The sequence below is a fragment of the Rhizobium sp. RM genome (genome assembly GCF_013390595.1).
Taxonomy (GTDB): Bacteria; Pseudomonadota; Alphaproteobacteria; order Rhizobiales; family Rhizobiaceae; genus Agrobacterium.
This window is the reverse complement of sequence record NZ_JACAWV010000016.1, coordinates 57,672-145,371: the sequence shown is the minus strand read 5'-3', so window position 1 is coordinate 145,371 and position 87,700 is coordinate 57,672. Positions and strand designations below refer to the sequence as shown.

Sequence of the window (87,700 nt, the reverse complement as noted above, 5' to 3'; positions counted from 1 at the left end):
CGTTGTCGCTTGGGCGTGACCGGTGTAGCTCTGGTGTTGTCCGGTGTGTCCGTCGCGTCTCTGTTGGAGCTATAACTAGCCCAACCGAACGCGGCACAGAATTGCAATAATAATTGCGAATGAATTGTGATTATTGAAACAATTAATATTGCCGATATGGGGCGAGGAGAACGTGACGCTGCGCGTATCGCACCTCAAAATATCACGACATCAGGCGACCTGGGAGTGACCGTCAAACTCGTCGTCGATGTGCATCATTCAAGCATAAAAAAGGACTCCTCGCACGACCGGGTTACCCGACAGTGCGAAAAGCCCATGATTGATCTCACGTAAGAACGCGAGCCGGCGTTGCTCAGAGAAGATCGTAACGCTTCAGAATATCCCGGATCTTGTTGTCCTGCTCCTCATCAGGCAGCAAGGCAGGCTGCCGGCTCGCACCGACGGATGCATCCTGAAGATAGAGCGCACGCTTCACCATGGCGGGCGCAAAGCCCAGCGCGTACAGGTCGGTGCGAAAGGCCGTATAGACTGCCTGCTGGCGTTCAGCCTCGGCAACATCGCCCGTATTGTAGCCTGCAAGAATGCCGGAGAGCACCTTTGGCAACGCGTTGCCGAGGCCGGAGATGCAACCTGCCGCGCCGTTTTGCAGTGACCAGAGAACGAGATGGTCCGGTCCCGAATAAACCTCGAAACCAGGCATCTCCTTTGCCACCTGCAAATAAGCCTCCAGCGTCTGCTGCGCGCCGCCGGAATCCTTGATACCGGCGATGTTGCCGTGAACGGCAAGTTTTCGTGCCGTTTCCGGTTCGATGTGGTTCTGGGTGCGGGCGGGAATGTCGTAGAGATAGATCGGCGTCGCGACCGCATCCGCAACAGTGGAAAAATGACGGATCAACCCGTCCTGGGTGCAGGCAATGAAGAATGGCGTGATGACGGCAATGCCGTCGACGCCAATACGGTCGAACGCCTTGGCAAGCTGCAGCGTTTCGAACGTGGCCGGCATGCCGGCATTGACGATCACTTTGGCGCGACCATCCACCTCGTCTACGACCTCTTCCGTCAGCATAATTTTTTCTTCATGCGTCAGCGCCGTAAAATCACCATTGGTTCCGGCGCACATAATGTTGTTGCCTGCGGCCACCTGACGGCGAACCTGTGCGCGGGTTGCCTCGTAATTGATCGTTTCGTCCTCGTTGAAACAGGTTACGAGCGCGACAAAAGCTTGTTTCGTCATGAAAGAACTCCCATTGAATTTCAAATCGCCTGCCCTGCTCGAGCCGGGCGGTCAGTAGCATGTGTGTCAGGATCAGGGTCGAGGCTCGCAGCGAGAAGCGCGCGGGTATAATCCTGTCGCGGCGCCTCGAAGACCTGCCGCACCGTGCCGAACTCGACCAATTCTCCACGCTGCATGACCATGACATGATCGGCAAAGTCCCGAACAACCGGCAGATCATGGGCGATGAAAATGAAAGACAGCCCCATCTCGCGGCGCAACTTGTCGAGAAGTGCAATGACCTGCGCCTGAACGGACACATCGAGCGCCGACACGGCCTCGTCACAGACGATAAGCCTGGGTTCAAGTGCCAGCGCGCGAGCAATCGCAATACGCTGTCTTTGACCGCCAGAGAACTGATGCGGATAGCGCCCCATATGTTCCGGCAACAAGCCCACCTGCCCGAGAAGCTCCGCGACGCGTTCCCGCCATTTCGCTTTCGGCAGAATATCCGGATGGATTACCCAGGCCTCGGAAACAAGCTGGAAAACGGTCATGCGCGGATTGAGGGATTGCGTCGGGTCCTGAAACACCATCTGCAGATCGCGCCGCAGGCCGAACAGTTCGGATGGCGAGAGCTGGAACAGATCGCGGCCCTTCCAGAGCGCCTGCCCCGCATCCGGTTCGTCGAGCCGCAGCAGAATGCGCGCAAGCGTTGACTTGCCCGACCCGCTTTCGCCGACAACAGCAATGGTTTCGCCGGGCATGAGATCGAAGGAGACACCCTTCAATGCTTCAAATGCGCCATAACGTTTGCGCACATCGCGCACACTGAGCAATGCCTCGCCCGCTGCCTTCGGTTCATGCATCTCACCCTTGCCGGGTGCGGCATTGATCAGTTTGCGAGTGTAGGCATGCTGTGGGTTATGATAGACCTCGTGGACGGTCCCGGCCTCAACCAGTACGCCCTTCTCCATGACCACAACCCGATCGGCAATCTCCGCCACGACCCCCAGATCGTGGGTGATGATAAGAACCGCCATGCCGGTTTCCCGCTGCAGTTCTTTCAGCAAGGCGAGCACTTCGGCCTGCACCGTCACGTCAAGCGCGGTAGTTGGCTCGTCGGCAATCAGGAGGTCGGGTTTCAGCGCCAGCGCCATGGCAATCATGACCCTTTGCCGCTGCCCACCGGAAAATTCATGCGGGTATTTCTTTAGCGCGCGTTCAGGGTCGGGAATACCGACACGCCCAATAAGCCGAAGCGCTTCGGCTTCGGCCTTTGCCCTGTCGAGACCATGCGTCGTCATGGCTTCGCGGATTTGCCAGCCGACCGTATAGACAGGATTGAGGTGGCTGAGCGGGTCCTGAAAAATCATGGCGATGCGCTTGCCATTGATCCCACGCCGCGCCTCCGTTGGCATCGTCAAAAGGTCACGACCATCAAGCAGGATCTGTCCGCCGCTGATACGCCCGGGCGGCATGTCGATCAGATTCATGATCGCTGATGACGATACCGACTTGCCGGAGCCGCTTTCGCCAAGGATCGCCAGCGTCTCGCCACGGTCGATATGGTAGGAGATATCCTTCACGGCATGGACGACGCCGCTTGCCGTATGGAATTCAACGGAAAGATTGCGGACTTCAAGAAGATGGTCAGCCATTCTTGCGGCCTTTCATTTCCAGCCGCCAGCGCTGCACCGGATCGAGCGCGATGCGCAGCCAGTTCGAAAGCAGATTAAGCGACAGTGTGGTGAGGATGATGGCAAGTCCCGGCCAGAACGACAGCCACCAGGCATTTGTCAGATATTGGCGTCCCTGCGAGATCATCAGACCCCAGGTGATTTCCGGCGGCTGGATACCGATGCCGAGGAACGACAATGCGCTTTCCGCCAGCATCACATAGGCGAAATCGAGCGTGGCAAGTGTTGTCAAAGTCGGCAGGACGACAGGCAGGATATGCCGGAAGAGAATTCGTTTTCCCGAAGCGCCCATGACCCGGGCCGCCTGAACGAACATGCGCTCGCGCACCTCAAGAACCTCGGCTCGTGTCGTGCGGATATAGACCGGGATGCGAGTAATGGCGAGAACCAGCATCAGGTTGAGAATGGACGAGCCGAGCAGATAGAGAACGATCACCGCGATCAGCAGAGACGGGAACGACATGATGACATCCGCAAGCCGCATGATGATCTGGCCTGTGCGCTCCGAAGAGAAACCGGCAATCAGTCCAAGAAGCGTTCCCACGACAGACGACAGCAGGACAGCGCCAGCGGCAATCATCAATGTGTTCTGGGTGGCAGCGATGATACGGGCAAACAGCGAGCGCCCGAGCGCATCAGCCCCCAGCCAGAAATACCATTCCCGCTGCCAGTCAAACGGCGCGAGATTGCGACCGCGCAAGTTCTGTTTCGTCGCCACATCTCCAAGCCAGGCTGGACCGATGAAGGCGAGAACCACGACGATCAGGAGAAAGATCACGGCGCAGAGTGCGAACTTGTCGGCCCAGAGCATGCGTGCCAGGCGAACAGGAAATGATGGTTCGTCCACGATCTGTGTGTCGGCGGTTGAAAGGCTCATGGCTGAATACCCCTTCAATGGCGAATACGGGGATCGAGCAGCGCGTAGGCAAGGTCGATCAGCAGGTTCATCAGGAAAATGGCGAGGGCCGTCACCAGGATGGCCGCCAGCACCACATTAAAATCGCGCTGCAGAATGGAATCGATCATCAGCTTGCCTACGCCGGGAAAACCGAAAATCGTTTCAACGACAACGGCACCATTCAGGAGGCTCGCTGCCTGATCGCCGATCACGGTAATAACCGGTAGCATGGCGTTGCGCAGAGCGTGCACGAAGATGATTGGGCCGGATTTTACACCCTTGGCACGGGCTGTCTTGACATAGGCCGACGACAGGGCGCCGATCATCGAGCCGCGCACCACCTGCACGATGATACCGAAGGGTCGCACAAAGAGCACGGCAATCGGCAATATCCAGTGTAACAGCGAGCCGGTGCCGGATGTTGGGAGCCAGGCGAGATTGACCGAGAACACGACGATTGCGACGATCGCCAGCCAGAAATCCGGAACAGACGCGCCGACCAGCGAGATCATCGAGGCCATGCGGTCAAAAAAGCCACCGGACCGAAAGGCCGCGAGCGAGCCGATCACGATCGCCGCCGTTGTGACAAGCGACATGGTGATCAGCGCAAGCCAAAGGGTCCAGACGAAAGCCTCGGTGACGACGTCGAGCGCCGGACGCGCCTTTCTGAGCGATTCACCGAGATCACCCGTCAGCACGTCGCCTGCGTAACGGAAAAACTGCACCATCAGCGGATCGTTCAAACCGTGCAGAGCCCGGAACTGCTGTTTCATTTCCTCCGATGCCTCGACGGGCAGAAACAATGCCGCCGGATCGCCTGTCAGGCGGGAGAGAAAGAAAACCATCACGATCAGGCCGATCAACGAGATCAGGCTGGCCACGGACCGTTTACGAATGAAGCTCAACATGATCGCCTCCGGAGTTTTATGGCAACGGCGGGCACCAGGGCCCGCCGTTGCATCTGGATGGATGCTTGGACGCAGGATCTTGATGCGGCCGTTATTTGATGCCGATCTCGGAAAGCTGCAGCATCGAGTTGGTGGCGATGGTTGGCTTGAAATCCAGCCGTTCGGAAACACGCGAGAAACCGACCATGTGGAACAGCAGCACATCGGCCACGACATCATCATGCAGGTAGGCAATCAGCTCGGACCAGAGCTTTGCACGCTCGTCGCCAACCGCAGCGGATGCGCGTTCGATCAGGTCATCGACCTTGGGGTCAGAGAAACCGGCCTGCGTGCCCTTCGTGGCATATTTGAAGAACATGGTGAAGGACGGGTCACCCTTGGAGTTGTCGTGCATGGCGGCAACGATCTGAGGGCCGCGACCTTCCTTGAAGGGCTTGGAGTAGTAGCTCTCATGCTCTGCCACTTCGACGAACTTCAGGTCGATCTTGAAGCCGACATCCTGCAACTGCGACTGGATGGCTTCCATGATTTCCGTCACGTTCGGGAAGTTTGCCGTGCGGGCAATGATGGTGATCGGCGTATCGACCTTCACACCAGCGGCCTTTGCTTCCTCAAGCAGCTTCTTGGCGCCATCGGGGTCGTAGGGGAACACCTTGACATCGGGGTTCCAGCCAAGCGTTGTCGGCGGAACGAGTGCGGTCGCCAATACAGCGCCATCGGGAACAAGTGTGCCGAGGAATGCCTGCCGGTCGATGGCAAGATTGAGGGCGCGACGTACCCGCACGTCGTTCAACGGTGCGATATTATGATCGAGGCGCAGATAGACCGTCTCGCTGTCGAGGTAAGAAAAATCGGTCTTGTCATTGGTCGCATCAAGCTGCGAGATCGACGGTGAAAGATCGGCTTCGCCCGTCTGCACCATGGCTGCACGAACCGATGGGTCCGCACGGAAAAGATAGGTTGCTTCGGTGACCGCAGGTTTCTTGCCCCAATAGTCATCACGCGCTGTCAGCACGATCTGCTGGCCAGGTGTCCAGTTGGTAAGCTTGTAAGGCCCGGTACCGACTGGCTCACGGATGAATTCCATCTTCGTTTCTTCGGGAACGATGGTCACCAGAGACATCAATAGCGGCAGAATGGGTTGAGCCGGATCGGTCTTGAAGTCGATGGTATTGTCGTCGACGATGGTCGGCGTCACGGTCATGCCGCCGAAGTAGCGGCGAGATTCGCACGCGTTCTTGTCGCTCATGATGCGCTCGAAGCTGTGTTTGACGTCTTTCGCGTCGAAACTGGTGCCGTCGGAGAATTTCACACCCTGACGCAAATGGAAGCGCCAGCTGCCATCCGAATTCTGCTCCCATTTTTCCGCCAGTCGCGGCTGCACGCCGTTCTTGCCGCGCACATCGAGTTCGGTCAGTGTTTCACTGACATTTTCCATGATGATGCGGCCGATATTCGAGCGCGTTGCCATGCAAGGCTCAAGCAGATCCGCTTCTTCGGCCAGAACGATCTTGATGGGGCCGGAAGCCGCCATCACCGGTGATACCACGGCGGCCAGGGAGCCCATCATCAAGGCGCCCATCATCAAAGTCTTCTTCATTCCATTCTCCTCCCAGATCAGAAATTCAGTTCCATGGCAGCGCACCGCGGGGTCGTTCCCGAAAGAAGCCCCGCCTGATGTCTTAGGACATGGCGTAGCGGATGATTGTCTCCTCCACCCGTAGACAGAGCATCGACGCTAACACATTTTTTGTCAATTTATTTTTCGTAAGGATTTTTATTATGGTCAAAGCACTTTATTTTTATCATGTTATTTCAATAATTTATTAGATATTCTGACAACAGAATGCCTTTCTTATTTTTGCATTTAAACTTGACAACTTTTTGTTTTTGGAATTTTCATCGAGGCAAGAGGAGATCCAAATGACCCCTGACGACATTGCCCGGGCCATGACTGGCGCCATCGTTTCCGCTTCAAGCGAACGACAAGAAGCCTTCCTGCCTTCGCCGATGATTCAAAATCATGCGAGCTTTCTGCACCTGCTTGATGATGGCGCACTCGTCTGCGCCTGGTTTGGCGGCACACTGGAGGGAAAATCGGATATCTCGATTTTTGCATCCGTGCTGTTACCCGGCCTTTCAAACTGGGGAGAGGCACAGCGGCTGAGCCACGATCCTGACCACTCCGAGCAGAACCCAGTCCTGTTTACCGCGCCCGATGGCACGCTCTGGCTGTTTCATACGGCCCAGCCCTCAGGCAATCAGGACGAATGCCGTATCCGCATGGCCAAGATCGTTCGTGACATATCCGCGCCTGAAAAGCTCTCGTCTGAAGAGGGGCATTTCCTCGACCTGCCAAGGGGATGCTTTGTCCGGGCGCCCCTTTCCATTCGTGATGATGGAGCCTGGCTTCTGCCGATCTTCCGCTGCGTCCAGCGCCCCGGTCAAAAGTGGAATGGCAGTCATGATACGGCGGCCCTCGGCGTCTCGGAAGATGGCGGCAAGACATGGCGTCTGGAGGATCTTGCTGATTCCATCGGCTGCGTTCACATGAGCCCCGTTGCCAGCACAACGTCGTCCTATTCCGCCTTTTTCCGCCGCCGGCAGGCCGACTTTGTCTACCGCACACGAAGCAGCGATGGCGGCCGCAACTGGTCTGCGCCACAGCCAACCGATGTGCCGAACAACAACTCCTCCATTGCCGCAATCCGCTTGAAGGATGGCAGGCTGGCGATGATCTGCAACCCCACCAGCGCGGCGCAATCGAGCGACCGGCGCGCTTCGCTTTATGACGAACTAGGGGAAGACGATAAACGTCCGGACGCCGACCCGACCGGAGGCTGCGTTCCAGTGTGGGGCGTGCCGCGTGCACCTGTCAGCGTCTGCCTGTCCGAAGACGACGGCCTGTCATTTCCAACCCGCATCCTGATCGAGGACGGCCCTGGCACATGCCTTTCCAATGACTCGACAGACGGACGCAACAAGGAAATGTCCTATCCTTGGCTTCTTGAGGCACCGGACGGCACGCTCCATCTGAGCTACACCTATTATCGACGCGCGATCAAATATGTCCGGCTTGCTCCGGGCTGGGCCGACAAGACGGACGGGAGAAAGTGATGAGCAATATCATTGGTATCACCATGGGCGATCCATGTGGGGTTGGCCCGGAAATTACCGTTCGGGCACTGGCCGAAATGTCATCCACGGATCGTGCTGCCACGCGTATCTATGGAAACCTCGCCACGCTTGAGGCAGCGCGGGAAGCGCTTGGCGTCAGCATCGACCTCACATCCCATGTTGTCGATCTGCCGGTGGAAGGCGCTCCTCTTCCATGGGGGACATTATCGCCGGTCGCGGGCGACGCCGCATTCCGCTTCATTGAGCGGGCCGTGCGTGATGCCGAAGCAGGCACGATCGGCTGCATCGTCACCGCACCGATCAATAAGGAAGCGCTCAATCTGGCGGGACACCATTATGATGGTCACACCGGCATGCTCCGCAGCCTGACCGGCTCAACGACCGCCTATATGCTGCTTGCGTCGGAACGGCTGAAAGTCATTCATGTCTCAACTCACGTCTCTCTCCAGGAAGCGATCCGCCGGGCCACCACAGAACGGGTGCTGGCGACAATCCGCGCCGGTAACGACCACCTGAAGCGCATCGGTTATGAACGGCCACGCATCGCCGTCGCAGGCATCAACCCGCATTGCGGCGAAAACGGTCTTTTCGGAACAGAGGATGACGATCAGATCGCACCGGCGGTTGCCGCAGCACGCGCTGAAGGCATCGAGGTGCATGGGCCGATCTCCGCCGATACGGTCTTCCATCGCGCCTATTCCGGCGCTTTCGATCTTGTGGTGGCGCAATATCACGACCAGGGGCACATCCCAATCAAGCTCGTCGCTTTCGATACCGCAGTCAACGTCTCGGTAGACCTTCCGATCGATCGTACCTCCGTCGACCATGGCACCGCCTTCGACATTGCCGGCAAGGGCATTGCCAATCACGGCAACATGAACGCCGCCATCGCCTATGCCCGCAAGCTCGTGGCCGGCGAAAGCCGGAAAGGATGACAGCATGTTTAAAGCACCCATACTCATCCACCAGCCGCGCCGGCTTGTCGTCGGCGCAGGCACGATTTCCGAAGCTGGCGCCTGGGCAGGAGAAACTGCCTCGACACTGGTGATCGCCACACCGCTGACCGCAAAATTTATCGATCGGCTCCAACTAAAGGGCCCTTTCACTGTCTTTGATGCTATTCCCGGAGAACCCGATACAGCAACGCTTGATGCTGCATTGGCGGCGGCACGCGCCGCAAAACCCGAGCTCGTCATCGGTCTTGGCGGCGGTTCCGTCATGGACGTGGCAAAACTGGTCGCCTCGCTCTGGAATTCCTCTCAGACCCTCGAAGACGTTGCCGGTCCGAACAAGGTTGCCGGACGCGATACGAAGCTGATCCAGATTGCCACAACGGCAGGCACCGGTTCTGAGGCCGGCATCCGTTCGCTCATCACCGATCCGGTCAAGGGCAACAAAATCGCCGTCGAGAGCCCGTTCATGATCGCCGATCTGGCGATCCTCGACCCTGAGTTGACCTATTCCGTGCCGCCAGCGGTGACGGCAGCCACCGGCGTCGATGCCATGGCGCATTGCGTGGAAGCCTTCACCAATCGCAAGGCGCATCCAATGATCGACGGTTTCGCACGTATGGGCTTCACACTGGTCGGCAAATATCTGGCGCGTGCCGTGCAGAATGGTGAGGACACCGAAGCGCGTGAAGGCATGATGCTCGCTTCCTATTACGGCGGCATTTGCCTGGGCCCGGTCAACACGGCGGCCGGCCATGCCATTGCTTATCCGCTTGGCACGCTTCTGCACTTGCCCCATGGCCTTGCCAACGCCGTTGTCTTTCCACACGTGCTGGCCTTCAACCAGCCTGCGGTTTCACAAAAGACGGCAGAAGTGGCCAGCGCTCTCGGGATTCGCGATCACCTCGCCCAGGACGAGCTTCGCAAGGCGGCCACGGAGTTTTGCGCCAATCTTGGCATCGAGATGTCGCTCGCCCGCCACGGCGCTACGGAAGCTGACCTTGTCCGTTATGCGCAGGATGCCCACGCAATCCGTCGGCTGATGGACAACAATCCGGTCGATATGAGTGTCGACGACGTGCTTGGCATTTACCGCCACGCATTCTGATTGCAGCGCCGGTGCGCCCCGCAGCGCATCGGCCAATGCCAAACTCTGCTTTTATGGATCAACCAACATTCGACGATTCGAACAGGCGGTCACGCGAACCTGTGAGATGGTTGAGCATCAATTGTCGCGCCTCATCGGCGTCGCCGTCGGCAATGGCCTTTGCAATGGCTTCATGCTCCGCAAACACGCGCGCCAACCCTGACGCCTCGCGTTTGACCGACATGCCGTGAAACTTCATGCCAACGGCAATGTGATCCTTCAGCGCTTCCATCGCCGTCGAGAAATAGCTGTTGCGTGCCGCCCGCGCGATGGCGAGATGGAACTGGTAGTCGGCGTCTTCCCGGTGAGACTGCCGGTTCGTCGCATCACGGAGCATTTCCAGCGCTTTTTTGATGGCTGCCAGCCGTTCGCCATCGTGACGCAACGCCGCAGCCGCGGCCGCAGCGGGTTCCAGCGTCAGACGAAACTCATAACAGTTCAGGAGATCGGCGACATTTTCGAGTTGGCCAAAGCCCAGCGGCTCACGCATGCCAACCGCTCGAACATAGCTGCCGGACCCTCTGCGGGAATAGATAAAGCCTTGCTCACGCAAGCGCCGAAGAGCTTCACGCACCACTGGTCGCGAAACTTCGAATTCCATTGCCAGCTCATGTTCTGTCGGCAGGCGTTCGTCAGGCTTATAGGCACCGGATTTGATGGCCCTGTGCATGCGCTCGAAAATGATGTCGGGAAGTGCCTTGCGTGCCGTTTCTCGTGTCAGCGCCATCTTGTCAGCTCTCTCCAGCATCATGTCTGCCCAGCATCATCTTCGCAATTTGCGTCAACGTCCCAGCTTGCCCAAAACCACCCGATTTCGCAATTATGCAATGGTCGCCCGAAACGCCGACACCGAGACCCGGCAGGCATTCACCAGCAAGGCGCAGCCGGGAAATACCCATGGCACGAAGAACGGCTTCCGCCGTTGCGCCACCGGACAGAAGAAGCGTTCTGGCACTCGCCGTCAACATCGGCACGACACCTGCTGCAAGGTGATCGGATACATCCTGTTGAGAACAGCTTTGCGATCCCTGCGTTGCCTGCACCAGAACGGGGCCGGATGTGTCAGCTTCATTCTGCGGCACGGCGCCGTTCGGAGCGGCCAGCGTCCTTACCAGACCTGCGGCAACAAGATGATCGATCTGTAAGAGGGTAATCGGGTCGCGTGAACCGATCACGAAAAGGCCCTTGCCTTCTGGCACCTCCGCAGGCTGGGTCGCTGTGCGGCCGGTCATCTGCTGGGCAAGCGCCTCCGCGAGACCCCGTGCCCCGATCAGCAGATCGACGCCATCCTCCTGCGCCTTCAAAAGCGCAACGCGCAGATCTTCCTGTGACGCGACATCAGGAACTGTGCTGCGTCCGGCATGTCTCCCTAACGTCGCGCTGATCGATATGGGTTCATCGACACCAAAACCCTGCAGCGCCCCATTGGCGACAACCCGGCCAAAATCCGGAATGGCGGGCACAACCAGTGCTCGACCAAAAGAAATCGCGTCCAGCTCAGCCGCAATATGCCCTTTCAGACGGGAATCTATTTTTTTGAACAGCACGACGTCGTCAGGCAGCAAAGCCAACAGCGTTTTTGTTCGGCGCTGCGCTTCCTCGGCTGTCCCATCGCGGCAGCCTAGATTGACGCTCAGAACATCCGGAGCCTCCGTAAGAGCAGCTTGAACCCCGTCGAGATCCATGGCGATCTCCGTCACCAAGCCGCGTCCCGCGAAGGGAGCGGCGGCGTCCAGAGCACCGGTCAGATCATCGGCAAAGATTAACAGCACAGCTTAGATCCTAGAATAAGTTGTCATGTTTTTTCACTGTAAATGTGTTTATAATCAAATGAAAGAACGTTGTGAATAACAAACTATGACAAGTTCATTTGCCACGTTATGCAGCCTCGGATGATTTCGTGCCGGGGGAAGAAAAATGCATCTTGGGAGGCATCAATACCATCACTGCCAGACGGATTGCCCGTTCTGTCTCGGTCCAATTACAAAATAAAAATGGCCGACAGTTACCTGCCGGCCAAAAAGCAATCATTCGTCAACCGAGCCTGAGGTTGGCGCACCTAAAGTGAAAAACGCGGCGTTTACCACGCCGCCTTGAAGATCTCAGACTGCGAGGAAGCCGCCGTCAACGGGCAGAACCGCACCCGAAATCATCCGGCTGTCGTCGGAGAGCAGAAGCGCGATGCTTTGCGCAACTTCTTCCGCCTCAGCGAAGCGGTTGAGTGGGTGGCGCACCATCATCGGATTGCTCTTTACCGGATCGCTCCACGCTTCTGCGGCCAGTTCCGTCAAGGTGATCGTCGGGGCAACAGCATTCACGCGGATACCATGCGCGCCAAGTTCCTTGGCCATCACGCGAGTCGCGCCTTCAAGACCTGCCTTGGACGCGGCATAGCACAGATGATCCTGAAAACCACGATGGCCTGCAATCGACGTGATGTTTACAATCGCGCCGCCGCCGCCAGCAGCAACACGCGCGCGCGCAAATTCCTGGCAGCTGATGAGTGCTGCGCGCAGATTGATGCCCAACACCGCCTCGTAGCCGGCCTCGGTCACATCAAGTACGCTTTCCAGCACGTTGATGCCGGCGCTGTTGATCAGAAAGTCGCAGGTACCAGCCTCTGCCATCGCGGCCCGGGTTGCTGCAGCATCGGCAAGATCGACACGGATCGAGCGACCACCGATTTCCGCCTTCAGGCTGTCGAGGTCGGACTGTGTGCGGCTGAGCGCGACGACATCGGCTCCGCGTTCGGCCATAAGCCGGGCACAGGCGCGACCGATACCCTTGCCTGCACCGGTGATGATGACGGATTTACCGGAAAACTGCATGAAACCCTCGAAATGTTATGGCCCGCAAGCCGAAAGAGACGTCAAAAGAAAATGCCTGCCGAAACCGGTCAGTGCGACAGGAGTGCCGCGTCGTTGTCGCGAATTTGTCGCGCTGTGCGTTGCAACGTCAGGAAAGCGTCATAACGGGCATTCTGCACGGCCTGCATCTTCACATCGGGTTCACACCGCGTGGCAACACGTGACATGGCAGGCATCGCTGCGCGCAAGTCAGGGAAAACGCCAGCCGCAACAGCACTGAGCATCGCAGACCCCAGAAGCACCGGCTCTTCACACGCCGTAACTTCGATTGGGCAACCGGTGGCGTCGGCCAGAAGCTGGCGCGTCAGCGGGTGCGCGCCAGCACCACCGCTCACGCTGATCGTTTCGATCGGCGCGCCGTGACGTGCCTGTGTTTCAATGATCTGGCGCAAGCCATAGCCCAGACCGCATATGCCAGCCACGTAGAGCGCAACCAGCGAGTCCGGCCCGGTTTCCATGCCGTAGCCCATGATGACCGCACGCGCATGCGGATCGGCAAACGGCGCGCGATTGCCGAGAAATTCTGGGACGACATGCATTTCATCGGCCAGCCGCACGGCCGCAGAGGCCGATCCGCCGAGTTCCAATGCCCTGTCGGCCAACCATTGCGGCAACGACTTGCCCTCGGCTTTGGCCGAAGCCGTAGCGTCCGCAGTCGCGGGATGGAGCTGCACCAACTGGTCGATCGCGGCTCCGGCTGCGGATTGTCCGCCTTCGTTCAGCCATGTCCCCGGTACCATCGCAGAGTAATAAGGGCCCCACACACCCGGCACGAAGGCGGGTTCGGCCGTGGTAGTCATGGTGCAGGACGACGTGCCGAAGACATAACCGAGGCAGCGGAAAGCATCACCGCCTGCTGCGACCGTTCCGATGCCACCGGCATGTGCATCGATAAGCCCGGCGGCAACCGCAGTACCGGGGCGCAGGCCCATGGCTTTTGCTGCAGCCTCATTCAAACCGCTTCCGAGAGCCGTACCCGGATGGACGACGCTCTGCCCGATACGGGCGAAGCCCTGGTCGACAAGATCGCCGAGTCCAATCTGGCGAAAATACCCTGCATCCCAGCGCTCTTCATGAGCCAGATAGGTCCATTTGCAGGTCACGGTGCAGGCGGAGCGATCCAGCGCGCCACTGGCTTTCCACGTCAGGAAATCTGTCAGGTCAAAAAAGTGTTCGGCGCGAGCGTAGGTCTCTGGCCGGTTCTCGCGCAGCCACACCAGTTTCGGCGTTTCCATTTCCGGGGAAATGCGGCCGCCGACATACTTCAGTACGTCGTGACCTTCGGCATTGATACGCTCCGCCTGGGCGACCGCGCGATGATCCATCCAGACGATGATATCGCGTTCAGGGTGAGCGGGATCGCCAACCGGCAAGGTTTCATTGTTCGGGCCACGCACGACGAGCGAGCAGGTTGCGTCAAAGCCGATGCCGGCGACCGCAGCCGGGTCAATCCCGGCGCGGGTTACGCTTTCCTGAACGGATTCGCAGACGGCCTGCCAAACCTGTTCGCTCGATTGTTCCACGATGCCGCCATCCTCGCGGTGCATGGCAAGGGGCCGCCGGGCCGTGGCCAGCAAGCCGCCCGCCGCGTCGAACACACCCGCTCGCGCTGAGCCTGTTCCGACATCGACACCGATCAGATATTGCGCCATCGCAGTTCTCCTTTTTTACAACCGGCTCAGACGCGGTCGAAGTTGGTCGGAAGGACCAGCATATCGCGGATCGTGACCGTGCGCTTGCGGGTCAGCATGTAGACAACTGCGTCTGCGACTTCGTTGGCATCGATGAGGCTGCCGGATTCCTTGGCCTTGCGGAGATTTTCCTCCGGCCAGTCAGCCAACAGCGCCGAAACGACCGGACCAGGCGAAACCTGGGCAACACGCACACCATGCGGGATCATCTGGCGACGCATACCCTGAACGAAGCTGGTGATCGCCCACTTCGAACCCGAATAGACCGGCTCCCAATAGGTCGGGAAATGACCGGCGATCGAGCATGTGACAACGATGTCGCCAGTCTTGCGCTCGCTCATGTGCGGGACAACGGCCTGAACATTCTTCATCACCGCGTTGACGTTGAGGTTCAACATACGGTCGATCGCTTCAGGCGTCGTCTCAGAGAGTTCGCCGCCAATATAGGTGCCAGCGTTGCAGTACAGGATGTCGATATGATCGACCTTCTGCAGGATTTCCGGCACCATCGCGTTGCAGCTCTCTGCGTCCAGCAGGTTGGTGACCTGCGGGATAGCCTTCTCGCCCAGCTTGCCGGCAAGTTCTTTCAAGGCACCTTCATTCCAGTCGACCATGACCACAGTCGCACCCTGCGCCAGCAGAGCTTCCGTGGTGGCGAGACCGATCCCCGATGCTGCGCCGGTGATGACGGCGATCTTGCCTTGCAATGATTCAGACATTCCATTCTCCTGTTTTGGAAAGATTCCGGGGCTGGCTCAACGCCACTCGCGCCCGATATAGATGGCCAGCAGGATGATGCCGCCCTTGATGACGTCCTGCAGGTAGGGGTTGATGCCCATGAGGTTGAGGCCGTTGTTGAGGATGCCAAGCAGCACCGCACCAATTAGCGTGCCCAGGATCAGGCCACGGCCACCGGCGATCGCCGTACCGCCAAGCACGACTGCCGCAATGGCATCGAGCTCGAAGCCGACACCGGCATTCGGCTGACCGCTCATCAGACGACCGATCAGGATCATTGCGGCAATTGCCGAGGTGAAACCGGAAATACCGTAGACGGCCAGCTTCACACGGCGTGTCTTGACGCCGGATAGACGCGCGGCATTTTCATTGCCGCCGAGTGCGTAGACATGCCGGCCGAAAGCGGTGCGCTGCAGAAGCACCCAAGCAAGGCCGTAAACAACAACCATGATAACGACTGGCACCGGAATGACACCAATGCGGCCGACACCAAACCAGGAAATCCAGCTTGGAATGCCACTGACCGGATAACCGCCGGAATAGATGAGGCCGAGACCGCGTGCCATGCCCATGGTTGCCAGTGTCACGATGATCGCAGGCATCTTGCCCCATGCGACCAGCACACCATTGATCAGACCGATACCCAGGCCGATGAACAGGCCGATCACCAGTGCCAGTTCAGCAGGCAGGCCCGATTTGACCATCAGACCGGCACTCAAGGTGCCAACCAAAGCCATAACAGCGCCAACAGACAGATCGATACCGCCCGTTAGGATTACGAAGGTCATGCCTACGGCGAGGATGCCGACGACCGAGACCTGACGCAGCACGTTCATGATGTTGCCGAGGCTGAAGAAGTTATCGCTTGCAAGCGACATCAGCACGGAAACGACGATGAGGCCGATCAGCGGCAGGGCCAGCGGTGATTGCAGCACGCGCAGAATGTTCAGCCCGCCGGACTTACCGGCGGCTTCGGTGTTTGCATCATACGACATGTTCAACTCTCCCCGTCGTTGCGTGGGTCATTATTGTTTCGGAATTGACGTCTTCGCCCTGAACGGTGGCAACGATCCCGCCGGAGCGGAACACACAGACACGGTCGGACATGCCGATCACTTCGGGCAGTTCAGACGAAATCATGATGATCGAGTAACCCTTGGCGGTGAACTCGCGCATCAGGGCGTAAATCTCGGCCTTGGCGCCAACATCGATGCCGCGCGTCGGCTCGTCGAAAATCAGCACCTGCATGTCATGGTTCAGCCAGCGGGCTATGACCACTTTCTGCTGGTTGCCACCGGAAAGCGTGTCGACCCTTGCCAGCGGCCCCTGGGCCTTGACGCGCACCTGACCCATTGCAGTGCGCGTGCAGTCCATTTCTTTCTTCAGATCGATGAACCAGTGGTTCTTGCGATATTTGCCATAGTTGTTGAGCGAGATGTTCTGCAGGATCGAGAAACTGGTGATCAGTCCCTCGTCCTTGCGGCTCTCCGGCAAAAGACCGATGCCATTTTCAAGTCCTTCATCGGGACCGGAAATGCGTTTCTCCACGCCATTCAGACGGATCTTGCAGCGTGCCGCGGAATAGGCGCCGAGCATGGCGAGGACGGTTTCCGTGCGACCCGAACCGACAAGACCGGCAAAGCCCAGGATTTCGCCCTTGCGTAGTGCAAACCGCGAAATAGGCCCGCCTTTCTTGAGCTGAATTTCCTCAGCCTCGATGACGACCGGCAGGGCCGGATCGAGTGCTGGCTTGGGCGGAAAGCTGTTTTCGATGCGGCGACCGACCATCATTTCGACCAGCCGGTCGTTATCGACGTCCGATACTGCGCAGGAACCGATGAACTCGCCATCGCGCAATACAGTGATGCGGTCGCAGATCTCGAAGATTTCTTCCAGATGGTGCGAAATGAAGATGATCGCGACGCCCTGCTTGCGCAGTTCGCGCATGACCTTGAACAGATGCTCGACTTCCGAGGGTGTCAGCGTCGCGGTCGGCTCGTCCAGCACGAGTATGCGCGCATCCAGCGACAGAGCCTTGGCGATTTCAACAAACTGCTGTTCGGCGACCGACAGGCGATGAACCGGCACGTCGAGCGGCACATCGACGGACAGCCTGCCCATGATCTCGGCGGCGCGCTGACGCATGGCCTTGCGATTGAGCAGACCAAAGGCACCGCGCATCTCGCGGGCGAGGAACATGTTGTCCACCGCATCCAGATAGGGGATCAGGCTGAATTCCTGAAAGACGATGCCGATACCGGCCGCGATCGCCTCATCGTAATTGGCAAACTGATGGGCGACACCTTCGATATGTATCTCGCCTTCAGACGGCTTGATGATGCCGCAGAGAATTTTCATCAAGGTCGACTTGCCAGCGCCGTTCTCGCCGAGAAGCGCATGAACTTCGCCCGCACGGACGTCGAGATCAACGCCGTGCAGGACCTCGATCTTGCCGAAACTCTTTTTTATTCCGTTCAGCTTCAGCATTTCGCCCTCCTGAATGGTTCGGACCTAGAGGGCGGTGCGTCCTGATGGACGGTCGCAGGCCGCTCTAACGTATTTTACATCTACGCATCGCGCATCATCACGACTGATCGTGTTTCTGCGCGATGCGATAGGGTGCTCCGCCCCCAGTCAAGGACCGAGGACGGAGCTGGGAGGAACTATTACCAGCTGAAATCGGCGGCGTTTTTGCTGTCCACGACCATAACGTCGATCGGAACTTCCTTCGGCACGACGCGAGCGCCCCACTTCTGGGCAAGCGCCATGGCAAGGCCGACGCGAACCTGGTCACGCGGGAACTGAGCCGTGGTCTGGATGAAAGGCGTGCCGTCAGCAATGGCCTTGACCGCTTCCGGTGCACCATCAACCGAGGTCAGCTTGATGTCCTTGCCGGAACCCTGAATAGCGGCCATGGCGCCCATTGCACCACCGTCGTTGACCGAGAAGATGCCGGCCAGGTTCGGGTGCGACTGGATCATGTTTTCCACGACGCCGAGAGCAACCGAGCGGTCCTGACGACCGTTCTGGGTGTCAACGAGTTTGATCTCAGGGAATTCAGCGAGTGCTGCCTTGCAACCTTCAACACGCTGCAGGATCGGAACAACCGGAATGCCGTCGAGGATCGCAACTTCGCCCTTGCCGCCGAGCGTGTCACCCAGGTACTTGCACGACATGTAACCGGCGTCGCGGTTCTTGGAACCAACGAAGGTATCGACCGGGCCATTGGCGTTTGCGTCAACAGCAACAACGGTTACACCGGCAGCCTTTGCGGCATGGACGGCGGCCTCGATGCCGGCGCTATCGGTCGGGTTGAGAAGCAGAATGTCGATCTTCTGCTGCAGCATGTCTTCAACGTCGGAAATCTGCTTTGCCACGTCGTGACCGGCGTCGGTTACGACCACATCCGCACCGATGCTGGCGGCAGCTTCTTTCAGCGCTTCCTGCATGGAAACGAAATAGGGGTTGTTCAGCTCCTGAAAGGTCATGCCGATCTTGAGCTTGTCCTGGGCAACGGCAGGAGCGGCGATCAGGGCCAATGCAACGGAAGCTGTAAGAAGAGACAATTTCATGTAATTTCCTCCCTTGGGATAATTGCGGACAGCACGTGTCCGTTTCCGGATGGCGCCATGCCGCCCGAATTGGTTGAAATCAGTGGTGTCGTGTCATGTTACTCCGCCATGACGAACGCCTTTTGGGCCGCGAATGTCGTGCGGAATTGGGATGGGGACATTCCCTTGAACTTCAGGAAATGCCGGTTGAAATTCGAAAGGTTCGAGAACCCGACATCGTAGCAGATTTCTGCAACCTTGATTTCCTGATCGGTGAGCAGCATCTGGCAGGCGAGATCGATCCGCAACTGGTTGCGATAACGCACCAGGGTCGTTCCGGTATGGCGCTTGAAGGCGCGGGAAAACGCACTCTGGCTTTGCCCGACCATTTCGGCCAACTCGCCCTCCTCGATCTGCTCGGTCAGATGCTCACGCAGATGGGACAAGGCGCGGTTGATGCCGCTGTCGCCAATGCCCGTCAGATCAAGCTCGAAGCTAAGGCTCGCCAGAACTTCATAATGCGGCGCATTGACCAGGAGATCGAGAATTTCCCAGAACAGTGCGAGGCGCGCCATACCCTGCGCCTCCAGCAACCGCTCCATCACCGGGCGCACCTTGGCGCTGGTTTCCTCATCGAACAGCAGACCCCGGCGGCTACGCTCAAGCAGCGGACGAAGCGCGTCCATTTCCGGCATCGACGAGCAGGCATCCTCGATGAATGGCTCGGGAAACTGGATAACCAGAGAGCGGGCAGGCACAACCTCGCCGGGCTCGATCTCGCTGATCCAGTTCTGCGGCAGGTTGGGGCCCGTCATAATGAGCTGGCCTGGACCAAAGTTGCCGACGAAGTCGCCAATATAGAACGTGCCTGATGTCGCGACGACGAGGTGGATTTCATATTCGGGGTGGTAATGCCAGCGCACCGTGCGGAACGGATAGCCATGTCGCCAGGCAGCGAAGGATTCGCCCTTGCGTATATGGACAAGTTCCAGATCGGGTTGCATTGACGTCCTCTCCCTTTGCACGCTGGCCCATCAAAGGGCTGGGCGTCTGGCTCCTCGTTCCAAGCACCGCCCCGGCGTTGGCAGAAACCATAGGGCCGCCGCCGATCCATGATCCACATCACCGCGGAATAAATACTGATACTTTTTTGACTCATTCATGCCGGAAATTGAAGAGTGCGTGATTTGCTGTGTTTTGGCCAAATGCCGCAAAGCAACCGCAAATACTGCAATGCAGCAGTATTTCAACGCTGATAAAGCGATTCACAAGCGATTTTAGAGACTTGATAGGTCAGTTTTGGTGATTCTGAATTTTTCGTGATGTCGCGAAGCGGGCAGATAAGACTTGTACTTTTCGCATAATCTCATGCGCTTTTCGTATCGGCACACCGTAAGGTAGCGGAAATTGCGCCTGGCATCTCGACGCGGTTGCGCCGCGGCAATGTTGCGGCCGGATATTGAAGGTGCCGCCGTCGGCCGACAGCGACACCCAATTCTTGTTTTACTGCGGCATGACGATTTGCAGTTTGACGTCTGTCTCACGCGCTTCCACAGCCCGGTCGAAACCGGCAATGCTGTCATCAAACGCGATGGTCGCAGAAATCAATGGCTTCAGATCGACCTTTCCGGACGCGATGAGCGCAACGGCGCGGTCATAGACGTTGGCGTAACGGAAAACGGTTTCGAGACGCAGTTCCTTTGCCTGCAGGCCGACGATATCGACCGGCACCGGATCAACCGGCATACCGACCAGCACGATAGCACCACCCGGACGAGCAAGCTTTGCCATGCCGAGGATTGCAGGGGCCGCACCGGAGCACTCGAAGACAACATCGCAACCCCAGCCGTCAGTGATTTCGGCCACCGCGTCGGGCAACGAACGCTCGCGAATATTGACGGTCTCAATGCCGTCATATGCGCCAATGATATCCAGTTTGGGCTGAGCGAGATCGGCAACGATGACCTTGGCGCAACCGCCGGCCAATGCGGCAAGCGCAACCATCATCCCGATCGGGCCGGCACCGGTCACCACGGCGACATCACCTGGCTGGATACGGGCACGAAGTGCCGCCTGCATGCCAATCGCAAAAGGCTCGACCATGGCGCCTTCGGCAAACGAAACATTGTCCGGCAGCTTGTAGGTAAATGCGGCAGGATGGATGACTTCAGGCGTCAGGCAACCATGCACTGGCGGCGTTGCCCAGAACGTGACGGCCGGGTCAACGTTATAGATGCCGAGCTTTGCAGCACGCGAAGTCGGATCAGGAATGCCGGGCTCCGTGCACACGCGATCGCCAACCTTGAGATGCGAAACCTCTGAGCCGGTCTCGATGATCGTGCCGGACGCCTCGTGGCCCAGCACCATCGGCGCGTTGACGATGAAGTGGCCGATCTTGCCGTGCGTATAATAATGCACGTCCGAACCGCAGATTCCGACCGTGTGGGTGCGAATGCGCACATCCTTCGGGCCCAGCGTTGCCGGAATATCGAAATCTCTGAGCGACAGCTTGCCTTTTTCTTCCAGAACCAGCGCTTTCATCGCATCCTCCTTCTGTTCCAAAATGCCGATGATGTTTCGGAGAAAGGTGATGAAGGAGAGTGTTGGGCAAAGTAAATAGAAATTCACGTCAGCAGTTGCTTTTCTTTGTGTGCAGGAAAAAGCGTATCAGGGAATGAAGCCCTTTCCTTCCAGTCCAGCCGCTTTTGCACATACTCGAGCAAAAACTGGCATGCACGATTCGACGAATTCAAAGGCAATCAACGCATAGCCGTACCATCGTGACACCCCGGATCTGAGGCGCAAAAGCCGGTATTGGCCCCATCGTTCTCGTTTATCCCGGCGAACGAAAGTTCGCTGCCCGGGCAACGGCGCCCATCAGCGGCTGCCTAATCTAGTGACAAAAATTGACCATATGGTCAGTTTTTAATCCCGGCAACTCCATGTATCGCATTACAAAATAGCGGAAGCCGTAAAAATGCGCGTATTTTGAAATGGCACGGATCTTGCTGCCTCACTGGTGATGCAAACAACGCCATCAGGGGAACGACATGACAAGCAAGACATCGTTGCAGGACGAAACAGTCCCTTCCACCACGGCCGGAATTTCGCGCCGCAAGCTTCTGGGTACGGCTGCTGCCGGCGCGACGGCCGCCGCCTTTGGCAACTTCACCATTTTCTCGCGACAGGCGCAGGCCGCCGAGCCGCTGCGCGTTCTTTGCTGGCCAGGCTATGAAGAGCGCGACGTCATTGCCGAGTTCGAAGACCTCCACAAGACGAAGGTTGAGTTCAAGATCTACATCGGCGGCGAGCAGATGCTGCAGTTTTTCGCCCAGACCCCGCCCGGCACTTTCGATGCCATCATTTCCGATGCCGAATATGTCCAGAAGCTGAAAGCCAACAAGGCGATCGAAGCCTACAAGACCGACAGCTTCAAGGAACTGGCCAACTACCACCCCAAATTCCGCGACTTCGCGCCAACCAAAGGCGAAACAAAAGGCACGGTTTACGGTATTCCGACCCGCTTCTCCTTCTATGGCATTTCCTACAACACCGACGAAATGTCGGCCGAAGAAGCTGCAGACTGGAATTCGTTGCTCAACCCGAAATATGAAGGAAAGATCGGCATGTTCGACTGGTACCTGCCGAACCTCGGCAATGCCAGCCTTGCCGTCAATCCGGCGAACCAGACACCTTACGCCATCACTGACGGCCAGCTTGCGCAGGTCAAGGAATTCCTGACCAAGCTGCGGCCGCAAATCGGCATGTTCGGTTCCTCCAACCAGCCAATCGCCCAAGCCATGCTGGCTGGCGACATCGTGGCTTCGCCAACGGGTGACCTCGACATTGATCTGAAACTCGCCGGTTACGACAATTTCTCTTCGACCATTCCAAAGCAAGGCGGCATCCGCTGGCAGGAAGTCGCCTGCGTTTGCTCGGCCTCCAAGAACAAGGAACTGGCGATGCAATGGGTCGACTACATGACGTCGCCCAAAGTCCAGTCGAAGCTCGTCTACACCAAGGCGTTCAAGGCTCGTGGCCCGAACATGAAGATTGTCGATCATTGGGATGAAGACCAGAAGAAGCTGCTCTCTTATGTTCCCGACCCGGAAAACCCCGGCAAGATGCTGGTCGAAACGCTGATCGACCGCTCCATGCCGCGTGGGCTGCCGTCCAACCAGCCGGAACAGGCTTGGATCGACATCTTCAACGAATTCAAAACGGCCTGAGCCTGCTCACGCTTCGAACAGATGCGCTCCCGGCTGTTCCGGGAGTGCCCTTCTTTGCAGGATGAACCATGACCGCATCGCCTCCAGACCTGGAACTTCTGTCGATTACCAAGCGCTTCAACGACTTCGTTGCGGTGGATTCCATCAATCTCAGGGTTGGCCGGGGTGAATTCGTGGCCATCATGGGACCATCCGGATGCGGAAAAACCACGCTTCTGCGCATCATGGCTGGATTGGAGACATCGTCTTCCGGCCAGCTTCACATTCGCGGCAAAGATGTCTCAGACGTGCCCGTCAATCTCCGTTCGACCCGTCTCGTCTGGCAGAATTACGCATTGTTTCCGCATCTCGACGTCGCAGGCAACATCGCCTTTGGCCTGACGCTGAAAGCCCATGACAAAGCGATTGTGGCGGGCAAGGTCAAGGCGATGGCGGACCTTGTCGGACTTTCCGACTTTCTTGGACGTAAGGTCAGCCAACTTTCCGGTGGGCAGAAACAGCGTGTGGCACTCGCACGCGCGCTTGTGACGGAACCCGAAATCCTGCTTCTCGATGAGCCGCTTTCGGCACTCGACGCCCATCTGAGAATACGAATGCAGGGCGAGCTGCGTCGTATCCAACAGCAACTCGGCATGGCATTCATCTACGTGACCCACAATCAGATCGAAGCCTTCTCCATGGCAGACCGGGTGGTTGTCATGAACAAGGGCAGGATCGAACAGATCGACAAACCCGAGGAGATGTATGCCCGTCCGAAAACCGAATTCGTTGCTCGCTTTGTGGGCACCAATAACCTCTTTGCCGGTCGTGTGCAGGATGTGTCGTCCCGTCATGTGACTGTTCATTGCGGCCATGGACAGGTCGTGGTCGCCACAGATGACCCACCACCCGTTGGCACCTCCGTTTTTGTCGTGGTTCAGGCAGACAAGCTGACCCCCTCACCCACCGGAACACCTGGCGAGAACCGGCTGGACGCCACCATGCGCGGCCGGGAATATGCCGGGTCTCACAATGTCTATCTGCTCGATCTCGTGGACGGCACGGAAGTGAAAATGACCGTGCAACAGATATTGCCCGGTGAAATCAACACGCCGGTAACCGCGTGGTTTGCGCCTGAGAATGCCTCCCTGATCAGAGGTACGACATGAGCATGACGGACACTCAAAACCCGAAGCGGCTGAGGACGCCCAACGACAGCCCCCTCAAAGTCCTGTTTTTGGCACCGCTTGGCATCTGGCTGACACTCCTTTTTCTGCTGCCATTGCTCTTTCTTTTGTGGATCGGCTTCTGGCGCGTGGAGAATTTCCAGGCCATTCCGGACGTCTCATTCACCAACTATACCGAGATTTTTTCGAGCTTCTTTTCGCGCTCTCGGTACGGACTTGCCCTTGCCCAGTCGCTCTGGGTAGCCGTTACCACAGCTTTTTTTGCTGTCATTCTCTCGTATCTCGTAGCGCTTTCAATTGCCTTTGCCGTGCCGATGCGCTGGCAGAGACTGGCATTACTGCTGGCTATCGCGCCTTTCTGGTCGAGCTACGTGCTGCGTCTTTATGCCTGGCAGACCATTCTATCGCGCAACGGTGTCATCAACTCGGTGCTCAAGCAGGTCGGTCTTTCCGACTACCGGATCGAGATCATCTATACGCAGATTGCCACCCGCATCGGCCTCATTCACTATCTGGCACCGATCCTCATCGTCATTCTCTATGTCAGTATCCTGGCAATCGACAGGGTGCTGATCGAGGCGGCAAGGGAACTTGGAGCCACTCGCTGGCAGGCTTTCACCCGTGTCATTCTTCCGCTTTCGAGATTCGGTCTGATGACGGCGGCAAGTTTCGCGGTGATCGTCGGGCTTGGCGATGCACTCTCCGGCAACCTGCTCGGCGGCGGGACAGGCGCATCCATCATCGGCAAACTACCGACTTATGCGTCGATGATCATGTCCGACTATTCGAGTTCGACCAATCTCCCACGAACATCCGCGCTCGCCACCATTCTGATCGCCGTCATGGTGCTGGCGCTTGGCATCGGCATTTTCATGGCCGAACGCGCCCGCAGGAGGGTTAGCTGATGCGTGGCAATCCATGGATTTTCCTTGGCAGAGTGTGGCTTGGTCTCGCCTACGCCTTCATGTTCCTGCCGCTGGTAGTGCTCGTTCTCTTCTCATTTCAGAAGAACCGATTTCCCGGATTTCCGCTGCAGGGCTGGACGCTGCAATGGTATGACAAGCTGTTTACCGACGGTACATTGATCAGGGCGCTTGGCAACACGCTGATCGTGTCACCCGCCGCAGCGACGGTTGCGACCGCCATCGCCTTCTTTGCTGCTTACGCATTCAACCGCTTCACATTCCGCGGCAAGACCACCTTTCTGGCACTTGTCACGCTGCCCATCCTCATTCCGCCGCTCATTCTTGGTGTTGGTTTCCTCGGGCTTCTGGCACGTTTGCATCTTTCCGGCACGCTGTTTTCAGTCTTCCTCACCCACGTCGTTCTGATCACTGCACCAGCCCTTGCAATCATCCAGCTTCGGTTGTCGCAGATGCCGCCCTCACTCGAAGAAGCAGCCTGGGATCTTGGCGCGACCGAATGGCAAGCTGTCACGAAGGTCGTTCTGCCTTTCGCGCTGCCCGGTATTTTCGGCGCCTGGCTGCTTGCGTTCACCTTCTCCTTTGACGAGTTCATCATCGCCTGGTTCGTCTCGGGCTTTCAGCCGACATTGCCAGTCGCGATCTATTCCGTGCTCGTCGCGGCAATCGATCCGTCACTGAATGCCATTGGCACAATCGTCTTTGCCATATCCTGCCTTGTCCTCATCGGCCTCGAACTCGTGCTGTTGCCCCTGCTCGTCGGCCGGTCGGACAATCACTCCTGAAAGACACCGCATGACGCTTCTTTTCCGCAACGCCACCATTCTTGCCATGGACACAGCCAACGGTGTCGCGCCCTTTACCGGCGACCTTCTGGTCGAGGGTGACAGCATCACCTCCATCGGCAAGAACCTGACAGCCCCCGGAGGCGCACGCACGATTGACGCTCGTGGCAAGCTCCTCATGCCCGGACTGGTCAACGCACATCTGCATTCGTCCGAGACCTTTTTCAAAGGCCGCTACCAGGGCATGCCGCTCGAAGTGTGGATGCTTTATTCCTACCCGATCGTGATGAAGGGACCAATTTCTGAGCGGCTTCTCTACCTGCGCAGCCTCTTGACGGCGATGGAAAGCCTGAAGGCCGGGGTAACGACACTGGTCGACGACTTTTTCGATCCACCCGCCTTCGACATCAACCGGCTGAAGCGCGTATTCGATGCGTATGACGATGCCGGTATCCGCGCCAATGTCTCTCACTGCGTCATCGACAAACATGTCTTCGACACCATGCCCTATCTCAGAGATCTGATACCGGCGGATTTACAAGGAGAGGTTCAGGGACCTTCGATTAGCGTCGATGACTACATGTCCTATAGTCGCGACGTACTCGCCTCCCAGCACGGTCGAGCCGGCAGGCTCGGTTACATGGTCTCCGCCTCGGCACCCCAGCGCTGCTCGGTGGAGATGATGCAGGCCTGCGTGTCGCTTGCCCGCGAATATGGGGTCCCATACCACACCCATGTTCTCGAAACGAAAACACAGGCGGTGACCGGACCCGAATTCTACGGCAAGAGCCTGATCGGCTACATGGACGATATCGGCATTCTCACTCCAAACACGACGATTGCCCATTCCATATGGGTCAGCGATGCAGATGTGGCGTTGATGGGGGCGGCGGGCTGCTCGATCGCGCACAACGCGATTTCCAACCTCAAGCTTGGGTCAGGCATAGCACCCATCCGTCGTCTGCTTGATGCCGGCGTTCACGTCGGACTTGGTACAGACGGACTTTCCAGCAACGACACCGCCCGCATCTTCGAGGTCATGCGTTTTGCGGCTCTGCTGCATGACATCGCGGCACCCGATACCGAACGCTGGATAAGCGCCGCAGACATATTGCGGTCGGCGACCATCACCGGTGCCCGCACCGCAATGCTGGACAAGACAGTCGGCTCACTGGAAGTCGGCAAGAAGGCCGATCTGTTGATGCTCGACATCTCCGGCTACGACTACATGCCCATGAACCGGCTGGATCATCATCTCGTCTATTGCGAAAATGGCTCCAACATCCGGATGGTCGTCGTCAACGGCGAAGTCGTCGTCGAAGACAACAGATTGCTCACGGTCAACGAGGCCGACGTGTTTGCCGAGTTGCAGGAACTTCTGCCCGGATATCTTGCTGAACATGCCGAACTGGAGGCGCTGAACGCCCGCTTCGAGCCTTACATGAGAGCCATGTATCGCCGCGCCACGGAGCAGGATATCGGCATGAACCGATACCAGGGCGACATGCCGCTTTGGCCCGGTCTCAACAGCCGCGCGGGGTAATCATGTCGGTATTTCTTCCCGCACAAATCATTCGCACAAAGCGAAACGGCGGCCAGCTGTTGCCCGCCGAGATCGAGCGTTTTGTCGTCGGCATCGGTAAAGGTGAGGTGTCGGAGGCCCAGATCGGTGCCTTTACCATGGCGGCATTTCTGAATGGTCTGACGCCTGAAGAAACCGCAGCACTCACGCTTGCGATGCGCGATTCCGGAGAGGTTGTCGATTGGTCTGAAACGGGCATTGCCCCGAAAAAGATAATCGACAAACATTCAAGCGGCGGAACCGGTGACGAGAAGGTCAGCCTTATCCTCGCGCCGCTCGTGGCCGCCTGCGGCATCCATATGCCAATGATCTCCGCACGCGGTTTGGGACATACAGGCGGGGAGGTCGATCTGATGGAAGCGATCCCCGGTTGCGACATTGCCCCGCCCACCGGTCTTTTCCGCAAAACCGTCACCAACGCCGGTTCCGCCATCATAGGACCGACGCCAACGCTCGCACCTGCAGATGCCGCGATCTACTATGTTCGGGACGTGACGGCGACGGTGGAATCGGTGCCGCTCATCACATCGTCAATCCTGTCGAAGAAACTGGCCGCTGGAATTTCGGGCCTCGTAATGAGCGTCAATTACGGGTCCGGCGCATTTATGGAGACCGTTGCAGACGCGGAAGGTCTAGCATCCAGCCTGATCGACGTCGCTCGTCTGAGCGGACTTTCGATGGTGACCCTCCTCGTCGACATGGACGAGGTCATGGGCGACACTATCGGGAGCCGCCTGCAGATCCGCGAGGCAATCGATTTTCTTTCGGCCATCCGGCAAGAACCGCGCATGCGCGCCTTGGTGATGGAATTGTCGGCCGAAATCCTCGTCATGGGTGGTATCGCCGCCTCGGATTTCGACGCCCGCCAACTCCTTGAGACAAAACTGGCCGACGGCTCGGCGCTTCTCAGCTTTTCCAGAATGATCGAAGCACTTGGCGGTCCATCCGACCTTGTTTCCAATCCTGACCGGCACTTCCTGCCGTGCCCGGTGATTGCATCCGTCAGTGCTGTCTCGGACGGTTATGTGGAACGGGTTGATGCTTTTGCCGTAGGCCTTGCCATGGTTGGACTTGGCGCAGGCCGTAAAGTGGCCAGCGATACCCTCGACCATGATGTCGGCCTGACTGGCATCGTTCATGTCGGCGATCACGTCACCGCTGGCGCACCGCTTTGTACGCTTCACTGCCGCTCAATGACTGAATTCGACCAGGCCGCCGACGCCATTCGCGCGGCAATCGGCATCTCGCATCATCCCCAAAATCGCCGTCCGGTTGTGACCGGCCGCCGTTCGACATCATAAGGAATTCCATTCATGCCGTTTGCCCAGGATCATGCGATCACCGATGTCTGCGTGCTGGTGAAGGATACACAGCGCTCGATCGACTTTTATGTCGGCAAGCTCGGTTTTACCCTCAATCGTCGCGCCGATGGCTTTGCCGAGTTCAGCGGTGCCGGACTGACGCTGGCATGCTGGGAACTCGATCATCTAAGCGAGCACACTGGCGTTGCAAATGCCAAGGCGGAAGGCCCGCACAAGGTCTGTATAGCCGTTCGTGTGCCCTCGCCTGCCGCCGTTGATGCGGCTTATCAAGAACTGATGGAAAAGGGTGTGCCCTTTTACAGCGAGCCAGCCGACTATGTCTGGAATGCGCGCGGCGCCTACTTCATCGGGCCAGATGACGAATTGTGGGAAATCTACGCCTGGAAGGATGGCGGCTCAGCAGGAAACTACTGAGCCGGCAAATCTTACACGGCAGAGGCTTCGACCGGCGCATAACGCCAGGGCTCGACAACGGAAGGACGCCCTTCAAGTGAGAGGTTTGTCACGCGCGGCGCCGTCTCGGCAATGACCTTGCCGCGACGCACCACAGCCAACCGGTTTGATTTCAGGCGGATCGCCTCGATGGTATCACGCGCCTCCAGCAGAACTAGATCGGCGTTGCAGCCGGGAGCAAGACCGTAACCTTCAAGTCCGAACACCTTGGCAGGGTTTTCCGTTATCGCCTGGAAGCAGGCTTTCACCGCGTCGCGGCTCGTCATGTGTCCGGTATGGACGGCCATGTGGGCCACTTCCAGCATGTCGGCGTTGCCCATGGAGTACCAGGGGTCCATCGTTGAATCGAGACCGAAAGCAACGTTGACACCAAGCGCCATGAGTTCAGGCACACGCATCATGCCACGCCGCTTCGGGTAAGTGTCGTGCCGGCCCTGCAAGACAATGTTCGCAAGCGGATTGGGAATGCAATGAACCTGCGCCTCGGCGATGAGAGGCAGGAGTTTCGAGGCATAATAATTGTCCATCGAATGCATCGAGGTCAGATGCGAGCCGGCGACGCGACCCTGTAGACCGAGACGCTGCGTCTCATAGGCAAGCGTTTCGATGTGGCGTGACATCGGATCGTCTGTCTCGTCACAATGCAGATCGACCATCAGACCACGTTCGGCGGCAATCTCGCAGAGCGCTTTCACCGAAAGCCGACCGTCCTCCATGGTCCGCTCGAAATGCGGGATACCGCCGACAACGTCAACGCCCATGTCCAAAGCCCTGGTCAGGTTTTTCGAAGCTGTCGCGGACCGATAAAAACCGTCCTGAGGGAAGGCGACAAGCTGCAAATCCAGATAATCCTTCACAAGGTCACGCACCTCGATCAGCGCTTCCACGCCAATCAGCCGGTCATCGCAAACGTCAACATGCGAGCGCACCGCGAGCAACCCTTGTGATACCGCGAGATCGCAGTAGCGCAATGCCCGTTCAATCACCGCATCCTTTGTCAGCAACGGTTTCAGTTCACCCCAAAGCTGAATGCCTTCGAGCAGGGTGCCTGACCGGTTCAGTCGGGGCGTGCCAAGCGAAAGCGTGGCATCCATATGGAAGTGAATATCAATAAAAGGCGCCGTGACCAGCCTGCCGCCTGCATCTATGACGCGGCCGGCTTCGGCTGTGATGCCGCTTTCCACTGCAACGATCTTTCCGCCTGAAACGGCGATATCGACACCAGTGCGATCATCAGGGAGGTTGGCATTTTTCACGAGAAGGTCGAAAGTCATCGTTCGGCTCCGAACATGTTGGTGGTGTCGCTTCCCTGACAAGCCGATTTCTCTCTTGGAGCGGCCATTCTTTTAAACTCAAACTAGAGCTATTCTGACCAAACCGTCAATTTTTAGAACACGATTTTCAACGGGAAATTCGGCCTTTCGCGCCTATCGACCAAACCGCGCTTGAGCTATATCGAAGCAGAAAGCGAAGACGGGGCGTCTCCGCGCATTTCAGGTGATCCACATGCCTAGAGCGGCACTCAAGCTTGATGAAAAAATCCGCGCCCGCAACATCAGGCTCATTCTCGATGTTGCGACGGATGTATTTTCGCGAAAGGGTTTCGAAGGCACGCGAATTGCGGAAATCGCCGAACTGGCTGAATTGCCCAAGGCCAATATCTATTATTATTTTTCCTCCAAGGAGGAGATCTATTCGGAGATCATCGCCAGCCTGATCGCCGGCTGGGACGATGCGTTGGCCAATATTCGCGCAGAGCGCGATCCGGCCGAGGCCCTGCGGGACTATATCATCGCAAAACTCGATTACACGGCAAGACATCCGCGCGAATCCCGCCTCTTCGCCAGCGAGATCATCCAGGGCGCACGTTTCCTGAGCCGCAAGGATCGCCAACACATGCAAGCTGCGACCGACGAACGTGTTGCCGTCCTAGAGGAGTGGATAAGCGAAGGACGCATGGCGGCAATCAATCCACGCCATCTGCTCATCATGCTCTGGGCGACAACCCAGTTTTACAGCGATTTTTCGCCGCTTGCCTGCGATGCGCTCGGACAGAACAAACTCAAACGCAGTGACTTCACGACTGCCGCAGAAACCATCGTCCAGACGGTTCTTGGCGGCGTCATTCCGGCACACGGTCCATCTGCCTGACCCTTACTGCCGCCGGTCCCTGTGCCACAAAAATACCTGCAGGCCGAGGGCTCACAGGCATTTTTGAGCAATATGTATCGGCGTCGATCAGGCGCCGACAACCAGACCCTTTGCCTTCAGCACCGGTTCGAGATTGCTGACCTCGACCACCGTCTTGCCGGCTTTGTAGGCGGCGATGTAACCGGCTTCGGCCTCTTCGCGCGCCTGCGAAAGCTTGGCGACTTCGGCAACTTCATCACGACGAACAACAACAAGACCGTCGGCATCGCCAACGATAACATCGCCCGGTTGAATGATCTCGCCGCCGACGATGATGGTGTCGTTGGTGGTGCCGATCGTTTCCTTGACGGTGCCCTTGATGCAGGTGCTCAGCGAAAACACCGGGAAACCGAGCTCGCGAAGCTGCAGCGTATCGCGCACGCCCGTGTCAGTCACAAGACCGCCGATACCCTTGGCAAGGCAGGCATTGGCCAGAACATCGCCGAACGAACCGGCTTCTTCATATTCACCGGCGGATACGACGATGATATCGCCCGGCTTGGCGTAATTGATCGCAAGCTGCAGCATGATGTTGTCGCGCGGCGAGGACTTCACCGTGAAGGCAGGGCCACAGAGTTTCATGCGGTAGTCGACCGGCTTCAGACGCGACGACAGCGCACCACGACGGCCCTGAGCCTCATGGATCGTTGCCGGAGAGAACTTCGAAAGAGCCTCCAGATCCTCCTTGGAGGGACGTACGGGAATATCTTTGATGTGAGACATATTATCCTCCTGCTATTTCAGTGATTTTTACGGACGGCGGACAGAAAGTTCCGGACATCCTGATGCGCTTCATCGGAAAAGAACTGCGCCGGTTCGGCATCGAAGGTCAGTGTGCCGTTGCGCAGGAACCAGATGCGGTCCGCCACTTCACGGGCAAATCCCATTTCGTGTGTGACGCACATCATGGTGATGCCGTCGGCTGAGAGTTCACGCAGCAGCTTCAGCACCTCGCCGACCATTTCCGGGTCGAGCGCGCTTGTCGGCTCGTCGAGAACCAGCACTTCAGGTTTGAGGATTAACGACCGCGCAATAGCGACGCGCTGCGACTGGCCCCCGGAAATATCGGCCGGCAACGAATTCGCCTTGTCTGCCAGACCGACGCGCTCAAGCATCTGCAATGCGGTTGGACGTGCCTGACTGCGCGATTGCTTGCGGATGCGCAACAGCGGCAACATGACGTTTTCGACCACCGACAGATGCGGGAACAGATTGAACTGCTGGAAGACGAAACCGATGCCACTGCGCAGCACGTTAACATCCACATCCTTCGCGTAGATGTCGCGACCAGACAGCGTGATCGTCCCCTTCTGGATGGGCTCCAGCCGGTTGACCGTGCGGATCAGGGTCGATTTTCCCGAGCCGGACGGACCGCACAGAACGGTCGTCGTTCCCTTGGCAACCGTTGCACTGACATCACGCAGAACCTGGACAGCACCATACCATTTCGAAACATTCTGAAACTCGATCATGCCACAGCCTCCACAACAACCTGACCTGTTCTGCGCGAGGAGATCCGGCGCTCGAGCCAGTTGGTGAACTGGCTAAGGGTGAAGCAAAGGATGAAATAGACCGCGGCAAGGATGCCAAATATCTGCAGCGGCTTGGTCACCTCATTGGAGTTGACCTGGAGCATGACGTAGGAGAGTTCGGAGACGGCGATAATCGAGCCCAGCGACGATTCCTTGATGATCGTCGTCAACTGATTGACGATGCCGGGAATGACGTTGAAGATCGCCTGCGGCAGGATGACCTTGAAGGTCGTCGGGATGTAACCGAGGCCAAGTGCGGCTGCAGCTTCCCGCTGTCCCTTGGGCAAACCCTCGATGCCGGCGGCAATGATCTCACCGAGATAGGCTGCCTGATAGATGACGATGGCAACGATCAGCGTGAAGGTGGCGTCGATCGGAAAACCGATGATCATCGGCACGGCAAAATAGGCCCAGAAAATCAGCATCAGCAGCGGAATGGCGCGTACACTGTGAACGAAGCCGCTCGCAATCGATTTCGGGATGCCCGGCTTTCCCGTTCTGGCAAGCGCAATCAGTACGCTGCAGGGGAAAGTCACGATGAGGCTGGAAAAGGAGATAATCAACGTCATCGCCAGTCCACCGAGCTTGCCGTGCGGATATTCACCGATGAGCAGAAGAAGCCAGTATTCTCTAATGATTTCCAGCATCACTTCACCCTCAACTCATAACGCTTGGAGAGGATCGACGAGAGCCACATGATCGCGAATGAGATGAGCATGTAGATTGCCGTGGCGATGCCATAAGCTTCAAAGATGCGGAACGATTGCTCTTCAATGTAGCGGGCCTGATAACTGAGTTCGGCAACACCGATGGCAGCGGCAAGGCTCGTTCCCTTGAAAAGGATCAGGGTCTGGCCGAGCAGGGCCGGCAAGGCCAGTCGCCACGCCTGCGGCAGGATCACCCAGCACATTGCGCCGAGATAGGTCAGGCCGATCGAGCGGGCAGCCTCCATCTGAGCAGGATGGATCGACCGCAAGCCACTGCGGAAATCCTCGGACATATAGGCTGCCTTGTTAAGGGCAAGCGCGACGATGGCGTATCCGATCTCCGCACCGATGTCGTTCAGGTAGTCGTTGACCGCGTCCGGCAGGACGACCGCAAATCCGAAGTACCAGACAAAGAGCTGGATCAGCATCGGCACGTTGCGGTGATATTCAACGAAGGCAGCGACAAGAAACTGTGTCGGTTTGAACTCGATTGCCCTGACAACGGTCAGAATGACCGCCAGAACCAGACCGATAATCCAGGAGAAAACGAAAACCACCATCGTGGCCTGAAGTCCCTCCAGAATGAGTTGGAGATACTCACCCTGGAGGACTTTACCAAAGTCGAATTGGTAACCCATAAAAGTTGACCCGTATGCCGTATGCTATGGAGATCAGTTCGTGAACCAGCTTTCCTGCGGCTTTCCGAACTCGAACTTGCGCGTTGCCTTCAGGTCGGAATCCTTGCCCAGCCACTTGTCGAAGAGTTTCTGACCTTCGCCATTGGTTTCCAACTCAGCCAGGAATGCGTTTGCCTGCTTGACCAGCTCAGGCGATCCCTTGCGGAAACCGAAGCCGGACGGCATCGACAGGAGCGGTTCGTCAAGGAAGCGCAGCCCCTTGATCTCCGTACCCGCATTGCGTTGCACGGCCTTGCCTTCGGAATAGCGGTAAACGGTCGCTTTCACCTTGCCCTGCTGCAGAGCGAGGAACGAGGCGGCGCTCGTTTCGAACGACAGGATACGTGCGTCCGGCAGGCGCTTTTCCGTCAGCGGGATCAGCACTGAGCCCTTGACCAGTCCGATACGCTGACCAGAGAGATCGGCCACCGCCTTGATGTCCGACTGATCGAGCACCACGAAATTGAAATCTTCAGCGATATAGGCGCCGCTGAAATCCACCTGCTCGGCGCGTTCCTTGCTGTAGCTCAGGAGGGATGACAGAATGTCGACGCGGCCCTGGGTCAGCTCAGCCATACGCGTCTGCGGCGACACAGCGGTCATCTTGGCGCTGACACCGAGATATTTCGCGAACATGCCGCAGATTTCGATTTCATAACCGGCAGGTTCACGGGTCTTCGGGTCCTGGAAGCCAAGCGGCGGCGAATTGGTCAGAACACCGCAGTTCAAAACGCCGGCCTTCTTGATATCGTCAAGCTGCTCGGCCGCAGCAACGGTCGAGAAAAGCGCCGCGCCAATTGCGGCGAGTGTCATAAGCTTTGCAAATTTCATCTGTTCCTCCTTGGCAGCGCTTCCTCTCGCTGCATGAGAAACCTAGGCCAAGGCTGCTATTCCAACAAATATATATTGCAGATACTTGTTATAGCTTTATGGTATGACCTCATCGGAGGATGAAATGACCCTTGATCTGTTGAAAATGCGCTACTTTGCCAAAATCGCGGAACTCGGATCATTCACGAGAGCATCGCGCGAATTGGGCGTTGCCCAGCCACCGCTCAGCCTGCACATGCGTTCACTCGAAGAATATCTGGGTGTCCTGCTGCTCAATCGCACCTCGCGCGGCGTTGTTCTGACCGATGCAGGTCAGACACTGCTGTCACACACCCAGGCAATCCTGCGTGCGGTCGAACAGGCTGAGGCAGCGACGAGAGAACGGGCCAAAAACCCCACAGGCGAGGTATCGCTCGGTATTCTCAGTTCGCTGTCACCTATTCTCTCCGTACCTGTGTTCGAAGCCTGCGAAAAAATGTTCCCGCAGATCCGCCTGACCATCAGCGAAGGCGACAGCCAGACGCTTCGCGCGGCAATCGATACCCGTCTTTACGATCTTGCCGTCAACTTGGTAGACGCCGCCAAGGCAGCCTCAGTTCCGCTCTTCGACGAGCGGCTTTATGCGGTTGGCCCAGTCGGTACATTTGACGGTGGCCAACAGCAGATCGCTGTCGAAAAGGCACTGTCCCTGCCGCTGATCATGCCAACCCGACGCCACGGTATCCGCGTCTTGCTGGAGCGACAGGCCCTGATGCTCGGACGCGACCTGAACATTGTTCGTGAAATTGAAGGTCTGGCCAGCACCAAGGCCGCCATTCGCGCCGGGCTGGGTTTCAGCATCCTGGGCAGAGGCGCTGTTCATGCCGACGTGCAGCAGGACACACTCGCCGCCATACCCGTTTCAAGCCCCGATCTCTCCCGCCGCCTGATCCTCGACATGCCGGTCGATCACCCACCAACACGCGCGATGATCGAAGTGCGCAATATCCTGATATCGGTCATAAAGTCGCTGGGCGACCAAGGCCATTGGACATGCCTTCAGGTGTCGCCCGCAAAGGCGCCTCAGGCACTTTGAAGCGCACGCTTCCTGTCTGGCACCAGCCCCTGGAGGATAAGTGGCAACACACCTCCGGCTCTGAGGATATTGATCTCGGCACCTGTCTCGATCGCTGCCGTTGCTTCAAATGTGACAGCGCTTCCGTCATGACGCTTGATGGTAATCTTGATCGGGCAACGCGGCGAAATTGATGCCGGATCGGCGTCGACGATAACCACATCCTCGGCCTGCAATGAGAGGTCCTTCTGTTTCACCGTCTCCGGCAGGCGCAACGGCAAGACACCCATACCAATGAGGTTCCAGCGATGAATCCGCTCGAAGCTGGTTGCCAGAACGGCACGGACACCAAGCAGGGCGACGCCCTTTGCCGCCCAGTCGCGTGAAGACCCCATGCCATACCGTTCGCCAGCAATCACGACGACAGGCCTTTGCTCGGCTTCATATCGTTGCGCCGCATCCCAAAGCGACAGCACATCCCCGCTGCCCGCATGTACCGTTGACCCCGGAGGAATATCGGATGCGAGCAGGTTTCGGACCGTTTTGTTCGTGAACAGGCCTCGGATCATGACTTCCCAGTTGCCGCGCCGTGATGAAAAGACATTGAGATCGAGGGGATTTTCGCCGTGCTCGACAAGATGCCTGCCCGCCTGCCCCTTCGCCTCAATCGCTCCCGCGGGGGAAATGTGATCGGTGGTGATGTCGTCACCGACAACAAGGATCGGTGTTGCCTCGTAGTGACCAAGCCTTGTTCCGTTGCCAAAGCTGGCAAATGGTGGACGTCGGATATAGGTCGATGCGTCATCCCAGGAAAAGAGCGTTGTCGTTGGGGCCGGTAGCTGTTGCCAGACTTTGCTGGCTTCTGCCGCCTCATAAGCGGGTGCAAAATCCTCAGCACTTGAGGCCAACGCCAGGGCCTCGTCAATCTCGGAAGCACTCGGCCATATCATCGACAGGGTAACAGGCGTTCCGTCAGCCGACACGGCAATTGGATCGACAAGGATATCGATTTCACAGGTGCCTGCGAGAGCAAAAGCGACGACCATCGGCGGGGACGCCAGGAAACCGGCCTCCAGTTGCGGGTGGACGCGCCCCGGGAAATTTCGGTTTCCCGAAAGCACGGCAACGGGAAGAATGGCACGGTCAACCATGGCTTTGGCGACCGGCTCGGTCAGTGGGCCGGAATTGCCGATACAGGTGGTGCAGCCGTAACCGACAATCCCGAACCCGACAGCCTCCATTTCGGAAAGCAGGCCCGAGCGGAGAAGATAACGCTCGGCCGTCGGCGAACCAGGGGCCGTGGAGGTCTTGACCCAATGGGGTGGACGCAGACCATAGGAATTTGCCTTGCGTGCCAGAAGGCCGGCGGCAATAAGCAGACGTGGGTCAGAGGTGTTGGTACAGCTCGTGATCGCAGCGATCGCAACAGCCCCGTCATTTGGCTGGCCATCGATGGATACGGCGCCCCCCGGCTTTTTCATATGCTTGATGGCATTGCGCGTTTCGCTGATGGCAATCCGATCTTGAGGACGGCAGGGACCGGCCAGGCTCGGTTCAACCTTGGCGAGGTCGAGTTCCAGGATAGAACTGTAACGCGGGTTGGCATCCGGATCGAACCAGATTCCAACGCGTTTCGCGTAGGTTTCCACGAATGACACGTGCTCTTCGGTTCGCCCGGTTCTTAACAGGTAATCGACCGACTGCCGATCGATGGGGAAATAACCGCTATTTGCGCCGAATTCCGGCGTCATGTTGGCCACAACAGCACGGTCTCCCGCCGTCAGGTTCGAGACGCCGGGTCCATAGAATTCGACGAACTTGTCCTGAAGATCGATCTGGCGCAGCAGATGGGTGACAACTAGCGCCAGATCTGTGGCGAGCACGCCGTCCCGGAGCGCACCGGTCAGGCGGACGCCAACAACCTCCGGAACACGCAATGCGACTGGCATGCCGAAAAACACGCTTTCAGCCTCAAGGCCACCGACGCCCCATGCAAGAACACCGATGCCGTTGATCATCGGGGTATGGCTGTCGGTGCCGATCAGGGTATCGGGAACTGCCCATAATTTGTCGTCACGACGCAACGGCGTGGCCACCGTCGCAAGACGTTCGAGATTGAGTGTATGCATGATCCCAGTTCCCGGCGGATGCACACGGAAACCGGACAGCGTATTGGTAGCCCACTTCATGAAGCTGTAACGCTCCGCGTTGCGGTCATACTCGCGGGCCATGTTTCGGACGAGCGAAGCCGTGGTACCAAAAACATCAACGGCCAGCGAATGATCGGTGGAGACATCGACCGGCACGACGGGGTTCAAAAGAGCAGGATCACCGCCTGCCTCAGCCAGGGCCGAACGCATGCCGGCGATATCGACAAGGGCGGGTCCACAGGTCGTGTCGTGCATGAGGACCCTGTTCGGCAGGAACGGAATTTCGACATCGCTATCGCCGGTTTCCAGCCACTGCATCATCGCAGCCTTGGCACGCGGCGCATCCTCACCCGCGGTACGAAGAACATTTTCGAGCAGGATACGGTGGATGTAAGGCATCCGGACCAGACAGTCCCTCGCCTCCTGAGGAAGATCGATGATGGTGTAACTGACACCATTGATTTCTGCATTGGCAGGCATTCGGACTACCTCATTGAACCATCACGTCGCGGCCTCCTCCCGAGGCAACGCCTTTCTACATATTATAATTATAAAATGCAATTTTATTTATTCCGAGAAGTCAGAATTTTGACATGTTTGAAAAAATTGAGGCCGTGAACCCGAGGGAGTGCCGAGGCGATCAAACCTTGGGAGACTTGATGCGACCGGCACCCATGATGTGGGTATAGAGAAAGGCCGCTGCTTCGTTGCGACGCCCGTCTTCAAGCAAGTCGAGGATTTGCAGATGCTCCACCGTCTGTCGGGGAAGGCGGCTTCTGTCGATCGTGATGTGGTATTCGATCAGGCGGCGAAGCCGATTGATACGCTTGATCGATTCCAGGAAAAACTCATTTTGCGAGCAGGCAACCAGCATCTCGTGGAATTCGTTGTTAGCCCGAAAGATTTCCGCGCGCGACCAGGTTTCGAAACCGCCATCGCGCAACCGCATCTGGACATCACGCGCCCGCTTTACGCCTTCCAGATTAAGCTCGAAGCTTGGCAGTAGCATTGCCTGCTGTTCCACAACAGCGCGAAACGCATAGCCGTCCTCATAGCTCTTTTTTGACGTCAAAGCCGGAGTGAACATCCAGCCATTGCCGGGAAGGCGCTCCATCCAGCCCTCTTCGGATATCCGCCTGAGCACACGCAACAACCTGGTTCTCGGCACATCATAAAAGCGCATCAGCTCGTTTTCGCTGACACGATCCTCCAGCTTGCCGGAAAGCCGATCTTCCGCGATGCGGAAATAGACGGGATCATCGCCCTCATCGTCGGCGCCGCCCGAAGGTTCTGCTAGGTCGAGATCCTTATGGTCAATGGCAAGAAAATAGCCTCGGTTCGATTCTGCCCTGACAACGCCTTGCGTCTCGAGATGTTTCAGGGCGCTCATGATCGGCGCACGGGATACCCGGAAAGCGTCAGCGAGCATCTGCAAGGGCAGATGATCGCCTTTCGCCAACTCATTCGCCCTGACGTAATCGACGATGCTTCCGGTGATCTGTGGAGTGAGGCTTTTACGCGCCATTGAACCTGCTCGTTGGTGAACTCCGTTCTTGTATCATTGCCACGACAGGCGCAACAGTCGGCAACCTTGTCGGCCGCCGATCCCTATCAATCCTCGTCCTGCTGGAACTTCGAAAGTCCACGGAAGACGAACGGGGCGACCAGAGCGATAATTGCGATGGCGATCATGATCGCGGAACTCGGATGCTGGAGCAGGATCATCGGGTCGCCGAGGCTCATCTGCATGGAGCGCCGCAATGCGCTGTCTGCCAGAGGACCGAGGATCAGTCCGACGACAGCCGGAGCGATGGGATAGTCAAACTTCCTCATCAGAAAACCGACGACACCAAAACCGGTCAGCAAGAGAAGCTCGACAACCGATGGATTTGCGGCAATCGTTCCCATTGAGGCAAAGACGAGGATGCCCGCATAGAGCCATGGCAGCGGGATGGCCAGCAGCCTGACCCAGAGCCCCACCAAGGGCAGGTTCAGAACAAGCAGCATGACGTTGGCAATGAACAGGCTCGCAACCAGACCCCAGACAAGATCCGCGTGCTGGGTAAAAAGAAGCGGGCCCGGCTGGATATTATACTGCTGGAATCCTGCCAACATAACCGCTGCGGTGGCGGAGGTTGGAAGTCCAAGCGTCAGCAACGGAACGAGTGTGCCTGCGGCAGAGGCATTGTTGGCAGCTTCCGGACCAGCCACGCCTTCAATCGCGCCGCGTCCGAATTCCTCGGGTTTCCTGGTCAGTTTCCGCTCGACATTGTAGCTCAGGAATGTCGGGATTTCAGCCCCGCCGGCCGGTAGCGCACCGATCGGAAATCCAATGACGGTCCCACGCAACCACGGTTTCCACGAGCGGCTCCAGTCTTCCCTTGTCATCCAGATCGAGCCTTTCACGGGCATCGGCTTTTCTGGCTTATACAGATGTCGGGAGGCAACAAGCAGCGCTTCGCCGATTGCAAACAAACCAACGGCAAGCGTCGTGACTTCGACACCATCGAGCAGTTCCGGGATGCCGAATGTCAGACGGGCCTGACCGGTGAGCTGGTCGATGCCCATCAGGCCGAGCCACAGACCGAAGGCTAGGCTGGTGAGGCCCCTCAACGGCGATGAACCAAAGGTTGCAGATACCGTGACAAAGGCGATCAGCATCAGACCGAAATAATCCCAGGGACCGAATTTCACGGCGATCTTGACCAGTATTGGCGCAAGGAAGGCGAGCCCCACCGTCGCAATCAATGCGGCGACGAAAGAACCGATCGCCGCCGTCGCCAGCGCGGGCCCGCCGCGACCAGAGCGGGCCATCTGATTGCCCTCGAGCGCGGTCACCACCGATGCACTTTCGCCCGGCGTGTTCAGCAGGATTGCGGTGGTCGAGCCACCATACATGCCGCCGTAATAAATCCCGGCGAACATGATGATCGACCCGCCGGGGTCCAGTTTGAAGGTCACAGGCAGCAGCAACGCAACCGTCAGCGCCGGCCCGATTCCCGGAAGAACGCCAACCGCGGTTCCGATGATGACGCCGACAGCCGCATAGATCAGATTGGCGGGCTCGATCGCGGTCGCAAAACCCTGAAGAAGAAAGAGGATGGAATCCATGGCTGGCCTCAGAACAATCGCTCAAGCGGGCCTTGCGGCAGCGCGAGCGTCAGCAACTTGTTGAACATCAGGAAAATCAGAAGGCCAATAAAGGCGCCAAGACAGATGTCCTTGAAAAACGCGCGGCGCCCGAAACCTCTTGCCGTAAAAGCAAAAAGCAGGGTCGATCCGAGGATAAAGCCACCACCAGACCAGACTGAGCCGATCAGTCCGGCAAGCGCCAGACCGACCCAGCCAACCGCCTTCCAGTCGACGGCTTCCTCGTCGATATCGGCAGGCTTGAAGGCGCTGATAAAATGCCCGAGCGCAAGAACGAGAAATAGCAGCGCCACAAAATACGATGCAGCATTGGCGCCCATGCCGTACGTTGCCCGCACCTTCATCTGGGTGGCGTCCCAATAGGTTATGGCAGAGATTGCGAGCAGGATGATGGCGACAACCGCTGCGGGACGGTTCGCTATGGAAGGTGTTCTGGATGACATGATTTTCCTCATCTGCGGAAAGCGACCTGAGGCCGCTTCCCGCCTGCCAGGCCTAGTTCGCAAGCCCGATGGACTTCAGGACGTCACGGACACGTTGCGTCTCGGAACTGATAAAGGACTGAAACTCATTGGATGGTGCGTAATAGTCCGCCCAACCACGGGTTTTGAGGACCGTCTTCCATTGCTCCGATTTGACCGTCTTTTCGACCGCGGCTTTGAGCGCATCGAGATCCGGGCCTTCAACGCCGGGACCTGCAAAGATGCCGCGCCAGTTCACGAGTTCGATGTCGAGCCCTTGCGCCTTCAGCGGCTTGGCTTCGATACCCTCAATGGGTTCGGGATAGGAAATCGCCAGCGCTCGCAGATCACCTGATTCAATCTGCCCCTGCCATTCGCCATAACCTGAAACACCGGCAGTCGCCTGCCCGCCCAACATCGCTGCGAGCGATTCACCACCACCGGAGTAAGCGACATAGTTGACCTGCGCGGGATCCGCGCCGGCAGCCTTCGTGACGAGCGCTGCGAGAATATGGTCGGCGCCGCCGGCAGAACCACCCACCCAGATCGTCTTCGCCACATCGGTTTTGATCTGAGCCTGCAGATCAGCCATCGTCTTGATTGGCGAATCCTTGGGAACAACGATGACCAGCGGATCGCCTGTCAGACGCGCAACAGGAGTTACCTTCGTCAGGTCGACCGGGGAGTTATTGGAGATGCTGGCACCGACAAGGGTAATGCCTGCAACCAGCAACTGGTTCGAACTTCCTTTGGCAGATCCGATGAATTGAGCAAGCCCCACAGTGCCACCCGCACCGGGTACGTTGACAACCTGCACACTCTTGGCCGCCCCGGTTGCCATCATCACCTCCTGCAATGAGCGCGCTGCAGAGTCCCAGCCACCACCAGCACCCGCCGGAGCCATGATGTTCAACTCGAGGCTTTCGGCCATCGAGGCTCCGCTCGCCGATACGAGTGCTATGCCAGTCGCGGCTGCCAGAATCAGTTTTTTGAATTTAAACACTGCAACGTTCCTCCCTGTTGCAATAGGCCCGCCTCCCGGACCGCAATAAGGAAAAACTGCATTATATAATGATAAAAGTAAATATGGCTGGACGAAATTTTCATCTCGTAACGAACTGTACGCTGACCTCCCCTGTGACAATCAGGATCAGATTGGTGGTCACCGGATGGCTGGTCGGGCCAGAAACAGGACCGACGGATTCAGGGGGCGTGCCGGTTACCGGTTCCCGTTTGCGCGAGGAAGCCGCGCTCAGCCGACCGTAACGAATGGTCGACTGAACCGCTTTAGGAAGCCGTCAGGACTGCTGGGCCGGCGACATCTCGTCCGCTCGGTCATGATCCAGGACACCCTGGACCATTTCGTCGGTGACGCGAATTTCCGCACCCGTCGGCGACATCGCTGTCGCAGGCGCGAAGGGCGCGACCGGCGTGGACTCCGGCCGGGCGCCACGACGCCATATGAAGAACAGCATCAGCAGGAGATTGAGGAGTGCAAGCGACCAGAACAGCCCTGGCGCCCCGAAGCGGCTCATCGCGGCGGAAATTGTGATCGGGCTGATTGCCGAGCCGATCGAATTGACGAGAAGCATTCCCTGGATCATCGGCACAAGAGAATCCACCGAAGCGCGGTCTGCAGAGAAACTGACGGAAACAGGATAGATCGCAAAGATACCGCCACCCAGCAGGAAGAGCGTGATCATCAGCGTCGTCGTATCATGGGGAAGCCAAAGAACAGCCGCGCAGAGCGCCAGACACAGGGCCGCGAGAGTGATGAGAACCACGCGACGATCCTGCTTGTCGGACCATCGCCCGACTGGATATTGCAACACCATGGCCCCTAGAATGACGTAGGCCATCATCTTCCCGATCTCATCCACCTGCAGGCCGATGTTCTGCAGATAGAGCGGAAACAGTGTGTAGACGGCTGCGATCGCGATCCCCGACCCAAAACAGCCGACCACGCCGCTCGGCGACATTTGAAATAGTTGCAAAGGCTTGAGCGCCTCTACCCGCTCCATCGTCGGCATTTCCCGCGGCAGAATAACGATGGGCAACACCGACAACGCTGCGAGCATGGCTGCAACGATGAAAGGGGCTGCGTCTCCGAGACCACCGACCGTGCCGAGAAGCGCCTGACCGAGAGCGCCTGCGCCATAGAAAGCGATCATATAGAGGGCCAGAAACCGACCACGAACACTCTGGTCCGATGCCAGCAGCAGCCAGCTTTCAATGACCAGAAAGACACCGACGGTGGTCCAGCCGTATATCAACCTGGCAAATAGCCAGACCATCCAGTCATTCGACAGAACCTGCATGAGGATGCAGACCACACCAAGCGACGCGAAACTGCCATAGGCGCGAATGTGGCCAATCCGCACAATCAGGCGGTCATGAAACATTGCGCCGATCGTCAGACCAACGAAATAGGCGGAGGACACGATGCCAATCATCGTCGGCGAAGCGCCACCGGCGTCAAGACGCAAGGTGGTGACGGAAGACAGGAAGCTGTTGCCAACGCTGAGGATGAAGAGGCCGAGAAGCGGCGCCATCACCGTTGCCAGGATTTGCCTAGACATGGAGTTCTCAATTTTTTGTTTTTGGAAGATGGCGACGCCGATTTAGGCCTGTCACCTTGCCGTAACGACCCGAAAGGCCGCCGGCGACTGTCCCGCGTCATCGACACGGTTGTCAGCGCACTGATATCTGGCTTTTTACACAGCAATCAATCCAAAGCTGGTTCCGACAGACCCTCCGCAAGAGGCTGTCTTGAATGTTCAAAATTCGACGCTTGTTTCGTCTGAATACGACCAGACTTCCTGCCTGAAAGCGACATCATGATGGCCAAATTGCGTCCTTTCGCCATCTCGATCTCCGCCCTCAACAACCGGGCAGCATCAAGCTGAAAATCCCGAGGCGCTAAAGCGGGAGCGAACGCAATTCCTGATGCCGAAACTCCGCCTCAAAGCGCCCAGTCGTAAACCTTCTGCAGCATAGCAGAGACCTCTCGTCCCATGTCGGTCAGGGCGTAGGTTGTTCGGCGCGGAAAGGTTGACGCGGACGAGCGCACGATCAACCCTCTTTCGACAAAGCCCGCAAGACGATCCGTCAGCACCTTCGCAGTGATACCGGGCAGAGCGTCCATCAGATCCGAAAAGCCATGGTCCCGATCCGAGAGACGCCACAGGATCAACGCGCTCCACTTGTGTCCAAGAAACGTCAGCCAATCCTCGACAGGACATTGGGACGGACTGGTCGGAATTGCCGGTTCTTCCCGTTTGGATAGTTCAGAGGCCATCTGCTTTGTCTGCCAGGCGGATCAATCGATTCGCCGGAACATAGTGTTTTCGGCGGCACGCGCATAGGCACAAGGTCAGATGGAAAAAATCAGTCAGAATAGGCCGGGCATTCTCGTTGTCGGCGGATACGGTCATGTTGGACAACAGATCGCGCGCCGTCTAAGCGGCGATAGCCGTTTCGATGTCCGGATCGCCGGGCGAAACAAAACGAAGGCGAAGGCTGTCGCGGCAAACCTCCGATGTGACGCCGAACAGATCGATTTGGGGAAGCCCGAAAGCTGGAACGCCGCACTTACGGGCATCACAATCGTCATCGTATGCATAGACCAGATAGACACACGTTTCGTCGAATACGTTTTAAATCGTGGCCTTGCCCTAATCGACATCACCGCGGATGACATGTTCTTCCAGAAGGTCGAACAGCTCCAAACCACGAAGGCGCACGGTGGCAGAGCGCTCCTGTCTGTTGGGCTGGCACCCGGGCTTACAAATCTCATGGTGAAGGCCTGTGCCGAAAAACTGGATTTTGTCCCGCAAGCCCGCATCGGCATTCTTCTGGGCATCGGCGATAGCCACGGGCCTGCAGCCATTGACTGGACGCTTCGAAACTTCAAATCCGCGCGCATTGAAAATCTGCCGTTCGATCGAGACGGGCGAAACTATCCGGCGATACCCTTCGATTTTGCCGATCAGCATGTTGTTCGCCGAACACTTGGTATCGGTGACGTGCGTTCGCTCATGACATTCGATAGCCCCGCCATCAGCAGATTGCTGTTTCGCCTGCTTCCCTTGGTTGCCAGTCGTCCACGTCTGCGCGATCTGACCAGAAATTGCATGATGCGTTTCCGGCTCGGCTCTGATCGCGCCGCGCTCTATGTTGCCGTGGAAGGAACACGAAACGGCATAGGGTTTCAGCGGTCGATCCGCCTCGAGGGAAGGAAGGAGGCCGCGATCACGGCATTGATGGCGGCAGAGACGGCGCGTCTTTTGGTCGATACCTCCATTCCAGCAGGCATATGGCATATCGATCAGGTCTTTTCGATCGAGCGATATGCCCACCACCTTGCGGCTGAAGGCGTTTTCGTTACCGGGATCGATGAGCAATTGACGCGCCGATAGGCGGCCAATGACAGCTCACCGCCCGTTTGCTTCCCGCCATTTGGCAAAGAGCGCGAGATTGTTCTCCTCCGTCGCCGGATAGAGCCCGATGATGGTGTGCCCTTCCTTGACCCTTTCGACGACGAAATCCTCATAGGCTGTCATGTCGACCGCTTCATCGGCAATCTCGTCGGCGATTTCCGCCGGAATGACGATCACGCTGTCGTCGTCGCCCACCATGATATCGCCCGGAAACACCGCAACATCGCCGCAGCCGATCGGCACGTTGATATCGATCGCTTCATGCAGCGTCAGATTGGTCGGGCTGGATGGCCGGTGATGATAGGCGGGTATATCCAGTTCGCCGATCGTCATGGCATCACGAAAACCACCATCGGTGACCACCCCTGCCCCACCGCGCACCATCAGGCGGGTAATGAGAATATCGCCGGCTGAAGCCGCACGGGCATCCTTGCGGCTATCCATGACCAGCACATGGCCTTCCGGGCAGGTTTCGATCGCATGGCGTTGCGGGTGTTTCGGATCACGGAACACCGTCATCGGATTGCGATCCTCCCGCGCCGGCATATAGCGCAAGGTGAAGGCGGGGCCGACCATGTTGCGGCCCTTCGGCCGCACCGGCCGAACGTCCTGGATCGTCTGGTTTTTCAGTCCGCGCTTGTAGAGCGCCGAGCAGAGCGTGGCGACGGATACACCCATCAGCTTGTCACGGGTTTCGGATTTCATCGTTCCTCCTCGATGTGTGTTTTACGCATGCAACTTCGCGGTCTCTGCCCTCCAGGCTGAGGCCAAAATCAGCACCGGTCAGAATGATCTTCCATGGAAATCACTCACGCAGCTGCCGTGATGCGCTTGACTCTCAAAAAAACAACAGATATGTCAAGTTCTATTCTGATATCTCAGTTTGGTAATTGATATGTCTAACGCAATCGAATTTCCATCGCTGCCGCTCTCTGATCTCGTGACCCCACGCGATTTGCCCGAAGATGGAAACATGACCAGCCGGGTGCATGCGCTCCTTCGCAAACTGATTGTCGAGGTGAAGCTGCTTCCAGGACGAGCGCTTTCTGAGAAGGAAATCGCGGCGCTCCTGCATGTCAGCAAGACACCGGTGCGCGAAGCGATCATTCGCCTGGCCGAAGAAGGTTTCGTTACCGTCGTGCCACAAGGCGGCACCTATATTTCGCCGATCGATGTGCAGCGTTACATGGAAGCCTGCTTCATCCGATTCAAGCTCGAAGAAGGCGCCGTCATCGAGGCAACCAAGCGGCATTCGCTTGAAGACATTGCCCGGCTGAAAACATGTCTTTCTCAGCAGCGCATCGCAGCCGACGATGAAGAGTTCACCGACTTCTTCCTGCTGGATGAAGAGTTTCACCGTACGATCTTTGCCGCAGCCCGGCTGCCCGGCGCCTGGAGCGTCGTCAACCAGGCCAAGGGCGAAATGGACCGTATGCGACACCTGAAGCGGGTGTTTGCAGTTCGCCGCACTGAGAAGGTGATCGAGGAGCACGAAGCGATCGTAAACGCGATCGAATCCGGCAATGTCGAGGCGGCACACGAAGCCATTCAGCGTCATCTCGGATCACTGGAATCCAAGATCGCGGAACTCTCCAAGAACCCCAAAATCTGGACCTTCATCGAGCAGGTCAACACACGCGTCACGAGGAAGCGTGTGCCACGAGGAGCCAAGGCCCCCGCCTGACGGAACATTCAAGGCTTTTGAGGAGGGGCCTTTCATGTCTGCAGTTCAAATCAACGATGTCGTCAAGCGTTACGGCGCTCTCGAAGTCGTCCATGGCATCAATCTTTCCATTCAGCCGCAGGAATTCGTTGTGCTCGTCGGGCCATCGGGATGCGGAAAATCCACCACACTGCGCATGCTTGCCGGGCTGGAAGATATCTCCGACGGCACCGTATCCATCGACGGTCGGGTCGTTAACAAGATCGCTCCGAAAGACCGCGATGTCGCCATGGTGTTCCAGAACTATGCGCTCTATCCGCATCTGAACGTCGCCGAAAACATCGCCTTCGGCCTGCGTGTCCGGGGTGAAAAAAAGGATGTGATCGACAAGGCCGTTGCCGAAGCAGCACAGATCCTCAGCCTGACTGAGTATCTGGGGCGCAAGCCTGCCGATCTTTCCGGTGGCCAACGCCAACGTGTTGCCATGGGCCGTGCGATCGTTCGCCGCCCCAAGATTTTCCTCTTCGATGAGCCCCTCTCCAATCTTGATGCCAAATTGCGCACCCACATGCGTGCCGAAATCAAGCAACTGCACAAGCGCATGCAGGCGACCAGCGTCTACGTGACACACGACCAAGTCGAAGCGATGACGCTGGCGGACCGCATCGTCATCATGAACCGCGGCAATATCGAGCAGGTCGGGTCGCCGATGGAAGTCTTTCTTGAGCCGGCTAACACATTTGTGGCCAGCTTCATCGGCTCGCCACCCATGAACCTTTTCGACGCGACGATCGACAAGCAGGATGGCCGCGCACAGGCCGTTATCTCGGGTGACGTGGCACAAAGCCTGACAATCCCCGAGGCCTTTGCCCGGAACGCGACGCCGGGCCAGTCGGTGAAACTCGGCATCAGGCCGGAAATCATGTCCGTTGAAGTCGGCGATGGGCAGGAAATGCTCAATTGCAGCATCGACCTCGTTGAGCCTCTCGGTGCCGAGGCACTGTTGCACGGCAAGGCCAATGGCCAGTCCTTCATCGCCAAGGCAGAGACGCTTTATGCCGAGCACGCCCTCAACGGCGTTACCCGGCTCGGAATCGATACGGCACGCATCCATGTCTTCGACGCCGCGAGCGGCCGGTCTCTCAAGACCACCAGCGGGGCAAAGTCATGAAACAGTATCTTCAGGAGTCGCTCCACGATCTCTGGGAAGATGTGCGCCGCGACTGGCAGCTCTATTTGCTGCTTGCACCCATGGCCATCTGGTTTGCGCTCTTTCTCTACAAACCGATGTATGGCCTTATCATCGCCTTTCAGGACTTTTCGATCTTCCGTGGCATCGAGAAAAGTCCCTTCGTCGGCTTTGCCAACTTCATCGAGCTTTTCCAGAACGACATGTTCGTCCGTGCCTTCTGGAACACCATCACCATCAGTGGCCTCGGTCTGATCTTCGCATTTCCGGTCCCGATCATTCTGGCCCTGATGTTCAACGAAGTTCAGAGCGAAATCGGCAAACGCTGGGCCCAGACGATCGTTTACCTTCCCCACTTCATATCTGTGGTGATCGTTGCAGGCATCGTCATCAACTTCCTCTCGCCCTCCATCGGCATCGTCAATCTTCTGCTGAAGGGCATCGGGCTTGAACCGATATACTTCCTCACTCAACCCGAATGGTTCCGACCCGTGTTCATCGGCTCGTCGGTCTGGAAGGAATCGGGGTTTGAATCGATCGTCTATCTGGCAGCAATCGCCGGTGTCAGCCCAACCCTATATGAATCCGCACGGGTCGATGGGGCGTCACGCTGGCAGATGATGTGGCGGATCACGCTGCCCTGCATTCTGCCCACGATCGTCATCATGCTGATTATCCGTATCGGCAACCTGGTCGAGGTCGGTTTCGAATACATAATCCTTCTCTATCGCCCTTCCACCTACGAGACGGCAGACGTCGTTTCGACCTTCATCTACCGCACCGGCCTGCAGGGCACCCAGTACGACCTGGCCACGGCTGCCGGCCTGTTCAATGCGGTGATCGCTTTCGTCCTGGTCTATTCGGCAAACCGCATCAGCCGAAGAGTCTCGTCGACATCGCTTTGGTGAGGAGCTGAAAATGAAAAACTTCAATCTCTATTCGCGCGGCGACAAGATTTTTGGCTGGGCCAACGCCATTCTTCTCGGACTGTTCGTTCTGTCGACGCTTTATCCCTTTATCTACGTGGCGGCTGTTTCAATCTCGTCCGGCGCTGCCGTAACTGCAGGCCGGGTAACGTTATGGCCGGTCGATGTGACGCTCGCAGCCTATGAGCACGTTCTCTCCGACAGAATGTTCTGGATCGCTTACGGCAACACATTCATCTACACATTCGGTGGCACGTTCATGAGCCTGCTGATCATGATCCCCGGCGCCTATGCGCTGTCGCGCAAGCGTCTGCGCGGCCGCACCTTCTTCAACATCGCCATTGCCTTCACGCTCTGGTTCCACGCCGGCATGATCCCGTTCTTCCTGAACATGCGCGATCTTGGCCTGCTGGACAGCCGTTTCGGCATCATCATCGGCTTTGCGGCAAGCGCCTTCAACGTCATCCTGCTGCGCAACTTCTTTGAAGCGGTCCCAAAATCCTTCGAGGAAGCCGCCAAGATGGACGGCGCCAGCGAGCTGCAACTGCTCTGGAAGGTGTTCATTCCGCTTTCCAAGCCGGCCATCGTTACCGTTGCTCTGTTTTGCATCGTGTCGCGCTGGAACGGATATTTCTGGGCCATGGTCCTGCTGCGTGGGGAGGAGAAGATCCCGCTGCAGGTCTATCTGAAACGCGTCGTCGTCGATCTCAATTCGAACGATGAATTCGCCTCGAGCCTGCTGACTGCCCATTACTCGTTCGAGACCGTTACATCCGCGATCATGATCGCGTCAATCATCCCCGTCCTCATCATTTACCCCTATGCGCAGAAGTATTTCACCAAAGGAATTCTGCTGGGCGGAGTCAAAGAGTAGCAGCACAAGGGAGGAGAACCTGTGAGAAAACTACGAAAAGGCGCGCCCCTTCTGGCGTTGATGACAGCAGCGACAATGGCCTTGCCGGCCTTTGCACAAGATGCCGGCAAGATATCGGAAGACCCGTTGGAGCTGACAATCCATTTCCACTTCCGCGACAAATACGTCTATTCGGAAAAGTGGCCGGTGGAGCAGAAAGCTGCGGAGATCACCAATATCCACGTCCGCAACGTCGCATCGCTGGCGACGACCAGCAGTCGTGATGCCTTCAACCTGTTGATCGCCTCGGGTGATCTTCCCGATATCGTCGGCGGCGACGCCTCCGGCGGCCTGAAGGAAGACTTCATCCGCTACGGTCTTGAAGGAGCCTTCATCCCGCTCGACGAGCTGATCGAGGAACATGCACCAAACCTGAAAGCCTTCTTCGATAGCCACAAGGACATTCGCAATGCGATTTCCGGACCGGACGGCAAACTCTATTTCATTCCATATGTGCCAGACGGGAAATATTCGCGCGGCTGGTTCATCCGCCAGGACTGGCTCGACAAGCTGGGACTGAAGCAGCCCGAAACGCCGGAAGAGGTCCACGAGGTCCTCAAGGCGTTCAGGGACAAAGACCCGAACGGCAACGGTAAAAAGGATGAAGTTCCGTATTTTGCCCGTGAGGAAATCGATGCGGTCCGTCTCATCAATCTCTGGGACGCCCGTGTTTCAGGGTCCGAGCGTTACGGAGACTTTGCCGTCTATGACGGACAGCTCCGCCATCCCTGGGCTGAAGAGAACTACAAGATTGGGATTTCAAATGTTGCCAAGTGGTACAAGGAAGGCCTGATCGACAAGGAGATCTTCACCCGCGGCGCCCGTTCGCGTGAATATCTTCTTGGCAACAATCTCGGTGGCATGACGCATGACTGGTTCGCCAGCACCTCGACCTATAACGACGCCCTGTCGCCAAAGATCGAAGGTTTCGCGCTGAAGCCCATGCTGCCGCCCAAGACCGTATCGGGTCAACGCTTCGAGGATGCGCGACGGCTGCGTGTTCAGCCCGTCGGCTGGGCAATTTCGGCAACCAACGAACACCCGGTCGAAACGATCAAGTACTTCGATTTCTGGTTCTCGCAGCAAGGCCGCATCCTGTCGAATTTCGGCGTCGAGGGTCAAACCTTCGAAATGGTCGACGGCAAGCCGCAGTTCAAAAAGGAAGTGCTGGAGAACAAGGACCCGGTGAACGCCCAGCTTTGGGCCGTCGGCGCCCAGGTGCCGCGCGGCTACTGGATGGACTACGAATACGAGCGCCAGTGGACCAACAAGATCGCGCTGGAAGGCATCGATCTCTACGACAAGTGCAATTGCCTCAAGGACGAGTTCATGGGCGTGTCTTTGAACGCCGAGGAGAAGGCCACCTTCGACCGTTACTGGCCGAGCCTTCTCACCTACATGACCGAGATGCAGCAGACATGGGTGCTTGGCGCCCAGGACGTCGATACCGGCTGGGATGCCTACAAAAAGAGGCTGACAGCGCTCGGTTACGACGAGGTCATCAAGATCATGCAATCGGCCTACGACCGTCAGTACAAGGCGGCACAATAACACTGTCTATCATGATGGCGGCCCTGTCGCCGCCATCCTTTCCCTTTGCTTTTTAAGGAGTTAGAGCGCAATGCGTCCCTCTGCCTCGGCGATTGCCAGACAAGCTCATCTCGATGAACCGCGCCCCGGTTCCTTGACCATTGGTTACATGCCGAGCGAGCAAACACCGCCCACCGAGAACCCGCCGCGTTTTTCCTGGCTGCCCGATATCGATGATGGCGCACGCTACGTTCTGCGCATCTCGACCGATCCCGGATTTTCAGACGCGAAGACGCACATATTCGAAGACCTCGCGTGGAATTTCTTCACGCCGGATGAAGCCCTGGCGGAAGGTCACTATCATTGGACCTATGCCCTCTGGGACCAGAATGCTGCAGCGCCTCTTTCGAACTGGAGCAAGGTGCGCAGTTTCGAGATCGTCGCGGCACTGCCCAAAACACCGGTACCCAGCAGGGCAACCCGTCATGAGGCTGCCCACAAATCCCATCCGAGGCTCTGGCTCAATCCCGATCAGTTGAAAGTCTTCGCCGACGCCGTGGCCAAAGACCCTGACCATTGCGGCTGGGCCGACTTTTTCGAGAAGTCGGTAAAACCGTGGATCGACCGGCCGATCATGCCGGAACCGCAACCTTACCCGAACAACATCCGCGTCGCGACGCTGTGGCGCCAGATGTATATCGATTGCCAGGAAGTGATTTACGCAATCCGCCATCTGGCGATTGCCGGTCGGGTGTTGGGACGGGAAGACCTTCTCGACACCGCCCGGGACTGGCTGTTATCCGTTGCCGCCTGGAACCCGAATGGCGCAACATCGCGCGCCTATAACGACGAGGCAGGGTTCCGCGTCGTTGTCGCCCTCGCCTGGGGTTACGACTGGCTTTACGACCATTTGAGCGCAGACGAACGAGAGACCGTCAGAAATGTGCTGCTGCGCCGGACGCGTGAAGTCGCAGACCACGTGACAGCCCATGCACGCATTCACGTCTTCCCTTATGACAGCCACGCCGTTCGTTCGCTGTCTGCCGTCCTCACCCCCGCCTGCATTTCTCTGCTTGGGGAAAGCGACGAAGCCGGCGAATGGCTCGACTATACAGTTGAGTTCCTCGCTACGCTTTATTCGCCATGGGCGGGAACAGATGGCGGCTGGGCCGAAGGGCCACATTACTGGATGACCGGTATGGCCTATCTCATCGAAGCCGCCAACCTGATCCGCTCCTATATCGGTTACGACCTCTACCAGCGGCCATTCTTCCAGAACACTGGACGGTTCCCGCTTTACACCAAGGCGCCCGGCACCCGCCGCGCCAATTTCGGTGACGATTCCACCCTGGGCGATCTTCCCGGACTGAAGGTGGGTTACAATGTGAGGCAGTTTGCAGGGGTGACCGGCAACGGTCATTACCAATGGTATTTCGATCGCCTCAAAAAAGATGCGGCCGGGACGGAAATGGCCTTTTACAATTACGGTTGGTGGGATCTGAATTTTGATGATCTGGTCTACCGCCATGATTACCGCCAGGTCGAGCCCGTCTCGCCGGCTGACCTGCCAGCACTTGCGGTGTTTGACGATATCGGCTGGGTAACCATCCAGAAACATATGGAAGACCCGGACCGGCATCTGCAGTTCGTCTTCAAATCGAGCCCGTATGGATCGCTCAGCCACAGCCATGGCGATCAGAATGCCTTTGCGCTTTATGCCTATGGCGAAGACCTTGCGATACAGTCGGGCTATTATGTCGCCTTCAATTCACAGATGCACCTGAACTGGCGCCGGCAGACACGCTCGAAAAATGCGGTGCTGATTGGTGGCAAAGGCCAATATGCGGAGAAAGACAAGGCGCTGGCACGGCGGGCCGCGGGTCGTATTGTATCCGTGGAAGAAAAGCCCGGTCATGTTCGCATCCTTGGCGATGCAACGGCCGCCTATCAGGTTGGAAATCCGCTGGTCCGCAAGGCAGAACGCGAAATCCACTTCGTCAACGACAGCTATTTCGTGTTTGTTGATGAGGTTGAATGCGAAGAACCCCAGGAACTGCAATGGCTCTGCCATACACTCGGGGCGCCGCAGACCGGTCGATCGAGTTTTCGATACACCGGCAAGAAAGCGGGTTTCTACGGTCAGTTCGTCTTCTCGTCGGCAGGCACACCGCAAATCACAGCCATTGAAGGATTTCCCGAGATCGACCCGAAGGAATTCGAGGGTCTCGATATCCATCATCACGTCTGCGCGACTGTCCCGGCCTCAACCCGGCATCGCCTGGTCACCCTTCTCGTGCCCTACAGCCTGAACGAACCGAAGCGGATTTTCAGCTTCATCGACGATCAGGGTTTTTCGACAGACATCTACTTCAGCGATGTCGACGACGAGCGTTTCAAGCTCTCCCTTCCCAAGCAATTCTAGTCAATGCGAGGTTTTCAAATGCAACGTTTCACCAAAAAGACTGTTGTCGTCGCCGGTGCAGGCCGGGATATCGGCCGTGCATGCGCCATCCGTTTTGCGCAGGAAGGTGCCAATGTCGTGCTGACCTATAACGGTGCAGCCGATGGCGCGGCCACAGCCGTTGCCGAAATCGAAAAAATCGGAGGCTCGGCCATCGCGATCAAGGCGGATCTTACCAAAGCAAGCGACGTCGAGGCGGCGATTTCGACCGCTGTCGACAAGTTTGGCGAGATTCATGGTCTCGTACATGTCGCTGGTGGCCTGATTGCCCGCAAGACGATTGCCGAAATGGACGAAGCCTTCTGGCACCAGGTACTCGACGTCAACCTCACCTCGCTCTTCCTCACCACAAAGGCAGCGTTGCCGAAGATGGCGAAGGGTGGCGCAATCGTCACCTTCTCATCGCAGGCCGGTCGCGATGGCGGCGGTCCGGGCGCGCTCGCCTATGCGACCTCCAAGGGCGCCGTCATGACGTTCACCCGCGGCCTCGCCAAGGAAGCCGGCCCAGACATTCGCGTCAACGCCGTCTGCCCCGGGATGATCTCGACAACCTTCCACGACACCTTCACCAAACCCGAGGTGCGCGAACGGGTGGCCGGTGCCACATCGCTGAAGCGTGAAGGGTCGAGCGAGGACGTCGCCGGTCTGGTGGCATTCCTGACATCTGATGATGCTGCCTACATCACCGGCGCCTGCTACGACATCAATGGCGGCGTTCTGTTCTCCTGATATCCTGGTAAAACCATGTCCGTATCGTTACCAAGGGCGAGCCGAATTGCCGTGCTCGGAACATCGCTCGTCCAGCAGAACCATATCGGCGACGCGGGCTCGCTTGCCACATCGGCACGCGGCTGGATGAGCTGGGCAGAGGTCCTGTCGCATGGCAGGCTAAGCTGCCCGGTCCATCATGATCCGTCCGTCCCATCCGGCTGGGAGCCCAGCAATCGGCCCGGTGTCAGCCGCTTCTTTTCCGGCCTCAATTTTGGGGTTTCCGGTCAAAAAGCGGTCGAGATCGAGCGGCGCCTGCCGCGACTGTTGCAATCGGATTTCGATCTGATCCTGGTCGATGCCGGCACCAACGACATGATGGTGGAGAGCCGTCAGACGATTGCCGATACACGGGCACGGATCGCGTCAGCCTTGCTCAACGCCGGAAAGACCGTGATCCTGCTCCCTATACTGGCCCGCGGCGTCGGAAAATGGCCGGCTGGCGGTGCCGAACGGGCAAAAGCGCACTGGATCAACCGTCAGAGTATCGAGTTTGCCGCAAGCCACGCCAATTGCCATGTGTTCGATTGGAACGTGGTCTGGGTCGACCCCGAAAGCGAGTTTGGTGAGCCTTATCCGGGCTATTCCGACGATGGCACCCATTTTTCGGTGCCGGGTGCCTTCGCCGTCGGAAAGCTGCTGGCAACCTATCTCGAAACGATTGTGCCCCGTGCCACCGATCGCATTTTGGCAAGAGACGACCGTTTCGATCCAATCAACAACCCAGCCGGCAATCTGGCGCCGGACGCGTCAGCGCGGGTCGTGACCGACATGATTGAAAAGAACCACCGTCTCGGCGGAGAGCTTGTTCACCCCGGCACAGGCGTCTGGCTGGAAGCGATCTGCGATATCGACGTACCTGCACATGAGGGGGTGCTTGGCATATCGCTGCGCCTGAAAGATGTTGCGACGGAAGGACAGGAAGCAACAGCGCTCGCTCCCTTCCGCGACAACGATGGCACAGTTTTTTCTTTCCCAAATATCCAATGGAAAGGCGCGCTGCGTACGCCACCGTTAAAACTCCGGCCGGGTAGCGCGCCGCCCGAACTCTATCTCGATATCCTGTTGCGGCCGGGATCAAACCCAATCGCAATCGACGTTTCTCGCATTGATGTCCGGCCCGTTTCCAGCCCGGTGCGCGCATGAAAAAGTCCCCTGAAAAACCACGGCTGTTGATCGCCATGCGCGAAGAGCTTCCCAAAGGGTTCTTCGGATCACGAGAATGGGCACGGCTGAATGCCGTAACGGACATCATTGCGGGTTTTCCCTGCACTGATTTCGATACGGCAGAAGGAAGCAAAGCCTTGGCGGAGGCCGATATTCTGCTGGCAGCATGGGGTACGCCATCGCTGACAAGAGAACGGCTTTCCCGGGCACCAAAACTGAAAATGCTGGCTTATGCCGCTTCATCGGTGCGCAACGTCGCACCTCCCGAATTTTGGGAAACGTCCAATATTCTGGTGACGACGGCGGCATCCGCCATGGCCGTGCCGGTGGCGGAGTTCACCTACGCGGCAATCATCATGTGCTGCAAGGATGTGTTTCGCCTGCGCGATGAGCACCGGAAAGAGCGCGGTACCGGCGGCTTTGGCAGCCGGCGCGGCATGAGCCTGCCTTACCTCGGCACTTATGATCGCAGGATCGGCATTGTCGGCGCATCCCGCATCGGGCGGCTGGTGATCGAAATGCTTGGCCGGGGCAATTTCGAGATCGGCGTTTACGACCCCTATCTCTCCGAGGCAGACGCCTCGGCCCTGGGTGCAACGAAAATGGATCTGCATGCGCTTCTCGCCTGGTCCGACGTGGTTTCGCTGCATGCACCGATCTTGCCGGAAACCCGCCACATGATTGGCGCCCGCGAGCTTGCATTGATGGCGGACCATGCGGTCTTCATCAACACTGCGCGCGGCTGGCTCGTCGACCACGATGCATTGCTGTTGGAAGCAAAATCCGGACGGCTGCGCATCCTGATCGACACGCCGGAACCGGAGCCTCTACCGACCGACAGTCTCTTCTACGATCTGCCCAATGTCGTTCTCACCCCACATATTGCCGGGGCGCTGGGCAATGAATTGCGGGCGCTGTCCGATCTCGCCATCACGGAAATCGAGCGTTTCATCACTGGCCTTCCACCTCTGCACCCCGTTTTCAAGCAGGATATGGAGCGCATGGCATGAAGACGTTCGACTACAGCTTTTCGACACTCGGCTGTTCTGAACTCAATCTGCACGAGGTCGCCGACCTCGCCCGACACCATGGCATCGCATGTGTGGAATTGCGAACACTGGCCGGTACGGTTGATCTGATCGCGGCACTGGAGGCTGAGTTTGGCAGCCCTGACCGGTTTGCCACTTTCCTGACCGGACGCAATCTCAAGGTGGCTGCACTCAACACATCGGTCCGATTGTTCGAAAGCGAAGACCTCTCCGCCGTCGAACCATTCATCCCCTGGGCCGAAGCAGCGGGGATCGCTCATCTTCGTATTTTCGATGGCGGCGGGCAGTTAAGCGCTGACGACATGTCGCACGCTGAAAAGCTGCTGAGTGATTGGCAGGCAATGCGACAGTCGCGCCAACTCAGTGTCGATCTGATGATCGAGACCCACGATGCACTGGCCGATTCCAGACAGCTCTTCGCTTTTGTCGAGCGCGTGCCGACAGCGCAGATCTTGTGGGATACCCATCATACCTGGGCCAAGGGCTCCGATCTCGCAACCGTCTGGCAAAACATTGCCAAAAGCGTTGTCCATCTGCACGTCAAGGACAGCAGGCTGGATGATGCAGGACGCCGACGCTATGTGCTGCCCGGCCACGGCAACTTTCCCATGGCGGACCTGATTTCACTGCTTCGATCAAGTGATCGACAAATACCCATCAGTCTCGAATGGGAGCGCCATTGGCATCCCGAACTGCCACCTCTGGACGACGCGCTGACGGCAGCGCGTAGCTGGTGGCGATAGGAGTTTTTATGCGGATCGCCGAAATCCATCTCACACCGGTTGCCATCCCTGACAAGCCTCTGCTGAACTGCAAAGGCGTCCACCAACCTCACGCCCTGAGGACTATTATCGAGGTCGTCTGTGACGATGGTACCGTGGGTCTTGGGGAGAGCTACGGAAGCATCAAGGCACTTGACGGCCTGCGACGTGCGGCGCCTGCCATGGTCGGCCTCGACCCGTTTCACCTTCACGAACTGAAATCGCGGGTGATTGCCGCTTTGCCCGGAGGCGGTGGCATCAATGCGAAGTCAGCCGTGGCAGATCACAAGCTGACAGACGTCGTCGCATCCGCCTTCGAAGTGCCCTGCCTCGATATTCAGGGCAAGTTGCTCGGGCGGCCTGTCTCCGACCTCTTGGGCGGCACTGTTCGGACCAGCGTTCCCTTCAGCGCCTACCTGTTCTTCAAATACGCGGCCCACATCGGCGAAGAACCTGATGAATGGGGAGAGGTCCTGACCCCTGACCAGATGGTCGGTGAAGCGCAGAAGATGGTCGAAACATACGGCTTCCAATCGCTGAAGCTGAAGGGTGGTGTGCTGCATCCCGATCTCGAAATCGAAACGATGCGGAAATTGCGAAAGGCTTTTCCAGATCACCCGTTGCGGATCGACCCAAATGGCGGCTGGACGGTTGAAACCGCCATTCACATCGCCCGTGAACTCGAGAGCGTTCTGGAATACCTTGAAGACCCCGTTATCGGCATGGACCAGATGGCAAAGGTGGCGGCGGCCACTTCGCTTCCGCTTGCCACCAACATGATCGTTCTGGAGTTCGATCAGATCGCCGAGGCCTTCCGCAAAAACGCCGTGCAGATCGTCCTGTCAGATCATCATTACTGGGGTGGATTGCGCGCCTCGACCCATCTCGGCAAGATCTGCGAAACATTGGGGCTCGGAGTTTCAATGCATTCGAACTCGCATCTCGGTATCACGCTTGCCGCCATGACGCATGTGGCCGCTGCCACACCAAACCTCAGTTATGACTGCGATACACATTATCCCTGGACCGGCGTCGACGTGATCGAAGGAACACCATTCACGTTCCGGAACGGCCGTCTGAAGGTGCCGACCGAGCCTGGTCTTGGTGTCGCCCTCGACCGAAGCAAGCTCGCCAAACTCGCCGCTCTGTATGAGCAGACGGCGATGAAAGAGCGTGACGACACGGCCTACATGAAGAAGTTTGACCCGACCTACGAGCGCAAGGTGCCGCGCTGGTGACTGAACGTCAAAGACGCGGGACCTGCCCCTTCTCAGACCGCCACAAGATGTCCCGGAGACACCTCGCGATAGTCCAGCGGCTTGACGACATAATCGACGGAGCGAACCGGGCTTTTGATTTCGTCGTTTGCGGCGGACCGCTTTTCGCTCCGACGATCGGGGTCCGGCACCGGAACGGCCGCCATCAGTTTTTTGGTGTAGGCATGCTGCGGGTTTTCAAACACCGCAGCCCGCGGACCGATCTCGACGATCTCTCCAAGATACATCACGGCAACCCGGTGACTGACGCGTTCGACAACAGCCATGTCGTGCGAAATGAAGAGGAAGGCAAGGTTCAGGTTCTGCTGCAGGTCTAGCATCAGGTTGATGACCTGCGCCTTGATCGACACGTCGAGCGCCGACACGCTCTCATCCGCAACGATCACTTTCGGCTCCAGCGCCAAAGCCCTCGCGATGCAGATGCGCTGGCGTTGGCCACCGGAAAATTCATGCGGGAAGCGCGATGCCATATCAGGCGTAAGGCCGACTTTTTCCAGGAGATCCGCAACACGGTCTTTCGCCTGTTTGGCATTGCCCATCTTATGCTCGAGAAAGGGCTCGGCAATGGCATCACCAACGCGGATACGTGGATTGAGGCTGGCGAAGGGGTCCTGAAAAATCATCTGGATCGATTTGCGCATTTCGCGCAGACCCGATTTGTCCAGCGCCAACACATCCTTGCCATCGGCAACGACCGAACCGCTCTGCGCATCGATGAGACGCATGATGGCCCGGCCCGTCGTTGATTTGCCGCAGCCCGACTCGCCAACCAACGATAGCGTTTCACCAGCATGGAGGTCGAACGAGACATTCTCGACGGCATGGACGCGACCGGTCAGCTTGCCGAAAAGACCTGAGTGGATATCGAAACGTTTGGTGAGGTTCTTGACCTCCAGTACCGGGCGCAAGCTGGAGGCGACGGTATCGGCCGTCTCCACCGGCAGCTTCGATTCACCGGTTGCGGTTTTGACCACTGGAAACCGCAGTGGGCGTTCGTAACCCTTCATCGACCCGAGAACCGGGACAGCAGATAGCAGCGCACGCGTGTAAGGATGCTGCCCACGGTGGAAGATGTCGGCCGTGGCGCCTGTTTCCACCTGCTCGCCGCGATACATGACGACGGTACGATCCGCGATCTCCGCGACCACACCCATATCATGGGTGATGAACAGCACCGACGTTCCCTCTTCTTCCTGTAACGTCTTGATGAGATCGAGGATCTGACCCTGGATCGTTACATCGAGAGCCGTCGTCGGTTCGTCGGCAATCAGCAGCTTCGGACGTGACGCAAGCGCCATTGCGATCATCACACGTTGACGCATGCCGCCGGAGAAGCGGTGTGGGTATTCGTCAAAACGCGACGCCGCAGAAGGGATACGCACCTTTTCCAGCAACCGGATGGTTTCGGCCCGCGCCTCGGCCTTCGACATTGGTTTGTGGCAAAGCAACGCCTCGGAAATCTGGTCGCCGATCGTGAAGAGCGGATTGAGCGATGTCATCGGCTCCTGAAAGATCATCGCGACATCATTGCCGCGAACGTTGCGCATCTTCTCCTCGGGAAGAGCAAGCAGATCCCGACCACCAAGCAGGATCTTGCCTTCGATACGGCTCGAATCCGCCTGGAGGAGACGCATGATCGAAAGAGAGGTCACGCTCTTGCCCGAACCGCTCTCGCCGACAATCGCGACCGTTTCGCCGGGGGCGACATCAAAGGAAACATCTCGGACGACAGGCTTCCACGCGCCATCCACCAAGAATGAAGTCGTCAGGTTGCGAACGGAAAGAACGGGGTCTGCCGCTGCGCTGGTTTGTGCCTGGATACCTGCCATGCTTGCTTCCTCTGTCTGTGTTTCGCTCTGATGATCAATCCGGCCAGCGAAGCGCGCCGTCGAAGCGGTGCTTGCTGCGGTTTTCGATCGGCGTCGCGATGATTTCGTTCGAGGCACGCGCCTTTTCGAGTTCTTCTGTCAGACGCCTTGCAACGATCGTTTCCTGACCAGGATGCAGATTGCATGGGTCGAGATAGAAGTAGTGGTGCTCGACCTCATGGTCGCGAACGATGATCGGCGGAGTGCCACGCGCCAGCGCATCGGAAAGATCCCAGGCGGTGATATGGGCTTCCTCCGCCTTGATGATGACGCGCATGCGGTCAAGAGGATTGTTGGTGGGATCGGGTTCGATCAGCGCGGTGACACCGGGTCGACCGTCGAGTGTCTGTTTCCACAGGTTGAGGTAACTGGTTTCCCTTTCGCGAATGCCAGCATGATCCCGCTTTTCCCAGGCCTCCAGTGCCGCCATCACACCAAAGATGCTTTCCTTGCCGACCTTCATGCCGCGGCCGATGCCCATGTTCTGAAGGAAGGCATGGCGCACCAGTTCCTTGCGTCCGGCAACGATGCCCGACGTCGGGCCGCCCAGAAACTTGTGACCGGAATAAAGAGCAATATCCGCACCCTGCTCGAGGAATATTTTGAGATCATATTCCGAAGCTGCATCGACGATCACGGGAACACCCTTGGCATGGGCGATTTCCACGAATTCCTTGAGGTTCAGCAAACCGTAATCGACAACATGATGCGAAACGACATAAACGGCGGCGGCCGTCTTTTCGGTGATCGCATGCTCCATGTGGAAACGGTGGGTCGAGGTAGCCTGTCCGACCAGCACCGGTTTGCCGCCGGCAAGGCGGATGGCCTGATCGACTGGCGCACCGTAGCTTACGACATGCCCCATCTGCACGAGAACTTCGTTTTTCTCGGGAGCGCGATCCGGCAGTTGCTCGATGGCCAGCAGGTTGTTGCCGGTAATGGCGCCCGCAACGGCGAGCGAAATGCCCGCAGAGCAGGAAGCCGTGACAAATCCTGCCTCGCCGCCCGTAAGCCGGGCGATAACGGCGCTCGCCTTGCGCTGCAGATCGTTGATTTCAACGAACTGCGGCAGGATCGACGACATGGCAGCAATTGCTTCCGGAACCACGATCGACGCGCCGAGGCTTGTCATGGTGCCGGACACATTGATCACCGGGCGAAGTCCAATTGAGGTGCGGATATCATCAGACATTGTGGTCTCCAATTTCGAATGCCTCAGACCAAGGGGCCTTGTGATTTCCCTTACTGAAGCGTATGCCATAGTTATGTAATAAGCTCGCATCTGCATACGAGGAGCGTGGAATTGGACGGCAAGACATCATCGACGGTTCACCCCATGACCAGTGCTTCCGGTGACGAGACGGCAGGCGAAAAAACCGCGCGCCGCTCCCGCGTGAGTGGGATTGACCGTGCTTTGCAGGTCATTGATTACCTTTACGAAACCGGCGCACCGGCTGGCGTTTACGCCATAGCCAAGGCAGTCAAGGCCCCGCTTTCGACCGTTTATGTGATCGTCGACGATCTCGTCGAAAAGACGATGTTGTCGCGCAACGCGGATGGTTCCGTGTGGCTCGGACCAAGGCTTTACCATTACGGTCTTGCTTATGCGCGATCGCTCGATTTCATGAGCGTTGCCACGCATGAAATGCACGATCTTTGCCGTGAAGCCGACGAAACGGTCCAGCTTTGTGGCCGCGATGGCGACTACATGCTGGTGCTGGCGATGGCGGATGGCCCGAGCCATTTTCAGGTCGCGTCGCGCGTCGGAACCCGAGTTCCTCTGAACTGGACTGCCTCCGGGCGCCTGCTGGCCGGGCACCTGCCGGAACAGGAGCGCGTCGAGCTGTTCAGGCGCTGCGCCAAGACTTCGCCGACGGGACGGGCGGAGATGGACCCGGAAGTCCTGTCTCAGTCCGCAGGCGCGGCCTTCCAGTCGCGTCTTTCGATCCAGGCGGGAGAGTCGGACTATGCCGTTGCATGCATTGCTTCGCCGATCTGTGATCGCGACGGCCAGTGCGTTGCCACCATCTCCATCGTCCTTCCCGAACAGAAGGCCTTTTCGGACGAAAACCACTACACGGCGCATGTGCGCGCGTCGGCGGAACGTATCGAAAAGATCATGGGCTGGCGCAACCACTGACATTCTCCTCTAGTCGCGCAGCGCGACGATTGCTTCGATCTCGACGGTGATATTTCCCGGCAAAGACCCGAAGCCCACAGCCGAGCGGGCATGCTGGCCAACCTCTTCACCGAACACGTCGTTGAAGAGATCGGAGCAGCCATTGATGACGTTGGGATGGTCGAGGAATTCCGGGACAGCATTGACCATGCCGAGCAGTTTGACGACGCGCTTGACGCGGGAGAGATCGCCCAGCGCGTCATGCATTACCGCAAGCAGGTTGATACCGGTCAGTCGGGCATGCTTGTAGGCATCCTCGACACCGACTTCGGCGCCGACTTTGCCGACATGCAGGAAACCGTCTGTCTCACGCGGCCCCTGGCCGGAGAGGTAGAGCATGTTGCCTTCGATCACATGCGTGACGAAGTTGGCAATCGGCGGCGGCGGTGGCGGCAGGGTAATGCCGAGTGCGGCCAAACGCTCGTAGGGCGAGGCTGCAATTTTGGTTTTTACTGGAGAGGTGCTCACGTAAGCTCCCATTTGCGATTTTTGTTTCGCGTATCAACGATAGGAATAACCGTGGCTGTGACGAACCAGCCTGCGGGCGCGCGGGATGTAACGGCTGGCCGTGATCGCTTCGCTGCCGATGACCGAATAACGCGGTTCGAACAGCTTGCTCAGCACGGAGACATCACCGTTTGAATCCGTCGCCTCAATGTCGGAATCGATAAGATCAAAGACCGTGAAATCGGCCCGCTGACCGACAGCAAGACGATTTTCCATCGAAAGCTTGATCACCGATGCCGGGGCATGGGTGACCGCTTCCACGACCTTGTCGAAGGGCATGCCGACGGACAACAGCTTCGACATTGTCGTTGCCAGATCCCAGACCGGAAAGTTCATCGAATGGCCGTGCAGGTCGGTCGAAATCGAGAACGGCAGCAGGCCACGATTGATCGCAGCTTCCGCAACCTTGAACGAGAACGATGCGCCGCCGTGACCAATATCGAGGCGAATACCCTCACTGGCGCAGCGTTCGGCCAGATTGAACAGGTCCTCATCTTCCATGATACTGGAGCCCGCCTTGCCGTTGAAGCAATGGGTGACGACGTCACCGGGTCCAAGGATTTCAAGCACTTCATCATAGAGTGCCGGCGGCTCGCCGACATGGACCATCATCGGGATCTTCAGGATCTTGGAGATCTTTTTGCCGAGCTTGACCGGGGTGACGCCCCAGGAGCCGGTGATCACATGGCTCGCGCGAACCTTCAACCCAACGATATGCTCGCTGTTTTCGGCGTAGCATTCGAGAATCCGATCAAGATCGATATCTCTGATATCGCGCAGTTCGGCAACGCGATTGCAGGCCACGAGACCAATCGAACCGAGATTGAGGAACGCCTTGATGCGCTCTCTGGATGGTTCGATGATATACTCACGAAAGCCGTGGAAATTCGCTTCTCCCGCCGATCCCGCATCAACCAGCGTCGTCACGCCGCGCTCGGCACCGCATTCTGAGGGGCGGATAGAGATATCGGTGCCGCCATGCCAGATATGAACGTGCAGATCGACCCAGCCCGGAGAAATCCAGGCGCCCTTGCCATCAACACGGGTGATGTCGTCGGTCACTGCAAGCTGAGGACCGATCTTGGCGATCTTGCCTTCACCATCGACGAGGATATCGACGACACCAGAGGGAGTGTCGGCGCCGAAGGCCATCGGCTTCACATTGGTGAGGAGAAGCGGCTTGGCCGTTTTTTCACCGGTCATTTACAGGTCCTTTCGAAGTTTTGGATCGAGCATATCGCGCAGGCCGTCACCGACCATCTGAAGCGAAAGCACGGAGAGAATGATGGCGACGCCGGGGAACAGCGTCATCCAGTCTGCCTGGCCGATATATTGGCGGCCTGCGGCAATCATGGTGCCCCAAGTGGGAATTTCGGGGCTGACACCGAGCCCAAGGAAGGAGAGCCCGGCTTCTGCCAGCATCGCACTGGCAAAAAGGAAGGTTGCCTGCACCATGATCGGCGACAGCAGGTTGCGCAGCACATGGCGCGTCATGATGTGGAAGGTGGAAATACCCAGAGCCTGTGCTGCCTCGACATAGGGCAGTTCACGAATGACGAGCGTCGAAGCACGGACGATACGGGCAAGCCGCGGCGCATAGACAATCGAGAGCGCAATGATGACAGTCGTCAATGACGGCCCAAGTGCTGCAACAAGGGCAATCGCCAGAAGAATATCCGGAAACGCCATCATGGCATCGATGAGACGCGCGATCGGCGTATCGAGCTTCTTGAAGAACCCGGCCAGCAAGCCGAGCGTCACCCCGATGACCGCCGAGAGCGCCACAACGGCGGCACCGACCAGGAGCGAGAGCCGGCCGGCAAAGATCGTGCGGGACAGCACGTCGCGGCCGAACTCATCCGTACCAAAGAAATAGATTTCACTCGGCGGCTTCAGCCGGTTCACGATCGAAAGTTTGGACGGGGAATAGGGCGCTATCCATGGCGCGAAAATCGCCAGCAGCACGAAGATCGTCAGAACGACAACGCCGAAAGCAACGGTCTTGCGCTTCAGGAAGCGGCGGATGAACTTGCGGCCCTCGCTTTCGGCCGGCTTGATCGCAATATCGCTCATCAGTAGCGCACCCTCGGATCGACCAACAGATAGAGCATGTCGATCGCAAAATTGATCAGGACGTAGAGCGCGGCGATCACCAGCAGCGCGCCCTGGATGACAGGGTAGTCACGACGCAGCACCGCCGAGACGACAAGATTGCCGACGCCCGGCAGACCAAACACGGTCTCGGTAACGACAGCGCCAGAGATCAGCACGGCGGCTGTCAGACCGAGGACCGTCAGGATCGGGATCAGGGCGTTCTTCAGGGCATGTTTGAGGATCACCTTGCGCTCGATCAGACCTTTGGCACGTGCAGTGCGGATGTAATCGTCACCCAGCACATCGAGCATCGAGGCGCGCGTAAAGCGCAGGATCAACGCGGAAGAGACGATACCAAGCGCGAAGGCAGGCAAGGTCAGATGATACATACGGTCAAGGAAACTGGAGCCCGGACCGCCATAACCCGAGACCGGGAACAGACCGAAACGGACAGCGAAAACCTGCATCAGAATGAGGCCCAGCCAGAAACTAGGAATGCTAGCTGCCAACATCGCAAGTGTGGTCGCGGCCTGGTCAACAAAAGAGCCGCGACGATAGGCTGCATAAATTCCGATCGGCAGAGCAATCACGCCGGCGATGAGAAGCGAAAACACCGTGAGGAAGAAGGTGGGCTCGGCCCGATCAAGCAGTGCCGACGTAACCGGCATGTTCAGAAAGATCGATTGACCGAGATCGCCCTTCAACAATTGGCCAATATAATAGAGATATTGAACGCCAAGAGACCTGTCGAGGCCAAGGCTGGCGCGCAGATCGGCAATATCCTGTGACGTTGCATCGGGTCCGAGCATCACTGCTGCCGGATCACCCGGCGTCACGCGCACGATGACGAAGACGATCGTGACAACAAGGAACATCACGACGATCATGCCAGCGAGGCGCTGGAGAATGTAGCGTATCATGGGGTCTGTCCCTATGCCCGGAGGCACAATGCAAGAAGGATACCGGCGCCATCACACCGGTATCGCATGGCGAGGCGTTACTTCTTGATGGATGCGTTCCAGAAGTACGGCCATGGAGCCGGATCAACGCCCTCGAGCTTGCCGGATTTTGCGGCCACGGCATTGAAATCGCCGATCTTCATGTAGGGTAGCTCGTCATACATGGCCTTCTGGACATCGGCCCAGAGCGCAATGCGCTTCTGCGGATCGACTTCCGAGGTGAAGGCATCAACCGTTGCCTTGCGGGCCGGGGTATCCCACCAGCCAGGCGAACTCGGCGACAGCGAACCGATCAGCGCCGGCTCCGGCAGGAACGGGCTATGGGTGATGTAGATGTCCCAGAGCTTGGGATCGGCACGGCGCTGCGTCAGCGTTGCCCAGTCGACAACCTGCAGATCGACGGCAAAGCCTGCGATCTTCAGATATTCGGCCGCCACCTGTGCCATCTTGTAATGGAACTCATATTGACGGCTTGTCAGGATGCGGATCGGTTCGCCGGCGTAGCCAGCCTTCTTGGCGCTTTCGGCAGCACCTTCAGGATCAGCCACATTGTAGTTGCCTTCGACACCTGCATCGGTGTTCCACGCATAGGGCTTCGGATAGATATCACCGTCCAGCGCGTAGAAATCCGTGCTGCCGAAGGCAGCAGCCAGCATGTCTTCCATGCTCAGCGACTGGCGGATTGCCTTGCGGATCTCGACATTGTGGGCGACGCCTTCCTTGGTGTTGAACACGAAGACCGGATAACCGAAAGGCTTCAGAATGACCGGCTGCGATGCGCTCGATCCCTTGAGCTTGTCGAAGGATTCAACCGGAATGGAATCGACGTAGTCGTATTGACCGGAAACGGCAGCTTCAACACGGGTATTGGCATCAGGCACCGGAACGAAACGGATTTCGTCGAGATACTGATGGCGGGCGCCGCCATAACCGTCACTTTCGCCATCGCGCGGCTTGTAGCCATCGAAGCGCGTTAGCTGGATGTACTGGTCGGCCTTGCGTTCCTTCAGCATGTAAGGACCAGTGCCGATGAATTCCTTCATCGGCTCATCCTGCTTGTCAGACGGGATGATGATCGCGGCCGAGTTGTTGAAGGCAAAAAGCGACGTCAGCGGTGCATAAGGCTGTTTCAGCACGATCTTGACGGTTGCCGGATCGGTGGCCGTGATCGTTTCGATGAAACCGGCCACCTGCTTGCCGCGTGATGCGATCTTTGTCCAACGGGTGAGCGAGGCAACAACGTCTTCCGAGGTCATGTCGCTGTTGTCGTGGAATTTGATGCCTGTGCGCAGTTTGATCGTATAGGTCTTACCGTCGGCACTCACCTCGGGCAGGCTTTCCGCCAGAAGCGGCGTGACGTTCCATTTGCCGTCAAACGTATAAAGCGTTTCGAAAATATGCTGGGTAACGATGCCAACCAGATCGGCGGTGGAAGACATCGGATCGAGGGTCGGAGGTTCGCCGATGGTCGCGACGTTGATCACCCCACCCTTTTCCTGAGCCATCAGTGCGGTCGGCAGGCCAACCAGGGCAGTACCGACAAGAAGTGCTAAAAGAGTCTTCATCTCATGCTCCCGTTATTTTTTGTTCCATTATTATGTTATATAAGTCTTTATAATAGAATATCGGACGAGTTGACGCTGTCAACCGGGAAAGTGAGTTCGTCTGTAGTGGACCGTACGGGCAGCGGAAATCTTGGCTGCGGCCGTGCGAAAATAGCCCGTCTTTTGCAGAGGAGGCGAGGGATTCAACGAAAACCCGTTGACAGGCGAGACCCGAAAAGCCTGTATTTCAAGGGACTAACGGCCGAACTATTGGCCTCTTGGGCATGGGCACGTCGCACAGTAATCGAGCGTTTCCAGCAGGTATCGAATGCAGCACACACGCCGCAGGCGTTTCGGCTCGCCATTTTTGACAGGATAGACGATCGGCCGGAAAAGAGGATTGCGGGTCCCATCAGCAAGGGTCGGCAGGTCAAGAAAGTCGAACGCATGCGTCAAGCCAGGTGTCGGCGACGGCAGTTGGGCCTTGCACCCACGTACCGTTCCTTCAAACAGGTTGCCCGCATTGCTCCAGAGTACGTTGCGAGACAGGCTAGAAACCTCGACAATCGCCTCAACAACCGGTGCTAGATTGTCCCTGACGATAAAATCAAAGCGCTCTTCCGACGATGTCGCACGATGGAGCCTGCCAAATGACGACAGGCGTAAGCCGATAATGTCACCATCGTCGGTCACATTGAGACCAACCCTTTCAGGCGCGAGCGACACGCACCAGTCGGCCATGATCGTGGCAGCAATCATCGGCCTGGCAACGAAGAAAAAATACCGCTTCGACCATTCGCCGGCGACAGCGATCCGGGAAGCATTCGTGCCGAAGCGACGACCGTAGTTGGAAAGTATCGCGTCGAGCCGATGAGGTTCCAGACACTCCGCGAGGGACAGGTCCTCGCGCCTCTTCCGCTGAAAAAACGAGCGAGCGCCAGTTAGCTCAGCTTGCTCGAAGAGAAGGTTTAGAATGTCCGTCCGCCGCATGGGCTTTCTAGTACCTTCAGCCGAACTGGCTGGCAATCTCACCGACCAGTCTCTGCAAGGAAGCGGTCGAACCGAAAGGCCAGACCTGCGTGCCAGTGACCCGGACATTATCTTGCACGACAATGGGAAGGACCGGCCACAATGGGGCTGAACGCAGATCCTCCGGTATCGCCTCAGCGAGAATGACCAGCGTAGTCTGCCCCTCGAGTGATGCTAATCCCTCGAGATCGATTGTGGTGAAGCCGAAAGGCTGAGGGGCTATATCAAACCCGGGAACAAAACCGATCCTCTGCATCAACATGACGGCGGCGGAATTTGGCGCAAAGATGCGCAAACGGGGAACGCCGGGAAGCGGTTGAGCCAAGACCAGTTTTTGTCCGGCAATCTTGGCAGCGTACCGGGTTCTCAGGCCTTCAATGTCCTCGTCAAACCTTGTCAGCAAGGCAGCGGCTTCCTCCGCCCGGTCCAATGCCGCACCGGCCTGAGTGACGCTGCGGTAGACGGCCGCGAGCATATCTCGATCGTCCTGATCGTCGAGGAGATGTGTCGGCGCGATATCACCAAGCGCCGATGCCAGCGATGCGTGGCGAAAACGGGAAGACAGGATAAGGTCGGGCTGCAGCTTGCGAATGGCCTCAAGGCTCGGTTGCTGCCGGCGTCCGAGATCGGCAACGGCGCCGAGCTTGTCAGTATCGACGTTCACCCAGGTTCGGTAACCGGACGGCTCTGCGCAGCCGACCGGTGAAATACCAAGCGAAAGTGCGATTTCCGTCGACGTCCATTCCAGCGTAACGACACGCGGCGGTGCGGCTGCCGAAGCCAATCGCGGCATGGCGGCCAGAGCCGCCAAGCCTGTCAGTAACGATCTTCTCCCGATCGTGGCTGTTACCATTTCACACTCACCGTGCCGACCACCGTCAATCCCTGACCGTAGTAGCACTGCGTGGTGGTGTTGCAACCGGCAACATAGTTCTTGTCGCCAAGGTTATAGCCGTTGAGCTGGAACGCGTAACGATCGTGTTCATAACGGGCGAAGGCATCCACCAGTGTATAACCCGGAACGAAAAACGAGTTTGCCGTGTCGCCAGCAGTCTTGCCGAGATGGCGTGCACCGACACCGAGTGTCAGCTTTCCATCCCATGCATCCGGCATCGGTACGTCATAGCTGACAAATAGCGACTGCTGCTGCTTTGGAACCGTGTACGGCATTTTGCCGACCTGCGATGCCGTTTCGCTTCGTGTGACCTCTGGGTCCTGCCAGCTTGCGGCAGCAGTCAGATTGACACGATCCCAGAGTGTGGCGTTGGCTTCGACTTCGATGCCGCGCACTCGCACTTCATCGGTCTGATAGTAGATGCCGGCAACGCGGTTCACGACGTTTTGCTGTGTCGCTTCGAAACCGGACAGCGTCAGGCTGAAGTCTTCGCCTGGCGGCGCATATTTGACGCCAATTTCCTTCAGCTCGCCGGTCGTTGGTTTCAGTGGCGTCGCGGCCAGAGTGAGGACCGGAGCAAAAGAGGTTGAATAAAGCGCATAAGGCGTGATGCCATTGTCAAACACGTAAGCGGCACCAACCCTGCCGGTGAAGGAACTGTTGTTGCGCCTGTACGGCGTGGTCGCCCCGCTGGCGATGACCGTGCTGTCGGAATCCGTATCGACGAAATCCTGACGCCCACCGGCAGTCAGACGGAAACCACCGATCTCGATCTGGTCCTGGAGATAGATGCCCGCTTGCCGCTGCGTCTGATCAAGATGCGTCGTCAGCGTCGCCGGGATCACACCGATGTTGTAAACCGGGTTGAAGAGGTCGAGCGTCGGGCCGGTCCGCGAGCCTGTGTCGTTGACAAGGTTCTGCCACTGCAGATCAACACCGCCAAGCAACGTATGGCTGACAGGACCTGTATCAAACTTGTATTCGAGATTGGTATCGAGTGCCGCAGCGTTCAGCGTCGGCTGGGCATTATAGACCAGACGGGAAAGCGTGCGCTGGTTGGCAGACAGTCCGTTTCCGAACAGGTTCTGGTAGTTCACGTCGAGATACGAATACCGGAAGTTCTGTCTGAGGACCAGATCGTCGCTGAACGCGTGCTCGAGACGATATCCGACATAGGCCGTTTCCTTGTCGTAGATCGCAAGCGACGGATCGCCATCAGAGAAACTGAGCGGGATGGTCAAACCCAGACTGTTCGAATAGACGCTGCCGGCGGCCGGAATGAGCGACGGCACCTGGCCTGCATCATCCTTCATGTAGGCGCCGTAGACCGTCAGGCTGGTATCCTCGTCCGGCAACCACTTGATCGTGGGGCTGATGGCGACACGATCATTCTTGCCGAAGTCGTTCATGGCATCGCTGTCGCGCAGCACACCTTGCAGACGGTAGCTCAGACCGGATTCGGTGCCGATCGGGCCGGTCGCATCGAAACCGATCTCTTTCTGATTGAAGCTGCCGAAGCGTGTGTAGAGCTCTCCACCCGCCGTATCCTGCGGGTCTTTGCTGATCATGTTGACAACACCGCCAACGTTCGTCTGGCCGAACAGCGCCGAACTCGGACCACGTAGAACCTCGACGCGGTTCAGGAAATAAGGTTCGACACGAAAGCCCGCGTAACCGCCCGTCTGGTTGGCAATCTGCGGAACCCTCAACCCATCGAGATAGAGATCGGCAGCAAATCCGCGAACCGTAAAATAATCGGAGCGTGGGTCGTTGCCATACCGCTGGCCATTGACGTTCGAGCTATAGAGCAGGCTGTCAGCCACGGTCTGCACGGCGCGATCGGTCATGGCGCCGCGCGTGATGACGGAGATGGATTGTGGTGTTTCCGCGACCGGCGTCGATGTCTTGGTTGCCGAGGCAGAGTCCTTTGCCACGTAACCACGTTGTTCAACGCGGGCACCCTTGGCCGTGGCTTTTCCCTGCACGACGATAGGATCAAGCTGCGTGGAACCGTTTGCATCCTGCGCAAAAGCTGTACCGGCCTGAACGGACATCACGCCCAGAGCAACACCCGAGGACAGAAGCAGAAGCCGAGCGAGACGAGCAGATGGCTTACGAGTTGCAAGGCCGGTGTGTTGCATTGTACGAACCTGTGATGTGAGTGCTGCCGAGACGGGCAAAGACATCGGCGTTACCCGCCGCCTCACTTGATCCCGCCGCTTTCGGCCGCTTAAGTAGACTTTTTTTATCACCATTGTCAGGTCAAAATGGATCGCAATCGGGCCACAAATTGACCCATTTGATCCTTATCGCTGATTCTGCGCCAATCAGGCCATCTTTTCCTTTTGAAAAATTCAAAGCCTGCGTCTATTGCTCGCGCGCAGTGCCGAACGTTGTCGTCATGGTATCCCGTCGCACTTGGAGACGAAATGAAACAGCCGCAGAAGGCCGTCGACCTTCAAAACGTGCCGCGTCCCGTGGCTGCCATGGCGCGTGTTTACGAAAAGAGCGTCGATTTCGGCTGGCACAGTCACCGCCGGGGCCAATTGCTGCAAATTGTCGACGGCTTCATGACCGCCCGTACGCCCGACACTTCGTTCATCATCCCGAGCGGCTATGGCCTGCTCATCACGCCGGATATTCCTCATGCGGTGCGATCGCATGGACGTGTCTCCATGCAATCCCTTTACATCGAACCGGAGCCGGGCCTGACTTTGCGCTGGGAACCGACGCGTGTCATCTCCACATCCGTTCTTCTGTCTGCAACGGTCGGCGCGTTTCTCGAACAACCGACGCTTTACGATGAAAACGGTCGCGGCGGACATCTGGCAGCTCTGATCCTCGAAGAGATTGCCAACGCGCAGGAGGGCCCTTTTGCGCTGCCAATGCCAAGCGACAAGCGGCTGCAGCGACTGTGCCGTGACCTCTCGGAAACACCGGCAATCGACCTCGACATCGATCATTGGGCAGACAATCTGGGCATGAGCCGCCGAACCATGACCCGAAAATTTCGTGTTGAAACCGGCATGAGTTTCGCAGAATGGCGACGCCGATTGCGCATGGCCCATGTCATGCGCAAGCAGGCCGAGGGTGTACGCCTTGATGAAGCAGCGGCTGATGTCGGTTATCGCAGCCTGTCTTCGCTGCGAAAAGCCATGCGCGAGGTTGCCGTTTGACGACCTCCGTTGTTCCCGCCCTGGAGGCACACGGTTTGAGTGTCGCCTATGATCGGGCCTATGCCGTACGCGATGTCGACATGCAGGCGCAACCCGGCCGCATTACCGTCATTTGCGGTGCGAACGGGTCGGGAAAAAGCACACTCCTTAAATGCCTCGCCGGACTGGAAGAGCCGACGTCCGGCAGGATCACCCTCCTCGGCCGCCCGCTTTCGGAACTGAGACGCCGCGATGTCGCCCGGCAAGTGGCCGTGATGGGACAGGCCCCAGAAATCCCGGTTGGCCTGACCGTCGAGGAACTCGTCGAGCAGGGCCGTTACCCACACCGCCCGTGGCTAGGCCGGCTCTCGGCGGATGACCGCGACATCATCGATAGTGCCATCAAGCGTGTCGACTTGCAGCAATTGCGCAAACGCCAGCTTGCGACCCTGTCTGGCGGCGAACGCCAACGTGCCTGGGTGGCCATGGCCCTGGCGCAGCAACCACGCGTGCTTTTTCTCGATGAACCGACGAGCTTCCTCGATATTCGCCATCAGGCTGAACTGCTGACATTGCTGCGCGAACTCAACCATACGGAAGGCCTGACGATCATCGCCGTACTCCATGATCTCAATCAGGTCATGGACATTGCTGATGACGTGGTGCTGATGAAAAAGGGAGAGGTTCTGGCGATAGGGCCTGTCTCGCAGGTATTGCAGACCGATCTCCTGGAGCAGGCCTTCGGCTGCAAGGTCAATCTTGTCCCGCATCCCAAAGACGCAGAACGCACCTACTGCCTGATCGACTGGATCGATGCAGCCGGTGCGTCATACAGGCCCGCCGAATGACAAAGCCGCGGGCGCCACGCGGCTCTTCCTCTCTCGAATTGCCACTCCTCTGGCTGACGAGCGTCGTGCTGTTGTTGCTTCTGGCGGCACTCGACATGCGTCTCGGAAGCAGGCTGATCGGCTGGAATGACATCATCGCCTTTCCAACACGCCCCGACACGCTGGTCCAGGCCATTCTGGAAACCAGCCGTGCTCCGAGAGTGGTCGCAGCGATCCTGACCGGTGCCGCCTTGGCGACAGCGGGGTCTGTTCTGCAAAGCGTGCTTCGAAATCCCCTTGCCGCGCCGGACATTCTTTCCGTCACCAGTGGCGCCCAGTTAATGCTGGTCATATCCACACTGCTGCTGCCAGTCGCCGTGCCGTCGATCATCGCAACGACTGGAGGCGGCCTGACTGGTGCGCTGGCCTGTATCGCGCTTGCCGGTGGTTTTCGTGCCCCACCCGGCCGGCTCGCCCTCGCAGGCGTTGCCATTTCTCTCTGCTTTGCCGCACTGTCTTCCGCCATCGTGCTTCTGGCCGACGACCGGGCGTCCGGTCTCATCCTCTGGTCATCAGGCATTCTCGACCAGACGGGATGGTCAAAGATTGTGGTCGCAGCTCCAGTGATCCTCCTGTCCTGCCTGGTATTGATGACCATCGCCCGGCCGCTTGATCTGCTTGGATTGGGCGATCAGGTTTCCGCGAGCCTCGGTCTGACGCGAACGCTGACACTGTCCGGCATCTTCGCCGGCGTGCTGTTGTCTGGTGCAGCCGTGACCCTTGCCGGCCCGATAGGCTTTATCGGCCTTGCGATCCCCAACATCCTTCGTGCACTCGGCATCACCCGCCATCGCCATCATCTGCCGCTTGCCATGATCCTGGGCGCAAACACCCTGCTGTTCGCCGACGTCGTCGTGCAGTTTTTTGCCGGTAACGGCTCTATCATTCCGACCGGTGTCGTTGTTGCCTGCTTTGGCGCACCCGTCATGCTCTTCCTCTTGCGGACCACAAGGATTGGTGCGGAGCGTCGCATAGCAACACCATCGGCGTTGCATCGTCCTTCCATGTCACTGTTGATCGGTCTTCTGGCGGCAATCGCATTGATTGGCTCGGGCGGTGCGCTGATGATCGGCGACAGCGTGTCCCTGTCGATCGCGGATATCGCCGCAAATCTCGATATTCGGGCTCCGCGCCTGCTGGTCGCCTTAGCCTGCGGCGCGTTGCTGGCGACAGCCGGCACCGTTTTACAGGCCGTGACCCGCAATCCGCTTTGCGGCCCCGAAACGCTTGGCCTCACACAGGCAGCGGCCTTGTTCAGCCTTGTCGGGCTTCTTTCCGGCTTTGTACCCGGCACGTTTCTGTTTCAGTGTGTCACACTTGGCGGTGCCTTTGCAGCCATCTTTCTTCTGCGATTGTTCGGGCCAAAGAATTCACCCGACCGGCTGATCCTGGCCGGGGTTGCCATAGCAGCAAGTTTCGGCGCGGCAGCAACCATCATCGTTGTCGAAGCGCGGCTGCAAACCGCAGAAGCCTTGTCGTGGCTGGCGGGTTCCACCCACGGTCGCGGCAACGCCGATGCGCTCTCACTTTTGCCCTGGCTCGCTTTTCTGATCACCGTGGGCATCGTCTGCAGCCGTCATCTGGACACGCTGGCGCTCGGCGATGACACGGCACGATCACTGGGCCTGCCGACCGATAAAGCGAGAGGCTGGGCGATCTTTTATGCGGCTTGCGCGGTTGGTGTTGCCGTCTCCTCCATCGGTGCGGTCAGCTTTGTCGGCCTGCTCTCTCCGCACGCCGCACGCCTCCTCGCCGGGCCACGCCATGCCCGGTGCCTGCCCGTTGCCATGGTGGTCGGTGGCGTGTTGATGGTATTTGCCGATCTTATCGGACGCAGCATCATCGCCCCCCTCGAACTCCCCGCAGGCATCGTCACAGCAGTAATCGGTGCACCGATTTTCCTGATCCTGCTGCGCCCGAGAACGCTGAGAGCTGCTTCGAACCAGACGTGATCTGATTCCAGCAACATGCTTTATCGCAACCAGATATCGGACGGGATTTAAAATCCGACAGCGTCGATCACGCAGATGCACCTTCAGCATCATTTCGGACGTTGAAAGGCGCGTGCCATAAGTTGTAGCACAAGGATTTCCACCTCTTCATTGCTATTGCGCAAATAAGTGCGCATTGGGAAATCCAGCTCACCAGAACGGCTAATCGTGCTGATAAAATTTACCGCAGCGGTCGTCCAGAAATTAGCATCGTCCGGGTGAAGCTCTAGTGGAACCCGACCCAGGGAGAAAGTCAGGAACTCTCGAACACGTGCAGGACTTGTTTCGTTCAACAATGATGAAGCTATCTCAAAGAAAGCCCGCCGAGCTATTGATACTTCAATATTTGGAAATTTGATGATTTCGGAGGGCTCAAATTGCTGGAACGAGGATTGGCGTCGGCTTGGGAAAACTACATGGCTTGCAGGATCACGAAGCCAACTTTGAAGAAGGTTTTTCAAAAGTCGATCGGATGGCAGATTTCCATATTCCAAACTCTGCACATTGATCTCAGCAACCAGTGAATATTTCCGGAGAGCAAGAGACTCCACAAGGTCCGCGCCCTTGGCGTTTAACAGCCAATAAAATTGCGAAAAGAGTTCTAACTCTGACGCCCTCTCTATTGGGTTACTGACTTGTCCCATGAAATGTCTCAAAACTATCGCTTGAAACATGTCTTCATCAGCTTCGGAGAGGCTTGATTGGTCTCGAGGAGGCATCACTTTCCAAAGCAACTGCTGCGTTAGCGCAGTCTGATCATCAAGAGGCCTATGTATTAACGCGGAAAATTGTAACAACATCTCCTCGATGGAGACCCGCAATGCCGGATCCCCGGCACGATACAATAACGACAAAGCTCTTAGTTTCTCATCACGCTGCTCATTCCACCAGAGTTTGATTGAAACGGGGCCGCCGGCTCTGTTTTGTCGACTGTATAACTCAATCGATGATGTGTTCAGTTTGGTAAGAACACCTTCGTTTGTCATAAAGATTCTGGGTAGCCAGAGTTTGTTCGACAACCCTCCAGCAGTCGTGTTGACGCCAAGTGAACGTAGAGGAACGCCCTCGGAACGGTCTGATTGGATACTTGAAAAAAATTCGAAAAATCTTGAATATTCCAGTCCAAAGCCGTGTGCAGGTCCCTCCAGCACCGGAACAACTGTATCAACGATGATTTGTTCGGCTGGCTCGGCATACAGGTGCCTAACCTCCCATATATGGGCCGCTTGGATACCAACGAACAACAGAGCGAAGAGAAGCGATCCGAATTCGATCATTGTTAACAGAGCGCCTAACACGTCCAATCTCTTCGGTATTTGCGCATTGATTTCAGCATACCGCGTTGTCCTGCTCCATATCTTCTTGCGGTCAACACCAATAACTCTGTGGATCAAACGGTTGAGTAGAAGTTTCTTTGAGCAAAACGCCAACCAGACGCGCAATGCTGCGACCGATAACAAACAACTTATACCGGCGACCATGTAGTTACTTGTCTGCGAGACGAGGGGCAGAATTGCTGCCATCAGACTTAGCACTAACAACGATAGGCCAATTTTTGCGTCGATATGCCGGGCGACGACATAAGCTGGACAAAGTGCTCTCAACGGATTGAAAACCCATGGCCATCGGCCATTTTCAAGCGCTTTTCGATGATATCGCCCGAAACTGGATTCGCCGACATCATGTGGCTGGTCATCGATTGGGACGAGCGGTATTTTTCCTTTGAAGTAAGCCTTTCGCCCTACCGCGTTGCGATGCAGAATGTCGTTACCCTGACGCGCAATGTCCGCCCATTCGAAATAGATTTGCGCAGACGCGGCACCGCACGCATCGAACAGAAAATCGCCACGCTCGGAAAACTGGACAGCGCGCTCGATTGCATTAACGACGGCCGCAATCCCGTGCCCGGCAGCGTAGTCATCCAAGCGCTTCAACTCTTGGTCCTTACACGGTGGGAACAGACCATACATTCCTCGAGCAACAGCTGCGATCAAGGCATCGTAGCTATTTAGATCCAACTCGCTGGCGGCACGATCGAAAAAGGCGGCCCAAGGACCGGCCGTCCAAAAAGCATCGCTCGGTAATTTTGTTCTTTTTTCACGGCATTCAGCGAGTAAGTCTTCTAGCGAATCGAAGAGCGTCTTTGCATCCCTCGTGTTATCGAAAGCCTCCCCTGACACTTGAGCAAATAGAGACGAATAGTCCGCTTTCCGTTGATGCCCAGTCTCTGGCGCAATTCGCTCAAGTCCATCCTCTCCCGCAACGAGAACCCGAACGTCGGGAGATGCATGGCTGGCATTTTCATGTTCACCTTGTTGTGCGGCGCCTGCGTCCTCGTCGCGAGCGGTTTGCCATTTGGCTTGCGTGATGGCGGCCGTGCGTGCTTCAACCAGCCGTTGAAAACCGACTGGGTCTTCATCCGGCCGGAAGTCACGCAATCTACGAGCGTAAGCCCTGCGAATAATACCTTCATCGTTTGTCGGATCGATTTCCAACAAAGCCCAGCAGCTTGCCGTCATAGCGGGCTGTTCCAGCCGGTTTCGAATGCATTCAATTTCTGGGTGAAGCTAGCCCGAAGCTGATCGACGTCTCGCAACGTTTGACTATTCAGGCTAGAAAGAAATTCCATAAGAATTGCCGATATCTCATCTCTACTTTCGCCAATGTGTTCCGCGTAAAGACGCTCTGCACGAGCAATGATGGCAATGTTTTCTTGCTGATCGCGGGGTGCAGTCTTGATATTGGCCAGCTCCGCAAATCGACGTTCCAGTTCTGCTTCAGACAGGCCTGATTGATTGTTGAACACCTTGCGGTGCGCCTCGCCGGTCGACATCACCCGTACCTCTACTTCGAGCGCACCGTTGACGTCATAAGTAAATCGGACACCAATCGACTGGTGACCTGCCTTGTCAGGGGGCACGGGAACTTCGATCCTGCCAATCAGGATATTTTGCGAGGGACGTAAATTTTCGCCCTGATAAACCGCCACATCAATTTTTTGTTGCCGTTCATGAACCGTCGAGTAGAACTGCTCACGGCTTTGCGGAACAGTCGCATTCCTTTCGATAATCGGCGACATGACGGCCTCTTCCAGTGTGTATGCGGCATTTTTCGCCGAAATCCCCAGCGTAAATGGGCACACATCCGTCATGATAATTTCGTCGAGTGCGCCATCGCGAGCGTGAAGAGCCGCCTGTATCGCCGCACCAATGGCGATCGCGTGATCCGGTTTTGGATGAATTAACGGAAAGCGACCGAACAGGCGTGTCACCAGATTTCTTACGAGCGGCATGCGTGACGCACCACCGACCAAAACAATCTGGTCAATGGAAGACGTCGAGACACCCGCATCTCGAATAACCCGTTCTATAGGCTTGCGCAGACGACTGATCAGTGGCTGCCAAACCTCCTCCACCTCCTGTCGCATTAGCCTGCCTTCGAGAAGCGTTTGCCTCCATTCTATGCGATATTCACATTCCGCACGGTCCGTCAGAACCTTTTTCAGGGCTGTAGCTTCTTTTAGAATTCGCTGTTTTTCAGCCGACTGTAGTGACTCGAAAGCCAGTTTATGTTTGGCTAGGATGAACCGGGATAAAGCATCGCGGAAATCATTTCCGCCCAGCAAAGAATCCCCTGACGACGCGCAGATCTCCATGACACCGTCAAACTTATGCAGCAACGACACGTCAAAAGTGCCCCCGCCAAGATCGAGTACTAAAAACTGGCCCTCAGCCGTGGCTTCCAGTCCATGCGCGAGCGCTGCGGCCGTAGGCTCGTTTATGAGCCGCGATACATTCAGTCCCGCCAAATGAGCAGCATTCAACGTTGCTTTACGTTGTGGATCGCTGAAATAGGCTGGCACAGAGATAACGACATCAGTCACTTTCTCATTCAGAAAAGCTTCAGCGTCCTCCTTGAGGCTTTTCAGAATTATCGCGGACAGCTCTTCAGCACGCCACTGTTTACCTTTGAGTTTTACCTGATGGTCAGTTCCCATCCAGCGCTTGAACGACGCAACGCTTCTTTCGGGGTGCGTTATCAGGCGATCAAGTGCTGGCTGTCCCACAATGATCGCGCCATCATCGGCCATACTGACGGCGGATGGAGTCAGGTAATCTCCCAGAGCGTTTGGAATAAGCTTTGCACTATCGCCATTCCAGTACGAAATCAGGGAATTGGACGTTCCGAGATCAATTCCTACGCGCGCCATGTGTAAAACTCTAAAACTTATGGATGAATTTGATCCGGCTTTAAAGTCTGTTCAGCTTTTCGAAAAGCTTTATTGGGCAGGCGTGGCAAGCCGCAATTGTTCTTGGTTACCAACCTGTTCATCACGTCACGGCCTGTAAGGCACCCAGACAACGATGACCGGCTCTGCAGCGAGATGCGGCCTCAACGACAGATCTCATCAGGCAGACTGGTCTTGGCTGAATACGTCTTGTGGTCGCTTCCTTTTTTGCGGCGATCCTGCTGGAGAGGGCCGGGGCGGTTTTTATTGGCGAGGTCGGCGATCGAGAAGCGGTCGAGATAGGCGCGGATGACATCGTCGGCGCCCATCACGATTTTGCAGAGTTCAGCCGTCGGATCGCGACCAGTGAGATTTTCTTCTGTCCGTGCCGAAGCGATCAGTTCGGGCTGCATTCTGGCGATGACATCGCCGAGCAGGATATCGCCGGCCGGTTGGGTGAGGGCGAGACCGCCGCGTCGCCCCCGCCGGGCTTCAATGAGCCCGGCCTGAACCAGAGATGGCACGACCTGTGCAGCAAAGCTTGCTGTCGTGCCGGCTGCACGCGCCGCCTCTACCGTGCGGATCTGCCCGCCTTTGGCATTGGCGCAGGCCGCCAGAATGGCAATCGCCACTTCGGATTCGCGTTTCAGTCGCATCTTTCTTCCTCCCTTATGCGTTCGCCGCCATCACCCCCGCCTCGACATGCCGCCGCCGAAATCGGCGGCCTGCACGATCACTCTTCCCGGAAAGCACGGTTGATCTGATCGGACAGCGGTTTGACCAGATAGGACAATGCGGTTCTCTCGCCTGTCGCGATAAAGGCTTCGGCGGGCATACCCGGCACCAGGCTCAGATCCTGCAATTTTGTGAGTTCCGATGCCGGTACCGATAGTCGCACGAGGTAATAGGACATACCTGTGCGCTGATCCTGCGTCAGATCGGCGCCCACCCGGCTCACCTCCCCGGTCAACTCCGGCGTGGTGCGCAGATTGAAGGCGGACAAACGCAGCATGGCTTTCTGGCCGACGACAATCTGATCGATGTCCTGCGGCGAAATCTGTGCCTCAAGTGCCAGCTTATCGGCATCCGGCACGATGGACATGACAACATCGGCAGGAGAAATGACGCCCCCCACGGTATGGGTGCTGAGTTGATGGATCATGCCGGCCTGCGGCGCGACGATGTTGATGCGTTTCAGTTGGTCCTCGGCCGCGACCTTGCGCTCGACATATTCGCCAAGCTGCCCCTGTATCTCGCGCAGCTCGCGACCGACTTCCGTTTTCAGATCCTGATCGATCGAAATGATCTGCAGTCTGGTTTCGGAAATGCGGCCGGCGACCTGCGCCTGATAGGCGATCTTTTCACCGCGCTCGCCGCCGAAGGTGGCAGCCTGGGTTTCAAGCCCGTTAAGGCGCTGAACGGAAACGGCACCCTGCTCCCGTAGTGATCTGAGGGAGACGATTTCCTGTTCCAGAACCTCAAGACCGCGCTCATAGGCGATCTGTTGTGCCTTCAGTCCTTCGCCTTCGTGCTCATATTGCGAAATACGCTCGAGAAGCTGCGCCTTTTTGCCTTCTCTGGCATCACGGCGCGCTTCAAACAGGCGTTTTTCGCTGCGAACGGCCGCTTGCGCGTCGAGATCGTTGCCAGCGCTCAGCAGGTCCTCGGGAAAGACGATGGCGGCAAGATCGTCCCGCTCTGCTTCAAGCCTGGCCATACGGGCCGACAGTTCGTTCAGGCGTTTGGTGACAATGGCAAGATTGGCCTTGGTCTGCGTTTCATCGAGACGCAGAAGGACCTGTCCCGCTTCGACCTTCTCGCCTTCGCGCACCAAGATTTCACCGACAACGCCGCCTGTCGGATGCTGGATCTTCTTGACGTAGCTATCGACGACGAAATGCCCGCTGGCGACAACCGCCCCAGCAAGATCGGTTGCCGCCGCCCAACCGCCTGCGCCGGCAACCAGCGCAACGCTGACAATGACACCGGCCGTCAGATGGCGCCGGATCGAACGATGGGTGGTAAGTGCTTCAGCGTTCGGCATCTGCGACGTCCTCTTGCTGCTGGTTTGCCGGCACCGGGTTTGCCACGACACGGAGCGGATTGACGGAACGGGACGTGACAGGCGCCATCGTTGCCGTGACAGGCACCGGCGCGGCCGACTGCGGATTGCGAAGTACCTTTGACAGGACTTCGTCTCGCGGACCGAAGGCCTTCATCCGCCCGCCTTCCATCACGCCCACGAGATCGACGACACCGATGGCGCTTGGACGGTGTGCGATAACGATGGCAATGCCGTTTCTCGCCTTTACAGACTCAATGGCGCGCACAACGGCCATTTCGCCCTCGGCGTCGAGATTGGCGTTCGGCTCGTCCATCACGACAATAAAGGGGTCGTCATAGAGTGCGCGGGCAAGGCCGATCCGTTGCCTCTGGCCAGCCGAAAGCGCAGAGCCACCCTCGCCGATGCGCGTTTCATAGCCGTTTTCAAAGCGCAGGATCAGTTCGTGCGCACCAGCCATTTTCGCTGCGGCAACGATTTTTTCGGCATCGAGGTTCTCTTCGAAGCGGGCGATGTTTTCGGAAATCGTGCCATCGAAAAGTTCGACGCCTTGGGAAAGATAGCCGATATGACGGCCGAGTTCTTCCACGTCCCATTGTTGCAGGCTGGCGCCATCGAAGCGGATCTTGCCCTGCGCGGGTAGCCATGCCCCGACAAGCGCACGTGCCAGCGTCGATTTGCCCGATCCAGATGCGCCGATAATGCCGACAGCATTGCCCGCCGCCACCGTGAAGCCGACACCCGCGACGGTCGCCTGCTTTTCACCCGGTGGCACAATGGCAACGTTTTCGACCCGCAACTCCTTTTGGGGCTTCGGCAGCGGCAATACGTCGGCTTTTTCCGGAACCCTGACCAGAAGCTCCTGAAGCCGTGTCCAGCTTTGCCGCGCCATGATGAGCGGTTTCCAGCTTGCAATGGCGAGATCGACAGGTGCAAGGGCGCGTCCCATCATGATCGAACTGGCGATCATGACGCCACCGGATGCCTCCTGCTCGATCACGAGCCAGGCGCCGACGCCCAGAATGGCGGATTGCAGCACGATGCGCAGGGCCTTCGCCACGCCGCCGAGGTTTCCGGCGACATCGCCACTGATTCGATTGGCGTTGAGGTAATCGGCATTAGCGCGCTGCCAGCGGGCGGAAAGACGCTTCGACAGGCCCATGGCCTGAACAACCTCGGCATTGCGACGGCTAGCTTCCATCAGCGCATTGCGGTTTATTCCGTGGCGTATGGCGTCCTGCGCGGGCTTGCGGGACAGCGAATTTGTGATGATCGTCAACGAGACCAGAATGATTGCGCCCACCAGGGCAGTCACGCCGATCCAGAAATGGAAAAGGAAGCAGATGCCGAGATAGAGGGGCATCCAGGGCAGATCGAAAAGCGCGGTGGGTCCGGGACTTGAGAGAAACCCACGGACATTGTCGAGATCGCGAAGTGGCTGCAAACCGTCACCCTGCATCCGCGACAAGAGGGGAAGGCGTATGATGGCGTCGTGCACGCGGGCGGAAAGCGCGTGGTCGACGCTGTCGCCGATCCGCAGCAGAATTCGCGCGCGAATGATGTCGAGCAGGGCCTGAAATGCATAAAGGCCCGCCGCGAGAACGGCGAGACCGACAAGCGTCGAAACGCTTCGGCTGGACAGGACGCGATCGTAGACCTGGAGCATGAAGAGAGGAGAGGTCAGGGCCAGAATGTTGACCACACCACTCATCAGGGCTATGCAAACGACCGCTGGTCTAAGGGTGGAGACCCCCGCCGCAGCCATAGGCTGCGACGGCGTCTGCTGTGAGGTTCGAAACACGACAGCTATTTCTTAGACCAGTATGCTGCCGTTGCTGGCGAGCGTGAAGATGTCCGTTCCAACGTAACCGTTGACCTGGATGGTGTTCGCACCGTCGAAGATCGTCAGAACGCCTGCGCCATCAGCGAAGTTGGTGTGATTGTACAGGAGGTCGTTGATGTCAGTGATACCTGCGATCGCCGTCAGGTCGATGATGTCGTTGTTGCCTGCGACATCGCCGAAATCGGTGATGATATCGCTGCCCCAATTGCTGCCGAACACAAATGTGTCGTCTCCAAGGCCACCCGTAAAGGTGTCGCTTCCGGCAAAGCTGTACTGCTTGTCATTGCCGGATGTACCGAGCTGGTTGGTGCCCTGCTCGGCAAAGTAGGCTTTGAAGCCGCCGAGCGTGCGGGTGCCAACGGTCTGGGAATCGGTCGTACCGTAGTTCGAAGCCACATAGATTGCGGTTGCGAATGTCGTGTTGGACACGATGCCTGTCACGGTGAGTTCAGCGTTGCCAAGCGACCAATTGGAAGCGGCGTTGCCGGAAAGATTGTCACCGAAGGTCAGGCTGCTGACGGTACCGGTAAAACCGCCGGGAGGCGCGTAACCGAAATCACCCTGCATCAGAAGAGCCGACTGCGATGTGCCGGAGTTGCCAGCAATCCACTGGTCATAGCTTCCGCTGCTGCCTGCCGGTGCCGGGCTGAAGTCACCGTGACCACGGTAGAGCTGGTCAGCCTTCCACACGTTGTCGAGGTAGTTGAGCAGGTCAGAGCTTGCTGCAGTTTGCTGGATCGTAACAGCCATGGGATGTCTCCTTGGGTTGGCTTGTTTTCCATTGATGTCCGTCCTTGACGAACCTGGGGATGCGCGTAGCGCTGGCTGCGCGCGAAACTGTCAAAATGTGAAATTGAGAGACGCCGAGAAGGTCCGTCCGGGCGCCGGAAGGGCGGAGTAACCAAGGGCCGGCACATAGGCCTTGTCGGCAACGTTTTTCACCGTGAAGCGAAGCTTGGCATTTTCGCTGATGTCATAAGACCCATAAATGTCGAAGACGGTATATTTGTCCGTGACAAAGGTGTTGGAGAGATAGCCAAATGCCGGTTTGCTATCGCCAACAATGTTGGCACGTGCGCCGAGCACCAGCCTCTCATCAAAGAAACGCAATCCGCCATCCAGCGTGATCTTGTAGCGTGGCGGTTCGAACACCATACCGGCATAAGCATAATCGACCTTGCCATTATAGAGATACTCGCTGGCGTAATCGGCTTTCAGATGGGTGTAGGAACCGCCGATATAATAATCTCCGGCATCGTAGCTGCCTTCAATTTCGACGCCGCGCATCTTGGTTGTGCCGACAAGGTTTACGAAGCTGCCATAGCTATAGGTCGCAACGCTGCCGGTTCCGGTGGCGAAATCCGAACGATCGACGCGCCCCATGGTGATGTAGTTGTCAATGTCGCGATTGAAGGCGACGACCTTCATGCGAAATGTGTCATAGTCGTTGAATACGCCGTCCTGGCGGATGTTTGCGCCGATTTCCCATGTCTCACCGCGCTCGGCAATCAATGAGGAATTGGGCGCGTAGGCTCCGGGCGGTGCCATGGGGTGACCGCCAGCGAACAGGCTTTCCATGATGGTCGGAGGACGGAAAGTCTTGCTGTAGCTGACAAAGGGCTGCAGCCACTCAAACGGCTTTACAGCAATCGTCGCGCTCGGCAGCCAGGCACCTTCGGACCTGTCGACATTGATCTCGGTGCTCTCGATGTAGGGTACCTGAAGATCGGCTTGCGGCACATATTTGATTGTGGGTACAGCGCATAGGGTACGACTTGCCAGATCCCACGTTGCGCCGGTCGCAACCTGAGAGTTGATGTATGTCATGAAAGAAGGAACAGCCAAAACGGACGCTGGATAGGTAAAGCAAGCACCTGGAACCGAGATGGCAACAGGGGCCTGTGGAACTGCACGCCAGCGCAGAGGCGAATGCACGGTCGTCGAACCGGACATGTTGTAATGGTCGTATCTGAGACCTGCGGTAACCTCCAGCCAATCATCGTGTTCCAGCGTGGCGCTGGTAAAACTGCTGGCAACAGTACGTGAACCGGTTGGATTTGTGCCCTTGTAACCGAAGCTGTAGTCGATGACGTTCAGCTCGTCCATCATGGAGGCGCCGGTCGTCTTTGCCTTGTCATGGAAGGCCTCGACGCCGTAGTTCAGAGACAATTCACCGACAGGCAACGTGAAAAGGCTGGTGTTCTCGATGCTGCCGCCCCATGTTTCCATACGGTAATTGACGGCATCTTCGTATGTCGTACCCATGCGGCTGGCGGAGCCGCGGGTTTCCTTGTTGTCCAGCC

Annotated in this window: 74 protein-coding genes (1 of these 74 running past the window's edge); 28 read left to right on the top strand and 46 right to left on the bottom strand. The window is 57.6% G+C overall.

What is annotated here, in order from left to right:
* Positions 1-352: 352 nt before the first annotated feature.
* The 5 genes from HWX89_RS15000 to HWX89_RS14980 all read right to left on the bottom strand — a co-directional run bounded on the left by HWX89_RS15000 (position 353) and on the right by HWX89_RS14980 (position 6,319).
* Positions 353-1,234 (bottom strand): dihydrodipicolinate synthase family protein, encoded by an 882-nt coding sequence (locus HWX89_RS15000; RefSeq protein WP_138792312.1) that lies wholly within the window; start codon positions 1,232-1,234, stop codon positions 353-355.
* 20 nt (positions 1,235-1,254) lie between these two features.
* Positions 1,255-2,874 (bottom strand): ABC transporter ATP-binding protein, encoded by a 1,620-nt coding sequence (locus HWX89_RS14995; RefSeq protein ID WP_138792311.1) that lies wholly within the window; start codon positions 2,872-2,874, stop codon positions 1,255-1,257.
* Positions 2,867-3,790, bottom strand: a complete 924-nt coding sequence (locus tag HWX89_RS14990) for an ABC transporter permease (protein WP_138792310.1) — start codon at positions 3,788-3,790, stop codon at positions 2,867-2,869. Before HWX89_RS14990 ends, HWX89_RS14995 begins: the two co-directional genes overlap by 8 nt.
* A gap of 14 nt (positions 3,791-3,804) precedes the next feature.
* Positions 3,805-4,719, bottom strand: a complete 915-nt coding sequence (locus tag HWX89_RS14985) for an ABC transporter permease (RefSeq protein ID WP_138792309.1) — start codon at positions 4,717-4,719, stop codon at positions 3,805-3,807.
* Positions 4,720-4,810: 91 nt separating this feature from the next.
* Positions 4,811-6,319, bottom strand: coding sequence for an ABC transporter substrate-binding protein (locus HWX89_RS14980; protein WP_138792308.1), 1,509 nt, complete (start codon positions 6,317-6,319; stop codon positions 4,811-4,813).
* 323 nt (positions 6,320-6,642) lie between these two features.
* On the opposite strand from HWX89_RS14980, the gene HWX89_RS14975 reads away from it, so the two are divergent.
* Genes HWX89_RS14975 through HWX89_RS14965 form a run of 3 tightly spaced genes read left to right on the top strand, consistent with a single transcriptional unit; the run spans position 6,643 to position 9,915 of the window.
* The gene (locus HWX89_RS14975; protein ID WP_138792307.1) at positions 6,643-7,836 is read left to right on the top strand and encodes a sialidase family protein; all 1,194 of its coding nucleotides are present in this window, start codon (positions 6,643-6,645) and stop codon (positions 7,834-7,836) included.
* A complete protein-coding gene (gene pdxA, locus HWX89_RS14970; RefSeq protein WP_138792306.1) occupies positions 7,836-8,792 on the top strand; it encodes a 4-hydroxythreonine-4-phosphate dehydrogenase PdxA in 957 nt (318 codons plus the stop codon). The genes HWX89_RS14975 and pdxA overlap by 1 nt, the downstream gene beginning before the upstream one ends.
* 4 nt (positions 8,793-8,796) lie before the next feature.
* Entirely contained in the window at positions 8,797-9,915 is a 1,119-nt protein-coding gene (locus tag HWX89_RS14965; RefSeq protein ID WP_138792305.1) for an iron-containing alcohol dehydrogenase, read from the top strand.
* 58 nt (positions 9,916-9,973) lie between these two features.
* Here the strand turns inward: HWX89_RS14965 and HWX89_RS14960 are convergent, their stop codons facing one another.
* The 10 genes from HWX89_RS14960 to HWX89_RS14915 form a co-directional block, all read right to left on the bottom strand.
* On the bottom strand, positions 9,974-10,681 hold the full coding sequence (locus HWX89_RS14960; protein ID WP_138792304.1) for a FadR/GntR family transcriptional regulator: 708 nt from the start codon (positions 10,679-10,681) through the stop codon (positions 9,974-9,976).
* Positions 10,682-10,685: 4 nt separating this feature from the next.
* A complete protein-coding gene (locus HWX89_RS14955) occupies positions 10,686-11,726 on the bottom strand; it encodes a four-carbon acid sugar kinase family protein (protein WP_138792303.1) in 1,041 nt (346 codons plus the stop codon).
* 330 nt (positions 11,727-12,056) lie between these two features.
* Positions 12,057-12,782 carry an SDR family oxidoreductase gene (locus HWX89_RS14950; protein WP_138792302.1) on the bottom strand — a complete coding sequence of 242 codons (726 nt, stop codon included), beginning with the start codon at positions 12,780-12,782 and terminating at the stop codon, positions 12,057-12,059.
* 68 nt (positions 12,783-12,850) lie between these two features.
* Positions 12,851-14,473, bottom strand: a complete 1,623-nt coding sequence (locus HWX89_RS14945) for an FGGY-family carbohydrate kinase (protein WP_138792301.1) — start codon at positions 14,471-14,473, stop codon at positions 12,851-12,853.
* A 26-nt stretch (positions 14,474-14,499) separates the two neighbouring features.
* Positions 14,500-15,231, bottom strand: a complete 732-nt coding sequence (locus tag HWX89_RS14940) for an SDR family oxidoreductase (protein ID WP_138792300.1) — start codon at positions 15,229-15,231, stop codon at positions 14,500-14,502.
* A gap of 36 nt (positions 15,232-15,267) precedes the next feature.
* Positions 15,268-16,245, bottom strand: a complete 978-nt coding sequence (locus HWX89_RS14935) for an ABC transporter permease (protein WP_138792299.1) — start codon at positions 16,243-16,245, stop codon at positions 15,268-15,270.
* The gene (locus HWX89_RS14930) at positions 16,235-17,737 is read right to left on the bottom strand and encodes a sugar ABC transporter ATP-binding protein (protein WP_138792298.1); all 1,503 of its coding nucleotides are present in this window, start codon (positions 17,735-17,737) and stop codon (positions 16,235-16,237) included. The genes HWX89_RS14935 and HWX89_RS14930 overlap by 11 nt, the downstream gene beginning before the upstream one ends.
* A gap of 179 nt (positions 17,738-17,916) precedes the next feature.
* Complete coding sequence (locus tag HWX89_RS14925) at positions 17,917-18,822, bottom strand: ABC transporter substrate-binding protein (RefSeq protein ID WP_138792297.1); 906 nt, start codon at positions 18,820-18,822, stop codon at positions 17,917-17,919.
* A 98-nt stretch (positions 18,823-18,920) separates the two neighbouring features.
* Entirely contained in the window at positions 18,921-19,805 is an 885-nt protein-coding gene (locus HWX89_RS14920; protein WP_138792296.1) for an AraC family transcriptional regulator, read from the bottom strand.
* A 499-nt stretch (positions 19,806-20,304) separates the two neighbouring features.
* Positions 20,305-21,342, bottom strand: coding sequence for an NAD(P)-dependent alcohol dehydrogenase (locus HWX89_RS14915; protein WP_138792295.1), 1,038 nt, complete (start codon positions 21,340-21,342; stop codon positions 20,305-20,307).
* Between the two features lie 509 nt (positions 21,343-21,851).
* On the opposite strand from HWX89_RS14915, the gene HWX89_RS14910 reads away from it, so the two are divergent.
* The 7 genes from HWX89_RS14910 (at position 21,852) to HWX89_RS14880 (ending at position 29,222) form a co-directional block, all read left to right on the top strand.
* Positions 21,852-23,030: an ABC transporter substrate-binding protein gene (locus HWX89_RS14910; RefSeq protein ID WP_138792294.1), complete on the top strand. Its 1,179-nt coding sequence runs from the start codon at positions 21,852-21,854 to the stop codon at positions 23,028-23,030.
* 68 nt (positions 23,031-23,098) lie between these two features.
* Positions 23,099-24,178, top strand: a complete 1,080-nt coding sequence (locus HWX89_RS14905; protein ID WP_138792293.1) for an ABC transporter ATP-binding protein — start codon at positions 23,099-23,101, stop codon at positions 24,176-24,178.
* Complete coding sequence (locus HWX89_RS14900; RefSeq protein ID WP_138792292.1) at positions 24,175-25,101, top strand: ABC transporter permease; 927 nt, start codon at positions 24,175-24,177, stop codon at positions 25,099-25,101. The genes HWX89_RS14905 and HWX89_RS14900 overlap by 4 nt, the downstream gene beginning before the upstream one ends.
* A complete protein-coding gene (locus tag HWX89_RS14895; protein ID WP_138792291.1) occupies positions 25,101-25,904 on the top strand; it encodes an ABC transporter permease in 804 nt (267 codons plus the stop codon). The genes HWX89_RS14900 and HWX89_RS14895 overlap by 1 nt, the downstream gene beginning before the upstream one ends.
* A gap of 10 nt (positions 25,905-25,914) precedes the next feature.
* The gene (locus HWX89_RS14890) at positions 25,915-27,447 is read left to right on the top strand and encodes an amidohydrolase family protein (protein ID WP_138792290.1); all 1,533 of its coding nucleotides are present in this window, start codon (positions 25,915-25,917) and stop codon (positions 27,445-27,447) included.
* Between the two features lie 2 nt (positions 27,448-27,449).
* The gene (locus HWX89_RS14885) at positions 27,450-28,787 is read left to right on the top strand and encodes a thymidine phosphorylase (protein WP_138792289.1); all 1,338 of its coding nucleotides are present in this window, start codon (positions 27,450-27,452) and stop codon (positions 28,785-28,787) included.
* A 12-nt stretch (positions 28,788-28,799) separates the two neighbouring features.
* On the top strand, positions 28,800-29,222 hold the full coding sequence (locus HWX89_RS14880) for a VOC family protein (RefSeq protein ID WP_138792288.1): 423 nt from the start codon (positions 28,800-28,802) through the stop codon (positions 29,220-29,222).
* 11 nt (positions 29,223-29,233) lie between these two features.
* On the opposite strand, the gene HWX89_RS14875 is transcribed toward HWX89_RS14880, so the two are convergent.
* A complete protein-coding gene (locus HWX89_RS14875) occupies positions 29,234-30,535 on the bottom strand; it encodes an amidohydrolase family protein (protein WP_138792287.1) in 1,302 nt (433 codons plus the stop codon).
* Between the two features lie 232 nt (positions 30,536-30,767).
* Between HWX89_RS14875 and HWX89_RS14870 the strand changes: the two genes are divergently transcribed.
* On the top strand, positions 30,768-31,412 hold the full coding sequence (locus HWX89_RS14870; RefSeq protein WP_138792286.1) for a TetR/AcrR family transcriptional regulator: 645 nt from the start codon (positions 30,768-30,770) through the stop codon (positions 31,410-31,412).
* A gap of 87 nt (positions 31,413-31,499) precedes the next feature.
* Here HWX89_RS14870 and HWX89_RS14865 read toward each other — a convergent pair whose 3' ends face one another.
* Genes HWX89_RS14865 through HWX89_RS14845 form a run of 5 tightly spaced genes read right to left on the bottom strand, consistent with a single transcriptional unit; the run spans position 31,500 to position 35,198 of the window.
* Positions 31,500-32,174, bottom strand: a complete 675-nt coding sequence (locus HWX89_RS14865) for a 4-carboxy-4-hydroxy-2-oxoadipate aldolase/oxaloacetate decarboxylase (RefSeq protein ID WP_178340778.1) — start codon at positions 32,172-32,174, stop codon at positions 31,500-31,502.
* A gap of 17 nt (positions 32,175-32,191) precedes the next feature.
* Positions 32,192-32,923, bottom strand: a complete 732-nt coding sequence (locus tag HWX89_RS14860) for an amino acid ABC transporter ATP-binding protein (protein WP_138793772.1) — start codon at positions 32,921-32,923, stop codon at positions 32,192-32,194.
* Positions 32,920-33,630, bottom strand: a complete 711-nt coding sequence (locus tag HWX89_RS14855; RefSeq protein ID WP_138793771.1) for an amino acid ABC transporter permease — start codon at positions 33,628-33,630, stop codon at positions 32,920-32,922. Before HWX89_RS14855 ends, HWX89_RS14860 begins: the two co-directional genes overlap by 4 nt.
* Positions 33,630-34,328, bottom strand: coding sequence for an amino acid ABC transporter permease (locus HWX89_RS14850; RefSeq protein ID WP_138793770.1), 699 nt, complete (start codon positions 34,326-34,328; stop codon positions 33,630-33,632). The genes HWX89_RS14855 and HWX89_RS14850 overlap by 1 nt, the downstream gene beginning before the upstream one ends.
* A gap of 33 nt (positions 34,329-34,361) precedes the next feature.
* The gene (locus HWX89_RS14845) at positions 34,362-35,198 is read right to left on the bottom strand and encodes a transporter substrate-binding domain-containing protein (RefSeq protein ID WP_138793769.1); all 837 of its coding nucleotides are present in this window, start codon (positions 35,196-35,198) and stop codon (positions 34,362-34,364) included.
* A 124-nt stretch (positions 35,199-35,322) separates the two neighbouring features.
* Here HWX89_RS14845 and HWX89_RS14840 point away from each other — a divergent pair, with 124 nt between their 5' ends.
* The gene (locus HWX89_RS14840) at positions 35,323-36,273 is read left to right on the top strand and encodes a LysR family transcriptional regulator (RefSeq protein WP_138793768.1); all 951 of its coding nucleotides are present in this window, start codon (positions 35,323-35,325) and stop codon (positions 36,271-36,273) included.
* Here the strand turns inward: HWX89_RS14840 and acnA are convergent.
* The 7 genes from acnA to HWX89_RS14805 all read right to left on the bottom strand — a co-directional run bounded on the left by acnA (position 36,261) and on the right by HWX89_RS14805 (position 45,311).
* Complete coding sequence (gene acnA / locus HWX89_RS14835; protein WP_138793767.1) at positions 36,261-38,882, bottom strand: aconitate hydratase AcnA; 2,622 nt, start codon at positions 38,880-38,882, stop codon at positions 36,261-36,263. The two genes, HWX89_RS14840 and acnA, sit on opposite strands and share 13 nt — an antisense overlap.
* A gap of 160 nt (positions 38,883-39,042) precedes the next feature.
* Positions 39,043-39,927, bottom strand: a complete 885-nt coding sequence (locus tag HWX89_RS14830; protein ID WP_138793766.1) for a GntR family transcriptional regulator — start codon at positions 39,925-39,927, stop codon at positions 39,043-39,045.
* A gap of 86 nt (positions 39,928-40,013) precedes the next feature.
* Positions 40,014-41,513 (bottom strand): tripartite tricarboxylate transporter permease, encoded by a 1,500-nt coding sequence (locus HWX89_RS14825; protein ID WP_138793765.1) that lies wholly within the window; start codon positions 41,511-41,513, stop codon positions 40,014-40,016.
* Positions 41,514-41,521: 8 nt separating this feature from the next.
* Positions 41,522-41,995, bottom strand: a complete 474-nt coding sequence (locus tag HWX89_RS14820; RefSeq protein ID WP_138793764.1) for a tripartite tricarboxylate transporter TctB family protein — start codon at positions 41,993-41,995, stop codon at positions 41,522-41,524.
* A 52-nt stretch (positions 41,996-42,047) separates the two neighbouring features.
* Entirely contained in the window at positions 42,048-42,944 is an 897-nt protein-coding gene (locus HWX89_RS14815; protein ID WP_138793773.1) for a Bug family tripartite tricarboxylate transporter substrate binding protein, read from the bottom strand.
* A gap of 367 nt (positions 42,945-43,311) precedes the next feature.
* Positions 43,312-44,592, bottom strand: coding sequence for an MFS transporter (locus tag HWX89_RS14810; protein ID WP_138793763.1), 1,281 nt, complete (start codon positions 44,590-44,592; stop codon positions 43,312-43,314).
* Positions 44,593-44,975: 383 nt separating this feature from the next.
* Positions 44,976-45,311, bottom strand: a complete 336-nt coding sequence (locus HWX89_RS14805) for a winged helix-turn-helix transcriptional regulator (RefSeq protein WP_138793762.1) — start codon at positions 45,309-45,311, stop codon at positions 44,976-44,978.
* A 79-nt stretch (positions 45,312-45,390) separates the two neighbouring features.
* Between HWX89_RS14805 and HWX89_RS14800 the strand changes: the two genes are divergently transcribed.
* Positions 45,391-46,431: a saccharopine dehydrogenase NADP-binding domain-containing protein gene (locus HWX89_RS14800; protein ID WP_138793761.1), complete on the top strand. Its 1,041-nt coding sequence runs from the start codon at positions 45,391-45,393 to the stop codon at positions 46,429-46,431.
* Between the two features lie 15 nt (positions 46,432-46,446).
* Here HWX89_RS14800 and HWX89_RS14795 read toward each other — a convergent pair whose 3' ends face one another.
* Positions 46,447-47,157 (bottom strand): ribonuclease activity regulator RraA, encoded by a 711-nt coding sequence (locus HWX89_RS14795; RefSeq protein WP_178340777.1) that lies wholly within the window; start codon positions 47,155-47,157, stop codon positions 46,447-46,449.
* Between the two features lie 190 nt (positions 47,158-47,347).
* Between HWX89_RS14795 and HWX89_RS14790 the strand changes: the two genes are divergently transcribed.
* The 11 genes from HWX89_RS14790 to HWX89_RS14740 all read left to right on the top strand — a co-directional run bounded on the left by HWX89_RS14790 (position 47,348) and on the right by HWX89_RS14740 (position 60,117).
* On the top strand, positions 47,348-48,136 hold the full coding sequence (locus tag HWX89_RS14790) for a GntR family transcriptional regulator (RefSeq protein ID WP_246705182.1): 789 nt from the start codon (positions 47,348-47,350) through the stop codon (positions 48,134-48,136).
* 34 nt (positions 48,137-48,170) lie between these two features.
* Positions 48,171-49,286 carry an ABC transporter ATP-binding protein gene (locus HWX89_RS14785; protein ID WP_138791416.1) on the top strand — a complete coding sequence of 372 codons (1,116 nt, stop codon included), beginning with the start codon at positions 48,171-48,173 and terminating at the stop codon, positions 49,284-49,286.
* On the top strand, positions 49,283-50,212 hold the full coding sequence (locus HWX89_RS14780; protein WP_138791417.1) for an ABC transporter permease: 930 nt from the start codon (positions 49,283-49,285) through the stop codon (positions 50,210-50,212). Before HWX89_RS14785 ends, HWX89_RS14780 begins: the two co-directional genes overlap by 4 nt.
* Before the next feature lie 10 nt (positions 50,213-50,222).
* Positions 50,223-51,104, top strand: coding sequence for a carbohydrate ABC transporter permease (locus HWX89_RS14775; RefSeq protein WP_138791418.1), 882 nt, complete (start codon positions 50,223-50,225; stop codon positions 51,102-51,104).
* 60 nt (positions 51,105-51,164) lie between these two features.
* On the top strand, positions 51,165-52,694 hold the full coding sequence (locus HWX89_RS14770) for an extracellular solute-binding protein (RefSeq protein WP_138791484.1): 1,530 nt from the start codon (positions 51,165-51,167) through the stop codon (positions 52,692-52,694).
* Positions 52,695-52,764: 70 nt separating this feature from the next.
* A complete protein-coding gene (locus HWX89_RS14765) occupies positions 52,765-55,095 on the top strand; it encodes an alginate lyase (RefSeq protein WP_138791419.1) in 2,331 nt (776 codons plus the stop codon).
* An 18-nt stretch (positions 55,096-55,113) separates the two neighbouring features.
* On the top strand, positions 55,114-55,863 hold the full coding sequence (locus HWX89_RS14760) for an SDR family NAD(P)-dependent oxidoreductase (RefSeq protein WP_138791420.1): 750 nt from the start codon (positions 55,114-55,116) through the stop codon (positions 55,861-55,863).
* A 15-nt stretch (positions 55,864-55,878) separates the two neighbouring features.
* Positions 55,879-57,048 carry an SGNH/GDSL hydrolase family protein gene (locus tag HWX89_RS14755; RefSeq protein ID WP_138791421.1) on the top strand — a complete coding sequence of 390 codons (1,170 nt, stop codon included), beginning with the start codon at positions 55,879-55,881 and terminating at the stop codon, positions 57,046-57,048.
* Positions 57,045-58,079: a hydroxyacid dehydrogenase gene (locus tag HWX89_RS14750; protein ID WP_178340776.1), complete on the top strand. Its 1,035-nt coding sequence runs from the start codon at positions 57,045-57,047 to the stop codon at positions 58,077-58,079. The genes HWX89_RS14755 and HWX89_RS14750 overlap by 4 nt, the downstream gene beginning before the upstream one ends.
* Positions 58,076-58,861, top strand: a complete 786-nt coding sequence (locus HWX89_RS14745; RefSeq protein WP_138791422.1) for a sugar phosphate isomerase/epimerase family protein — start codon at positions 58,076-58,078, stop codon at positions 58,859-58,861. Before HWX89_RS14750 ends, HWX89_RS14745 begins: the two co-directional genes overlap by 4 nt.
* Positions 58,862-58,869: 8 nt before the next feature.
* Positions 58,870-60,117 (top strand): glucarate dehydratase family protein, encoded by a 1,248-nt coding sequence (locus HWX89_RS14740; RefSeq protein WP_138791423.1) that lies wholly within the window; start codon positions 58,870-58,872, stop codon positions 60,115-60,117.
* A gap of 32 nt (positions 60,118-60,149) precedes the next feature.
* On the opposite strand, the gene HWX89_RS14735 is transcribed toward HWX89_RS14740, so the two are convergent.
* Both HWX89_RS14735 and HWX89_RS14730 read right to left on the bottom strand, forming a co-directional pair.
* Positions 60,150-61,985: an ABC transporter ATP-binding protein gene (locus HWX89_RS14735; RefSeq protein WP_138791424.1), complete on the bottom strand. Its 1,836-nt coding sequence runs from the start codon at positions 61,983-61,985 to the stop codon at positions 60,150-60,152.
* A 34-nt stretch (positions 61,986-62,019) separates the two neighbouring features.
* A complete protein-coding gene (locus HWX89_RS14730; RefSeq protein WP_138791425.1) occupies positions 62,020-63,216 on the bottom strand; it encodes an aminotransferase class V-fold PLP-dependent enzyme in 1,197 nt (398 codons plus the stop codon).
* 105 nt (positions 63,217-63,321) lie between these two features.
* Here HWX89_RS14730 and HWX89_RS14725 point away from each other — a divergent pair, with 105 nt between their 5' ends.
* On the top strand, positions 63,322-64,164 hold the full coding sequence (locus HWX89_RS14725; protein ID WP_353505688.1) for an IclR family transcriptional regulator: 843 nt from the start codon (positions 63,322-63,324) through the stop codon (positions 64,162-64,164).
* A gap of 9 nt (positions 64,165-64,173) precedes the next feature.
* Here the strand turns inward: HWX89_RS14725 and HWX89_RS14720 are convergent, their stop codons facing one another.
* The 8 genes from HWX89_RS14720 to HWX89_RS14685 all read right to left on the bottom strand — a co-directional run bounded on the left by HWX89_RS14720 (position 64,174) and on the right by HWX89_RS14685 (position 73,417).
* Complete coding sequence (locus HWX89_RS14720; protein WP_138791426.1) at positions 64,174-64,683, bottom strand: RidA family protein; 510 nt, start codon at positions 64,681-64,683, stop codon at positions 64,174-64,176.
* Between the two features lie 21 nt (positions 64,684-64,704).
* Positions 64,705-65,913 (bottom strand): amidohydrolase/deacetylase family metallohydrolase, encoded by a 1,209-nt coding sequence (locus tag HWX89_RS14715; protein ID WP_138791427.1) that lies wholly within the window; start codon positions 65,911-65,913, stop codon positions 64,705-64,707.
* Positions 65,914-66,783, bottom strand: a complete 870-nt coding sequence (locus HWX89_RS14710; protein WP_138791428.1) for an ABC transporter permease — start codon at positions 66,781-66,783, stop codon at positions 65,914-65,916.
* Complete coding sequence (locus tag HWX89_RS14705; protein WP_178340775.1) at positions 66,783-67,724, bottom strand: ABC transporter permease; 942 nt, start codon at positions 67,722-67,724, stop codon at positions 66,783-66,785. Before HWX89_RS14705 ends, HWX89_RS14710 begins: the two co-directional genes overlap by 1 nt.
* 77 nt (positions 67,725-67,801) lie before the next feature.
* Positions 67,802-69,328: an ABC transporter substrate-binding protein gene (locus HWX89_RS14700; RefSeq protein WP_138791429.1), complete on the bottom strand. Its 1,527-nt coding sequence runs from the start codon at positions 69,326-69,328 to the stop codon at positions 67,802-67,804.
* Between the two features lie 246 nt (positions 69,329-69,574).
* Positions 69,575-70,297, bottom strand: coding sequence for a siderophore-iron reductase FhuF (gene fhuF, locus HWX89_RS14695; RefSeq protein ID WP_138791430.1), 723 nt, complete (start codon positions 70,295-70,297; stop codon positions 69,575-69,577).
* Between the two features lie 16 nt (positions 70,298-70,313).
* Positions 70,314-71,189: an ABC transporter substrate-binding protein gene (locus tag HWX89_RS14690; RefSeq protein WP_178340774.1), complete on the bottom strand. Its 876-nt coding sequence runs from the start codon at positions 71,187-71,189 to the stop codon at positions 70,314-70,316.
* Entirely contained in the window at positions 71,183-73,417 is a 2,235-nt protein-coding gene (locus HWX89_RS14685) for a TonB-dependent siderophore receptor (protein ID WP_353505687.1), read from the bottom strand. Before HWX89_RS14685 ends, HWX89_RS14690 begins: the two co-directional genes overlap by 7 nt.
* A 243-nt stretch (positions 73,418-73,660) precedes the next feature.
* On the opposite strand from HWX89_RS14685, the gene HWX89_RS14680 reads away from it, so the two are divergent.
* From HWX89_RS14680 to HWX89_RS14670, 3 genes are read left to right on the top strand one after another with little or no spacing between them, the layout of a single operon-like run.
* Positions 73,661-74,407, top strand: coding sequence for an AraC family transcriptional regulator (locus HWX89_RS14680; RefSeq protein ID WP_138791431.1), 747 nt, complete (start codon positions 73,661-73,663; stop codon positions 74,405-74,407).
* Entirely contained in the window at positions 74,404-75,234 is an 831-nt protein-coding gene (locus HWX89_RS14675) for an ABC transporter ATP-binding protein (protein WP_138791432.1), read from the top strand. The genes HWX89_RS14680 and HWX89_RS14675 overlap by 4 nt, the downstream gene beginning before the upstream one ends.
* Positions 75,231-77,225, top strand: coding sequence for an iron ABC transporter permease (locus tag HWX89_RS14670; protein ID WP_138791433.1), 1,995 nt, complete (start codon positions 75,231-75,233; stop codon positions 77,223-77,225). Before HWX89_RS14675 ends, HWX89_RS14670 begins: the two co-directional genes overlap by 4 nt.
* 89 nt (positions 77,226-77,314) lie before the next feature.
* Here the strand turns inward: HWX89_RS14670 and HWX89_RS14665 are convergent, their stop codons facing one another.
* The 7 genes from HWX89_RS14665 to HWX89_RS14635 all read right to left on the bottom strand — a co-directional run.
* A complete protein-coding gene (locus HWX89_RS14665; protein WP_138791434.1) occupies positions 77,315-79,783 on the bottom strand; it encodes a hypothetical protein in 2,469 nt (822 codons plus the stop codon).
* Positions 79,780-81,474, bottom strand: a complete 1,695-nt coding sequence (locus tag HWX89_RS14660; protein ID WP_138791435.1) for a molecular chaperone HscC — start codon at positions 81,472-81,474, stop codon at positions 79,780-79,782. The genes HWX89_RS14665 and HWX89_RS14660 overlap by 4 nt, the downstream gene beginning before the upstream one ends.
* Before the next feature lie 182 nt (positions 81,475-81,656).
* A complete protein-coding gene (locus HWX89_RS14655; protein WP_138791436.1) occupies positions 81,657-82,148 on the bottom strand; it encodes an RrF2 family transcriptional regulator in 492 nt (163 codons plus the stop codon).
* A gap of 77 nt (positions 82,149-82,225) precedes the next feature.
* Positions 82,226-83,536 carry an HlyD family type I secretion periplasmic adaptor subunit gene (locus HWX89_RS14650; RefSeq protein WP_138791437.1) on the bottom strand — a complete coding sequence of 437 codons (1,311 nt, stop codon included), beginning with the start codon at positions 83,534-83,536 and terminating at the stop codon, positions 82,226-82,228.
* Positions 83,523-85,319, bottom strand: coding sequence for a type I secretion system permease/ATPase (locus tag HWX89_RS14645; RefSeq protein WP_138791490.1), 1,797 nt, complete (start codon positions 85,317-85,319; stop codon positions 83,523-83,525). Before HWX89_RS14645 ends, HWX89_RS14650 begins: the two co-directional genes overlap by 14 nt.
* Positions 85,320-85,367: 48 nt before the next feature.
* A complete protein-coding gene (locus HWX89_RS14640) occupies positions 85,368-86,147 on the bottom strand; it encodes a calcium-binding protein (protein ID WP_138791438.1) in 780 nt (259 codons plus the stop codon).
* 90 nt (positions 86,148-86,237) lie between these two features.
* Positions 86,238-87,700, bottom strand: partial view of a TonB-dependent receptor gene (locus tag HWX89_RS14635; protein ID WP_138791439.1) — the 3' portion only. It continues 1,378 nt past the right edge of the window; the window shows 1,463 of its 2,841 coding nt (coding positions 1,379-2,841); its start codon lies off the right edge, out of view; its stop codon occupies positions 86,238-86,240.

Excerpts from the sequence above, each read along its gene's own strand:
- HWX89_RS14845 (WP_138793769.1), bottom strand. The coding sequence starts at position 35,198 with ATGAAATTTGCAAAGCTTATGACACTCGCCGCAATTGGCGCGGCGCTT.
- HWX89_RS14900 (WP_138792292.1), top strand. The coding sequence starts at position 24,175 with ATGAGCATGACGGACACTCAAAACCCGAAGCGGCTGAGGACGCCCAAC.
- HWX89_RS14990 (WP_138792310.1), bottom strand. The coding sequence starts at position 3,790 with ATGAGCCTTTCAACCGCCGACACACAGATCGTGGACGAACCATCATTT.
- HWX89_RS14735 (WP_138791424.1), bottom strand. The coding sequence starts at position 61,985 with ATGGCAGGTATCCAGGCACAAACCAGCGCAGCGGCAGACCCCGTTCTT.
- HWX89_RS14720 (WP_138791426.1), bottom strand. The coding sequence starts at position 64,683 with ATGGGAGCTTACGTGAGCACCTCTCCAGTAAAAACCAAAATTGCAGCC.
- HWX89_RS14860 (WP_138793772.1), bottom strand. The coding sequence starts at position 32,923 with ATGATCGAGTTTCAGAATGTTTCGAAATGGTATGGTGCTGTCCAGGTT.
- pdxA (WP_138792306.1), top strand. The coding sequence starts at position 7,836 with ATGAGCAATATCATTGGTATCACCATGGGCGATCCATGTGGGGTTGGC.
- HWX89_RS14840 (WP_138793768.1), top strand. The coding sequence starts at position 35,323 with ATGACCCTTGATCTGTTGAAAATGCGCTACTTTGCCAAAATCGCGGAA.
- HWX89_RS14825 (WP_138793765.1), bottom strand. The coding sequence starts at position 41,513 with ATGGATTCCATCCTCTTTCTTCTTCAGGGTTTTGCGACCGCGATCGAG.
- HWX89_RS14890 (WP_138792290.1), top strand. The coding sequence starts at position 25,915 with ATGACGCTTCTTTTCCGCAACGCCACCATTCTTGCCATGGACACAGCC.
- HWX89_RS14985 (WP_138792309.1), bottom strand. The coding sequence starts at position 4,719 with ATGTTGAGCTTCATTCGTAAACGGTCCGTGGCCAGCCTGATCTCGTTG.
- HWX89_RS14795 (WP_178340777.1), bottom strand. The coding sequence starts at position 47,157 with ATGAAATCCGAAACCCGTGACAAGCTGATGGGTGTATCCGTCGCCACG.
- HWX89_RS14740 (WP_138791423.1), top strand. The coding sequence starts at position 58,870 with ATGCGGATCGCCGAAATCCATCTCACACCGGTTGCCATCCCTGACAAG.
- HWX89_RS14935 (WP_138792299.1), bottom strand. The coding sequence starts at position 16,245 with ATGTCGTATGATGCAAACACCGAAGCCGCCGGTAAGTCCGGCGGGCTG.
- fhuF (WP_138791430.1), bottom strand. The coding sequence starts at position 70,297 with ATGCGGCGGACGGACATTCTAAACCTTCTCTTCGAGCAAGCTGAGCTA.
- HWX89_RS14975 (WP_138792307.1), top strand. The coding sequence starts at position 6,643 with ATGACCCCTGACGACATTGCCCGGGCCATGACTGGCGCCATCGTTTCC.
- HWX89_RS14655 (WP_138791436.1), bottom strand. The coding sequence starts at position 82,148 with ATGCGACTGAAACGCGAATCCGAAGTGGCGATTGCCATTCTGGCGGCC.
- HWX89_RS14805 (WP_138793762.1), bottom strand. The coding sequence starts at position 45,311 with ATGGCCTCTGAACTATCCAAACGGGAAGAACCGGCAATTCCGACCAGT.
- HWX89_RS14730 (WP_138791425.1), bottom strand. The coding sequence starts at position 63,216 with ATGTCTGATGATATCCGCACCTCAATTGGACTTCGCCCGGTGATCAAT.
- HWX89_RS14965 (WP_138792305.1), top strand. The coding sequence starts at position 8,797 with ATGTTTAAAGCACCCATACTCATCCACCAGCCGCGCCGGCTTGTCGTC.
- HWX89_RS14940 (WP_138792300.1), bottom strand. The coding sequence starts at position 15,231 with ATGTCTGAATCATTGCAAGGCAAGATCGCCGTCATCACCGGCGCAGCA.
- HWX89_RS14745 (WP_138791422.1), top strand. The coding sequence starts at position 58,076 with ATGAAGACGTTCGACTACAGCTTTTCGACACTCGGCTGTTCTGAACTC.
- HWX89_RS14790 (WP_246705182.1), top strand. The coding sequence starts at position 47,348 with ATGTCTAACGCAATCGAATTTCCATCGCTGCCGCTCTCTGATCTCGTG.
- acnA (WP_138793767.1), bottom strand. The coding sequence starts at position 38,882 with ATGCCTGCCAATGCAGAAATCAATGGTGTCAGTTACACCATCATCGAT.
- HWX89_RS14815 (WP_138793773.1), bottom strand. The coding sequence starts at position 42,944 with ATGGCCGAAAGCCTCGAGTTGAACATCATGGCTCCGGCGGGTGCTGGT.
- HWX89_RS14750 (WP_178340776.1), top strand. The coding sequence starts at position 57,045 with ATGAAAAAGTCCCCTGAAAAACCACGGCTGTTGATCGCCATGCGCGAA.
- HWX89_RS14925 (WP_138792297.1), bottom strand. The coding sequence starts at position 18,822 with ATGAAATTGTCTCTTCTTACAGCTTCCGTTGCATTGGCCCTGATCGCC.
- HWX89_RS14865 (WP_178340778.1), bottom strand. The coding sequence starts at position 32,174 with ATGTCTCACATCAAAGATATTCCCGTACGTCCCTCCAAGGAGGATCTG.
- HWX89_RS14755 (WP_138791421.1), top strand. The coding sequence starts at position 55,879 with ATGTCCGTATCGTTACCAAGGGCGAGCCGAATTGCCGTGCTCGGAACA.
- HWX89_RS14715 (WP_138791427.1), bottom strand. The coding sequence starts at position 65,913 with ATGACCGGTGAAAAAACGGCCAAGCCGCTTCTCCTCACCAATGTGAAG.
- HWX89_RS14930 (WP_138792298.1), bottom strand. The coding sequence starts at position 17,737 with ATGCTGAAGCTGAACGGAATAAAAAAGAGTTTCGGCAAGATCGAGGTC.
- HWX89_RS14645 (WP_138791490.1), bottom strand. The coding sequence starts at position 85,319 with ATGGCTGCGGCGGGGGTCTCCACCCTTAGACCAGCGGTCGTTTGCATA.
- HWX89_RS14810 (WP_138793763.1), bottom strand. The coding sequence starts at position 44,592 with ATGTCTAGGCAAATCCTGGCAACGGTGATGGCGCCGCTTCTCGGCCTC.
- HWX89_RS14650 (WP_138791437.1), bottom strand. The coding sequence starts at position 83,536 with ATGCCGAACGCTGAAGCACTTACCACCCATCGTTCGATCCGGCGCCAT.
- HWX89_RS14705 (WP_178340775.1), bottom strand. The coding sequence starts at position 67,724 with ATGATACGCTACATTCTCCAGCGCCTCGCTGGCATGATCGTCGTGATG.
- HWX89_RS14995 (WP_138792311.1), bottom strand. The coding sequence starts at position 2,874 with ATGGCTGACCATCTTCTTGAAGTCCGCAATCTTTCCGTTGAATTCCAT.
- HWX89_RS14905 (WP_138792293.1), top strand. The coding sequence starts at position 23,099 with ATGACCGCATCGCCTCCAGACCTGGAACTTCTGTCGATTACCAAGCGC.
- HWX89_RS14710 (WP_138791428.1), bottom strand. The coding sequence starts at position 66,783 with ATGAGCGATATTGCGATCAAGCCGGCCGAAAGCGAGGGCCGCAAGTTC.
- HWX89_RS14850 (WP_138793770.1), bottom strand. The coding sequence starts at position 34,328 with ATGGGTTACCAATTCGACTTTGGTAAAGTCCTCCAGGGTGAGTATCTC.
- HWX89_RS14980 (WP_138792308.1), bottom strand. The coding sequence starts at position 6,319 with ATGAAGAAGACTTTGATGATGGGCGCCTTGATGATGGGCTCCCTGGCC.
- HWX89_RS14885 (WP_138792289.1), top strand. The coding sequence starts at position 27,450 with ATGTCGGTATTTCTTCCCGCACAAATCATTCGCACAAAGCGAAACGGC.
- HWX89_RS14785 (WP_138791416.1), top strand. The coding sequence starts at position 48,171 with ATGTCTGCAGTTCAAATCAACGATGTCGTCAAGCGTTACGGCGCTCTC.
- HWX89_RS14870 (WP_138792286.1), top strand. The coding sequence starts at position 30,768 with ATGCCTAGAGCGGCACTCAAGCTTGATGAAAAAATCCGCGCCCGCAAC.
- HWX89_RS14760 (WP_138791420.1), top strand. The coding sequence starts at position 55,114 with ATGCAACGTTTCACCAAAAAGACTGTTGTCGTCGCCGGTGCAGGCCGG.
- HWX89_RS14670 (WP_138791433.1), top strand. The coding sequence starts at position 75,231 with ATGACAAAGCCGCGGGCGCCACGCGGCTCTTCCTCTCTCGAATTGCCA.
- HWX89_RS14700 (WP_138791429.1), bottom strand. The coding sequence starts at position 69,328 with ATGAAGACTCTTTTAGCACTTCTTGTCGGTACTGCCCTGGTTGGCCTG.
- HWX89_RS14950 (WP_138792302.1), bottom strand. The coding sequence starts at position 12,782 with ATGCAGTTTTCCGGTAAATCCGTCATCATCACCGGTGCAGGCAAGGGT.
- HWX89_RS14765 (WP_138791419.1), top strand. The coding sequence starts at position 52,765 with ATGCGTCCCTCTGCCTCGGCGATTGCCAGACAAGCTCATCTCGATGAA.
- HWX89_RS14680 (WP_138791431.1), top strand. The coding sequence starts at position 73,661 with ATGAAACAGCCGCAGAAGGCCGTCGACCTTCAAAACGTGCCGCGTCCC.
- HWX89_RS14800 (WP_138793761.1), top strand. The coding sequence starts at position 45,391 with ATGGAAAAAATCAGTCAGAATAGGCCGGGCATTCTCGTTGTCGGCGGA.
- HWX89_RS14830 (WP_138793766.1), bottom strand. The coding sequence starts at position 39,927 with ATGGCGCGTAAAAGCCTCACTCCACAGATCACCGGAAGCATCGTCGAT.
- HWX89_RS14820 (WP_138793764.1), bottom strand. The coding sequence starts at position 41,995 with ATGTCATCCAGAACACCTTCCATAGCGAACCGTCCCGCAGCGGTTGTC.
- HWX89_RS15000 (WP_138792312.1), bottom strand. The coding sequence starts at position 1,234 with ATGACGAAACAAGCTTTTGTCGCGCTCGTAACCTGTTTCAACGAGGAC.
- HWX89_RS14690 (WP_178340774.1), bottom strand. The coding sequence starts at position 71,189 with ATGGTAACAGCCACGATCGGGAGAAGATCGTTACTGACAGGCTTGGCG.
- HWX89_RS14855 (WP_138793771.1), bottom strand. The coding sequence starts at position 33,630 with ATGCTGGAAATCATTAGAGAATACTGGCTTCTTCTGCTCATCGGTGAA.
- HWX89_RS14910 (WP_138792294.1), top strand. The coding sequence starts at position 21,852 with ATGACAAGCAAGACATCGTTGCAGGACGAAACAGTCCCTTCCACCACG.
- HWX89_RS14945 (WP_138792301.1), bottom strand. The coding sequence starts at position 14,473 with ATGGCGCAATATCTGATCGGTGTCGATGTCGGAACAGGCTCAGCGCGA.
- HWX89_RS14775 (WP_138791418.1), top strand. The coding sequence starts at position 50,223 with ATGAAAAACTTCAATCTCTATTCGCGCGGCGACAAGATTTTTGGCTGG.
- HWX89_RS14920 (WP_138792296.1), bottom strand. The coding sequence starts at position 19,805 with ATGCAACCCGATCTGGAACTTGTCCATATACGCAAGGGCGAATCCTTC.
- HWX89_RS14875 (WP_138792287.1), bottom strand. The coding sequence starts at position 30,535 with ATGACTTTCGACCTTCTCGTGAAAAATGCCAACCTCCCTGATGATCGC.
- HWX89_RS14640 (WP_138791438.1), bottom strand. The coding sequence starts at position 86,147 with ATGGCTGTTACGATCCAGCAAACTGCAGCAAGCTCTGACCTGCTCAAC.
- HWX89_RS14770 (WP_138791484.1), top strand. The coding sequence starts at position 51,165 with ATGACAGCAGCGACAATGGCCTTGCCGGCCTTTGCACAAGATGCCGGC.
- HWX89_RS14960 (WP_138792304.1), bottom strand. The coding sequence starts at position 10,681 with ATGGCGCTGACACGAGAAACGGCACGCAAGGCACTTCCCGACATCATT.
- HWX89_RS14665 (WP_138791434.1), bottom strand. The coding sequence starts at position 79,783 with ATGACGGCAAGCTGCTGGGCTTTGTTGGAAATCGATCCGACAAACGAT.
- HWX89_RS14880 (WP_138792288.1), top strand. The coding sequence starts at position 28,800 with ATGCCGTTTGCCCAGGATCATGCGATCACCGATGTCTGCGTGCTGGTG.
- HWX89_RS14915 (WP_138792295.1), bottom strand. The coding sequence starts at position 21,342 with ATGAAAGCGCTGGTTCTGGAAGAAAAAGGCAAGCTGTCGCTCAGAGAT.
- HWX89_RS14780 (WP_138791417.1), top strand. The coding sequence starts at position 49,283 with ATGAAACAGTATCTTCAGGAGTCGCTCCACGATCTCTGGGAAGATGTG.
- HWX89_RS14660 (WP_138791435.1), bottom strand. The coding sequence starts at position 81,474 with ATGGCGCGCGTAGGAATTGATCTCGGAACGTCCAATTCCCTGATTTCG.
- HWX89_RS14685 (WP_353505687.1), bottom strand. The coding sequence starts at position 73,417 with ATGTCTTTGCCCGTCTCGGCAGCACTCACATCACAGGTTCGTACAATG.
- HWX89_RS14895 (WP_138792291.1), top strand. The coding sequence starts at position 25,101 with ATGCGTGGCAATCCATGGATTTTCCTTGGCAGAGTGTGGCTTGGTCTC.